This is a genomic window from Mycetocola sp. Y171 (assembly GCF_056713165.1).
Genome location: NZ_JBWYGX010000001.1, coordinates 1,187,934 through 1,298,691 on the forward strand (window position 1 = coordinate 1,187,934; position 110,758 = coordinate 1,298,691).

At 65.8% G+C, this 110,758-nt stretch carries 116 protein-coding genes, 3 tRNA genes and 1 other RNA gene (1 of these 120 running past the window's edge); 61 read left to right on the forward strand and 59 right to left on the reverse strand.

Annotated elements, in window-relative coordinates:
• From AC1M2K_RS05650 to AC1M2K_RS05720, 15 genes are all read left to right on the forward strand, one after another.
• Nucleotides 1-497: the 3' portion of an alpha/beta fold hydrolase gene (locus AC1M2K_RS05650; protein WP_480240177.1), read on the forward strand. The gene continues 463 nt to the left of window position 1, outside the view; only the last 497 of its 960 coding nucleotides appear in the window; its start codon lies beyond the left edge, outside the window; the stop codon is at nucleotides 495-497.
• Nucleotides 498-901: 404 nt separating this feature from the next.
• A complete protein-coding gene (locus tag AC1M2K_RS05655; RefSeq protein WP_480240178.1) occupies nucleotides 902-1,867 on the forward strand; it encodes an alpha/beta fold hydrolase in 966 nt (321 codons plus the stop codon).
• A 237-nt stretch (nucleotides 1,868-2,104) separates the two neighbouring features.
• Nucleotides 2,105-2,350, forward strand: coding sequence for a flagellar FlbD family protein (locus AC1M2K_RS05660; RefSeq protein ID WP_480240179.1), 246 nt, complete (start codon nucleotides 2,105-2,107; stop codon nucleotides 2,348-2,350).
• Complete coding sequence (locus tag AC1M2K_RS05665; protein WP_480240180.1) at nucleotides 2,350-3,114, forward strand: motility protein A; 765 nt, start codon at nucleotides 2,350-2,352, stop codon at nucleotides 3,112-3,114. The genes AC1M2K_RS05660 and AC1M2K_RS05665 overlap by 1 nt, the downstream gene beginning before the upstream one ends.
• Nucleotides 3,111-3,908, forward strand: coding sequence for an OmpA/MotB family protein (locus AC1M2K_RS05670; protein ID WP_480240181.1), 798 nt, complete (start codon nucleotides 3,111-3,113; stop codon nucleotides 3,906-3,908). The genes AC1M2K_RS05665 and AC1M2K_RS05670 overlap by 4 nt, the downstream gene beginning before the upstream one ends.
• Nucleotides 3,909-3,940: 32 nt before the next feature.
• A complete protein-coding gene (locus tag AC1M2K_RS05675) occupies nucleotides 3,941-4,840 on the forward strand; it encodes a flagellar motor switch protein FliM (RefSeq protein ID WP_480240182.1) in 900 nt (299 codons plus the stop codon).
• Nucleotides 4,837-5,541 (forward strand): flagellar motor switch protein FliN, encoded by a 705-nt coding sequence (gene fliN / locus AC1M2K_RS05680; RefSeq protein ID WP_480240183.1) that lies wholly within the window; start codon nucleotides 4,837-4,839, stop codon nucleotides 5,539-5,541. Before AC1M2K_RS05675 ends, fliN begins: the two co-directional genes overlap by 4 nt.
• Nucleotides 5,542-5,988, forward strand: a complete 447-nt coding sequence (locus AC1M2K_RS05685) for a FliO/MopB family protein (protein WP_480240184.1) — start codon at nucleotides 5,542-5,544, stop codon at nucleotides 5,986-5,988.
• Nucleotides 5,988-6,830 (forward strand): flagellar type III secretion system pore protein FliP, encoded by an 843-nt coding sequence (gene fliP, locus AC1M2K_RS05690; protein ID WP_480240185.1) that lies wholly within the window; start codon nucleotides 5,988-5,990, stop codon nucleotides 6,828-6,830. Before AC1M2K_RS05685 ends, fliP begins: the two co-directional genes overlap by 1 nt.
• The gene (gene fliQ, locus AC1M2K_RS05695; protein ID WP_480240186.1) at nucleotides 6,830-7,105 is read left to right on the forward strand and encodes a flagellar biosynthesis protein FliQ; all 276 of its coding nucleotides are present in this window, start codon (nucleotides 6,830-6,832) and stop codon (nucleotides 7,103-7,105) included. Before fliP ends, fliQ begins: the two co-directional genes overlap by 1 nt.
• 1 nt (nucleotide 7,106) lies before the next feature.
• On the forward strand, nucleotides 7,107-7,865 hold the full coding sequence (gene fliR / locus AC1M2K_RS05700) for a flagellar biosynthetic protein FliR (protein ID WP_480240187.1): 759 nt from the start codon (nucleotides 7,107-7,109) through the stop codon (nucleotides 7,863-7,865).
• On the forward strand, nucleotides 7,865-8,971 hold the full coding sequence (locus tag AC1M2K_RS05705; protein ID WP_480240188.1) for an EscU/YscU/HrcU family type III secretion system export apparatus switch protein: 1,107 nt from the start codon (nucleotides 7,865-7,867) through the stop codon (nucleotides 8,969-8,971). The genes fliR and AC1M2K_RS05705 overlap by 1 nt, the downstream gene beginning before the upstream one ends.
• Complete coding sequence (locus tag AC1M2K_RS05710; RefSeq protein ID WP_480240189.1) at nucleotides 8,961-11,012, forward strand: flagellar biosynthesis protein FlhA; 2,052 nt, start codon at nucleotides 8,961-8,963, stop codon at nucleotides 11,010-11,012. The genes AC1M2K_RS05705 and AC1M2K_RS05710 overlap by 11 nt, the downstream gene beginning before the upstream one ends.
• Complete coding sequence (locus AC1M2K_RS05715; protein ID WP_480240190.1) at nucleotides 10,987-11,745, forward strand: hypothetical protein; 759 nt, start codon at nucleotides 10,987-10,989, stop codon at nucleotides 11,743-11,745. Before AC1M2K_RS05710 ends, AC1M2K_RS05715 begins: the two co-directional genes overlap by 26 nt.
• Nucleotides 11,739-11,987, forward strand: a complete 249-nt coding sequence (locus AC1M2K_RS05720; protein WP_480240191.1) for a carbon storage regulator — start codon at nucleotides 11,739-11,741, stop codon at nucleotides 11,985-11,987. Before AC1M2K_RS05715 ends, AC1M2K_RS05720 begins: the two co-directional genes overlap by 7 nt.
• A 10-nt stretch (nucleotides 11,988-11,997) precedes the next feature.
• On the opposite strand, the gene AC1M2K_RS05725 is transcribed toward AC1M2K_RS05720, so the two are convergent.
• From AC1M2K_RS05725 to AC1M2K_RS05760, 8 genes are all read right to left on the reverse strand, one after another.
• Nucleotides 11,998-12,384 carry a flagellar assembly protein FliW gene (locus AC1M2K_RS05725; RefSeq protein WP_480240192.1) on the reverse strand — a complete coding sequence of 129 codons (387 nt, stop codon included), beginning with the start codon at nucleotides 12,382-12,384 and terminating at the stop codon, nucleotides 11,998-12,000.
• Entirely contained in the window at nucleotides 12,381-13,265 is an 885-nt protein-coding gene (gene flgL, locus AC1M2K_RS05730; RefSeq protein ID WP_480240193.1) for a flagellar hook-associated protein FlgL, read from the reverse strand. The genes AC1M2K_RS05725 and flgL overlap by 4 nt, the downstream gene beginning before the upstream one ends.
• Before the next feature lie 3 nt (nucleotides 13,266-13,268).
• Nucleotides 13,269-14,693, reverse strand: coding sequence for a flagellar hook-associated protein FlgK (gene flgK, locus AC1M2K_RS05735; RefSeq protein WP_480240194.1), 1,425 nt, complete (start codon nucleotides 14,691-14,693; stop codon nucleotides 13,269-13,271).
• Nucleotides 14,694-14,700: 7 nt separating this feature from the next.
• Nucleotides 14,701-15,261, reverse strand: a complete 561-nt coding sequence (locus tag AC1M2K_RS05740; protein WP_480240195.1) for a flagellar protein FlgN — start codon at nucleotides 15,259-15,261, stop codon at nucleotides 14,701-14,703.
• Nucleotides 15,262-15,395: 134 nt separating this feature from the next.
• Nucleotides 15,396-15,983, reverse strand: coding sequence for a sortase domain-containing protein (locus AC1M2K_RS05745; RefSeq protein WP_480240196.1), 588 nt, complete (start codon nucleotides 15,981-15,983; stop codon nucleotides 15,396-15,398).
• A gap of 189 nt (nucleotides 15,984-16,172) precedes the next feature.
• A complete protein-coding gene (locus AC1M2K_RS05750; protein ID WP_480240197.1) occupies nucleotides 16,173-17,756 on the reverse strand; it encodes a glycoside hydrolase family 16 protein in 1,584 nt (527 codons plus the stop codon).
• A 237-nt stretch (nucleotides 17,757-17,993) separates the two neighbouring features.
• A complete protein-coding gene (locus AC1M2K_RS05755; protein WP_480240198.1) occupies nucleotides 17,994-18,896 on the reverse strand; it encodes an alpha-1,2-fucosyltransferase in 903 nt (300 codons plus the stop codon).
• Between the two features lie 125 nt (nucleotides 18,897-19,021).
• A complete protein-coding gene (locus tag AC1M2K_RS05760) occupies nucleotides 19,022-20,137 on the reverse strand; it encodes a M23 family metallopeptidase (protein WP_480240199.1) in 1,116 nt (371 codons plus the stop codon).
• 214 nt (nucleotides 20,138-20,351) lie between these two features.
• On the opposite strand from AC1M2K_RS05760, the gene AC1M2K_RS05765 reads away from it, so the two are divergent.
• From AC1M2K_RS05765 to AC1M2K_RS05775, 3 genes are all read left to right on the forward strand, one after another.
• Complete coding sequence (locus AC1M2K_RS05765) at nucleotides 20,352-20,873, forward strand: N-acetyltransferase family protein (protein ID WP_480240200.1); 522 nt, start codon at nucleotides 20,352-20,354, stop codon at nucleotides 20,871-20,873.
• Between the two features lie 161 nt (nucleotides 20,874-21,034).
• Nucleotides 21,035-22,186, forward strand: coding sequence for an AI-2E family transporter (locus tag AC1M2K_RS05770; protein ID WP_480240201.1), 1,152 nt, complete (start codon nucleotides 21,035-21,037; stop codon nucleotides 22,184-22,186).
• Between the two features lie 76 nt (nucleotides 22,187-22,262).
• Nucleotides 22,263-23,627, forward strand: coding sequence for an FAD-binding oxidoreductase (locus AC1M2K_RS05775; protein WP_480240202.1), 1,365 nt, complete (start codon nucleotides 22,263-22,265; stop codon nucleotides 23,625-23,627).
• A 13-nt stretch (nucleotides 23,628-23,640) separates the two neighbouring features.
• Here the strand turns inward: AC1M2K_RS05775 and AC1M2K_RS05780 are convergent, their stop codons facing one another.
• From AC1M2K_RS05780 to AC1M2K_RS05795, 4 genes are all read right to left on the reverse strand, one after another.
• The gene (locus AC1M2K_RS05780) at nucleotides 23,641-25,029 is read right to left on the reverse strand and encodes a YibE/F family protein (protein WP_480240203.1); all 1,389 of its coding nucleotides are present in this window, start codon (nucleotides 25,027-25,029) and stop codon (nucleotides 23,641-23,643) included.
• A gap of 17 nt (nucleotides 25,030-25,046) precedes the next feature.
• Complete coding sequence (locus tag AC1M2K_RS05785) at nucleotides 25,047-26,270, reverse strand: MFS transporter (protein ID WP_480238414.1); 1,224 nt, start codon at nucleotides 26,268-26,270, stop codon at nucleotides 25,047-25,049.
• 81 nt (nucleotides 26,271-26,351) lie between these two features.
• Nucleotides 26,352-26,627: a PNPOx family protein gene (locus tag AC1M2K_RS05790; RefSeq protein WP_480240204.1), complete on the reverse strand. Its 276-nt coding sequence runs from the start codon at nucleotides 26,625-26,627 to the stop codon at nucleotides 26,352-26,354.
• A gap of 38 nt (nucleotides 26,628-26,665) precedes the next feature.
• Nucleotides 26,666-27,325 carry a TOPRIM nucleotidyl transferase/hydrolase domain-containing protein gene (locus AC1M2K_RS05795; protein ID WP_480240205.1) on the reverse strand — a complete coding sequence of 220 codons (660 nt, stop codon included), beginning with the start codon at nucleotides 27,323-27,325 and terminating at the stop codon, nucleotides 26,666-26,668.
• Between the two features lie 515 nt (nucleotides 27,326-27,840).
• Between AC1M2K_RS05795 and AC1M2K_RS05800 the strand changes: the two genes are divergently transcribed.
• The 3 genes from AC1M2K_RS05800 to AC1M2K_RS05810 all read left to right on the forward strand — a co-directional run bounded on the left by AC1M2K_RS05800 (nucleotide 27,841) and on the right by AC1M2K_RS05810 (nucleotide 32,107).
• Nucleotides 27,841-28,452: a PadR family transcriptional regulator gene (locus AC1M2K_RS05800; RefSeq protein ID WP_480240206.1), complete on the forward strand. Its 612-nt coding sequence runs from the start codon at nucleotides 27,841-27,843 to the stop codon at nucleotides 28,450-28,452.
• Nucleotides 28,449-29,171 carry an ABC transporter ATP-binding protein gene (locus tag AC1M2K_RS05805; RefSeq protein WP_480240207.1) on the forward strand — a complete coding sequence of 241 codons (723 nt, stop codon included), beginning with the start codon at nucleotides 28,449-28,451 and terminating at the stop codon, nucleotides 29,169-29,171. The genes AC1M2K_RS05800 and AC1M2K_RS05805 overlap by 4 nt, the downstream gene beginning before the upstream one ends.
• Before the next feature lie 158 nt (nucleotides 29,172-29,329).
• Entirely contained in the window at nucleotides 29,330-32,107 is a 2,778-nt protein-coding gene (locus AC1M2K_RS05810; RefSeq protein ID WP_480240208.1) for a hypothetical protein, read from the forward strand.
• Nucleotides 32,108-32,309: 202 nt separating this feature from the next.
• Here the strand turns inward: AC1M2K_RS05810 and AC1M2K_RS05815 are convergent, their stop codons facing one another.
• Genes AC1M2K_RS05815 through AC1M2K_RS05825 form a run of 3 tightly spaced genes read right to left on the reverse strand, consistent with a single transcriptional unit; the run spans nucleotide 32,310 to nucleotide 33,746 of the window.
• Nucleotides 32,310-32,843 carry a hypothetical protein gene (locus AC1M2K_RS05815; RefSeq protein WP_480240209.1) on the reverse strand — a complete coding sequence of 178 codons (534 nt, stop codon included), beginning with the start codon at nucleotides 32,841-32,843 and terminating at the stop codon, nucleotides 32,310-32,312.
• Between the two features lie 3 nt (nucleotides 32,844-32,846).
• A complete protein-coding gene (locus tag AC1M2K_RS05820) occupies nucleotides 32,847-33,308 on the reverse strand; it encodes a hypothetical protein (RefSeq protein WP_480238417.1) in 462 nt (153 codons plus the stop codon).
• A gap of 9 nt (nucleotides 33,309-33,317) precedes the next feature.
• Nucleotides 33,318-33,746, reverse strand: coding sequence for an Lrp/AsnC family transcriptional regulator (locus tag AC1M2K_RS05825; protein ID WP_480240210.1), 429 nt, complete (start codon nucleotides 33,744-33,746; stop codon nucleotides 33,318-33,320).
• Nucleotides 33,747-33,814: 68 nt separating this feature from the next.
• Between AC1M2K_RS05825 and AC1M2K_RS05830 the strand changes: the two genes are divergently transcribed.
• Entirely contained in the window at nucleotides 33,815-34,438 is a 624-nt protein-coding gene (locus AC1M2K_RS05830) for a LysE family transporter (RefSeq protein ID WP_480240211.1), read from the forward strand.
• Nucleotides 34,439-34,461: 23 nt separating this feature from the next.
• Here the strand turns inward: AC1M2K_RS05830 and AC1M2K_RS05835 are convergent, their stop codons facing one another.
• Nucleotides 34,462-35,190 (reverse strand): DUF72 domain-containing protein, encoded by a 729-nt coding sequence (locus AC1M2K_RS05835; protein ID WP_480240212.1) that lies wholly within the window; start codon nucleotides 35,188-35,190, stop codon nucleotides 34,462-34,464.
• A 102-nt stretch (nucleotides 35,191-35,292) separates the two neighbouring features.
• On the opposite strand from AC1M2K_RS05835, the gene AC1M2K_RS05840 reads away from it, so the two are divergent.
• From AC1M2K_RS05840 to AC1M2K_RS05850, 3 genes are all read left to right on the forward strand, one after another.
• Nucleotides 35,293-36,438, forward strand: a complete 1,146-nt coding sequence (locus tag AC1M2K_RS05840; protein ID WP_480240213.1) for a zinc-dependent alcohol dehydrogenase — start codon at nucleotides 35,293-35,295, stop codon at nucleotides 36,436-36,438.
• A 12-nt stretch (nucleotides 36,439-36,450) separates the two neighbouring features.
• On the forward strand, nucleotides 36,451-37,020 hold the full coding sequence (locus tag AC1M2K_RS05845; protein ID WP_480240214.1) for a hypothetical protein: 570 nt from the start codon (nucleotides 36,451-36,453) through the stop codon (nucleotides 37,018-37,020).
• A gap of 61 nt (nucleotides 37,021-37,081) precedes the next feature.
• Nucleotides 37,082-37,900, forward strand: a complete 819-nt coding sequence (locus AC1M2K_RS05850) for an endonuclease/exonuclease/phosphatase family protein (protein WP_480240215.1) — start codon at nucleotides 37,082-37,084, stop codon at nucleotides 37,898-37,900.
• 7 nt (nucleotides 37,901-37,907) lie between these two features.
• Here AC1M2K_RS05850 and AC1M2K_RS05855 read toward each other — a convergent pair whose 3' ends face one another.
• Nucleotides 37,908-38,375 carry an Lrp/AsnC family transcriptional regulator gene (locus tag AC1M2K_RS05855; RefSeq protein WP_480240216.1) on the reverse strand — a complete coding sequence of 156 codons (468 nt, stop codon included), beginning with the start codon at nucleotides 38,373-38,375 and terminating at the stop codon, nucleotides 37,908-37,910.
• 148 nt (nucleotides 38,376-38,523) lie between these two features.
• Here AC1M2K_RS05855 and AC1M2K_RS05860 point away from each other — a divergent pair, with 148 nt between their 5' ends.
• Together AC1M2K_RS05860 and AC1M2K_RS05865 are read left to right on the forward strand one after the other, a co-directional pair.
• Nucleotides 38,524-40,866, forward strand: a complete 2,343-nt coding sequence (locus AC1M2K_RS05860) for a transketolase-like TK C-terminal-containing protein (RefSeq protein WP_480240217.1) — start codon at nucleotides 38,524-38,526, stop codon at nucleotides 40,864-40,866.
• A 44-nt stretch (nucleotides 40,867-40,910) separates the two neighbouring features.
• Nucleotides 40,911-41,522, forward strand: coding sequence for a DUF2238 domain-containing protein (locus AC1M2K_RS05865; protein WP_480238424.1), 612 nt, complete (start codon nucleotides 40,911-40,913; stop codon nucleotides 41,520-41,522).
• Between the two features lie 58 nt (nucleotides 41,523-41,580).
• Here the strand turns inward: AC1M2K_RS05865 and crcB are convergent, their stop codons facing one another.
• Genes crcB through AC1M2K_RS05880 form a run of 3 tightly spaced genes read right to left on the reverse strand, consistent with a single transcriptional unit; the run spans nucleotide 41,581 to nucleotide 42,880 of the window.
• Nucleotides 41,581-41,955 (reverse strand): fluoride efflux transporter CrcB, encoded by a 375-nt coding sequence (gene crcB / locus AC1M2K_RS05870; protein ID WP_480240218.1) that lies wholly within the window; start codon nucleotides 41,953-41,955, stop codon nucleotides 41,581-41,583.
• Nucleotides 41,952-42,377 (reverse strand): fluoride efflux transporter FluC, encoded by a 426-nt coding sequence (locus AC1M2K_RS05875; RefSeq protein ID WP_480238426.1) that lies wholly within the window; start codon nucleotides 42,375-42,377, stop codon nucleotides 41,952-41,954. Before AC1M2K_RS05875 ends, crcB begins: the two co-directional genes overlap by 4 nt.
• Entirely contained in the window at nucleotides 42,374-42,880 is a 507-nt protein-coding gene (locus AC1M2K_RS05880) for a universal stress protein (protein ID WP_480240219.1), read from the reverse strand. Before AC1M2K_RS05880 ends, AC1M2K_RS05875 begins: the two co-directional genes overlap by 4 nt.
• A 107-nt stretch (nucleotides 42,881-42,987) precedes the next feature.
• Here AC1M2K_RS05880 and AC1M2K_RS05885 point away from each other — a divergent pair, with 107 nt between their 5' ends.
• Nucleotides 42,988-43,374, forward strand: coding sequence for a thioredoxin family protein (locus AC1M2K_RS05885; protein ID WP_480238428.1), 387 nt, complete (start codon nucleotides 42,988-42,990; stop codon nucleotides 43,372-43,374).
• Nucleotides 43,375-43,394: 20 nt separating this feature from the next.
• Here the strand turns inward: AC1M2K_RS05885 and AC1M2K_RS05890 are convergent, their stop codons facing one another.
• Entirely contained in the window at nucleotides 43,395-43,763 is a 369-nt protein-coding gene (locus AC1M2K_RS05890; RefSeq protein ID WP_480240220.1) for a TFIIB-type zinc ribbon-containing protein, read from the reverse strand.
• Between the two features lie 147 nt (nucleotides 43,764-43,910).
• On the opposite strand from AC1M2K_RS05890, the gene AC1M2K_RS05895 reads away from it, so the two are divergent.
• Nucleotides 43,911-44,519: a hypothetical protein gene (locus AC1M2K_RS05895; protein WP_480238430.1), complete on the forward strand. Its 609-nt coding sequence runs from the start codon at nucleotides 43,911-43,913 to the stop codon at nucleotides 44,517-44,519.
• Nucleotides 44,520-44,699: 180 nt separating this feature from the next.
• On the opposite strand, the gene AC1M2K_RS05900 is transcribed toward AC1M2K_RS05895, so the two are convergent.
• Nucleotides 44,700-46,262 (reverse strand): HNH endonuclease signature motif containing protein, encoded by a 1,563-nt coding sequence (locus tag AC1M2K_RS05900; protein WP_480240221.1) that lies wholly within the window; start codon nucleotides 46,260-46,262, stop codon nucleotides 44,700-44,702.
• A gap of 447 nt (nucleotides 46,263-46,709) precedes the next feature.
• Between AC1M2K_RS05900 and AC1M2K_RS05905 the strand changes: the two genes are divergently transcribed.
• The 3 genes from AC1M2K_RS05905 to AC1M2K_RS05915 all read left to right on the forward strand — a co-directional run bounded on the left by AC1M2K_RS05905 (nucleotide 46,710) and on the right by AC1M2K_RS05915 (nucleotide 48,858).
• Entirely contained in the window at nucleotides 46,710-47,288 is a 579-nt protein-coding gene (locus AC1M2K_RS05905; protein ID WP_480238945.1) for an HdeD family acid-resistance protein, read from the forward strand.
• Nucleotides 47,289-47,323: 35 nt separating this feature from the next.
• Nucleotides 47,324-48,052 (forward strand): SDR family NAD(P)-dependent oxidoreductase, encoded by a 729-nt coding sequence (locus AC1M2K_RS05910; protein ID WP_480240222.1) that lies wholly within the window; start codon nucleotides 47,324-47,326, stop codon nucleotides 48,050-48,052.
• A 92-nt stretch (nucleotides 48,053-48,144) separates the two neighbouring features.
• Entirely contained in the window at nucleotides 48,145-48,858 is a 714-nt protein-coding gene (locus AC1M2K_RS05915; RefSeq protein ID WP_480240223.1) for an META domain-containing protein, read from the forward strand.
• Between the two features lie 13 nt (nucleotides 48,859-48,871).
• Here AC1M2K_RS05915 and pcaDC read toward each other — a convergent pair whose 3' ends face one another.
• The 5 genes from pcaDC to AC1M2K_RS05940 all read right to left on the reverse strand — a co-directional run bounded on the left by pcaDC (nucleotide 48,872) and on the right by AC1M2K_RS05940 (nucleotide 53,378).
• Nucleotides 48,872-50,053 carry a bifunctional 3-oxoadipate enol-lactonase/4-carboxymuconolactone decarboxylase PcaDC gene (gene pcaDC / locus AC1M2K_RS05920; RefSeq protein ID WP_480240224.1) on the reverse strand — a complete coding sequence of 394 codons (1,182 nt, stop codon included), beginning with the start codon at nucleotides 50,051-50,053 and terminating at the stop codon, nucleotides 48,872-48,874.
• Nucleotides 50,050-51,249, reverse strand: coding sequence for a lyase family protein (locus AC1M2K_RS05925; RefSeq protein ID WP_480240225.1), 1,200 nt, complete (start codon nucleotides 51,247-51,249; stop codon nucleotides 50,050-50,052). Before AC1M2K_RS05925 ends, pcaDC begins: the two co-directional genes overlap by 4 nt.
• Nucleotides 51,242-51,817, reverse strand: a complete 576-nt coding sequence (pcaG, locus tag AC1M2K_RS05930) for a protocatechuate 3,4-dioxygenase subunit alpha (RefSeq protein ID WP_480240226.1) — start codon at nucleotides 51,815-51,817, stop codon at nucleotides 51,242-51,244. Before pcaG ends, AC1M2K_RS05925 begins: the two co-directional genes overlap by 8 nt.
• A complete protein-coding gene (gene pcaH / locus AC1M2K_RS05935) occupies nucleotides 51,810-52,595 on the reverse strand; it encodes a protocatechuate 3,4-dioxygenase subunit beta (RefSeq protein WP_480240227.1) in 786 nt (261 codons plus the stop codon). Before pcaH ends, pcaG begins: the two co-directional genes overlap by 8 nt.
• Before the next feature lie 117 nt (nucleotides 52,596-52,712).
• Nucleotides 52,713-53,378 carry an ATP-binding cassette domain-containing protein gene (locus tag AC1M2K_RS05940; protein ID WP_480240228.1) on the reverse strand — a complete coding sequence of 222 codons (666 nt, stop codon included), beginning with the start codon at nucleotides 53,376-53,378 and terminating at the stop codon, nucleotides 52,713-52,715.
• Nucleotides 53,379-53,431: 53 nt separating this feature from the next.
• Here AC1M2K_RS05940 and aztB point away from each other — a divergent pair, with 53 nt between their 5' ends.
• From aztB to AC1M2K_RS05970, 6 genes are all read left to right on the forward strand, one after another.
• Nucleotides 53,432-54,310 (forward strand): zinc ABC transporter permease AztB, encoded by an 879-nt coding sequence (gene aztB, locus AC1M2K_RS05945; protein ID WP_480240229.1) that lies wholly within the window; start codon nucleotides 53,432-53,434, stop codon nucleotides 54,308-54,310.
• Nucleotides 54,297-55,526, forward strand: a complete 1,230-nt coding sequence (locus AC1M2K_RS05950; RefSeq protein ID WP_480240230.1) for an ABC transporter — start codon at nucleotides 54,297-54,299, stop codon at nucleotides 55,524-55,526. The genes aztB and AC1M2K_RS05950 overlap by 14 nt, the downstream gene beginning before the upstream one ends.
• Before the next feature lie 5 nt (nucleotides 55,527-55,531).
• On the forward strand, nucleotides 55,532-56,458 hold the full coding sequence (gene aztC / locus AC1M2K_RS05955) for a zinc ABC transporter substrate-binding protein AztC (RefSeq protein ID WP_480240231.1): 927 nt from the start codon (nucleotides 55,532-55,534) through the stop codon (nucleotides 56,456-56,458).
• On the forward strand, nucleotides 56,455-57,687 hold the full coding sequence (aztD, locus tag AC1M2K_RS05960; RefSeq protein WP_480240232.1) for a zinc metallochaperone AztD: 1,233 nt from the start codon (nucleotides 56,455-56,457) through the stop codon (nucleotides 57,685-57,687). The genes aztC and aztD overlap by 4 nt, the downstream gene beginning before the upstream one ends.
• A gap of 68 nt (nucleotides 57,688-57,755) precedes the next feature.
• On the forward strand, nucleotides 57,756-58,685 hold the full coding sequence (locus AC1M2K_RS05965) for an aldo/keto reductase (RefSeq protein WP_480240233.1): 930 nt from the start codon (nucleotides 57,756-57,758) through the stop codon (nucleotides 58,683-58,685).
• Between the two features lie 22 nt (nucleotides 58,686-58,707).
• Nucleotides 58,708-59,973 (forward strand): alpha-L-fucosidase, encoded by a 1,266-nt coding sequence (locus AC1M2K_RS05970; protein WP_480240234.1) that lies wholly within the window; start codon nucleotides 58,708-58,710, stop codon nucleotides 59,971-59,973.
• On the opposite strand, the gene AC1M2K_RS05975 is transcribed toward AC1M2K_RS05970, so the two are convergent.
• Nucleotides 59,937-60,902 (reverse strand): EamA family transporter, encoded by a 966-nt coding sequence (locus AC1M2K_RS05975; RefSeq protein WP_480240235.1) that lies wholly within the window; start codon nucleotides 60,900-60,902, stop codon nucleotides 59,937-59,939. The genes AC1M2K_RS05970 and AC1M2K_RS05975 overlap by 37 nt on opposite strands.
• A gap of 68 nt (nucleotides 60,903-60,970) precedes the next feature.
• Here AC1M2K_RS05975 and AC1M2K_RS05980 point away from each other — a divergent pair, with 68 nt between their 5' ends.
• The 5 genes from AC1M2K_RS05980 (at nucleotide 60,971) to AC1M2K_RS06000 (ending at nucleotide 65,779) form a co-directional block, all read left to right on the forward strand.
• On the forward strand, nucleotides 60,971-61,825 hold the full coding sequence (locus AC1M2K_RS05980; protein WP_480240236.1) for a LysR family transcriptional regulator: 855 nt from the start codon (nucleotides 60,971-60,973) through the stop codon (nucleotides 61,823-61,825).
• Nucleotides 61,826-61,897: 72 nt separating this feature from the next.
• Entirely contained in the window at nucleotides 61,898-62,347 is a 450-nt protein-coding gene (locus AC1M2K_RS05985; RefSeq protein ID WP_480238916.1) for a helix-turn-helix transcriptional regulator, read from the forward strand.
• Between the two features lie 5 nt (nucleotides 62,348-62,352).
• Entirely contained in the window at nucleotides 62,353-62,763 is a 411-nt protein-coding gene (locus tag AC1M2K_RS05990) for a VOC family protein (protein WP_480238915.1), read from the forward strand.
• Nucleotides 62,764-62,835: 72 nt separating this feature from the next.
• On the forward strand, nucleotides 62,836-65,226 hold the full coding sequence (locus AC1M2K_RS05995) for an ATP-binding cassette domain-containing protein (protein WP_480240237.1): 2,391 nt from the start codon (nucleotides 62,836-62,838) through the stop codon (nucleotides 65,224-65,226).
• A gap of 91 nt (nucleotides 65,227-65,317) precedes the next feature.
• Nucleotides 65,318-65,779, forward strand: coding sequence for an iron chaperone (locus tag AC1M2K_RS06000; protein WP_480240238.1), 462 nt, complete (start codon nucleotides 65,318-65,320; stop codon nucleotides 65,777-65,779).
• On the opposite strand, the gene AC1M2K_RS06005 is transcribed toward AC1M2K_RS06000, so the two are convergent.
• On the reverse strand, nucleotides 65,776-66,231 hold the full coding sequence (locus AC1M2K_RS06005) for a DUF2000 domain-containing protein (RefSeq protein WP_480240239.1): 456 nt from the start codon (nucleotides 66,229-66,231) through the stop codon (nucleotides 65,776-65,778). The genes AC1M2K_RS06000 and AC1M2K_RS06005 overlap by 4 nt on opposite strands.
• A 94-nt stretch (nucleotides 66,232-66,325) precedes the next feature.
• On the opposite strand from AC1M2K_RS06005, the gene AC1M2K_RS06010 reads away from it, so the two are divergent.
• Together AC1M2K_RS06010 and AC1M2K_RS06015 are read left to right on the forward strand one after the other, a co-directional pair.
• Entirely contained in the window at nucleotides 66,326-66,787 is a 462-nt protein-coding gene (locus tag AC1M2K_RS06010; RefSeq protein ID WP_480240240.1) for an Lrp/AsnC family transcriptional regulator, read from the forward strand.
• 151 nt (nucleotides 66,788-66,938) lie between these two features.
• On the forward strand, nucleotides 66,939-67,910 hold the full coding sequence (locus AC1M2K_RS06015) for an NADP-dependent oxidoreductase (protein WP_480240241.1): 972 nt from the start codon (nucleotides 66,939-66,941) through the stop codon (nucleotides 67,908-67,910).
• An 88-nt stretch (nucleotides 67,911-67,998) separates the two neighbouring features.
• Here the strand turns inward: AC1M2K_RS06015 and AC1M2K_RS06020 are convergent.
• Nucleotides 67,999-68,082: transfer RNA gene (locus AC1M2K_RS06020), tRNA-Leu, on the reverse strand.
• A gap of 195 nt (nucleotides 68,083-68,277) precedes the next feature.
• Between AC1M2K_RS06020 and AC1M2K_RS06025 the strand changes: the two genes are divergently transcribed.
• The 7 genes from AC1M2K_RS06025 (at nucleotide 68,278) to pknB (ending at nucleotide 77,171) form a co-directional block, all read left to right on the forward strand.
• Complete coding sequence (locus AC1M2K_RS06025; protein WP_480240242.1) at nucleotides 68,278-69,024, forward strand: FhaA domain-containing protein; 747 nt, start codon at nucleotides 68,278-68,280, stop codon at nucleotides 69,022-69,024.
• Nucleotides 69,021-69,554, forward strand: coding sequence for an FHA domain-containing protein FhaB/FipA (locus tag AC1M2K_RS06030; protein WP_480240243.1), 534 nt, complete (start codon nucleotides 69,021-69,023; stop codon nucleotides 69,552-69,554). The genes AC1M2K_RS06025 and AC1M2K_RS06030 overlap by 4 nt, the downstream gene beginning before the upstream one ends.
• Nucleotides 69,555-69,557: 3 nt before the next feature.
• A complete protein-coding gene (locus tag AC1M2K_RS06035; protein ID WP_480238907.1) occupies nucleotides 69,558-70,811 on the forward strand; it encodes a Stp1/IreP family PP2C-type Ser/Thr phosphatase in 1,254 nt (417 codons plus the stop codon).
• A 101-nt stretch (nucleotides 70,812-70,912) separates the two neighbouring features.
• Nucleotides 70,913-72,259: an FtsW/RodA/SpoVE family cell cycle protein gene (locus AC1M2K_RS06040; RefSeq protein ID WP_480238960.1), complete on the forward strand. Its 1,347-nt coding sequence runs from the start codon at nucleotides 70,913-70,915 to the stop codon at nucleotides 72,257-72,259.
• Nucleotides 72,256-73,710 carry a peptidoglycan D,D-transpeptidase FtsI family protein gene (locus tag AC1M2K_RS06045; protein ID WP_480240244.1) on the forward strand — a complete coding sequence of 485 codons (1,455 nt, stop codon included), beginning with the start codon at nucleotides 72,256-72,258 and terminating at the stop codon, nucleotides 73,708-73,710. Before AC1M2K_RS06040 ends, AC1M2K_RS06045 begins: the two co-directional genes overlap by 4 nt.
• Nucleotides 73,707-75,413 (forward strand): protein kinase domain-containing protein, encoded by a 1,707-nt coding sequence (locus AC1M2K_RS06050; RefSeq protein ID WP_480240245.1) that lies wholly within the window; start codon nucleotides 73,707-73,709, stop codon nucleotides 75,411-75,413. The genes AC1M2K_RS06045 and AC1M2K_RS06050 overlap by 4 nt, the downstream gene beginning before the upstream one ends.
• Nucleotides 75,414-75,476: 63 nt before the next feature.
• Nucleotides 75,477-77,171, forward strand: coding sequence for a Stk1 family PASTA domain-containing Ser/Thr kinase (pknB, locus tag AC1M2K_RS06055; RefSeq protein ID WP_480238904.1), 1,695 nt, complete (start codon nucleotides 75,477-75,479; stop codon nucleotides 77,169-77,171).
• A gap of 61 nt (nucleotides 77,172-77,232) precedes the next feature.
• On the opposite strand, the gene AC1M2K_RS06060 is transcribed toward pknB, so the two are convergent.
• The 10 genes from AC1M2K_RS06060 to AC1M2K_RS06105 form a co-directional block, all read right to left on the reverse strand.
• The gene (locus tag AC1M2K_RS06060; protein ID WP_480240246.1) at nucleotides 77,233-77,895 is read right to left on the reverse strand and encodes a DUF3618 domain-containing protein; all 663 of its coding nucleotides are present in this window, start codon (nucleotides 77,893-77,895) and stop codon (nucleotides 77,233-77,235) included.
• A complete protein-coding gene (locus tag AC1M2K_RS06065) occupies nucleotides 77,892-78,305 on the reverse strand; it encodes a phage holin family protein (protein WP_480238902.1) in 414 nt (137 codons plus the stop codon). The genes AC1M2K_RS06060 and AC1M2K_RS06065 overlap by 4 nt, the downstream gene beginning before the upstream one ends.
• Nucleotides 78,302-78,937 carry a hypothetical protein gene (locus AC1M2K_RS06070; protein WP_480240247.1) on the reverse strand — a complete coding sequence of 212 codons (636 nt, stop codon included), beginning with the start codon at nucleotides 78,935-78,937 and terminating at the stop codon, nucleotides 78,302-78,304. Before AC1M2K_RS06070 ends, AC1M2K_RS06065 begins: the two co-directional genes overlap by 4 nt.
• 240 nt (nucleotides 78,938-79,177) lie before the next feature.
• The gene (locus AC1M2K_RS06075; protein WP_480238900.1) at nucleotides 79,178-79,813 is read right to left on the reverse strand and encodes an anthranilate synthase component II; all 636 of its coding nucleotides are present in this window, start codon (nucleotides 79,811-79,813) and stop codon (nucleotides 79,178-79,180) included.
• A 9-nt stretch (nucleotides 79,814-79,822) separates the two neighbouring features.
• Nucleotides 79,823-79,981, reverse strand: a complete 159-nt coding sequence (locus tag AC1M2K_RS06080) for a hypothetical protein (RefSeq protein WP_480238899.1) — start codon at nucleotides 79,979-79,981, stop codon at nucleotides 79,823-79,825.
• Nucleotides 79,982-79,983: 2 nt separating this feature from the next.
• The gene (locus tag AC1M2K_RS06085) at nucleotides 79,984-80,412 is read right to left on the reverse strand and encodes a class E sortase (RefSeq protein WP_480238898.1); all 429 of its coding nucleotides are present in this window, start codon (nucleotides 80,410-80,412) and stop codon (nucleotides 79,984-79,986) included.
• Nucleotides 80,412-80,476: hammerhead ribozyme type II (locus AC1M2K_RS06090), an RNA gene on the reverse strand. Before AC1M2K_RS06090 ends, AC1M2K_RS06085 begins: the two co-directional genes overlap by 1 nt.
• Before the next feature lie 506 nt (nucleotides 80,477-80,982).
• A complete protein-coding gene (locus AC1M2K_RS06095; protein WP_480238897.1) occupies nucleotides 80,983-81,228 on the reverse strand; it encodes a cell division protein CrgA in 246 nt (81 codons plus the stop codon).
• A gap of 24 nt (nucleotides 81,229-81,252) precedes the next feature.
• On the reverse strand, nucleotides 81,253-81,954 hold the full coding sequence (locus AC1M2K_RS06100; protein WP_480240248.1) for a rhomboid family intramembrane serine protease: 702 nt from the start codon (nucleotides 81,952-81,954) through the stop codon (nucleotides 81,253-81,255).
• Between the two features lie 192 nt (nucleotides 81,955-82,146).
• Nucleotides 82,147-82,689, reverse strand: a complete 543-nt coding sequence (locus AC1M2K_RS06105) for a peptidylprolyl isomerase (protein WP_480238895.1) — start codon at nucleotides 82,687-82,689, stop codon at nucleotides 82,147-82,149.
• 106 nt (nucleotides 82,690-82,795) lie between these two features.
• Between AC1M2K_RS06105 and AC1M2K_RS06110 the strand changes: the two genes are divergently transcribed.
• On the forward strand, nucleotides 82,796-83,317 hold the full coding sequence (locus AC1M2K_RS06110) for a DNA helicase (RefSeq protein WP_480238894.1): 522 nt from the start codon (nucleotides 82,796-82,798) through the stop codon (nucleotides 83,315-83,317).
• Nucleotides 83,318-83,373: 56 nt separating this feature from the next.
• Here AC1M2K_RS06110 and AC1M2K_RS06115 read toward each other — a convergent pair whose 3' ends face one another.
• The 12 genes from AC1M2K_RS06115 to dnaA form a co-directional block, all read right to left on the reverse strand.
• Nucleotides 83,374-83,787, reverse strand: a complete 414-nt coding sequence (locus AC1M2K_RS06115; protein WP_480240249.1) for an NUDIX hydrolase — start codon at nucleotides 83,785-83,787, stop codon at nucleotides 83,374-83,376.
• 46 nt (nucleotides 83,788-83,833) lie between these two features.
• Entirely contained in the window at nucleotides 83,834-84,238 is a 405-nt protein-coding gene (locus AC1M2K_RS06120) for a VOC family protein (protein ID WP_480240250.1), read from the reverse strand.
• A 67-nt stretch (nucleotides 84,239-84,305) separates the two neighbouring features.
• A tRNA-Ala gene (locus tag AC1M2K_RS06125) sits at nucleotides 84,306-84,378 on the reverse strand.
• Nucleotides 84,379-84,413: 35 nt separating this feature from the next.
• Nucleotides 84,414-84,487, reverse strand: a tRNA-Ile gene (locus AC1M2K_RS06130).
• A 78-nt stretch (nucleotides 84,488-84,565) separates the two neighbouring features.
• Nucleotides 84,566-84,970, reverse strand: coding sequence for a DUF3566 domain-containing protein (locus AC1M2K_RS06135; protein ID WP_480238890.1), 405 nt, complete (start codon nucleotides 84,968-84,970; stop codon nucleotides 84,566-84,568).
• A complete protein-coding gene (gene gyrA / locus AC1M2K_RS06140; protein WP_480240810.1) occupies nucleotides 84,967-87,537 on the reverse strand; it encodes a DNA gyrase subunit A in 2,571 nt (856 codons plus the stop codon). Before gyrA ends, AC1M2K_RS06135 begins: the two co-directional genes overlap by 4 nt.
• 28 nt (nucleotides 87,538-87,565) lie before the next feature.
• Entirely contained in the window at nucleotides 87,566-89,575 is a 2,010-nt protein-coding gene (gene gyrB, locus AC1M2K_RS06145; protein ID WP_480240251.1) for a DNA topoisomerase (ATP-hydrolyzing) subunit B, read from the reverse strand.
• Between the two features lie 122 nt (nucleotides 89,576-89,697).
• Nucleotides 89,698-90,204 (reverse strand): DciA family protein, encoded by a 507-nt coding sequence (locus tag AC1M2K_RS06150; protein ID WP_480240252.1) that lies wholly within the window; start codon nucleotides 90,202-90,204, stop codon nucleotides 89,698-89,700.
• Nucleotides 90,197-91,375 (reverse strand): DNA replication/repair protein RecF, encoded by a 1,179-nt coding sequence (gene recF, locus AC1M2K_RS06155; protein WP_480240253.1) that lies wholly within the window; start codon nucleotides 91,373-91,375, stop codon nucleotides 90,197-90,199. The genes AC1M2K_RS06150 and recF overlap by 8 nt, the downstream gene beginning before the upstream one ends.
• 34 nt (nucleotides 91,376-91,409) lie before the next feature.
• Complete coding sequence (gene gnd / locus AC1M2K_RS06160) at nucleotides 91,410-92,300, reverse strand: phosphogluconate dehydrogenase (NAD(+)-dependent, decarboxylating) (protein WP_480240254.1); 891 nt, start codon at nucleotides 92,298-92,300, stop codon at nucleotides 91,410-91,412.
• A gap of 44 nt (nucleotides 92,301-92,344) precedes the next feature.
• Nucleotides 92,345-93,493: a DNA polymerase III subunit beta gene (gene dnaN / locus AC1M2K_RS06165; protein ID WP_480238885.1), complete on the reverse strand. Its 1,149-nt coding sequence runs from the start codon at nucleotides 93,491-93,493 to the stop codon at nucleotides 92,345-92,347.
• Nucleotides 93,494-93,895: 402 nt separating this feature from the next.
• Entirely contained in the window at nucleotides 93,896-95,329 is a 1,434-nt protein-coding gene (gene dnaA, locus AC1M2K_RS06170) for a chromosomal replication initiator protein DnaA (protein WP_480238884.1), read from the reverse strand.
• 334 nt (nucleotides 95,330-95,663) lie between these two features.
• Here dnaA and rpmH point away from each other — a divergent pair, with 334 nt between their 5' ends.
• The 8 genes from rpmH to AC1M2K_RS06210 all read left to right on the forward strand — a co-directional run bounded on the left by rpmH (nucleotide 95,664) and on the right by AC1M2K_RS06210 (nucleotide 102,544).
• Nucleotides 95,664-95,801, forward strand: a complete 138-nt coding sequence (rpmH, locus tag AC1M2K_RS06175) for a 50S ribosomal protein L34 (protein ID WP_010204566.1) — start codon at nucleotides 95,664-95,666, stop codon at nucleotides 95,799-95,801.
• A gap of 80 nt (nucleotides 95,802-95,881) precedes the next feature.
• Complete coding sequence (rnpA, locus tag AC1M2K_RS06180) at nucleotides 95,882-96,172, forward strand: ribonuclease P protein component (RefSeq protein ID WP_480240811.1); 291 nt, start codon at nucleotides 95,882-95,884, stop codon at nucleotides 96,170-96,172.
• Nucleotides 96,173-96,210: 38 nt separating this feature from the next.
• Complete coding sequence (gene yidD / locus AC1M2K_RS06185) at nucleotides 96,211-96,510, forward strand: membrane protein insertion efficiency factor YidD (RefSeq protein ID WP_480240812.1); 300 nt, start codon at nucleotides 96,211-96,213, stop codon at nucleotides 96,508-96,510.
• 7 nt (nucleotides 96,511-96,517) lie between these two features.
• A complete protein-coding gene (gene yidC / locus AC1M2K_RS06190; protein ID WP_480238882.1) occupies nucleotides 96,518-97,603 on the forward strand; it encodes a membrane protein insertase YidC in 1,086 nt (361 codons plus the stop codon).
• Between the two features lie 4 nt (nucleotides 97,604-97,607).
• The gene (locus AC1M2K_RS06195; protein ID WP_480240255.1) at nucleotides 97,608-98,126 is read left to right on the forward strand and encodes a Jag family protein; all 519 of its coding nucleotides are present in this window, start codon (nucleotides 97,608-97,610) and stop codon (nucleotides 98,124-98,126) included.
• 357 nt (nucleotides 98,127-98,483) lie between these two features.
• Complete coding sequence (gene rsmG, locus AC1M2K_RS06200) at nucleotides 98,484-99,122, forward strand: 16S rRNA (guanine(527)-N(7))-methyltransferase RsmG (RefSeq protein ID WP_480238880.1); 639 nt, start codon at nucleotides 98,484-98,486, stop codon at nucleotides 99,120-99,122.
• 1,497 nt (nucleotides 99,123-100,619) lie between these two features.
• A complete protein-coding gene (locus AC1M2K_RS06205) occupies nucleotides 100,620-101,591 on the forward strand; it encodes a ParA family protein (RefSeq protein ID WP_480240256.1) in 972 nt (323 codons plus the stop codon).
• Nucleotides 101,591-102,544: a ParB/RepB/Spo0J family partition protein gene (locus AC1M2K_RS06210; protein ID WP_480240257.1), complete on the forward strand. Its 954-nt coding sequence runs from the start codon at nucleotides 101,591-101,593 to the stop codon at nucleotides 102,542-102,544. Before AC1M2K_RS06205 ends, AC1M2K_RS06210 begins: the two co-directional genes overlap by 1 nt.
• Nucleotides 102,545-102,573: 29 nt before the next feature.
• On the opposite strand, the gene AC1M2K_RS06215 is transcribed toward AC1M2K_RS06210, so the two are convergent.
• The 7 genes from AC1M2K_RS06215 to AC1M2K_RS06245 all read right to left on the reverse strand — a co-directional run bounded on the left by AC1M2K_RS06215 (nucleotide 102,574) and on the right by AC1M2K_RS06245 (nucleotide 110,744).
• Nucleotides 102,574-103,527, reverse strand: a complete 954-nt coding sequence (locus AC1M2K_RS06215; protein ID WP_480240258.1) for a D-alanine--D-alanine ligase family protein — start codon at nucleotides 103,525-103,527, stop codon at nucleotides 102,574-102,576.
• A gap of 36 nt (nucleotides 103,528-103,563) precedes the next feature.
• A complete protein-coding gene (locus AC1M2K_RS06220) occupies nucleotides 103,564-104,886 on the reverse strand; it encodes an aminotransferase-like domain-containing protein (RefSeq protein ID WP_480238876.1) in 1,323 nt (440 codons plus the stop codon).
• Between the two features lie 140 nt (nucleotides 104,887-105,026).
• Nucleotides 105,027-105,350: a thioredoxin gene (gene trxA, locus AC1M2K_RS06225; protein ID WP_480240259.1), complete on the reverse strand. Its 324-nt coding sequence runs from the start codon at nucleotides 105,348-105,350 to the stop codon at nucleotides 105,027-105,029.
• A gap of 31 nt (nucleotides 105,351-105,381) precedes the next feature.
• Entirely contained in the window at nucleotides 105,382-106,356 is a 975-nt protein-coding gene (gene trxB / locus AC1M2K_RS06230) for a thioredoxin-disulfide reductase (RefSeq protein ID WP_480240260.1), read from the reverse strand.
• 111 nt (nucleotides 106,357-106,467) lie between these two features.
• Nucleotides 106,468-108,096, reverse strand: coding sequence for a murein biosynthesis integral membrane protein MurJ (gene murJ / locus AC1M2K_RS06235; protein ID WP_480240261.1), 1,629 nt, complete (start codon nucleotides 108,094-108,096; stop codon nucleotides 106,468-106,470).
• Nucleotides 108,093-110,345, reverse strand: coding sequence for a DUF6049 family protein (locus AC1M2K_RS06240; RefSeq protein ID WP_480240262.1), 2,253 nt, complete (start codon nucleotides 110,343-110,345; stop codon nucleotides 108,093-108,095). The genes murJ and AC1M2K_RS06240 overlap by 4 nt, the downstream gene beginning before the upstream one ends.
• 126 nt (nucleotides 110,346-110,471) lie before the next feature.
• Nucleotides 110,472-110,744: a GIY-YIG nuclease family protein gene (locus AC1M2K_RS06245; RefSeq protein WP_480240263.1), complete on the reverse strand. Its 273-nt coding sequence runs from the start codon at nucleotides 110,742-110,744 to the stop codon at nucleotides 110,472-110,474.
• Nucleotides 110,745-110,758 lie beyond the last annotated feature (14 nt).

Consider the following 110,758-nt stretch of genomic DNA (forward strand, 5'->3'; position numbering starts at 1 on the left):
GAACGACCCCCGCCCCGCCGTTCTTCGTGCCTGCCCCTGTCAACAACAAGCTCTGGCACCTCTCGTTCAACCGGGTCGAGGACCTTGCGGAAAAGCTGATCGAGGGACGCGAAGACGTCTTCTATGGCTACGAGTTCGAGGTCCAGGGCGGAAACCTGCCCAGCGAGGTCACCGACTACTACATCGCCATGCTCTCCAACCCCGACTCCCTCCGCGGCGGCCTCGGGTTCTACCGGGCCTTCGACGCCACACTGGCGCAGAACGGCGAGCGCGCCACTCGCAAGCTCTCCACTCCGCTTCTGGGAATCGGCGGCGAGCGGAGCTACGGCGACCACGTCGGCGAAGCCCTCCAGGCCGTCGCCGAGAACGTGGAGACCGTGGTCATCACCGGTGCCGGACACTGGGTCGCCGAGGAGGCACCCGACCAGGTGCTCGCAGCCGTGACCGCGTTCCTCGCCCCGATCCGTGACGGTCGGGCGATGAGCAACGCGAGCTAGCTCGTAGCCCTCACCACCGGATCCCTTCCATCGGCGCCGGGTCGAGTCCAATCGACCCGGCGCCGAGGTGTCTGTACACACTGCCCGGAGGGTTGCGGCCGGATCACGTCAGGCGCACCCTCCGAGAAAACCGAGGATTCTTCGCTTTCATCCTGCATACCGCGGCTGAACGGGTTCGGATAAGGAATCAGAGTTCACCCGCCCTATCGTCGGGCATTTTCGCGCAGACCATCAATTGTCGATCGGCGGCTCACGGCCCCGGCATTCCACAAGAGTGCGTGGAAACCGTGTCACCCGACGTCGGGGCTGACCTGCTCTGCATCGGTGAACCAGCCGTCCATTCCTCCGAGCCTCGGTCACCGTATCCGGTCATTCCGACCTGTGTCTTATGAAAGGGGACTCCTGTGTCCACCACTCCCGAAGAATCCGCCGAACCGAGCGCCGACGCGTCATCGGTACCCCATGGGGACGGGGTTTCACGCCGCGGCCTTGTGGTCGGCGGCGCGGCCGCGGCCGGCATCGCGCTCGCTGCCACATCCGGTTCATCCGCAGCGTTCGCAACGAACCGGGGCCATCACGGGTCCGTCGCAGACGCGCCACGGCTCCCGGCAGGATTCGCGAAGACGTTCAAGGACAAGTTCGTCACAGCCAACGGCATCCGCCAGCATGTGGTCATCGGCGGGAGCGGTCCGCCACTGCTCCTCGTGCACGGATGGCCGGAGAACTGGTACGCCTGGCGGTTCATGATGCCTGCACTCGCGAAGAAGTACACAGTGGTCGCCGTCGACCAGCGTGGCATCGGCCTCACCGACAAGCCGGCGAGCGGCTACGACGCCGGCACACTCGCCAACGATCTGGCGGCTCTGATGACCAGGCTGGGCTACGCACGGTTCTCCGTCGTCGGCCACGACACGGGGTACGTGATCAGCTACGCGCTCGCAGCCGACCACCGCGACCGGGTCGACCGGCTCGTCGTCGCAGAGATCCCCGGCCCTCCCGGGGTCGGCGAGAACCCGTACGGCCCGCCATACTTCGTGCCGGAGCATGACAACAACAGGCTCTGGCACATCGCATTCAACCGGGTGAACGACGAATTGATCGTCAACATGGTCAAGAGCAACGCGAACGAGTACTACCGGTACGAGTTCGCCGTCCAGGGCGGAGGCCAGACCCTCCCGGACTACGCGATCAGGTACTACATCGGCCTGTACACCCGGACAGGGACATCCTGCGTGCGAGCTTCGGGCTGTACCGCGCCTGGTCGGAGACGCTGGAGCAGAACATCGTGCGCTCCGGCGTTCCGCTCACCATCCCGGTCCTCGGCATCGGGGGCGAGAACAGCTGGGGTCTCGCGGCCGGTGGCGGCATAGCCCCTGCCGCGCCAGGCGTGGAGTCCGTCTCCATCCCCGGCGTCGGTCACTGGGTCGCCGAACAGGCCCCTGACAAGATGGTCGAACTCATCACCACCTTCCTCGCCTGAACAATGCCTCAGGGCAGATCAGACTCGCGGGACGTCTGCGTCACGAGGTGACCACTAACTGGGCGGCCACGTCGGCCGACAGTACCCTGTGGAGGCCCATCCGGGCCCGACAAGCAGGGACAAGCCGATGATCGTAGTGACACGCCTGAACGAGACGCAGTTCGCGATCAACCCTGACCTCATCGAGCGTGTCCACGAGAACCCGGACACGACTCTCGTCACCGTCGATGGTGCCAGGTACATCGTCACGGAGTCGATGGCGGACGTGATCGAGAAGATCGCCCACTTCCGCGCCCGCGTGCTCGTTCTGGCGAGCGACCCTCCACGCGGCGACCAGGCAAGACCCGTCCGCATCCACCCGAGGGACAACTAATGGATCCAGCAACCCTGATCGGGCTCGTCGTCGCGTTCGGGGCACTCTACGCGATGCTTACACTCGAGGGTGTCCATCTGGAGGCGATCCTGCTGCCGGCGCCGATGATCCTCGTCTTCGGTGCGACCATCGCCGTCGGGATCGCGGGCGGCACCCTCAAGGATTTCCTTCAGGCCATCAAGGCGCTCCCTCGTGCGTTCAAGGGCAAGACCACTCCCCCCCAGAACGTGATCGAGCAGGTCGTCGGATTCGCAGAACGAGCGCGCAAGGACGGACTGCTCGCCCTGGACCAGGAAGCCGAGAACGTCGACGATGACTTCCTTCGGCGAGCGCTGCGGAACATCGCAGACGGCACAGACGGGGAAGATCTCCGGATCCTCCTCGAGGACGAGATCCACGCCAGGGCGAAGGCGGACCGCTCCGCGGCGAAATTCTTCACCAGCCTCGGCGGATACGCGCCGACCATCGGCATCATCGGCACTGTCGTCTCGCTCGTGCACGTTCTCGAGAACCTGTCCAGTCCGGACAAGCTGGGGCCGATGATCGCGGCGGCGTTCGTCGCAACACTCTGGGGATTGCTCTCGGCCAACTTCATCTGGCTGCCGATCGGCACCAGGCTGGCCCGACTGTGCGACCTCGAGGTCGAGCGGATGACGCTGCTCATGGAAGGGGTGCTCGCCGTTCAGGCCGGCAGCCAGCCCCGGCTGCTCGGAGAGCGGCTGCGAGCGATGACCCCTGCGCACGCCCTGCCGGAAGCGGCATGAGGCCGAGGGGTCGCCGCCGCAGTTTCGAGGCAGAGGAAGCCCCGCACGCCGACGAACGCTGGATGGCCTCCTACATGGACATGGTGACCGTGCTCATGTGCATGTTCATCGTGCTGTTCGCGATGTCGACGGTCGACCAGGAGAAATTCGAAAAACTCAGGAACTCGCTTGCTGCCGGGTTCGGAGTCACCGAGACGGAATTCGCCGACACGGCCACAGGCGTCGTCGTGCCGCCGGACAAAGTGGACGAAGAGGGTGAAGGATTCACCGATCTCGACCTCGCCCGGATCGAACTCGACAAGCTCGTTGCCCTGAGAGAACGGATACGGGCGAACCTCACGGCCCAGGGGCTCGCCAGCACCGTCGAGTTCGACATCGGCGAGCGCGGGCTGACCATCCGCCTGGTGAGCACCGAGACCTTCTTCGAATCCAACAGCGACAGGCTGAGTCCCACCGTCATCAGGGTGCTGGATGCCGTTGCGCCGCCGCTCGCAGAAACCGACTATCGGATCTCAATCGAAGGTCACGCTGACTACCGGGCGCCTGACGCCGCATTCCCCACGAACTGGGAGCTCTCGTCCGGCCGGTCGGTCCAGGTCCTCCGTCACCTCGTCGAGGTGTGCAACCTTCAGGCCGCGAGGGTCTCTTCGGTGGGCTTCGGGTCGGCCCAGCCGCTCGCGGCAGGGAACTCCCCTGACGAACTCGCTCTCAACCGCCGGGTCGATGTCGTCGCGCTGTCCGAGCAGCCCGAGGACGTCAGGAAGCTGATCCCCGGGCTGGTCGGCGAACGCTAACCCCGGCCGCAAACCAGCCGATAGTGCAGGGTGTGACGGTCCAGAAACAAGCATCAATCAGCGTGCCCGTGAAGCCGGTCAGTGTCTACGACTTCCGCCGCCCCACGACGCTTGCCCGCGAGCACTCCCGGGTTCTCGAATTCGCGTGCGAGACTTTCGCACGGCAATGGGGAACCCAGCTGACCGCTCGGGTCAGGGCCTGGTCGCAGGTCACATTCGACCGCGTGCTCATGCAGACCTACGACGACTACGCGGCATCCCTGCCGGCGACGACGGCTATGGTCCTCTGCACGCTCGACGGGCCGAGTGCGAAGGCTGTGATCCAGTTCCCGACGACGGCAGGGCTTGGCTGGATCGACAGGATGCTCGGTGGAACGCGAGGCGCGACCGCACCCGATCGGCGGTTCACGGCGGTCGAGCAGGCCCTGATCCGTCAGCTGATGGACGATGCCCTCGATGACCTCAGGTACTCGTTCGGCTCGCTGCTCGACACCCGGATCGCGGTCGATTCCATCCACTACAACTCCCAGTTCGCCCAGGCAGCGGCGACGGCGGAACTCATGATCGTCGCCGCTTTCACGATCCAGGTCGGCGAGCACATCGAACCAGCGACAGTGGCCATCCCCGCCGAGGCGATCCTTGGCCAGCTCGGCGACACCACCCCCGTCGACAGCCCATCCGAGTTCGACTCGCTGATCCGGAACCAGCTCAGCCAGGTGCCGGTCGACGTCTCGGTCCAGTTGGCAGCCGCGGATGTCCGCCCCGGCGTCATCCTCGGTCTCGCCGTCGGCGACATCCTTCCCCTTCCCCACCCCGAACACCGCCCGCTCGACGTCACCGTCGGCGGTCACCCGCTCGCACGGGCAGCCATGGGAGCTCACGGCTCCCGGCTCGCCTGTGTAGTCGTCGAAACCCAGGAGATCAGCCGATGACCGTCACCCAGACCCACCTCCGCGCCGCAGCAGATGCGGCGGCGGGCCTGCTCCCGACCGTGTCGGCGCTCCGGGCAATTCAGGGCTACGACCGGGATTCGATCGGCGGCCATGCCGCTTCGGCCACCGTTGCCACGCTCGTCGGCTCCCCTTCGGCCGACCTGGCCCTCATCCTGATCGACACGGGTGCCATCGCGGTGGCCGCAGGGGAGGACTCCCCGCTGGTGTCGGCGCTGGACATCGTTCGGCCCGCCCTCGAAGCGGCATCCGTCGCCCTCGGCGCAGGCGTGCTCGGAAACTCACGCACCGAAGACGCATCTGCGTTGTTCGCCGACGAGGACACGGTCGTGTTCGCCCTCGCCGGCGACACCGGGACGGCCGGCTGGTTCGGAGTGCGGGTGCGCGAGCACGGAACGATCGGAGGCCCGGCGACGTCCGGCGCCACCGTGATGGGCAAGCTCAGCAGGATCAACAACGTCGAGATGGCGCTCACCGTCGAGATCGGGCGCACCCGCATGTCGGTCCGCGACGTGCTCGCGCTCGAGCCGGGTGGGGTCATCGAACTCGACAGGTCGGCAGGCGCCCCTGCTGACGTCCTCCTCAACGGCAGGCTCATCGCCCACGGCGAGGTCGTCGTCGTCGACCAGGACTACGCCGTACGCATCACTCAGATCCTGGACGTCCCCGACGGACTCAACTAGATGGACACCGTCTTCGTCGCCCTGCGCGTGATCCTCTCCCTCGCAGCGGTCCTCGCCATGCTCTGGTACGCGCAGCGCCGGATCGGTCGCGGGAAGAAGTCCGGGAAAGCGGCAGACCTCGTGACCGTCGTCGGACGACAGGGGATCGGAATGAAGGCATCCGTCGTCGTCGTCGATGTCGACGGCACGCGCTTCCTTCTCGGGGTAACCGAGCACGCCGTCAACGTGCTGCACAGCAGCGGCGCCCCCGCATCGTCGTCGACAGCGGATGCCGAAACGCCGGCACAGGACTTCGCGACCGCTCTCGCCGGGGTCACCAGTATCGATGAGGCGGCCGAACACCGGCTCAGGCCGCGCCGGAACCAGCAGACAGCACAGGCGGGCGGTTCGATCCTCTCGCCGGCGACCTGGAAGCAGACCGCTGCTGCCCTCAGGCAGATCCGCTGATGACCACGCGCCCGACGCCGACCGTGCCTCGGCACGTTCTGCGCCGCGCCCTGCCCGCCGCCGTGACTCTCGTCCTCGTCGCCCTCGTCATTTTTCTGACACCGACCATCGCGCACGCCGTGCCGGTCGATCCGACGCCGCCGACCGATCCGCTGAACCCCGCAGACCCCGGAGGCGGTGTCTCAGTCGACATCAACGGGATCAACGGCACCCCGTCCGCGGCGGTCCTGACACTCCTCAGCATCACGCTGCTCTCCGTCGCCCCTGCTTTACTGCTCATGATGACGTCATTCACCAAGATCTTCGTCGTCCTGGCCATGACGAGGAACGCTCTCTCCCTGCCGTCGATCCCTCCGAACCAGGTTCTCGCCGGCCTCGCCCTCTTCCTGTCGCTGTTCATCATGGCGCCGGTGATCGCCGACATGAACACCATCGGAGTGCAGCCGTATCTCAACGGCACACTGACCTTCACCGATGCCCTGAACGTCGGCTCAGAGCCGCTCCGCGAGTTCATGCTCGCCAACACCCGCGAGGAGGACCTCGCCCTGATGACCCGGGCGGCTGACCAGCCGAACCCGGAGTCCCCAGACGCCGTTCCGCTGCTGACCCTCATCCCCGCGTTCATGATCTCCGAACTGCGCGCCGCGTTCATCATCGGTTTCGTCATCTTCGTCCCGTTCCTCGTCATCGACCTCGTCGTCGCGGCCGCGCTCATGTCGATGGGCATGATGATGCTGCCGCCGGTGATGATCTCGCTGCCGTTCAAAATCCTGCTCTTCGTCCTCGTCGACGGCTGGGGGCTGATCATCACCTCGCTGATCGCCAGCTACGGGGGTAGCTGATGGACTCGAACGCCGTCCTCGACATCGCCATGCAGGGGCTCATCATCGCGGCAAAGCTGTCAGCACCCGTGCTGGTGACCGCGCTCGTTGTCGGATTCGCGATCTCGCTCGTGCAGTCGATCACCCAGATCCAGGAGGTCACGCTCTCCTTCGTTCCCAAGGCGATCGCCGTGGCCATCGCCCTGCTGATCGCCGGGCACTGGATGATCTCCGAGATCGTCTCATTCACCCACCGGATGTTCGAGATGATCCCGTCGCTCCTGAACGGCGGATGAGATGTCGCTCTCCCTCGACTTCGCCTGGATCGAAGCAGTGATGCTCGCCAGCGTGCGGATGGTGGCCTTCCTCGTGATCGCTCCTCCGTTCTCCTACGGCGCCATCCCGGTTCGGATCAAGGGGATGCTCGGCGTCGCCCTCGCCTTTGCCGTCTCCCCCCGCATCGGCCCGGGCCACGAGTCCCTCGAGACCGCCGCGTTTCTCGGAGCTCTGGTTGCCGAGATCCTCATCGGCGCCATTCTCGGCTTTCTCGTGATGCTGGTCTTCGCGGCAGTACAGTCAGCGGGCAACCTCATCGACATGTTCGGCGGATTCCAGATGGCCCAGGGATTCGATCCGCAGTCGATGATCAACGGCGCACAGTTCTCCCGGCTCTTCCACATGAGCGCGCTCGCTCTGTTGTTCGCGTCTGGCGGGTATCAGCTGATCATCGGTGGACTCGTCCGCACCTTCAGCGCCCTCCCGCTCGGCGGTGCGATCGACTTCTCGGCTCCGGCTGAGGCGATGACGGTCGGCACCACGCAGATGTTCCTGGCCTCCGTGCAGATCGCGGGCCCTCTGATCGTCGTGCTGTTTTTGGCGGACGCCGGCCTCGGCCTCCTCACCCGTGTCGCCCCCGCACTGAACGCCTTCGCCCTCGGCTTCCCGCTGAAGATCTTCCTGACGCTCACCCTGGTAACCGTGACGTTCGTCGCGCTCCCCCAGGTCGTCGCCTCACTGACCGGGGACGCGCTCGACCTGATGGAGGTGGTGCGCTGATGGCCGACTCAGCTGAACGCACGGAACAGGCAACGGATAAGCGGATGAAGGAGGTCCGTTCGAAGGGGCAGCTCTCCAAATCGCAGGACCTGACCGCCTGGCTCGGCATCGGGGCTGCTGCCCTGATGATGCCGGCGACCATCTCGCTCGTGGCAGACGCCGGAACACTGCAACTGTTCCAGATCGGAGCGATCGCCTCTGACCCGAATCCGGAGGAGGCGCTCGGCGTGCTCGGTCTCGGGCTGTCGTCGCTCACCTCCAGCCTCGGTCCGATCCTCGCCGTCGTCGGTGCCGTCGTCCTGCTCGGGTCCGTCGTCCAGGGCGTGCACCTGAAGAAGCCGTCGGGCAAGTACGAGCAGTTCAACCTCGTCACTGGGATGACACGGGTCTTCGGGACGCAGGCGATCTGGCAGGGCGCGAAGGCGCTGCTGAAGACGATCGTGGTCGGCCTCGTCCTGTACGTCGTGATCCAGGGCCTGATGCCGCTGCTGATGGGGGCGGGCGGGCTCTCGGTGTCCTCGGTTCTCGAGGCCGCGGCTGCGGGCACGGGATCGCTCCTGCAGTCAGCGGTCCTGGCCGGCCTCGTGCTGGCAGCGGCCGACGTCTTCGTCGTTCTGCGCCGCAACCAGAAGAAGACCCGGATGACCAAGAAGGAAGTCCGGGACGAGAACAAGAGCTCGGAGGGCGACCCGCTGATCAAATCGCAGCGCCGCTCGCGGCAACTCGCCATGAGCCGCAACCGGATGATCGCAGCGGTCGCCGACGCTGACGTGGTCCTCGTCAATCCGACGCACGTCGCCGTCGCTCTCTCCTACGAGCCGGGGAAGTCCGCCCCCCGAGTGGTCGCGAAGGGCTCAGGCACCCTGGCCGCCCGCATCCGCCTCGAGGCCGAGACCAGGGATGTGCCCATGGTGCGCGACATCCCCCTCACCCGGGCGATCCATGCGGCCTGCGACCTCGGCCATGAGATCCCTGTCGAGCTCTACACCGCTGTCGCGCGCGTGCTCATGTTCGTGATGGCTCTGCGTCGTCGCGGCGCAGCGAGGGGCATGCACACGATGACGACACCAGTACCCAGTCCAGGAGGCGCTTCACGTGAACGGTAACCTGTCCAAAATCGCCGTGCCCCTCGGGGTCGTCGGCATCCTGCTGCTGCTCATCGTCCCGGTCCCCGCCGGCCTGCTCGACGTGCTCATCATCGTGAACATCCTGTTCGCGCTCGTGATCCTGCTCACGACGATGTTCGTGAGGAAGCCACTGGACTTTTCGGTGTTCCCGTCGCTTCTCCTCGTGGCGACGCTGTTCCGCCTCGGCCTGAACGTGGCATCCACAAGGCTCGTCCTCGGTGACGGATACGCAGGCCAGGTCATCGAGGCTTTCGGCCACGTGGCCGTCGGCGGTTCGATCGTGATCGGGGCGGTCGTGTTCCTCATCCTCGTCGTGATCCAGTTCGTCGTCGTCACCAAGGGCGCTGAACGCGTCGCAGAGGTCGGCGCCCGCTTCACGCTCGACGCGATGCCCGGCAAGCAGATGGCGATCGATGCCGACCTCAACGCCGGGCTCATCACCGACGTGCAGGCCAGGGAACGGCGCGCGGAGGTGTCGGCGGAAGCGGACTTCTACGGCGCCATGGACGGCGCGTCCAAGTTCGTCAAGGGCGACGCGATCGCCGGGATCATCATCATCATCATCAACATCGTCGGTGGCATTGCCATCGGGATGCTCCAGAACGGCATGGAGATCGGGGAGGCGGTCAGCACCTACACGCTCCTCACCATCGGCGACGGCCTGGTCACGCAGATCCCCGCGCTGCTCATGGCGGTGTCGACCGGCATGATCGTGACCCGCTCGAACGCCGAATCAGACATGGGATCGACGGCATCCGCACAGCTGTCCCAGTCTCGGAATGCGCTGATGATCGCCGGAGGGGCGGCGATCGCCATGGCGCTGATTCCCGGGATGCCGATCCTCCCGTTTCTCGGCGTCGGCCTGCTCCTCCTGTTCGCGGCCCAGCGAATGAAGGCATCCGAGGCGGCGAAGAGGGCCTTGGCCGACGAGGCTGAGGCTGAGGACAACGCGCCGAGCTCGGAGTCGACCGAGCAGCTGATGGAGCGGATGCGCGTGCACGCCCTCGAGATCCTGCTCTCCCCGGACCTCGTCAGCATGGTGTCAGGATCGTCCGACGATTTGCTCGCCCGGGTGAGGGCCCTCCGCCGGACCATTGCGATGGACCTTGGCGTCGTCGTCCCCCCGGTCCGGACGAGGGACAGCGTCGACCTTCCTGCGTCGACCTACGTCATCCGCATCGCCGGCGTCGAAGCGGGTCGGGGGCTCGCACCGGCCGGCAAGGTTCTCGCCCTGGGGGATGCCCTCGACAACCTGCCAGGGCAGGCTACGGTCGAGCCGGTCTTCGGTCTCGCGGGCAAGTGGGTCCCGCAGGAGATGCGTCACAGCGCCGAGATGACGGGGGCGACGGTGATCGACCGGGTCTCGGTGGTCGTCACACACCTGTCGTCGATCATCACCGGCAACGCCGCACGACTGCTCAGCAGGGAGGATGTGCGTCTCCTCACCGACGGGGTCAGGCAGGTGAACCCGTCGGCGGTCGACGAGCTCACTCCGTCGCCGCTGAGCCTCGCCGAGGTCCAGCGCATCCTGCAGGGTCTCCTGGTCGAGCAGATACCGATCAACGACCTGCCCCGGATCTTCGAGGCGCTGTCGCTGCGCGCCAAGGTGTCGACCGATGCCGAAGGACTCATCGAAGCCGCAAGGGCGTCGCTCGGTCCTGCACTCACCAGCCAGTACCTCGACGGCCGCGTGCTCCGGGTGATCATGATCGACCCCACTCTCGAGCAGTCCATGCTCGAGGCCATGCGTCCGTCCGAGTTCGGTACGCAGATCCTGCTCGACCAGACCCGGATCGAGTCGCTCTTCGCCTCGCTCCGGGCGAGCATCGCGCGTGCCGAGGAGAGCGGCCACTCCGCCGTGCTCGTCTGTGCTCCTGCCCTGCGCCCCGCCATCCGCCGTCTCGTCTCCAGCCAGCCCAACGGCATCCCAGTGTTGTCGTACCAGGAAGCGGGCGCAGCGAACGTCGAGATCGAGACCGTGGGGGTGATCGGAAATGCCGAATCGATTCAGGCGTCCTGAGCCCGGTCGGACGCCGGTCCCGCCGACACCCGTCGTGCTCCCGGCCATCGCCGCGTTGCTCGACTCGGTCGACGGGGAGGAGCGCGCGCTGCACACCGATACCCACGCAGGCACGGGGTCGGACACCTTCGCCAGGGTGCTCGACGACCTTGCCGCCAACCTGGCACCCGATGTGCCCGTCCTGCCTCGCCGCCTGAGGCGCAGCCCGTACTCTCCGGCTCCGCTCGGCTCCCCCGGCGACCTCGTTCTCGTGATCGGCGCCGCAACCGACGCCCTCGCCGTGGTGCGTTCCATGGCGCTGGCCGCCGGCGCTGCGGACGTCGCGGTGGCCGGGTCAGCCAGCGAGGACGACACGACCAGGGTCGACGACCGCCGCAGTGCCGTCCGCGCGCGGGCGATCGGGGTCCAGAACGGTCGCCCTGTGTTCGTGGCCTTCTGCCTCGATCGCGGCGCGACCGTCGAGCCGGGCTGGGAGGACGTCGTACGCGGGATCTCGCCCGACCAGGTCTGGGCCGCGGTGGACGCGGGCCGGAAGCCGGACGACACGGCGCGCTGGGTCAACGCGATCGACGCGTTCGTGGCTGTCGATGCGATCGCCGTCGAAGGCAGCGCAAGCACGTCCACTCCGGACACTGTCGCAGAGCTCAACCTGCCGATCGGGTGGGTCGACGGATCGGCGCCAGCCCCGGCTCGGTCGACCCGGGCAGCGTGGGATAGGTTGAGCGAGTGCTAGTTCTCACACGCAAACCAGGCGAGCGGATCCTGATCGGCGACGACATCGTCGTGACATTCCTCGAGGCGCGTGGTGACAGCATCCGAATCGGAATCGACGCGCCCTCCGGCGTGAGAATCCAGCGCGATGAGATCGTTCAGGCCGTCACCGAGGCGAATCGTTCCGCCGCCGAGGCCGACGCTGCGGCCGAGGATCGCATCAAGGCCCTGCTCGGCTACCCGCCGTCGACCCCGGAGGGATGAGCGGGCGACGCTACCGCGCCGCTGTCGCCAGTTCGGCCCTCATCGGCCAGTCCTGACCCTCGAGGATCAGCTGGGCGCATCCGCCCGTCGTGAGGTTCACAACGATGGGCGCCATCAGGTTGACCGTCGTCGGCCCATCGCTGCCCGGGTTCACGACCACGAGAACGGATGCGTCACCCGCGCCCTCGAGCCCGAGCAACGAGCATTGCTCGTCCGTGATCGTCGGCTGGTACCCGGGCAGGTGGATGCCTGCGTCGAGCACGAACAGGCGCGGGCCGTGCTCAGCGTTCGCGGTGAGCGTGTACAGGCCGGGGGCGCCATTCGTCTCCACGAGGGAGAACTCCACGAGCGGTTCGAGTCCGGGAGGTGAGACGAGGAAGCTGAGGGCGGCGCTCATCGCAGGAAATCCATCAGGGTGGGCTGGAGGACCCTCGCGGTGACAGCGAGGGCGGTCTGGTACGACACCTGCTGCACCTGGAGATCGAGGATGACCTTGGCCAGGTCGACGTCCTCCACCTCGGATCGTTGCGCCTCGAGCGACACGGACTTTTCCACGTTGACCTCCTTGGCCCGCAGGATCTCTGCGTGGCGGGCTCCGACGGTGGCGTGCTGCCCGAGGATGGCGTCCTTGTGCGCGTCGATCGAATTGAGGTGGACACCGATGTTGGTGCCGCTGCGCAGGTCGCTGACGATGGTCCCGACCAGGGCGAAGACCGAGTCAGCACCTTCACCGAAGACCGCTGCACCGTCCGCGTCGACGCGGACGGTGGTGTCGGCGCCGATGCGCCGTTGGACCGTGGACCCGGGTGCACCGGTGAATGTGAATCCGGCGGTGAAGGCTTCGCCCGTATCCGAGTTGCCTGCGAAGACCGAGCGCCCGAGATACTCGGTGTTGGCCTCGGCCAGCAGCTCGGACTGCAGGCTCTCGAGTTCCACAGCGATGGCTTCCTTCGCGGTCGGCGAGAGCGCACCGTCGTTCGCGCCCTTCACCGTGAGGTCCCGGATCTTGTTCATTAGCACCGACACGTTTGACAGGGCCGAATCGACGGTGAGCAGCCAGGCGTTGCCGTCGCTGATGTTGCGTCCGTACTGCTCGGACGCCTGAAGCTCCGCCCTGAGCGACAGCGCTGTCGCTGTCGCGGTCGGGTCGTCCGAAGGACGGCCGATGAGCTTCTGGCTGGACGCCTGCTCCTGCAGCTTCGCCATCTGGCTCATGTTCGACTGCAGGTTGTGCAGCGCCGATCGCATCATCGTCTGGTTGGTCACTCGCTGGATCACGGACTACCTCCCTACGATTCCGGTGCGGTTGATCAGTGTGTCCAGCATCTCGTCGACCGCGGTCATCACGCGAGCTGCTCCCTGGTAAGCGGACTGGTACATGACCAGGCTGACGTTCTCTTCGTCCAGGTCGACCGACGCACTGGCCATTTGCGCACCGGATGCCGACGCCGCCGCCAGTTCCGCGAGCGCTGCCTGCTGCAGTTCCGTCCGTGCCTCGACGCCGGTGCGGGTGACGAAGCCGGCCCAGATCCGGTCAGGGGACGTGGCGGATGTTCCGATCTGCGAGATCGCGTCGGCAATGGAGCCGTCGAGTCCTCCAGCCCCTGGTGCGCCTGCGGCGATGTCGCCGACCTCCGTCGGCACGACGGACAGCCCGCGGGCCGCAGGTCCGGTCCCGCTGACCGTGAAGAAGTCGAGTCCGGTCTCACCTGATGTCGTGACGCCGGTGCGGTGGACGGCGTTGACCTGGCTGGCGATCGCCGTTGCGAGATCGTTGTACGCCTCGGCCGACTCGGCGAGGGAGCCGCCCGTTCTCAGGGCATCGGCAGGGGCGAGCATCGACACGGCGCCAGCGATCTCGCCGCCGGTCAACGCGACCGCGCTGCCAGGACGATGCGCCCATTCCAGGCGCACCGGCGCATCTGCAGCACCGCCCATGCGGAACGCCCCGGTCATGGTCACCGGCCTGACCGTGTCACCGGAGACGATGGCGTTGCCGGCGATCAGGACATCGATGGTGCCGTCAGGACGTTCGGCGACGGTCGCGCCGGTGAGGGCGGAGATCGTCGTCGCAAGCGAGTTGCGCTGGTCGAGGAGCTCGTTGACTGAACCGCCGGTCGCGAGGGCCGACCGGATGGTGACGTTGAGATTCGCGACCTGTGTCGCCGCTGAGTTGAGCTCGTCGGCCATTCCGCCGAGTTCGCCGCGCAACTGGGACCACTGTGCGTCCATCTCGTCGTAGCCCCTGGCGATCTGGGAGACGAGGACACCGGCCTGCTCGAGCACGATGCCGGCGGCCGCTGGGACGCCTGCACTGTTCGACAGGCCCTGCCAGGACGCCCAGAAGGTCTGCAGCTGCGCTGAGAGCCCGTTCTTTCCCGGCTCGCGCAGGGAGTCCTCGATGCCGCCCATGACGTTGGCCCTGACGGCAGAGAACCCGGCGATACCCGCCGAGGAGCGGACGCGGGCGTCGAGGTAGACATTTCCGAGGCGCGCAATCGAATCGACGGTGACGCCTCCCCCGACCTGCTGCGTCGAGGCGAGCGGGCCCACCTGGCCGAGCGCCCCGATGGCACTCGTCGTGACACGCTGCCTGGTGTAGCCGACCGTGTTCGCATTGGCCACGTTCTGGCCGACGACGTCGAGGCCCTGCCGCGCCGCGAGAAGGCCGGTGTAAGCGGTGTTCAGCCCGCTGAAGGTGCTCATCCGTCGGTCACAGGTCCTTGTCGAAGATGCGGGCAGAAGAGCTCGGTCCGCCGGCGGAGCCTGCGGCGTTATAGACGCCGGCGTCGGCTGATGCCTGCGCGAGTGTCTCCTGCGTCGACCTGGCAGCGGCCCTGAGCATACGCTCATTTGTGTCCCTGAGCACGGCGATCTCACCGGTGAGCTGGGTCAGCGCGCCGAGGTGGCTGTCGAAGATTTCAGCCCAGGGCCCGGGCGGGGCGTGATCGATGAGGCGGCGCAGCGTGGCATCCTCGCTCGCGTCCCATTCCCTGGCGACAGCGGCGACCTCGACGCTTCGAGCCAGGCCGACATCGCGAAGGCTTCCGACGACGTGTTCGATCTCACCGGTGGCGATGTGGAGCCACTTGGTCTTGCCCGTCGTCAGCAGGAGCTGCTCGACCTCGAGCTTGTAAACGACAAGTTCAAGGAGTTCTCGTTCACGCCAGATCAGCGCTGAGAGTTCGTTCGCGCCCATTTCTTCCAACTTCCAGGGTCCGTCGGTGATTGCACTTCCTGTGCGCGGCAGGAGTGCGGTGTTTGGATCACTCATGCGTAAAGGACTCCTCGTCTTGGATCTTTCCCAACTATCGGCGAGGGTGAGCACCATGTTAGGCGGAGCGGCGGGTCACGTGCGCGAAGGTGTCGCCAATCGACAAGGGGCGGCCGGCCCGGTCAGCCGGCCGGTCAGCCGGCCGGTGTGAACGATTCGAAGACGCCGTAGGCGATCACCCGTTCAGCGGTCGACCCCATGGGGCTGCAGGCCACGAAGGTGATGATGCGATCGCGTACCGCTGAGCCGCTCTGGTGCGGCACCGGATAGGTGACCTCGATGGCAGACGGGTCGACGTACTCCGACGAGCGGAAACGGTACTCGAATCGCCCCTCGGCGGTGTCCACATAGATCGGGTCGCCGATGACGAGAGTGTGGATGTTGTAGAGCGGCTTGCCATAGGTGACCCGGTGCCCGGCCAGCGCGAAGTTGCCGAGGCCGCCTGCAGCAGCGCTGCGGGGAAAGTGACCGACCATGTGGTTGAGGACGTCCCGCTCCCCGATTCCCTCGCCGATCTGCACGGCGAACTCCGCCCCGAAGCGCGGTATCCGCAGGGTGCCGAGAATAGTGGGGGTCGCTGTGCGGACCGTGGTCTCACCCGACGCGACCGGCGACACCGGCACGGCCCCTGCCGCCAGCGGACCGCTCACCCCGAGCGCAACGGCGAGCAGAAGGGCGGATGCTGCACGCATCAGGGCAGAGAAGAAGCGATTCGTGGTCATGTCGCTCCCGTCCGCCGCATCTGCCGCTCGCCTCAACGCTAGGCGACAGGACGGTGCACCGCCACCGCCAACACCGTGGAGACCGCCGGCATCCGCTCACGGGCAGTGACGCGGGAACGACGAAGGGCCCCGACACGGATGCCGGGGCCCTTCGCTGTGATGATCAGGCCGAAGCCTGGTCAGGGCTGATTAGCCCTGGTACTTCCAGATCTTGACGTAGTCGACCTGGTAGTCCAGCGGCTGCGTCCAGCTCTTGTTCTTCGGGTCGGGGAGACCCCAGTACTCAGCCGAAGGGCCGACGTGCAGGTTGAGGCGCACGTGCAGCGGCGAGCCGAAGTACTCCTTGTTCCAGAGCATCGGGTGCGTCTTCGGCGTTGCCGTAGCGATCTTCACGTCATCGACGTACATCGCCGCGTAGGTCGGGGTCAGCTCGAACGCGTAGGTGTGGAAACCATCCCACGGCTTGGAGGTCGCGCCCTGCTGCGAGTGAGTCCAGAAGAACTTCTCTCCGCCACCCATGGTCTTGCTGTGGATGGTGGTGGTCGCGGTGTCGATCTTCTGGCCGCCGGGGGCAGCCTTCTCGTTGTAGCCCCAGGCCTCCATGATGTCGATCTCGCCGGAGTTGGAGTTGCGCAACCAGAAGGCAGCGAGCGAGCCGTAGGTCTTCGGGCCGGTCGGCGTCTTGGCGCGGATCTCCCAGCGGCCGTACTGCTGGGCGTACGACATGTCGCCGCTCTTCAGCACACGCTGGTCGATGTAGCCCGTCTTGTGCGTGAGCACCGGGGCACCTGCTGCGCCTGCCGGGCGCTGGATCGGGGTGTCGAGCCAGTCAGCCTTGAGGTGGGCGATGCCGTTGTTGTCGACGGTCACCTGGTCCTTGGTCGGAACAGCGACGTCTGCGAGGAGGCCGAGGTTGCTGCGGTCACGGACGTTCCACTTGGACGGGTCGATGGCCGGCTGGCCAGACGCGTTCTTGTAGGTGAAGTTGTCCTGCCAGGCCGGGGTGCCCCACGCAGCGCCGGCGCCGGTGTCAGGCGCCGTCGGGGTGGTGGGAGGCGTCGGAGCGACCGGGGTGGTCGGCTTCGGAGGGGTGGTCGGCGCGGTGGTCGGAGGAGTGACCGGCGGCTTGGCCGGCGTCGTCGGCGGGGTCACCGCTGCAGACTTCTCCAGGGTGACCTGGGCGTCGAAGCTGATGTTATGGGTGGCGCGCCAGTTGGACTGGACCTGTGCCGAGATCAGGTTCGCGCCCGTCTTGAGCGCGGATGCCGGAACGGTCACCGTGATCTTGCTGGCCTTCGCCTTCGCGGTCTGCGGGGCTGCGGTCGCGTAGCTGGTGTCCTTGACCTCGCCGGCCTTGAGGTTCTTGCGAACCGCTTCGGTGCCGTTGACGTAGACGATGACGCCGTCATCGGCCCACGTGGTGAGGGTGATGCCCTTGGCAGGAACAGCATCAAGCGAGAACGACTTCTGGAAATACGACGCCAGCGGCTTCTTCGTGAAGCTGTTCGGGAGCGTCGTTCCGAGGGTGCCGGTGTTGAGACCGAAACCGAAGGGGGCCTTGCCCGTCGCCCAGGAGGCGGCCTTCGTCTTCCAGGTCGAGGTGGGGGCAGCAGTACCGCGGTAGTAGTTCCAGCCGGTGCTGCTGAACGAGACGACTGTCTCGGTGGATGCCACTGCGGCGGTGGCCGGGGCGGCGGATGTTGCGTTGGGGATGAGGAAGCCGGCGGTCAGAGCCGCGGCGACCATGGTCGATGTGAGTATCTTTTTTCGCACGAGTTATGTATGCCTATTCGTCGGGATGAGCCGAAAGGGCCCTTGGGTTTGTCCCCCATAGTGGGGGGCAAAGACCGAGCTAACGTAACTGGCATTAGCTGGCAATTACCTGTGTGAAACGGGGATTTTTCGTCGTTTGATAGCGGAGTGTGCGAACGGATTGCCCGGTCAACCTGCACTTTAATGAGAAAAGTTCACGGATGCAACAAAGTTCGACACGCCGACCGGGACTCTCAACTAGAACCTGAGCCATTCGGGGGGGACGAGCTCGGTGGCATCGCTGTGTTCATCGGCGAACCAGACGGCCGGCGCGATCACCGGATTCTCGGCCGTCGCTGGCGGCCCGAGCCAGCCGGCCCACCAGCTGAAGGTGCTGTTGGCGATGACTTTGGATGAGCACGCCGACATCAACGCGATCTCCCCTCCGTCCTGCAGCGTGGCATCCGTCGGGCAGACACGGTCACCCTCCCGCACGAGGTTCGCCGTCATCCACTCAGGGTCGTCGCCGAACCACACCCGGTTTCGATGCCCGAGAGCGTCGAGGTGGGCAAGGGCGCGATCGTAGTAGTCCCTGCCGAGGACGCCGTGCCTGGCGGTGTTGTGCGGCACGGCCAGGTAGTCGCCGCGGCGAACGTGGACGGCAACGCTGTGGGGGTCGCTGGAGAGCTCCAGGGCAAGACGCCGCCCGGAGGGGGTCAGCATGGAGTCGAGCAGGCCGCTGACGGCCTCGCGCACGCCATCGGCCGACGCGGTGAAGTAGTGGGGCGACTGGAAGTAACCCATCAGGTACGAGCGGCCGCCGAGCCGTTCGAGCACGGAGCGGTCGTGCCCCGACTTCTTCTGTTTGACCAGGCGGAGGCCTGACCCGTCATTGATCCACCCCCGTTTCTGTGCGAACGCGAGAATGAGCCCGGAGAACCGGGAGAACCGCTGGTCGGACCTGATCAGCGGCGCGATCACGAGGGGACGATCACCCCGGCAGCGCACGCTGTCGATCAGAACGGTCCGTCCGGAGTCCTCGAGCGCACGGGTGAAGGCCCACTCGAACAATTGATTGCCGAGCCCGCCCTGCAGGGTGAGCAGGATCTCTTTGTCTTTCACACGCCAGCGCACGTCCCACCATTCCTGTGGCCATGCCACGTCGCGCCGCCGGCGACGGGACCACCAGCGGGAGAGTGGAGCCAACGATAGGGTGAGCAACCCTCACGGGGACAGTCCCCCGAACATGTGACGCCTCAAGGCGGGGTACGTGGTCGTGCGGGAGGCTAGAGCGTGACGCCCCTGGATGCCATGTACGGCACGGGGTTCGTGAAGTTCCCGGCGATGCGGATCTTGAGGTCGAGGTGGCATCCGCTCACCACTCCGGTCGCACCGATGCCGGCGACGACGGTGCCTGCTTCGATCAGCTGCCCGACGGACACTGTGAAGGAGCCGGTCTGGACGTGCCCGTAGATCGACTCGATTCCACCACCGTGATCGACGATGACGCGCTGTCCGTACGCTCCGGCAGAACCGGTGAAGGTGACCCGTCCGGCGGAGACAGCTTTGATCGGCGTTCCGCAGCTGGCGCCGAAGTCGACCCCGTCGTGGAATGAGTTCGAGCACCCGGCCCCGTTGCAGACGAGACCTCGAGGACCGTACGGGGAGGAAATCCCTGCGGCGACCGGACGGATCCAGGTGTCGCTCTTTCCGGCGAGGAAGGCGGTCAGTTCGGGGTCGTTGGCGTTGTAGACGTGGTCGCCGTACCCGTTCGACTGGCTTGACCGGCTCGCGGCGAGCTTGGCAGCCTCTGCTGCGGCCTTTGCCGCCTTCGCGGCCTGCAGTTCCTCGGCCGACGTCGCCGAGTAGGAGTCCCGGGCGAGCTCCGGCCTGGTCCAGTCGGGGACCGTGAGCGACTGGGCCCCGGTGTCATGGGTCTGCGCGAGAACCGTGCTCTCCTCGGAGGTGAACGCGTAGGCAGGCAGGGCGACCGTGCCGAAGATACCGGGGACGGCGACGGCCACGATCAGGAGGGAACGGATCGACTTCCACCGCGACGGCTTCGCCACAGGGCGGGCGGATGCCTTCGGCTGCGAGCCGGCTACACGGGCTGCGACGGGCACAGTCGCGGTCGATGGGGAGGAAGTGGGGGCGACGGGCACGGCTGCAGCCACCGCTGGTGCGACAGTAACCGGCGCGGCGACCGTCACCGCCGACGCATCAACAGTGCTGGACGCATCAACAGTGCTGGACGCGTCGGCAGTGCTTGAGGAGCCGGGGACAGGCGCCGATGATCGTGCGGCTGCTTCCCGCAGGCTCCTGCGGGTGGGGAGGGCCGAATCGGGGTCGATTGCGGAGTCGCTTGCCGCCCGTTCGGGCTCTCGGCTGGTCTCGTCAATCATCACAAAAATTCTCCGCGCGCCAGAATTCAGGCCCCGGCACGACCGTTTTTCACGGCGCGTGTCGCGGTCAGGCTGACGCTGATGTTCAGTGGTGGACGGGAACATAATAGCCCTCGCCCGATTTCGGGTACCTCTGAGGATAGCCGAAGCCACCTGAGAGGACACTCCCAGTTTGGGTGGTCGCCGCCGTCGCAAGCGGGTACGGTCGTCCTCCATGACCGTCGTTCTGCGCAATCCGACCCTCGAGGATGCCGCCGATATCGGCCGTATCCACCAGCAATGCTGGGTCGAAACCTACGATTCACTGGTCGATCCGGAGTTCTGGGAGCACTCCACCGAGGCCCGCCGGATCGGCATGTGGGAGCGGATGCTGCGCCGCGAGGATGACGGAAGACGTCTCGTGGTCGCAGAGGTCGACGACGAGATCATCGGCTTCGCGCTGGTCGGCCCGTACGTTGCTCGCGAGCATCCAGGCCACGCTCCGGCGGAGGAGCTCGAAGTGCGGATGCTCTACGTTCTCCGCGCCCATCACGGCAGCGGCATCGGCCAGCAGCTCCTCGATGCCGTCCTCGCCCCGGATGAGTCGGCACAACTATGGGTGGCAGAGCGGAACCCGCGGGCGCAGGCGTTCTACCGTCGCAACGGCTTCGAGCCGGATGGCAGCCGGGACCCCACTCGGCACCATGGCGGCGACCTCACGGCCATCCGGATGCTCCGCAATATGCAGGAGGTCTGACCGGAATATGCAGGAGGTCTGACCGGCCCTCCGCCGAATGACGAAAGAAGTGTAGCCACCCCTTGTGGCATTCGGCGAGCCGACCGGCGGCATCCGCTCAGTGCGGCACGATGGAGTCGAGGACATCGGCCGCCGCCGGGCTCGAACGAGGTGTGGGGACCATGCGTAAGAAGAACAAGAACATCACGGCCGACGTCGACCAGGCCGACCTGAAGCCGGACTTCGCGCTGCAGCGCGGCGCCGGTGCTGCGGGTTTCAGCATCGCCGCGTACCGCATCGGGCTCGTCGGGGGCCTCGGTGTTCTCACCGCGCTGCTGATCGCAGGCATCCTGGGGCAGCTCAGCACCGTGCTCGTCTACATCGGCCTCGCCATCTTCCTGTCGCTGGGACTCGATCCCCTCGTCACCTGGCTGGAGAAGCGCATCCCGCGCGGTCTCGCGATCCTGCTCGTCGTCATTGCCGTCCTCGGGACGTTCGCCGGGTTGCTCTTCGCCGTCATCCCCGTCCTCGTCGAGCAGGCCGCGAACCTCGTCGAGGACTTCCCGCGCCTGCAGAAGGAGGTCCAGACCAGCGACTTCATCAAGCAACTGGAGAGCGCGTTCGGCGGATCGCTGAGCATTGCGGATGCCCTGACCGGCGCCATCGACTTCATCAGCGACCCGAAGAACCTCGTCGCGATCGGCGGCGGGCTCGCCGCAGTCGGAGCGGGAGTCGCAAGCGGTGTGACCGGTGCCACGATCGTCCTCATCCTCACCCTGTACTTCCTCGCCTCCCTCCGTTCCATGAAGGGCGTGGCCTTCCGGTTCGTTCCGGCCTACCGCCGCGTCGGCTTCGCGAAGATCACCGAGGAGATCACGAGCGCCGTCGGCCGCTACGTCGTCGGTCAGCTCAGCCTCGCCCTGTGCAACGGCATCCTCAGCCTCATCTTCCTGTCGATCATCGGGGCTCCGCTGCCGTTCCTCCTCGCGATGATCGCGTTCCTCGGATCGCTCGTCCCGCTGGTCGGAACACTCACCGCCTCGATCATCAACACCTTGATCTGCCTCTTCGTCTCCCCCACGACGGCACTGTTCGCCGGCATCTACTACCTGATCTACATGCAGATCGAGGCATACGTGCTGAGCCCACGCATCATGAGCCGCGCGGTGGCCGTTCCGGGCGCGATCGTGGTCATCGCCGCGGTCGCCGGTGGGGCGATCGGTGGAATCCTCGGCGCACTTGTCGCCATCCCCGTTGCGGCATCGGCGATCATCATCATCCAGAAGGTCGTCTTCCCGATCCAGGACGCGAAGGTCTCGCCGAGCGGCGCCTGACCTGCGCAGGGGGTCTTGACCCTCCTTGACGTCAGGAGAAGACTGTCGCGGACACACGAGATATTTCGGAGTGATCGTGACATCCTCACATCTTCTCGACCGGCGGGCGCTCGGCGACCTTTCTGACGCGCTGACCGGCACAGTTCTCCTCCCAGGAGACGACGGCTACGACGACGCACGTACCGTCTACAGCGGTGTCGGCGAGCCGGCCGTCGTCGTGCGGCCCTCCGACGCTTCGGACGTCTCTGCCGCCATCAGGTTCGCCCGCGCGCACGGGCTCGTCCTCTCGGTGCGGTCAGGTGGCCACAGCGGCAGCGGGTTCAGCACGAACACCGGCGGGCTCGTCGTCGATCTGCGCGGCCTTGACGAGATCGAGCTTCTCGACGAGGCCGCAGGGCTGGTCCGGATCGGGTCCGGCGCGCTCTGGGGTACCGTCGCGACCACCCTCGGCGACCTGGGACTGGCGCTCACGTCAGGCGACACGGTCAGCGTGGGCGTCGGCGGGCTGACCCTCGGCGGCGGGATCGGCTGGATGGTGCGCTCCCACGGACTGACCGTCGACAACCTCGTCGAGGCCACCGTCGTGACCGCAGACGGTGCCATCGTCACGGCAAGCGCCGACGAGCATCCAGATCTCTTCTGGGCTCTCCGTGGCGGCGGCGGCAACTTCGGGATCGCGACGAGCTTCGTCTTCCGGGCGCATCGACTCACCGGCGTCTACGCGGGAGTCATCCGGTACCGCCCTGACCACCTCGACACCGTGCTCTCCGGATGGCGCAGCGTGATGCGCGACGCCCCCGAGGAACTCAACATCACCTTCGCCTCGATGCCGGACTTCCCGGGCATGCCGGGTGGCATCCAGCTGTTCGTGTGCTTCGCCGGCGACGACGAGGCGGGAGCAAGCGCCGCGATCGGTCCGCTCCTCGCACTGCCGGGGCTGATCTCAGCCGATATCCAGCCGAAGCGGTATGCGGACGTCCTCGAGGAGGCTCATCCGCCCGAGGGGATGACCATCCTGATCCACAATGCCTTCGCGCGCGAACTCGACGATGAGCTCATCGCCGGGCTGACGGGGTTTTACGGGCGGCTCGAGGGTTCCGTTCTCATGATCCGCAGTCTCTCGGGGGCGTTCAACCGGGTCCAGGAGGATGCGACATCCTTCCCCTGGCGGGACAGCGAGGCGCTCGTCATCTCAGCGGCGTTCCTGCCTGCCGACGCTCCGGCCGCAGCCCAGCAGCGCGTGCACGACGAGTGGGGCAGGCTCGCTCCCCACCTGCAGGGTTCGTACGGTGGCTTCTCGAATGCCGCAGCCGGGGAGGCCACTGGGCTGATCTATCCGCCGCAGGTGCTCGAGCGCCTGTCAGCGATCAAACACAGGTACGACCCAGACAACCTCTTCAACCAGAACCACAACATCCGCCCGGTGCCCGCCTCCCGGTGAGCCGGCTCCGGACTCAGTTGTCTTCGTCATCCCAGCCCGCTGGACCCCATGACGTGCGATCGGATGCCTGTTCCCGGCGCAGTTCCCGCCTCGTGATCGGAACATCCGCCACCGGGAAGTCCTCCGACGCGAGAGCACGGGAACCCGTGGGCTCGTCGGTCACGTCGACGGGCTCCTGGCTCTCCGCTGGGGCTCCTTCGCCCTTCGTGCCGACCGCCTTCACGACGAGTACGGCGATCGCGGTGGTGACCGGGATGGCGAGGACGAGGCCGATCGAGCCGACGAGGGTGCGCACGATCTCCACCGCCAGTTCGCCGCTGGTGATCGTCTCGACCAACGGGCGATCCTGCAGGGACAGCAGGATGATGAGCGGGAGCGCCGCCCCGGCGTATGCGAACACGATCGTGTACACCGTGGAGGCGATGTGGTCCCGTCCGACCCGCATGGCGCCGGCGAACAGCCGCTTCGCACTCGAACCGGGCGCGAGCTCGTGCATCTCCCACACCGCGGACGATTGGGTGATGGTCACGTCGTTGAGTACGCCGAGCCCGGAGATGATCAGCCCGCACAAGAGGATCCCTGACAGCGAGATCGACCCGGAGGCGTACGACAGCGAGTAGTCCAGCTCGTCGTTCAGTCCGGTGAGATGGGCGGAGCCTGTCGCCCACGCGGCGATGAGTGCTGTCGTGATCAGGCCGAAGATCGTCCCCAGCAGGGCGGTCGACGTCCTCGCCGAGAAACCGTGGGCGAAATACAGCACCCCCACCATGATCACCGTCGATCCGACGAGTCCCAGGAGCAGCGGCGGTTTGCCCTCGATCAGCCCGGGAATGATGAACTGGGCGATCACGACGTACGCGCCGGCCAGGCCGAGGAGGGCCCGGAAACCGCGCCAGCGTGCGACGAGGACCACGACGAGCGCGTAGATGGCGGCGAGCAGTGCCATCGGCGCGGTGCGGACGAAGTCGACGAAGGAGTACTGGGCGACAGCGCCTTCGCCCGCGGCGCCCAGGTCGAGGAAGCGGATGCGGTCGCCGACGTTCACGTCGGCTTCCCGGATGACCTCAGGTGGAACCTCGACCTCGACGATCGCTCCTCCGTGATCCGGGTTGAGGTGGGCGACGAGGCATTTCTGCCCCTCGGACTCCTCGCTGGACGGATAGAGGCAGGTCGCCACGCTGGTGCCCTCGACGGTTCCGACCTGGAAGCTCGCTCCCTCCGTTGCCGAGTACGGGTTGCCGACCTCGACGTCGCTCGCGGTTCCGCTGGGCCAGAGGAGGAACATGGCGACGATGGCCGCGAGCGTGAGGGGGATCAGTATCGCGGCGAGGAGCCGGTTCGCGCGGCGACGCGTGGCGACCGCCTGTGGGGACATGTCGAGATGCGAGTGGCTGTGACCCATGGGAGTTCCTTCCGGTGTCAGTGCTGGAGTCGTCTGGCACGTGCGGACCGTAACGCGTCCGTGCCGATCATGAGGGCGAGACCGATCCCGAGGAACGCGATCTGGGCTGCGGGCAGGGAGTGGATTCCCGTGCGGTCGAGGAGGATGCCACCGAGCAGCGCACCACCGCCGATGCCGACATTGAACGCGGTCGTCTGCAGGGCCGCGGCGACGTCCCTCGTCCTGAACGAGGCGGTGTGCAGCATCCGTGTCTGCAGCATCGCTGGCACACCGCCGAACGCGACGCCCCAGAGGACGAAGGCGATGACCACGACGACCGAGTTCGCCGACCACACGGCGAGAACGGCGATCGCCAGCATCATGCCGGCGATGGCCAGGGCGAAGCCGCGCTTCGGGAACCGGTCGGACGCGTACCCGGCCAGAACGAGGCCGATGACTCCCGCTCCGCCGAACAGGAAGAGGAGGAAGGCCACCGAGGTGTCTGGGAACCCGGCGACGTCGACGAGCCACGGCGCGATGTACGTGTAGAAGGTGTTCTGGCCGGTGATGAGGATCACGATGACGATGCAGAGGAGGACGACGCCGCGGATGCTGCGGTCCTTGTAGAGCGGAATCGCGATCTCACCGGTCTTCAGCACGACGTGGTGGTTCACCGGTGGAAGGAATTTCACGACCGCGAAGGCGAGCAGGACGACGATCACGGCGATGATCGCGAACGCCGCCCGCCACCCCAGCGCGTGGCCGAGCGCCGTGCCGACCGGGACGCCGAGGACGAAGGCGGCCGATGCCCCTCCTGAGGTGATGGCAACGGCCTTCCCCAGCTGGTGCTTCGGGACGAGGTGGGCGGAGTACGCGGCGACCACCGCCCAGAACAGGCCGTGCGCCAGGCCACCCAGGACGCGGGCACCGACGAGGATCTCGTAGGTGGGGGCGATCGCGGCGAGGATGTTCGCGAGCGCGATCACGCCGAGGACGACGACCACGAGGCCTTTGCGCGAGTACTTGCGGGTCAGCGCCGCCAGCGGAGTGGTCGCGATGACGACGGTGCCGGCGAAGACCGTCACGAGGAGGCCTGCTGTCGACAGGCTCACGCCAAGTTCTTCGGCCATGTCCGGCAGGAGGCCGGTGGGCAGGAACTCGCTCGTCACCGAGACGAAGATCGCTCCGGCGAGGGTGAGCAGGCCGATCCACGGGAAGGCAGGAGCCGTGGTCTTCTCGGTCGTGGTCGTGGACACAGGCATCGCCGTTCAGGGTCTGGTGGGGGAAAGGTGCGGAGCCGACTCCGGCGTGCGGCGCGCTGTCGGTTCAGCCTATTCGACGCCTCAGGCGAACGTGAGCCTCAGCATCACCCGGTCCTGGCGTCCGGACCGGCTCAGGCGCTCGATGAAGAGGAACACGCGGTACTCGAGGCCGTACTTTCGCGAGAAGACTCTGGTGAGGGTACCGCGGCTCGCGTCGTCGTCGAGAATGGTCGCCGTCGCCGCCGTGGGCTGCGCGTCGTCGCCGACCCGACCCATCCTGTTGCAGGGGCGGAGCTCGATCCGGTCGTCGTGGCGAAGGCGGCGGACCTTGCCACTCTTCTTCGGCGTCGTCGCCAAGGGTCCGTCTGAGTCGCTGGCGATCCACACCGGCGAGGTCAGGGCGTGGCGATGAAGTCGAGCAGGTGCTCGAGTGGTCGAGGCGCCCGCTCGTTGCCGAGCGCCTCCACCAGGGCACGCGCATACCGGCTCTTCCTGCCGCCGATCGAGCCGAGGAAGCGTCGCTGCTGGGCGTCGACGGCACGGCCGCGCTGCGCTGGCTGGTTCTGGAAGATTCGGAACGCCCTGAGGTCGCCCTGGGCATCCATCGTGTTCTCGACGTTCGTCGTTCCCAGGGTCCGGATGAGCTCGTCCTCGAGGTCCGCGCTGCAGACGTAGAACCCGAGAGCCTCCATGTCGTCCCTGGTGAGGTTCGCGCCGAGACCTGCATGCTCGAGGCCGCGGCGGAAGAACCCTTCCTCGCCGATGTCGCAGAGCCCGGCGAGGTCGAGGCCGAGTCCTGGCGGACCGAGGAGGGAGACGTAGTTACGGATGTTCATGGCGCCGCCGAGCGGGATGACGGCGACGTGTTCGTCCTCGAGGTCGATGCCGCGGATCTCGGCGAGTGCCTCGAGTGCGACCCGGTCGCTGTCGCCTTCGACGAGAACGGCCGTTGCGACGGAGCCGGCGAGCGCCGTGACCTCGGTAGGCGCGGGCACCCCCGCTTCGCCGGTCGCCCAGGTGGCGACAGCGTGGCGGAACCGCACCATCTCGTCCATGGCCTCATTGTGTCGCGTCAGCGGTGTTCCGTCAGCACGGCACAAGGAAAGGGACCCGACACAAGGACCCAATGGCGCGCGAGTCTTGACTCGTGCCGATCTCCTTGTCTCGTGCCGATCGGCGCCAGGATGCCGACGCGCTGAGCAGGAGATCACACGGTTTACAGGAGCAATGCCGCGAAAGCACCCTCAGCATCGTGCAATCTCCTCCTCACCGTGCGACCCGCCTTGCGCGGCTGCGTTTCGGGCGGAAATACCGTTGGTCAATCGACGTATGGGCGTCCGACCCCCGGATTTTCCTCCCGAAACCCAGCGTTCGGACTCCATGCCGTCCCCAACTGCGCAAAATCTTGCGAAAAACCCCACTCACGACCCGCTCACGCGAGAATCGGCGAGAATCTCCGAAGTTCGGGACAGCTACCGCCCGCCGCCCGCCCTTCTTGTAATTAGTTTCTCCGAATGCATATACTTTGCGAGACAGTACGCGGTACGCAATAACTGTCAGAGGGGTAACGATGAGCGTTCGACAAAGCCTGCTGGCGATTCTCGACCAGGGGCCCTGCTACGGCTACCAGCTTCGGGCCGAGTTTGACCGGCGCACCGGCTCGACCTGGCCGTTGAACGTCGGCCAGACCTACTCCACTCTCGAGCGCCTCGAACGCGACGGACTCGTGATCAAGGGTGAGGCGGATGGCGAGGGACACCAGTACTACGTCATCACGGCGGAGGGGAAGGCCGAGGTCCGCAGCTGGCTCGGCACACCGGTCGAGCGCGGACAGGTGTCCCGCGACGAACTCGCCGTGAAACTCGCGATCGCGGCGACGCTTCCTGGTGTCGACGTCACATCCGTCGTCCAGGTCCAGCGCCGCGCCTCGCTCGCCTCCCTGCAGGCGCTGACCAGGAGCAAGTACGCCGGGGGCGACGCCGACGGCCCGGAGGAGCTCGCCTGGCAGCTGGTCATCGACTCCCTGATCTTCCAGGCCGAGGCCGAGGTGCGCTGGCTTGATCACGTCGAGTCGAAGCTGCGCCGTCACGCCGATCACACCATGACCCTGCAGGATGTCTCGGAGCTGCCCCGCCGAGGACGCCCCAGCCGCACCGAATCGACGAGCGGAGCCACCCAGTGACCGAGCTGCTTCGACTCAACGGGATCTCCCAGCAATACGGCAAGGGCGCGACCGCCGTCACGGCGCTGTCGGGAATCGACCTGGTGGTCTCGGAGGGTGAACTCGTGGCCGTCATGGGAGCGTCCGGGTCCGGGAAGTCCACCCTGCTCGCCGTTGCGGGCGGACTCAGCACCCCTACTACCGGTGAGGTGATCGTCGAGGGAACCTGGCTCAGCGAGGCGAAGCCAGCCGACCTCGCCAGGCTCCGTCGGCGAACGCTGGGCTACGTCTTCCAGGATTTCAACCTCATCCCGACCCTGACCGCGCGCGAAAACGTCACCCTTCCACTCGAGCTCGACGGCTGGAAGACCCGCAAGGCCAACGCGGCCGCCGACGAGGCGCTCGCGAGTGTCGGGCTGAGCGACCGCGCCTCGCACTACCCGGACGACCTCTCGGGCGGCCAGCAACAGCGCGTCGCCATCGCCCGCGCCGTGGTCGGCCCGCGAAAGCTCATCCTGGCCGACGAACCGACCGGCGCCCTCGACAGTGAGACCAGTGACGTGGTTCTGCGGATGCTGCGCCGCCGGGTGGATGCCGGCGCCGGCGGCATCCTCGTGACCCACGAAGCGCGCCACGCGGCCTGGGCGGACCGCATCATCTTCCTCCGTGACGGCCGGATCGTCGACCAGTCGACTGCGGTGTCCGTCGATTCGCTGCTGACCGCCTCCGCCGATCGATGAGTCGGCGCGGGGGGAACGGCGCACACACCGAACAGCAGGAGTCGCGCATCCGGAAACGGGCGCCGCGTTATCGGCGGGGTGAGTCCGTCGTCGAACAGAATCGGCTGAAGCGCAGCCTTTCGGACTGGAGGATCGCCCTGCGAATCGCCCGTCGTTCGGTGGGTCGCACGCTCGGCACGAGTGCGGTCGTCGTGACGATGGTGGCCCTGCCCGTCGCGGGTTTCTCTGCCGCAGCGCTCGTCGGCGAGAGCACCTTCCCCACCCCGGCCGAACGCATCTCCGCCGAACTCGGGCGGAACGAAGCGAAGCTTCTCGCCGTTTACGCGCCAGATCCGACCCTCGTGCAGAACCCGTACGACCCGTGGAATGTCACCTACGGCACCGATGACACCGGGCGCCCGGCCAACGAGGATCCGGATGCCGTTCCGGTCGACCCCCGGGACCTCTTCCCCGCCGACACCGAGATGCTCGAGCTGTCGGAGTCCTCGGTGAGGACCGAAACCGCGGGCGGCAAGGGACAGCTCGCCGCTGTTGTCGGCCCCGTGTGGGACGACGCATTCACCGGCCGGTTCAAGATCGTCGAGGGCGCTGCGCCCGACGAGGCGAACGAGATCCTGGTCACGGCATCGGCGCTCGAGCGCCTGGGTGCGCGCGTCGGATCCGAGGTTGTCGTGCTCGAACCCAAGAGGGCAACGGTGGTCGTCTCGGGCGTCATCGATGACGCCATGTTTCCCGACGACTTCGAGAGCCTCTACTTTTCGGCCAGCGCATGGCCCGGATCGGACGCCGACACCTTCAGCACGACCTGGTACCTCCCGGACACGGTTGTCGATCGCTCCGAACTCAGCCGGCTCAATGCCCAGGGCGTCACGGCGCTCTCCCGGGCCGTGCTCGACGATGCGACGACGATCGACTTCGCCACCCAGGGATCGTTCTGGCTGCAGTACGGCGTCCTCCTGTTCCTGGCCGCAGCGTTCGCCGTGTTCGAGATCATCCTGCTGGCCGGGGCCGCATTCGCGGTCGGCGCTCGCAAGCAACAGCGCTCTCTCGCGACCGTGGCGAGCGTCGGCGGTGGTCATCGCATCCTGTACCGGATCGTGACGGCCCAGGGCCTGGTGCTCGGACTGATCGGTGGGCTCATCGGCGTGGCCATCGGCATCCCCGCTGGCGCCATTTTCATGGCCGCTGCCGACAATGGCAGCGCCACTCAGTTCTGGGGATTCCACCTCAATCCACTGGCCATGCTCGTCATCGTTGTGCTCGCCGCGGTGGTCGGGCTTCTCTCGGCGATCGCGCCGGCGCGCGCCGCGACGAAGTTCGACGTGCTGGCCGCACTCCGCGGGAGCCGAAAGCCCGCTCCGCCCAACCGCAAGTCGCCGACGATCGGCGTCGTTCTGATGATCGCCGGTGCGTCGCTGACCCTGGCCGGAGCGGTGGCGCTCCGCATCCTCACCGGTGGCCCCGCGTGGGAGCCGGGCGTGTTCTTCTGGTGCGCTCTCGCTGCGCTCGTGGCGGGACCCATTCTCGCGCAGGTCGGCATCATCATGTGCGGCGCGCTCGTTCTGCGGGCGATCGCCCGCGTCGTGCCCCGCCGGGCGGGTCTGGGGGCTCGACTCGGAGCACGCGACAGCGCGGCGCATCCGTCCCGTGCCGTGCCCGCGTTCGCGGCCATCATGGTGACGGCATTCATCGGAGTCATCGCCATCAACGTGGCGGTGTCCGGGCAGCGGTCGAATGAGTTGCACTACTCGCACATGGTCGCCCCGGGTGCCGTTCAGATCTGGATCCCGCAGGACGAAGAGGGTAAACCGACGGCCGACACCCCGGACCTGACCGCCGCGCTCTCGACCGCGGTCGATGTCGACACGTCCGCCGTCATCTCCACCGCACGAATGGTGTGGGGCCCTGACGGAGGGGTGACCGCCGAGGCCACCCCATGGCCGTCCATCCCCGTCGAGAACATCTGCCCGTCGAACCCTGAATCGGCGGACTACGACCCCGAGGTCTTCGATGACCCCGCCTCTTCGCCCGGCTATCTCCCCGCAATGCAGGCTCTCGAATCCGACTGGCGTTGCGCCGCAGACAACTACTACCTCTTCAGTATTGGCAACAGTCCGATCATCGTGGCGGATGTGGACGAGCTCGCGTTGCTTCTCGGCAAGAAGCCGAGCGCGGCCGCGACGGAGGCGCTCACGTCGGGCGGCGCGGTGGCGCTCTGGCCGGATTACGTGGCCGACGACGAACTGACCATCTCCTGGTGGTCGAAGGAGTCCATGAACTTGCACGACGGCGCCCAGATCGCCGTCGCGAGCTCGAGGACCCTGGCATCCGAGTCCCTGCCTGCCGTCGTCGACGAACCCGTCGTCCGGCTCCAGTTCGGAGTGGTCATCTCGCCGGAGACGGCGGAGAGACTCGAGATCGACACGGCGCCGGCATTCATCCTCGCCTCGCTCACGACGCCGCCAGGGCAGGAGCAACTCGATGCGGCGACGGCATCGCTCGAGTCGTTGGGTGCGTGGCCTTATTACGAAAAGGGGCCACAGGACGATTCGATCGTCTGGATTCTCGGTGCACTCGGGCTCTGCGGCATCCTGTTCCTCGGTGCAAGCGCCGTCGCGATCGGGCTGGCACGGGCAGACGGCAGGCAGGATGACGCCACCCTCACGGCGGTCGGCGCCACCCGGCTGCTCCGACGCAACTTCGCGTTCTGGCAGGCGATCATCATCGTGGGAGTCGGTGCAGTGGCCGGCACGCTCGCCGGGCTGCTCACGACCTACGCGATCTCGCTGATGGACACCAGCGGCATGTGGGCGTTCCTCCCGCCGTGGCCGGCCCTCGGCCTTCTCGTGGTGGGGATGCCACTGGTGATCGCGGCGGGAAGCTGGCTCGTGGCCTCCCGTCCGACGACACTCGCGCACCGGATGTCGGTCGGCTAGCGCAGCGGCTCGCCTTCGTTTCGGGAGGAAAGACCGTTGGTCAATCGACGTATGGGCGTCGGACCCCCGGTTTTCCCTCCCGAAACCCAGCGTTCGGCCTCCGTACCGTCCCCAACGGCGGAAAATCTTGCGTAGAAACCCACCTCAACGGCCCGCTCACGCCCGAATCGGCGCGAATCTCCGAACTTCGGGACAGCCACCGCTACGCCCCCGCGGGTGGCTCCGCGAGCAGCTCGACCCGGTCGGCGAGGTAGCAGTCGAGGTCGATGGCATCCGCATCTCCTGCAGAGGCGTTCCAGCGCACGCGGGCCCGATCGCCGGAGAGAAAGAGACGACCGGCCGCAGAGCGCAGGTGGTCAGAGTCGAGCACGACCTCGACCGCATCGAAGTTGACGGTCTCCCCGTGCGGGAAACGTCCGCGGGTCGCCGCGGCCCGGTACTCCCGCCGCTGCTCCGCAGACGCCGACTGGTACGCGGGACGCCCCGGCTCCAGGGCACGCGTCGCCAGGCCGGTCTCGTAGAGCGTGCCGTCGGGCGCAAGCAGGAACACTCCGAGCCGCCAGACCCTGCCCGCGGACCGCAGCACCGGCTTCCTGGGCACCCCGAGCACTCGCCGCTCTGGCACGTACTCGGCGAGCGCCTCATCCCGCGCACCGGCCTCCGTCAGCCGTTCGACAGCATCGTCGAGAAGGGTGCGGATCTCGGCCACGACTCGGTCGCCGTCAGCGGGAGGCATCCGTCATCGTCCCGATGCAAGCAGTCTCACGACCCGCTCAGGGTCGTCGAGGAGCGGACGGGATGCCGGGTCGCTTACCAGGCGGACCAGCAGAGCGGACGCCGCCCGCACGCTTGTCGTCCAGTATCCGCCCACGTGGTGGCGGGTGATCGGCATCACGACGGGATCCGCACCACGGATCGAGACGCGAAGCGTGCCGTCTTCGATGTCGCTGCCGATGTCCCAGGACACGAGGAGCGTGCCGAGAATACCCAACCCGATCGTCGTCGCGAGTCCCGGCAGCCGGAAGCGTGTCTCGGGAACCGACAGAGACACGTCGTCGATCCGAGACCAATCGAGCGAAACCGCTTGTTCCTGGTACTCGCGGAGTACGAGTGCGGATGCTGTCAGTTCGGCGTGATGACCGCCAGCGTCGCCGAGAACGAGGGAGTCACCCCGGGCTTCGAGGGGTCCGAATCGGCTCATGCCGCCAGCCTAGCTGGGCGCTCGCAACGCCAGGCGCGTCTGGGTCTGGGCGGCTCCCGCATCCGTCTTCAGGTGCCGGAGCAGTGCGTCGAGGCGACCGGTGTCATCGACGACGACGTGGAGGAGGTAGTCGTACGGACCGGTCACGTGCACGGCGTCACGCACCTGGGGCAGGTTCTCGACGGAGGCGAGGAAGGCATCCGAGTCGCCGTCCGCGCGGAGGCGAACATCGATGAACGCTTCCAGTCCGGCAGCGCCGACCGGCACGTCCCCGGCGAGGACTGCCCGATAGCCGAGGATCACCCCCGCCTTCTCGAGCTTCCGCACCCGGGCCGCAGCCGCATTCGTGCTCAGGCCCACGAGACCGCCGAGGGTGCTGAAAGATATCCTGCCGTTTCTCCGGAGATGACCGAGAATTTCACTGTCGACGGTGTCCATACCGCGAATATATCTGGTCAGCGGCAGGATGCACAGCTCGATCTGCGGGTCAGCGCGACACTGGACGCATGTCCCTCTTTCTCGTCGGTGCGCTGGCCGGCCTCGGCGTCGCGATGCCGATGGGCGCGATCGGCGTGCTTCTGGTCAAGGAAGGCGTGGGTGCCGGCTTTCGGGTCGCAGCAGCGGGCGCCGTCGCGGTCGCCCTCGTCGATACGGCCTACTGTGTGCTCGCCGTGACGGTCGGCGCCGTCGCCGCCCCGTGGATCGAGTCGCTCGGCGCAGCCCCGACGATCATCGCCGGGCTCGTTCTCGTCGCGCTCGGCGCTGCCGGCCTGCGGAAATCTGGAATCGCGGCACCGAGCGCGTCGGATACACCCGTCGCCCCGTCGGTCGGAGGGGTTTTCACTCGTTTCGCGGGGCTCACAGCCATCAACCCGGCGACACTCCTGTACTTCGCCGCGCTCACCGCGGCCCTGAACGCTTCGCTTCGACCGGATGGGAGTCTCGCGGCGTTCGTCGTCGGGGTCGCTGTCGCCTCCGGGCTGTGGCAGCTCGGCCTCGTCGGCGTCGGCGCGGTCCTCGGGGGCCGCCTGACCGGCACAGGGCAGCGCGCCCTGAGCGTCGGCGGCTCCGCCGTCGTTCTCGCCATGGGCCTCTCGACGCTCGTCGTTGTCGTTCTCGCCGGAGCCTGACGCATGGGAAGGCCGGCTGAGCGTCAGGCCACCATTGTCCTCAGCGTCTCGGCATTCCGCACGGCATTGCCGCCGCCGTCGTTGTTGAAGTAGACGTAGACATCCGTCCCGCTGTTCCTCCACTCGGTGATGCGATCGGCCCACCACCTCAGATCGTCGTCCGAGTACGAGCCGCCGTAGAGGTGGTCGTGGTCAGGGCCGTGCATCCTGACGTAGGCGAACCCCGCTGTCGCCCGGAGGATGCAGGGAAGATTGGCGCCACTCATCACGCAATAGGCGGCGCCATGCGCCTCGAGCAGGCGGAACACGTCCTCGGTGTTCCAGCTCTCATGCCTGAACTCGACGGCGACAGGGATCCACTCAGGCATCCGCTCCAGGAAGTAGCCGAGCCGTGCGTCATCCCTGGCCATTCCGGGCGGAAGCTGCACCAGCAGAACGGCGCGCTTGTCGCCGAGTTCGTGCCAGCACCGGGCGATCCTGTCGATCCATACCTCGGGCGCGTAGAGCTTCTTCGCGTGGGTGAGGCCGCGCGGCGCCTTCACCGTCAGGCGGAACCCGTGCGGCAGACGCTTCCGCCAGCTCGCGAAGGATGATTCCCGCGGCCAGCGGTAGAAACTCGCGTTCAGTTCGACGGTGTCGAAGCGCTGGACGTAGTAGGCGAGCCGGTCCCGCGGCGCGAGACCCTCTGGGTACAGCACGCCGTTCCAATGGTCATAACTCCACCCTGACGTTCCGATCCAGACGCGACTCATCCGCCCACCGTATAAGTGGCGCCGTGACGGGCCACAACCCCCTTGTCTGATCACGCCGACGGAGCGACGCTAGCCGTTCCGACGCAACCGACAGGGGGATCCATGCGGGCAATGGTGTACCGAGGGCCGTACAAGGTCCGGATCGACGAGAAGGACGTTCCTCGCATCGAACATCCCAACGATGCGATCGTCCGGGTGACGCTTGCCGCGATCTGCGGGTCCGATCTTCACCTGTACCACGGCCTCTTGCCTGACACCCGCGTCGGCCACACGTTCGGGCATGAATTCATCGGCGTCGTCGAGTCGGTGGGGTCGTCGGTTCAGAACCTCAAGCCCGGCGACAGGGTCATGGTCCCGTTCAATGTCTACTGCGGCTCCTGCTACTTCTGCGCCAGGGGGCTGTACTCCAACTGTCACAACGTCAACCCGAACGCGACGGCGGTCGGGGGCATCTACGGCTACTCACACACGGCGGGCGGATACGACGGCGGCCAGGCCGAGTACGTTCGCGTTCCGTTCGCAGACGTCGGCCCTGCGCTGATTCCTGACTGGATGGACGACGAAGACGCGCTGCTCTGCACGGACGCTCTCGCGACCGGGTACTTCGGCGCCCAGCTCGGCGATATCTCGGAAGGCGACACGGTGGCAGTCTTCGGCGCTGGGCCGGTCGGATTGTTCGCGGCCAAATCGGCATGGCTGATGGGAGCGGGCAGGGTCATCGTCATCGACCACCTCGAGTACCGGCTCGAGAAGGCGCGCTCGTTCGCCCAGGCGGAAACGCTCAACTTCACCCAGTACGACGACATCGTCGTCACGATGAAGAAGACGACGGATTTTCTCGGTGCGGATGTCGCCATCGACGCCGTCGGTGCTGAGGCGGACGGCCACCTCACCCAGCACATCACCTCGGCGAAGCTCAAGCTGCAGGCCGGATCTCCTGTCGCTCTCAACTGGGCGATCGACTCCGTGCGGAAAGGCGGCACGATCTCGGTGATGGGCGCATACGGCCCCCTGTTCAGTGCGGTGAAGTTCGGTGATGCCGTGAACAAGGGCCTCACGCTCCGGATGAATCAGTGCCCGGTCAAACGGCAGTGGCCGCGACTGTTCGAGCACATTCGAAACGGCTACATCAAGCCAAGTGACATCGTGACCCACCGCATCCCCCTCGAGCACATCGCTGAGGGCTACCACATCTTCTCCGCCAAACTCGATGACTGCATCAAGCCGCTCATCGTCCCCCACGCCTAGATCGGAAGAGCGATGCCGTACACCTCAGATGCACCCCAGCGCCGGGAGTCGAACGATGAGCTGCGCGCTCGAATCCCCGGCTGGGGTGCGGACCTCGACCCCATCGACCGGCCCGCCGTGCCGAGGGAGCGTTTCGATCCCTCCGCCAGTGGCGCGCACTGGGACTTCCCGGATCGTCAGCCCGAGAAGGTACCGCGTGAGCGCTCCATCGAGCACAAGTTCCTCACCCCCGTCTTCGGAACATCCGTGCCGACGAAGGGTCTCTCCGGCGTCATGCGCAGGTATGCCTACCGAAAGTACAGTGAGGGACAAGCCGCGCACTGGCTCATACTCCTGGGGTCGGACCGCGTCGACGCCGTGGAGAGCCACATTCGTTCCTTCGCGAGCCTGCGGCCAGATAATCCGATCACCGAGACCGGCATCCTGAGCGAACTCACCAGGCACGGCTACTCGTCACGAGTAGGCAAGAACCGGGCAGACCTCAAGCACCAGTGGATGGATCCGATCCTCGTCGCGGGCCCGTGGATCGCAGCGGCGGCAGCGGTGGTCCTCACGGTGAGAGCGGTGGCCCGGCGTCGATGACGACGGCGCGGTGAACAGAGTGCGCGCGGGTGTGGGCACGCTCACGCCCTACGCTGGGCAGATGACGGATGCCGCCATGATCGGCCCGGTCGCCGCACCGGAGCTGCATGTGATGACCTACAACATCCGGCGTCGGATGGCTCGCGTCCCGCGCCGCAGCCCCGACCAGTGGGCCCGCAGGCGACCGCTTCTGAAGAAGCTCCTCCAGCTCGAGCGGCCGGCCATCCTCGGCATCCAGGAGGGACTCCCCGAGCAGGTCGACTTCGTCTCGCAGGCCCTCGGGGCCGCCTACCGGCGCATCGGCCGCGGGAGGAACGCCGACGGCGAGGGCGAGGAGTGCTCGGTCTTCTACGACAGCACCAGGGTGATTCTGCGTGACTGGAGGCAGCTCTCCCTGTCAGACAGCCCCCGCATCGCCGGGTCGCGATCGTGGGGAAACATGCTCCCGCGCATCGTGGTCGTCGCCGACTTCACCGACACAGCCACCGGGATCCAGTTCTCCGTCTTCAACACCCACTTCGACCACCTCTCCCGCACCTCTCGGGCACGCTCTGCCGCGATGCTCAGCGACCTCGTCGAAGGCCTCAGCACCCCGGCGATCGTCATGGGCGACATGAACTCCGGCGTGCGATCGGTGCCGTATCGCGCCCTGACCGAACCAGGCTTCCTCCTGGATGCCTGGTCGGTCGCTCGCAAGCGACTGACGCCAGCGTGGGCCACGTACTCCGGCTATCGGGCACCCAAGGAGGGCGGGAGGCGCATCGACTGGCTCCTCGTCACCGAGTCGGTGACCGTGGAGTCGATCGCCATCAACGCGGTGCGCTTCGACGGCGCAGCGGCATCCGATCACGAACCGGTGCAGGCGCGCATCCGGTTCTGACGCGCGCCTATTGCTTGTTCAGCTGCCCGATCCGGTAGCCCACGAGTTCCTGCATGGCGAAGCCGGTCGCGGTGCGTTTGACGCCGTCGATCCCGAGGATGCGTCCGGCGATCCGGTAGAGATCGTCGGCATCACGGGCGACGACGTGGATGAGGAGGTCGGTGACGCCGGTGAGCCCGTGCACTTCGAGTACTTCCGGGATCGCGCCGAGGGCCTCTCCGACGGCGGCCAGCTTGCGCTGGGTGACCTTCGTCACCACGTAGGCGCGGAGCGGATAGCCGAGGAACGCCGGGTCGATCCTCCGGTCGAACGAGCGGAGCGTGCCCTCCTGCGCGTACCGCGCGAGCCTGGCGCGCACGGTGTTCCTGGCGAGGCCGGTCGTTTCGGCGATCGCGACGTTCGTGGCATCCGGATCCGCGATCAGGGCGTTCAGGAGAAGGGTGTCGATCGCGTCTGCGGTTCGCTTCGTGCTCATTGTGCTCACCTCGGCTGGGGATATGGGAAAGAGGGATGGACGTTCTGCGCATTTCGAGTGACCTATCTTGCGCGACAGGATGTCTCATGGTCGACTCTAGGGCAGAAATGCGCACCGCAGCGCTTTTCCGAACAGCCGGGACATCATCATGGACACACTTCTCGAAGACCGCAGGACGCTGGACGCATCGCCGTACGGAGACGTCGAGCTCGACACGCTTGCCACTGTCGAGAAGCGCGTGCTCTGGCTGGCCACCTCGATGATCCACCATGCCAACCGGGTGCGCGTGACGCCCTCCGGGATTAAGGTGGGCGGACACCAGGCGTCGAGCGCCTCCATCGTGTCGATCATGACCTCGCTCTGGTTCGGCCAACTCCGCGCGGAAGACCGGGTCTCGGTCAAACCGCACGCGTCTCCGGTACTGCACAGCATCAACTACCTGCTCGGCAAGCTCGATGAGAAGTACCTGACGACGCTCCGTGAGTTCGGCGGCCTGCAGAGCTACCCGAGCCGCGCCAAAGACCCGGACGAGGTCGACTACTCGACCGGGTCCGTCGGCATCGGCGCGACCGCTCCGATCTGGGGCGCCATCTCGCGCCGGTACACCGAGACGGTCAGCGGGGTTCCCAGTCGTGGCAGGCAGTACTCGCTCGTCGGCGACGCCGAACTCGACGAGGGTGCGATCTGGGAGGCCGTGCTCGACTCCAGCGTCGCCGACCTCGGCGAGATCGTGTGGATCGTCGACCTCAACAGGCAATCCCTCGACCGGGTCGTGCCGAACATCGCCGCAGGAAAGATCGAAGCGTTGTTCGCGGCCGCGGGCTGGCAGGTCCTCACGGTGCGCTTCGGGCGTCTGCTCGAGAACCTCTTCGCACTGGACGGCGGAGACGCTCTCCGTCGCCGCATCGTCGACATGTCCAATCCCGAGTACCAGCGCCTCCTGCGCTGCACGGCACGTGAGCTTCGGACCCGGCTCCCCGGTGCCGGCGAGGAGAGTGCCGCGATCGCAAGCGTGATCGCCACCGTCGACGACACCACCCTCGTCTCCGCCATCAGGAACCTGGGCGGACACGACCTCGGCGCCCTCCGCGAGGCGTATGCACAGATCGACGACAGCAAACCGACGGTGATCATCGCCTACACGGTGAAGGGCCACGGACTTCCGACGGAGGGTCACCCGCAGAATCACTCCTCTCTCCTCACCATGGAGCAATACCGCGAGCTCGCGGCGGGAATGGACGAGAATCCGGATGCTCCCTGGTCACGTTTCGACGCAGACAGCGCCGCCGGCCGGCTGTGCACGTCGACGGCCGATGCCCTGAGGCGCGAGGACGAGTTCGCTGTCGCACCGCCGGCCGTTCCCACCGAGTTCGGCAGGACGCCATCGGGGACGGCGACCACCCAGGCGGCCCTCGGCCGTGCGCTGCTCGACCTCACCAGGGCGGCGCCTGACGCGGCTCGCCGCGTGGTGACGGTGAGCCCTGACGTGAGTTCGAGCACGAATCTGGCCGGCTGGCTCAACAAGGTGGGGGTGTGGTCGACGGAGGAACGTCAGGACTGGTTCAGCGACGACGCCGAGACGATCATGCACTGGCGCGAGAAGCCCACCGGGCAGCACATCGAACTGGGTATCGCCGAGGTCAACCTCGTCTGCCTGCTCGGTGAACTCGGTGCGACGTGGAGCAGATGGGGGCAGCCACTGTTCCCGATCGGGGTTCTGTACGATCCATTCGTCGAGCGTGCCCTGGAGCCGTGGTCGTACGGGATCTACGCGGGCGGGCAGTCCATCCTTGTCGGCACTCCGTCAGGGGTCACCCTCGCCCCTGAGGGCGGAGCGCACCAGTCGATCAAGACGCCGTCGATCGGCCTGGAGCAGCCGGGGTGCACGAGCTACGAACCGGCATTCGCGATCGACGTCGAGTGGACGCTCCTCGCCGCCATGGCCCAGCTGGGTCGCGAGGGCGGCACCTCGGCCTACCTCCGTCTGTCGACGAAGCCGGTCGACCAGCAGTTGGCGCAGGTGCCCAGCGACCCCGCCGCGCGTGAACGCCGCCGCCGACAGGTCGTCGCCGGCGGGTACACCCTCCGTTCGGTCGAGAAGCCGGTCGCGACGATCGTCACGATGGGGGCCATGGTGACGGATGCCCTGGCGGCAGCCGATCGGCTCGAGGCGCAGGGTTCCCCCGTCGATGTCATCTGTGTGACCAGCCCCGGTCTCCTCTTCGAGGCGGTCCAGGGCCGCAACGGACAGGACTCAGCACCAAGCTGGATCCTGGACCAGATCCTGCCACGAGACCGGGCCGTTCCTCTCGTCACCGTGCTCGATGGGCATCCGCACACCCTCGCGTTCCTCGCCGGCGTCAACCAGGTGAAGAGCCGAAACCTCGGGGTGAGCAGGTTCGGGCAGGCGGGCGATGTCGAGGATGTCTACCGCTATCACGGGATCGACGTCGACAGCATCGTGCGGGCCACACTCGACGTCATCGCCTGAGCGCAACCCCTGTCGGACGAGCCCCCAGTGGATATTCTGGGGGGATGATCCAGACCTTTCTGCGGGTCCCCCGCGGGGCCGCAGAGGTGATCGCCGACGGCCTTCGACTGGTCGGTGCCGTCTGCATCGTGGTCGCGCTGATCGGCTGGCCGTGGGTCGACGTCGCCGTGTTCGCCCTCGCGCTCGTCGGGCTGGTCGTGCCGCGCTTCCTCGGAATCCGGCCCGGGCTCGACATCGCCTTTTGCGTCATTGTGCTCATCGCCGCATGGAGTGCGTTGCTCGAGTTGTACGATGCGATCGAGTACCTCGATTTCGTCGTGCACTTCTTCCTGAACGGCCTCACCGCCGCCGTTTGCTACATCCTTGCGGTGCGCCTCGACATCGTGCCTGATCCGACGAAGACCCCCGTCCCGCTCGGGGCGATCGTTGCCCTGACCACGGCGTTCGGACTCGCCGCAGGTGTGTTGTGGGAACTGGCGGAGTGGGTGGGACACACCTACATCGACGAATCCATCTTCGTCGGCTACGACGACACGATCGCGGACTTCGCCGCCGGCGGCCTTGGCGCACTCTGCGCTGGACTGTTCGGCCGTTCCCTCCTCGACGAGAGTCGGTATGTTCCAGCGCAGCAGACGCTGCGGAACGAACACGCCTGACGCCGCGACAGTCGTCGCTCAAGGCGCTGGCCTCGGGGCTGGGCTCGGGGCTGTGGGCTCAGAGCCCGCCGAGCAGGAACCCGGCCGAGCTGGCCAGGACGGCAGCGACGAGCATCCCGACACTACTGGCGAGCGCGACACCGTAGCGGCGCTGCTGCACGAGCCGCACCGACTCGACACTGGCCGTGCTGAAGGTCGTGTAGCCGCCGAGGAATCCACTGCCGAGGATGAGCTGGAGCTCAGGCGGAAGCACCGCTGAGAGTGCCAGGGCGGTGACCAGTCCGAGGAGGAACGAGCCGGTGATGTTGATGGTGAACGTTCCCAGCGGATACGCCGACGTCGCCCGCGATCGGATCAGCCCGTCGAGGACGAACCTGGCTCCGGCGCCGAGCCCACCGGCGAGCGCCAGCGCGATGAACAGCAGCGGCGTCATGCGCCGGCCGCCGTGCTGTCTCGGTGGCGCCACGCGGCGATGGCGATGCCCGCCCAGGCGGCGACAAGGCCGAGGAGAAGAGAGCCCACGGCGTAGAGGATGCCGGTGCCCACGTCACCTGCCCTGAACAGAAGGTCCGTGTCGGTCGCGAGTGCGCTGTACGTGGTGAAGCCGCCGAGGAATCCGGTCCCCGCGAAGAGGCGGAGGCGCTGCCTGCGCCCGGTGTCTTCGCCGTTCCGGACCAGGCCTTCGAGGAGGAGGCCGAGCGCGAAGGAGCCGAGAACGTTGATCGCGAAGATGGCAACGGGGAGGGAGCCGATCGGCGGAACCGCAAGGGTGACGGCTTCCCGAGCGGCCGTTCCGAGGGCGCCGCCGATGATCACGAGCGCGATGAACGACGGTCGCAGGTGCACCGAGCTCACTCGGTGCGCTCCCAGGGCAGCGGTGACGCGGGCGACGTCGACGCGTGCGGCACGACGACGACCGGCCGGTGCTGCCGGTGGGCGAGATGCGCGGCCACCGAGCCGTTGAAGAACTCCTGGATCGAGCCGCGGAATCCGGGGGACCGTGTGCCGACGACGATCATCACGGCATCCACCCGGTCGGCGAGGGCGATCAGCTCGTGGCTCGGGTCACCGACGAGTGGGCGCACGCTCCAGCGCACTCCGGTCGGCTCGAGGATCGCGGCGATCTTGTTCCGCAGTGCCTCGTCGAATCTCTCCACACGCAGGTCCTGGATCTCCGGGTCGACCGGCATTGACGTGAACCGGCCGTCGGAGAACCGTTCGACGAGGTAGCGACTCGGGTCGACCGAAGCGCAGACCAGCATGGCGTCGAACTTCAAGGCGAACTCGGCCGCCTGCTGAAGGACATACGCCGGCTGGCGCTGTACGACTCCCACGATGATCACGTTCGGATCAGGCATGAACTCCCCATCTCTGCGGGTCCACCTCCGCCGCATCGCAATTCTGCGATGACAGCAGTGTTTCAGAAATGAGGAATCCGTGGAAGCCGGTCGGTGTTACAGATGCCATGGCCACCATCGATCTGACAACGACCTCGTTCAATTCCGCTGTCGAAGACAGCGACATCCTGTTCGTCGACTTCTGGGCAGCCTGGTGCGGCCCATGTCGTGCGTTTGCTCCGACGTTCCAGTCGGCATCCGAAGCGCACCCGGACATCGTGTTCGGCAAGGTCGACACCGAAGCCGAGCAGCAGTTGTCTGCGGCGGCCGGGATCACGTCGATTCCGACCCTGATGGTGTTCCGCGACCAGATCCTCGTCTTCTCCCAGCCGGGCGCGCTGAACCCGCCCCAGCTCGACCAGGTCATCACTGCGGTCAAGGGTCTCGACATGGACGAGGTTCGCAAGTCGATCGCTGAGGCCGAAGCGGCCGAACAGGCCGCTCCGTCGAACTAGCGGCAGCCTGATGAGACGGCTCAGTCGAACAGGTCGCTGAGCCAGCTTTCCTTCTTTTTCTTGCGCGGGTATCCGTCGTACCCGCGTTCACGGTCTCCGTAGCCGCGCTCGCGCTCGTCGTAGCCGCCATTGCGGTACGCGTCGTTGGCGGGCACACCGTACTGGGGGGCGCGAGTTCCCCAGTCAGCAGCTGCTGGGGCTGGGGTTGCAGGAGCTGCGGGGGCGGGCGGGGCTGCAGGAGCGGCCGGAAGCTCGGACTCGACGCGGGCGATGATCTTGTCGAGTTCGCCGCGGTCCAGCCAGACGCCACGGCATTCGGGGCAGTAGTCGATTTCCACGCCGCTGCGCTCACTCATCACGAGCGTTGCCGAGTCGATGGGGCACTTCACGATGGTCCTCCAGAGATTGAATCCAGCTATTCGATCCTATGAGCAGACATCCTGCGGTTCCTGAGAGAACCATCCTCAGTTCGTTTGGTTTTGCAGTCCTGATGTGTATGCTCGACCGGGTTGCTCGACCGGGCTGATTGGAGCCGCATGACGACGGGACATCCTGAACGTGCCACCTCGACAGGCGGCACGGGCTACGCCGGAACGGCGACACGCGTCCTTGTGCTCGGCGACGAAGACGCCACGTTCGCGGCGATCGTCGATGGGCTTACACAGCATGGAGTAGACACAGTGCGTGCCACTGATGTGTCGGCCTGCGTGGACTCGCTGCGCAAGAACCAGGCCACCGGCGTCGTCCTGTCGATCGATGCGGCGGCGCTGTCTGAGCGGACCGCCCGCAAGGAGTTGGCGTCGAAGCTGTCCGGGACCCTTCACCGGTTGCTCCCCCTCCTCGCGCAGCCCGCACAAGTACTTGTTCTTGCACGCGGAATGGATGCTTCGCACAAGGCGCGGATGGACAAGGAGATCCTGTCGGTGATCACCAGGGTCAGCCGGCAGGCGACGAACGAGTACGGCATGAACCTGAGTATCAATGCGGTGGACATCACCGGAACTGTGGACACATCCCTTGTGGCACGGAGGGCGACTGAGCTGTTCGATGCCCGGGAAGAAGTGTCGACCGGGGAAGTGCTCGACTACTCGGAGATCACTGGTCAGACGATCGGGTGTGCCCTGGCTTTACGGTTTGTCTACTGAGGAGTCTCGGGCTGGGGCCTGAAGCTGCGGAGGATGTGTTGGGCTGGGGTGCGGTCGGGGTGTCGGGGCTGGGGTGTCGGGCTGGATGAGAATTTTCTCCTCAGCTCAAACAATGAGGCACCCCGAAAACACTCATCCAGCCCTCTTGTCGACCGCGAGCTCCGGATGTGCAGCTGTGCGTCAGAACGGTGGCTGATCGTCTGGGTTCGGCGGGGGCAGCGCGTTCCGCGGCTGCACGTCGGGTCGACTGACTAGCCGCGCCTTCGGCGGCTGCGGGGTTGGCAGCGCGGTCCGCGGCTGCGTGGGTGCGTGTGGCGGCGGGTCTAGGACGGTGATCAGAACCTCGGGCTGGGTGATGTAGCTGTGGCCTCCGGGGGAGGTCCACTCCTGGACGCCTCTGCCGAGCTGCCTGGTGTGCCAGGTGGTCTGGTGTTTCAGCCGGTGGTGTTTCGGGCAGAGGTGGGACAGGTTCTCGCACTCGGTCGGGCCACCGAACGCGTACGCGGTGGTGTGGTCGATGTCGCAGTGCCGTGCCGCCCGGTTGCAACCGGGGAACCGACAGGTTCCATCCCGGTAGGCGAGGAACCGTTTCATAGATTTCGATGGCCGGTACGTCGTCGAATCCAGGGCGAGTGGTGCTCCGGACTTCGGGTCGGTGAGCATCCGGAACCAGGTGTTCGACTGGCCCGCGAGCAAGCGTGCGGTGTCCGGGTCGATCGGCCCATAACCCTCCAGGGTGGCTGGTTCGTTGGTGAGGCCGAGAAGTGTCAGCGCGGGGACGGTGACCGTGACGGTGGGACGGATCCGACGGAACGCACTGGCGGGGTCGGCACCGAACGCGGAACCCGCGGCCGCGTTCGGAGTCGGAGTCGGAGTCGAGGTAGAAATAGAGGTCGAGGTCGAAGTCGAAGCGCCAGCACCGCCAGAATTGGGCTGTGTTGTGGTGAATCGGTTCGGCAGGTCTTCGGACAAGGCCGCGGAGAGCGCATCGGTGCAGACGTCGGCGGTGAGCTGGGCCAGCGTTCGCGGTTCGGCCGGGTTCTTCAACACCACGGCCCGGTCACGGACCGCAGTGTAGATCGATGTTGGTTGTGGTGCGGTCGTATACAGGTTCAGCCACGCCATCCCGTCCGGGGCGGGCTGGAACTCCAACCGGCGATCAGTCGCCGATTTCGTCACCCGGGCGGTGATCGACTCCGGATCCAGACGTTCCCGCACCTGCCGGGCTTTCACCGTGAACTTCGACACGGTCAGGGTGCGGGCGAACGGCAACGCCTGCTCCTCCAGCACCAGGGTGGCCTCCGCAGGGAGGGTGCTGGCCTGGTCGATCAGCACCTGGGCGTGCCGGTAGGAGATCTCCCCAGCCCGCAACGCGTCCATCGTGCCAGGCAACCGGTGGATCAACGCTTCACTGTCGGTGACCATCCGGATCACCGTGGTCTCCGGCATCCGTAACGCACACGCCAACTCCGCCACCAACGACCGGCGCGCCATCTCCCGCCGCTGCGTCGCGGACAGTGTTGTGTCGACGGTGAGGACCCCGCGTTCGGTCGCTTCGGAGAGCAGGCGGGCGTCGTCAATCAGCTCCACCTGCCACGCCTTGAGTTTCGCCTGGTTCCGTTCCATGGCAGCGACCTGGTCGACGATCGAACTGCACAACTCCGCCCGCAACCCACTGACCGGCGACTCGACGAAACCATCATCGTCGTACGCCTCAGCCGTTGGGTCGTGGAGCTCTTCCATGCGTCAATTCTCCCGGCCACCACCGACATTGGCGCGACAGTTCCCGGGGTGAAAGGGCTGGTTGTGGGTAGTTTCCGAAAACCGGTCGGCTGTGGAGGAGGCGACCTCGATGCGCTCGCTCCTCGCTACTCGATCACCGGGTAACGGAGCGGGTCGGGCGTGCGGACTCGAGTTGCGCGAAAGGGGATTTCGACAGGCTCAATCACCGGGCAGGCTCAATCACCGGGGTGCGATCACCTGAACTAGGCGGGTTATGCCGAGAGGGCTGGTAGCGGGCCACGATCTCCGCGATCATGATCACCAGAGGCAGATCCCGGGAGAGTTCCGCGCCTGAGGGGCTCAGTTCAGCGTCACCGCCGCGCTCTCCGCCACGCTCGATTCCATAGTGGAGGCAGAGCGGGAGATGGACACCCCCAGGAGATGCCCGCCAGACGAACAGGAGGCACCATGTCTTTCTCATTCACTGTCGAACCGAGCCAGTTCAGTAAGTCGCAACTGAACGGCATCCGCTGGGCCCTGGGAATCGCCGGGCTCGCCGCCGTCGCCATCGGCATCGCCATCTTCGTGTGGGCGAACGCAACGCTTCTCATCGTCGCGTGGCTGTTCGGTCTCTACTTCCTCATCGCCGGAATCGCCCGGGTGGTGCGCAGCTTCACGATCCCCGGACTGACGGCCGGGAATCGCATCCTGAGCGTCATCCTCGGACTGCTCGTCGTCATCGCGGGCGTCTACCTCCTCATCAATCCGAGCTTCGGCGTCGAGATCCTCGCCTACATCATCGGTATCGCGTGGATCATCGAAGGAGTCGCGACCCTGGCGGATTCATCGAGCAGGTCATCGCGCGGGCTGGGCATCCTCTACGCGCTGATCAGCATCGCCGGAGGCATCCTGATCTTCTTCGTCCCGACCGCAGCCGTGGTCTTCCTGCTGAAGATCGCAGCCATCGTGCTGATCATCGCCGGGATCGTCCAGATCTTCCAGGCGATCACGCTCGGTCGCAAGGCCCGGGCAGCCGCAGCCGCCTGACGCGACGGCGCACCCCGCGAGAGTAGGCTCGCGGGGTGACTGGATCGAATGTTGCCGTGGTGACCGGCGGAGGCCGCGGCATCGGTCGTTCGATCAGCCTGCGTCTTGCGCAGGCCGGACACGACATCGTCCTCAGCTATCAGACGAACACCGCGTCGGCCGAGTCGACAGCGGACGAGATCCGTTCGCTCGGCCGGCGCGCACTCTGCGTCCAGGCTGACACGACCGTCGAAGCATCCGTCAGAGAACTCTTCGCCGCGGCCGAGGCCTTCGGCACCGTGTCGAGCGTCGTCAACAATGCAGGCGCAGCGACGGCCGTCGGCGCTCTGGTCGACAACGACCTCGACGCCATCCGGCGCGACATCGACGTGAACCTCTTCGGCGTGGTCGTCTGCTGCAAGTTCGCGGCAGAGACCCTCATCCGTTCAGGCGGCGGCGCGATCGTGAACATCTCCTCCGTCGCCGCGACCCTCGGCGGGCCGGGCAGCTACGTGCACTACGCGGCGGCGAAGGCCGGAGTCGACGCCCTCACGGTGGGACTGTCCAAGGAACTGGCGCCGGGCATCCGGGTGAACGCCGTCTCCCCAGGAACGGTGTGGACCGGCTTCCACCGCGACCCCGACCGTCCGGCAAAGGTCGCGCCGACCGTCCCCCTCGGTCGCGCAGGAGATGCCGACGAGATCGCCGGCGCCGTCGCGTGGCTGCTCTCGGATGAGGCGAGCTATGTGACCGGCGCGAACCTCAAGGTTTCCGGCGGTCTGTAGGGCCCGGTTCGCCCATCCGCTGCCGCACCCGGTCCCTTTCCTTCCGCTTCGAGCCGTTTCATGATGGATATGGGACGCGCGAGGGAGGTGCCATGTCGAGTCAGCGGTGCCTCAGGATGGCCGGGATCGTTGCTCTCCTGTCCGTCATGATCTCCGGGTGCGCACTGGGCGGAACGTCGTCCGCGACGCCGGAGTCGCTGGTGGGCACCTGGTCGCTGGAGGAGACGTTCGATTCGCCGGAGCAGCCGTTCATCTCCTTCGTCAGGGACCGGTCCTGGAGCGGGTCAGACGGCTGCAACCGAGTGGCAGGCGAGTGGGCTCTGGAGGACGACGGGACGATAACCGTGTCGTCGGGGCCGCAGACGCGACTGGCTTGCGATGGTGCCGATTTGCCCGTCGCCGTGACGGAGGCGGAACGTGTGGAGGTCCGCGGAGACATTCTCGTCATCCACGGTTCGCGCGACGCCGCGGTCACGGAGCTCGTTCGCTCGAGAGACCCGTTCGTCGGCCCCCAGACTCGGCCGATCGGCTACTGGGTGGAGGACGACTCGGCGGGCGCGCCCTTCCTCTTCCTCAGCTCTCGGGGCAGCTTCTCGGGGAACGACGGTTGCAACACCCTGACCGGACCGTGGGAGGCCACCGACGACGGCGGCATCCGTTTTCCCGCGACCGTCTCGACCGAGATGTTCTGCGAGGGCGTGGACGCCTGGCTGGGAGAAGCTATGCTCGGCCGGGTCATCGGCGGTGTGATGTCCCTGTACTCCGAGGACGGCGAGGTGATCGGGCAGTTACGGGCCCGACGCTGAACGCGCGCTGCCGCTACGGTCGCGCCTGGTCGACCTGCGCGAACACGTCGCGCATGATCGCGAGCGCCGCATTCGCGGCCGGGAGCCCGGCGTAGAGTGCCGTGTGCAGGATCACTTCGGCGATCTCGTCCCGAGCGAGGCCGTTGCGCAGCGCCGCACGCACATGCATCCGGATCTCGGCCTCGTGCCCACCGGTGACGAGTGAGGCCAGGGTCGCGATGCTCCGTTCCCGCCGGGAGAGTTCCGGTCGCGCCCAGACCTCCCCCCAGGCGTAGCGGGTGATGAAATCCTGGAACGCGGCGGTCTCCGGGGTGACCGCCGCTGTCGCCGCATCCACGTGGGCATCGCCGAGAACGGCACGCCGAACCGCCATGCCTGCGTCGTGACGCGTCGGTGAATCAGAAGAGCCGCGAATCGCCTCGACGAGAAGCGCAGCAGCTTCCGCGGGCTTCTCGAGCGGGGCGAGGTGCGCTGTACCGCGGATCTCCGCGAACCGCGCAACGGGCAGGGCGTCGGCCATGGCCTTCATCGACGTGGTCGTCGTGACCGCGTCGTGTTCGCCGCTGACGAGAAGCGCGGGAACCTGGATTCCCGCGAGGGACGACGTCCGGTCGAACTGCCCGAGCGCATCCGTGCACAGGGCATACGATTCGTCATCGACGTCGAGCAGGGTGCTGAGTCCCTTCGCCGCCGGACCGGTCGGGTCGGCTTCGAGGTGCCCGGGCGCGTACCACCGTGCGGCGCTGCCACCGACGAGTGATGCCGTTCCCGAGCTGCGCACCTGGCTTCCGCGTTCGGCCCAGCCCCGCTCGTCGCCGATGCGCGCCCCGCTGCAGAAGGCCGCGAAACTCAGCAGTCGTTCCGGATGCTCCGAGGCGAGGTCGATCGCCACCGTTCCGCCGAGCGAGATGCCGGCAACGTGAAACCGCCCGCCGCCGACCTCGTCGACGAGTCTCAGTGTCGCCTGAGCGAGGTCGCCGATGCTGAATGGTTCGCGGGCTGCTGGGCTGGCGCCGTGTCCGGGCAGGTCGACGCGCAGGATGCGCACCTCTGGAAGCTGACCGGAGAGCTCGGTCACGACACCGTCCCAGACGGCCGTCGTCGTGCCCAGGGACGGCAGGAGCACGAGCAGCTCGCTCGATCTCGAGTCCGCCGCGGCGGGAGTGATCGAGCCGAGCAGGCGGGGAACGGTCATCGCGACTCCTTCTGTACTGCTGCCAGGAACCGGCGGTGTGCGGACCCGGCGATGCGTTCGGAGGCGGCGAATGTCTCCGCAGGATCCCGTTCGAGGTCCGGGCTGAGCAGGCGGTTGAGTTCGACCGCCGATCGATCGACCCCGAGGGCTGAGAGCATCGATGCCGCGGCATCCGCGCTCTCGACGGCGAGGCGGAGGAGACCACGGAACGCGGACCACTCGGCGTGCCACTCCCCGGCCGGTCGGGCGTCCTGGGAAACCGCGGCGGTGTGGACCGTGCCGATCAGGCCGGCCGCACGAAGCCCGTTCGCGCTGAGGAGCACGGCGTCGACCGGGTTGCGTTTGTGCGGCATCGCCGACGAGCCCCCCGTCGTGCCGAGAGACACCTCCGCGATCTCGGTCCGCGCGAGGAAGGCGACGTCCTTGCCGATGCGACCGAGAGCGGTGACGACGAGGGCTGAGGACGATGCGATGCGCAGGATCGGACTGCGTTCGCTGTGCCACGAACGCCCCGGGTCGTCGAGGTCGAGGGCATCGGCGAGCGCCGCCCGCAGCGTATCGGTGGTATTCGCCGAACCCGCTGTTCGGTCGAAGTCTTCCCCCGTGCCGACGGCTCCGCCGAGCTGGACGGGATACGCGGCGGTGTCGATCGCGTCGATCGCCGCCGTCACCCCATCGAGCCAGCCGGCCACAGCGACACCCACGGTGCTCTGCGCTGCATGCTGGCCGAGCGTTCGCGCGATCGACAGCGTCTCCTTCTCGGCGATTGCGAGCTCGGCAAGGCTGTGCCCTGCTGCGACGAGGCGTTCGCGGGCGTCGCCCAGGGCGCGACGTGCGACGAGCACGAGCGCGGTGTCGAGGATGTCCTGGCTGGTCGCTCCCGCGTGGACGCGTCCTCCTGAGCCCGGGACGACGGCCTCTGCCTGCACGCGGAGTTGAGCGACGAGCGGGATGACGGGCACACCGCCCGCCCGTGCTCCCGCGATCAGGTGGCCGCGGTCGAGGTCCTCTGGCCGCAGAGCATCGGCCACGTCATCGAGATCCTCGCCCAGCACCTGGCCCCACGCACGCACGAGGCCGCGCTCGACGTCGACGAGCGCCCCGAGCACGGCGTCATCCGAGGTGACCGCAGCAGACCCAGCGAGCGTCTCGAGCAGCCCCCAGTCGGTCGCGTCGGCACTCGAGCGCTCAGCCATGGATCTCCGCATCGAAATCGAGGAAGACGGTTTCGCTGTCTCCCTGCAGTCGTATATCGAAACGGTAGCTCTTCTCGGCGTCCGGCGCAGCGAGAAGAGTGTCGCGACGGACCGGATCCACCGTGGCGAGAAACGGGTCACGGCCGTTGCGCTCGGCTTCGTCTCCGAAGTAGGCGCGGGTGAACAGGTGATGCGTCAGACCGCGCGCAAAGATCGTGACGAGAACATACGGCGCGGCTTCCGGCCGTGTCGGGCCTGGCTTGATCGTGGAGAAGTCGTAGTGGCCGGCCCGATCGACAGCGGCACGACCGAAGCCCGTGACCGTGTGGCCGTCGCGGTCGAGACTGCCCCGCTCCGTGATCACGCGACCGGAGGCATCCGCGTGCCAGATCTCGACGATGGCGTCGGGGATCGGATCGCCTGCGCCGTCGTAGACCGTGCCGTGGAGGCGGATCGCGTCCGGATGCCACCCGGGGGCGACGTCCGGGCCACCGACGTATGGCAGCGCGTAGCCGAAGAACGGGCCGACGGTCTGCGACGGCGTCTGGCCGAGAGGGGTGTCAGGCATGGTCGGCATCCTCCGGTTCCATCCACGTGGACTTCGGACCGGTGAGCACGACGTCCCACCGGTAGCCGAGAGCCCACTCGGGCTCGCTGACGTCGTGGTCGTACGCTGCGACGAGGCGGTCCCTGGCAGCGGGGTCGACGATCGACTGGTAGATCGGATCGAGGCCGAACAGCGGGTCACCAGGGAAGTACATCTGGGTGATGAGCCGCTGGGTGAAGGCCGAGCCGAAGAAGGAGAAGTGGATGTGCGCTGGGCGCCACGCGTTTCGATGGTTCTTCCACGGGTAGGCGCCCGGCTTGATGGTCGTGAGCCGATACTCCCCGTCGTTCCCGGTGATCAGGCGTCCGACCCCGGTGAAGTTGGGATCGAGGGGGGCGGGATGCTGGTCGCGCTTGTGCACGTACCGGCCGGAGGCGTTCGCCTGCCAGATCTCGACCAGCTGGTTGCGGACGGGGCGGCCGTCGCCGTCGAGCACCCTGCCGGTCACGATGATGCGCTCTCCGAGTGGTTCGCCGGTGTGCTGGATCGTGAGGTCGCTCTCCTCGGCGGCGACATCGGTGTGGCCGAACGCCGGGGAGACCAGTTCGATCTCCTCCGGGTCGGCACGCACGAGTTCATGGGTGGGATGCCGCAGGGTCGTGCTGCGGTAGGGCGCGAAGTCCCGCGGCGGGTGTGTTGCGAGGGGCCGGCCGGAAGCTTCCGCAGTGGCGCGGTGCTCGGCGTGGAGGGCAGCGATCTCGTCTGAGATCACCTGCTGGGTCACGTGAGTCGAGTTCATCGGGCATTCTCTCAGATCGGGAGGCCGGAGTATTGCTCGGCCGGATCCGCCTCTACATCGATGGGAAGGTGATCCCAGCATGCGATATCGGGGCGCGCGGAACATCCGCTGTTCCACTCAGTGGAAGGCGACGAGGTTCCCGATCTCGATTCGCCCGCCGTGGAGGTGCACTCGCTGCGTGGCATCCGGCGAACGACGATCGTGGGTGACGAGGACCACGGCGACGCCGCGCGCCCGCTCCGCGGCGATGCACTCGAACAGCAATCTCACTCCGTCGACGTCGAGGCCCGATTCCGGCTCGTCGAGAAGGAGGAGATCTGCGCGCTGCGCGAGACCCTGCGCGAGAAACGCTCGCTGGCGCTGCCCGCCGGACAGCTCAGCAAGGGATCGCCGTTCGAGTCCGGCCAGACCGACGGCAGCGATGGATGTCGCGGTGACGGATCGATCCTCGTGTCTGTTCCTGACCCGGTCCCGAAGCGGTCGACGGAACCAGCGCCCCATCCCGACGACATCCGCCACGGTGAGCGGCAGCGCGTCGCTCGCTTCGCTGCGCTGCGGCACGTAGGCACGCCGGACGTCCCGGCCGAGGCGCAGCTCGCCCTCCTCGAGTGACAGAAGCCCGGCGAGCGCTGCGAGGAGAGTCGACTTCCCGCTCCCGTTACTCCCTGTCACCACCGTGAGCGACCCGGCCGCGAGTTCTAGACCGACCTCTCGGAGGATCGTCCGACCGCCCTGGGCGACCCGTCCGCGGGTGATGGATGCGAGGTTTCGTGAGGAAGACACAGCGCCACAATAGCAATTGATAATCGTTATCATTTAACGCTAGGGTTCGAGCCATGTCCTGGCTCACCGATCCCTTCAGCACCGAATTTATGCAGCGGGCGCTGCTCGGCGGCTCCCTCGTTGCGGTGATCTGCGCCGTCGTCGGGGTCTGGGTGGTTCTTCGCGGAATGGCATTCCTTGGGGAGGCCATGGCCCACGGCATGCTCCCAGGCGTCGCCGTCGCCACCCTGATCGGAGCGCCGATCCTGGCCGGCGCGGCACTCAGCGCCCTCGCGATGAGCGCGGGAGTCGGCCTCCTCCGGCGCCGCGGCCGCCTGTCGCATGACACGAGCATCGGACTCCTGTTCGTCGGGATGCTCGCCCTCGGAGTGATCGTCATCTCGCACTCCGGCAGTTTCGCGACCGATGCCACGGCTGTGCTGTTCGGAGACGTGCTCGCAATTTCGTGGGCAGATGTCGCCACGCTCGCCGCTGCTCTCGTCACCACCCTCGTCGTTGCAACGGTTTTCCATCGCGCGTTTGTCGCCCTCGCATTCGACGAGCGTGTCGCTCGCGTGCTGGGCCTACGTCCCGCCCTCGCCCAGGTGATGCTGATCGGGCTCGTCACGGTCGCCGTCGTCGCGTCGTACCAGGCCGTCGGATCCCTCCTCGTCGTCGGCCTGCTGCTCGCTCCTGCCGTCGCGGCCGGCCGATGGACCCGCCGGATCGTGCCCATGATGCTGCTCGGCGCGGTCCTCGGGCCGGTCGCCGTCACTGCCGGCCTCCTTCTTTCCTGGCACACCGGCACCGCGGCGGGAGCATCGATCGCCGCGGCTGCGATCGGCTCCGCGATCCTCTCCGCCGGCGTGCGATCCGCGGTCATTGCGCTGCGCGACGCCCCCATCTCAACTCCATCCGCCCCTGCCCCGAAAGCGACCAGTGTCTCCTCGTAACGTCCTCGTCTCATCGATGCTTCTGGTGAGCGTCGCTGTCCTCACCGCCTGCGCAGTTCCCGGTGTCGCACCGACGCCGAGCCCATCGAGTTCGATCGGCGACGGCCACGGTTTCGTCGCGGGCGCCGAGGAGGTTGCCGAACCTCCGCTCCACCTCCTCACTCTCGGCGCAGACGGTTCGGTCGCCCAGATGGACCTCGTCGATGAGAGCTGGACGTCGATCGGCGGCGTCGACGGGATCTCGGACATCGTCACCGATGGCCGGTTCGTCTTCGCGACCGATGCAGACAGCGGCACGGTGACGATCATCGACAGCGGCATGTGGACGCGTGATCACGAAGACCACTTCCACTACTACCGGGGTAAACCGCGGATCGTCGGCGCCATCGAGGGAACGGGACCGGCGACGATCAGCCCCGGGGCTTCGGCGACGGGCGTCTTCTTCGCGGAATCGGGCAAGAGTGTTCTTCTCGACAACGCCGCGCTCAGCGAAGGCGACGTCGTCGAGCGGTTCCGGATCGACGGAACGCCCGGTCCCGGGTCACTGGTGCAGTTCGGTTCGCATGCCCTCCTGGTGACGGGGTCCGGTACCTCGTCGAAGGTCCTCGCCCTGGACGCCGCGGGTGACGCACTCGAAGATGCGTCCGCCGCGTGCGCGGATGCCGGCACGCCGGTCACCACACCGGTCGGTGTCGCCTACCCCTGCACCGACGGCGCCCTGCTCGCCATCGCAGCGGACGACGGCATCCAATTCGAACGGATCCCGTACCCGGATGCCGCCGCGCCGCCGGCGCATTCCTTTGCCGCCCGCGAAGGCCGCCCGACCGTTGCGGGGCTCGCCGGCGACCGCGGCATCTGGCTGCTCGACACCCGTGAGCGCACGATGACGTTCCTGCCGACCGACGTCTCCCTGCTCCAGGTCACCGCCGTCGATGACGAGGTCGGGCATGTCGTCGCCCTCACCGTCGACGGTCGCATCACCGTCCTCTCAGCCGACGGCACCACTCTGGCGACCACGAACCCCCTCCTGCCGGTCACCATCGGGGACGCGGCACTGCTCAGTGGTGTCGCGCTCGTCGTCGACCAGCAGCGCGCCTGGGTCAACGCCCCTGGCGAGCGACTGCTCCACGAGATCGACTTCGCCGACTCGGCACGCATCGCGAGGAGCTTCCCCACCGAAAGCGTGCCGCGGTTCGTCGCAGGGACCGGACGGTGATGAGGATGCGAACCCGCCTCCTGGCCCTCGTTTGTGCCCCCGCGATGGTCCTCACCGTGACGGGCTGCGTCGAGACATCGCCCGACCGACCGCTGATCGTCGTGACCACCAACATCCTCGGCGATGTCGTGTCGCAGGTCGCTGGCGACGAGGCAGAGGTTCTGACGCTCATGAAGCCGGACGCCGATCCTCATTCGTTCGAGATCTCGGCGCGGGAAGCATCGAGGCTTCACGACGCCGACCTGATCGTGTCGAACGGGCTCGGACTCGAAGAGGGGCTTCAGCAGCACCTCGACAGTGCAGCGGCAGACGACGTACCCGAGTTCGTTGCCGGCGAGAGAATCGACGTCCTCGACTACGCCGATGGGGACGCCACCGGCGCGCCTGACCCGCACTTCTGGACCGATCCGGCACGGATGATCGATGTCGTCACCGGCCTCGAAGCCGCCCTGTCGGGAATCGACGATGTCGATGCGGCCGTGATCGCCGGAAACGCCGCGAGCTACCTCGATGAGCTCGGCCACCTCGAGGTCGAGATGACGGATGCCTTCGCCGGCATTCCCGAGCAGCGCCGGGCCCTCGTCACCAACCACCACGTCTTCGGCTACCTCGCCGAACGATTCGGGTTCCGGGTGATCGGCGCCATCATCCCCGGCGGCACGACCCTCGCGGCGCCAAGCGCTTCAGATCTCCGGGACCTCGTCGGCGCGGTCGAGAAAGCCGGCGTTCCCACGATCTTCGCGGAGTCTTCGCAACCCGATCGCCTCGCTCAAGTGCTCGCGGACGAGGCGGGCATCGACGTCTCGGTCGTCGAGCTCTACACCGAATCACTCACGGCGCCTGGCGTCGGCGCCGACAGCTACCTGACCATGATGCGCGTCAATACCGACCGGGCTCTCCTGACCGAGACCCACAACCGAAAGAAGCCATGATTCAACGACACTCCCGCCTGTCCAGGGCCGCCGTGGCCGTGCTCGGCACGGCGCTGCTCGCCACGGCCTGCGCCTCGCCGACCTCAGGCAGCGCAATGAAAGCCGATTCCGTCGACGGAACGAAGGTCGACGCGCAGACCCCCCGCGTCACCGTGACCTATGACGGCGGCATCCTCGTGCTCGACGGGGCAACCCTCGAGCAAACGGCCGACGTGCCCATCGACGGTTTCACCCGGGTCAACTCTGCCGGCGACGGTCGCCACGTGCTCGTCACTGTCCCCGCCGGATTCCAGGTGCTCGACGCAGGCACGTGGACCTCCGACGGGACCAGTTACGTCGCCGATCCCGAACTGACCGACCTGGTCTTCGAAGCGGATGCTGCCGGGCACGTCGTGAAGCACGGAGGCAAGACGGTGCTCTACGCCGACGGCACCGGTGACACGACCATCTTCGAGACCGACGACCTGCTCACCTCAGACGGCGAGCTGCCCGAGACCGAGGTCGTTCCTGCTCCGGAAGCGCACCACGGAGTCTCGATCGAACTGGAGGACGGCACGCTGCTGACAACGGTGGGCAACCCGGAAACCCGATCAGGAATCCGGGTCCTCGACGCCGACCGGAACGAGGTCGCCGTCAGCGACGAATGCCCGTCCGTTCACGGTGAAGGCACGGCAGCGAATGAAGTCGCGGTCTTCGGCTGCAGCGACGGCGTGCTCGCCTACGACGACGGGACGATCACGAAGATTCCTGCCCCCGACGAATACGGCCGGATGGGCAACGCCTACGTCAGCGACTCGAGCACCATCGCGGTCGGAGACTACAACTCCAACCCGGATGCCGAAGGGTACCTACTCACCGAACTCGCACTCATCGACACCGAGTCGAAGTCGATGGAGGTCGTGGACCTTCCCGATGGAATCAGCTACACCTGGCGGGATGTCGCACGCGGACCCGGCGATGACATCTACCTGCTCGGCAGCGACGGCAACCTCCACGTGCTCGACGAGAACACCGGAGAGATCACCGGTTCCTTCCCCGTCATCGACCCGTGGGAGAGCCCCGTCGAATGGCAGGACCCGCACCCCGCCATCGTCGTGAACGGGAGCATCGCGTATGTCACCGAACCGGCATCGAACTCGATCCATGCGGTCGACCTCGAGACCGGAGAGGTCGTGGCCTCTGCCGAACTGGCCGGGACCCCGAATGAGATCGCGGTGGCGGTCGGCTGACCGACGCGTGGTGGCCGGCACGCTGAGCCGGCCACCACACGGCGGATGCGCCCTGCAATACTTCTCGGATGAAGACTTCTTTGATTCCTCAGACAGATCTCGAAACCTCCAACGTCATCCTCGGCCTGATGCGCATCTCCGAACTCTCCGATGCCGAAATCCGGGATCTCATCTCGGCTGCCAGGGATGCCGGGATCAACTACTTCGACCACGCCGACATCTACGGCGGCGCACGGCACGAATGCGAGCGTCGGTTCGGCGACGCCGTGACCTTCTCCCCTGCGGAGCGGGAGTCGGTGGTCGTGCAGTCCAAGGTCGGCATCCGGGACGGCTACTTCGACTTCTCGCGTGAGCACATCCTCACGACCGTCGACGAGTCCCTCGCCGCACTCAAGCTCGACTACCTCGACGCCCTCCTGCTTCACCGCCCTGACACGCTCGTCGAACCGGAAGAAGTCGCCGCCGCCTTCGACGAACTCCACGCCGCTGGCAAGGTGCGTCACTTCGGGGTTTCAAACCACACTCCTGGCCAGACCGAGCTCCTCAAGAAGTTCGTCAACCAGCCCCTCGCGATCAACCAGGTTCAGCTGAGCATCACGCACGCACCGATCGTCGCCCAGGGCACAGCCGCGAACATGGTCGGCCTCGACCAGTCGATCAGCCGCGACCTCGGGATCCTCGATTACAGCCGACTCAACGACATCACCCTCCAGGCCTGGTCCCCCTTCCAGAAGGGCTTCTTCGACGGGGTGTTCCTCGGTGACCGCGAGAAATTCGCCGAACTGAACGACGTGATCGACGAGCTCGCCTCCGCATACGACGTGCCGACCTCCGCGATCGCGGTCGCCTGGATCACCCGTCATCCCGCGAACATCCAGGTCGTCCTCGGCACCACGACGATCGCCAGGGTGCAGGAGTCCGCCCTGGGCTCAGACCTCCCGCTCACCCGCGAGGAGTGGTACCGCCTGTACACCGCAGCCGGCCACATCCTGCCGTAGGCCAGAGCGGAACGCCGACGACATGACGCTCACCCCCTCGCCCACAGACGCGCAACTCGCCTGGCAGAGGATGGGCATGGGGATGTTCGTCCATTTCGGGCTCAACACCTTCGCCGATCGCGAGTGGAGCGACGGCACCCTGCCCGCCGGCTCCTTCGATCCCAGCGACCTCGACGCGAGGCAGTGGGCGCGCACGGCGGTGGATCTCGGGGCCGAATACGTCGTTCTCACCGCCAAACATCACGACGGTTTCTGTCTCTGGCCCACCGCGACCACGTCGTATTCGGTCGCGTCCTCACCCTGGAGATCAGGGAAGGGAGACGTCGTGGCCGAACTGGCCGACGCCTGCAGGGACGAAGGCCTCAGGCTCGGGCTCTACCTCTCGCCCTGGGATCGCAACGCCCCGAGTTACAGCGACCCGGCGGCGTACGACGACGTCTATATCGCCCAGCTGACGGAGTTGTGCACACGGTACGGCCCGCTCGTCGAGGTCTGGTTCGACGGGGCAGGCTCCGGAGGGCACCGCTACGACTGGGCCAGGTACATGGAGGTCGTCCGCTCGCACCAGCCCGACGCGATGATCTTCAACATGGGCGAGCCGACCATCCGGTGGGTCGGCAACGAGGACGGCCTGGCCGGCGACCCGGTGCGGTACGTCATCGACTCCACTCCTGACAGCCAGTACGTGGAGAGCGCGACGTCCCTCGTGACGGAGGCCTACCTTCCACCGGAGTGCGATGTCTCCCTCCGGCGCAAGTGGTTCTGGAGCCCTGACGACGAACCCAAGTCGGTCGAGCACCTGCTCGCGATCTACTACCGGTCGATCGGGCTGGGGGCGAACCTGCTCCTCAACGTTCCGCCGGATCGTTCTGGGCGGATCTCCGGAACGGATGCCGCTCGGCTGGCCGAGTTCCGCTCGGAGCTGGATCGCCGGCTGGGACGACCGGTACCGACGCGGCTGTCACAGGACGGCGACAGGGTCACGGTGCACTGGGACGGGCCACTCACGATCGAGCATGTCGAGCTCGAGGAAGACCTCAGCGACGGCCAGCGCGTGTCGGGCCATTCCGTCAGCATCGACGGTTCCGTGGTCGCCGGCGGCGGGAGCATCGGCATCCGGCGGATCCACCCGATCCCCTCCGTCGTCGCGAACAGGCTGGCAATCGACCTGACGGGCGAGGGCGGACGACTGCGCTCGGTCACTGTACGCACCGGCGGAGACAGTTCCATGGAACCCCAGATCCCGGCGGGTTACGAAGCGCCCACCGACACACCTGACGACGCCTGACCAGCCGCCCGACCGCGCCGCATCCCCGTCACCGCCGCGTTCACCGCAACGATGATCGCGATGCCGAGCAATTCGTGGGCAACGGGGACCTGGTGCAGCACGACGAGCCCGGCGAGCGCCGCGATCACCGGATTGATGCTCATGAACACGCCGAAGACCGATGTCGGCACCCGACGCAGCGCGAGCAGGTCGAGTGCGTACGGGACGGCGGAGCAGAACACTCCGGCAGCGACGGCGGCAAGGACCGACCTCACGTCGAACCGCCCCTGCACGGCGAACACGACGATCACCGGCGCCGACATCACTGCGGCGACCAGTGTCGCCGCAGCTGCACCGTGCAACCCGGTGGTGCGTCGCCCGATCACCCGGTTGAGCAGGATGTACGACGCCCAGCAGCAGGCGGCGATGAGGCCGAAGCCGACGCCGATCAGGTCGCTCGACGGCCCGGGCAGCACGAGGATCCAGACGCCCGCGAACGCGATGACCGCACAGACGAGGTCGCGCAGCCTCCTGGACGATGCGAGCGCGACCCCGAGCGGCCCCAGGAATTCGAGGGTCACGGCGAGGCCGAGCCCGATGCGATCCACCGCCGAGTAGAGCGTCAGGTTCATGGTCACGAAGACGAGGCCGAGAAGCAGGATCGGCCACCACTGCGCTCGCGTGAATCGGTGCAGGGGCGGGCGCACCACCGGCATGAGCACGGCTGCTCCGACGATCTGGCGGACGGCGACCACTCCGACCGGCCCGATCGCGTCGAAAGCGGTGGCGCCGACCGCCGCGCCGAACTGGTTGCTCGTCGCGCCGGACAGCATCATGAGGATGCCCGAGAGACTTACTCGAGTCGGAGCCGCTGCCGCGTTCGGCGTCGCCGGATGACCGGTCGTGGGAGGCGCGGTGTCCGTGCGAGTTGTCGTCGGTTGGTCGTTCACGATGCCAGTCTCACGAAATGTGACGACACCGCAGAATGCGTGACGGGGCACTGCCATACGCTGGACGCATGGCTCTGGATCTGTCGCACCTGCGGTTACTCGTGGCCTGCGTCTCGCAGGGCACGATCACGGATGCCGCCATCGAGGTGGGTTTGTCGCAGGCGGCGGCGTCCCGCGCGATCGTTGCACTCGAATCAGAGCTCGGGACCCGTCTGCTCCGGAGGGGACCCAGAGGCGTCATTCCGACTCCGGCAGGCAACAGGGTCGTGGCGCACGCCAGGCGGGTGCTTGCAGAGGTCGATGCATTGCGCACCATGGCCAGTTCGGAGAGCGGGACATTGCGGGTCGGCTACGCGTGGGCCGCCTTCGGGGCCCACACCGACGGCATCCGCAAACGATGGTCGACGGAGCATCCTGACACCCGCCTCGAACTCGTCCACGTCAACTCGCGCACCGCAGGTCTCGCCGAAGGGGTCGTCGACGTCGCGGTGCTCCGCGTGCCCGTCGACGCCCGGTTCGAAACCGTGGAAGTCGGCCGGGAACGCCGGTTTGCCGCGATTCCTGCAGACGACCCGCTCGCACGTCGCCGGTCGCTGTCACTGGCCGACCTGGAGGGCCGTGTCGTCGCGACGGACCCGGAGTCGAGCACGACGACGGCGGCGCTCTGGCCCGAGGCAAGTGTCACGATGACACGCATCTCAGACATGGAGGAATGGCTCGACGAGATCGCAACGGGCGGAGCTGTCGGCACCACCGCAGAGGCAACGGTCGCGCGGCATCCTCGTCGTGGCGTCGCCTACCGGGTGCTTCGCGGAGCACCTCCGATTCCGGTGACGCTTGCCTGGTGGCGCGACGACACGGCGCGCGACGGACGCGCGCTGGTGGAGATCGCGCGAGAACACTACGCCGACGGGCGTCCATGACCTGATGAGTCTGCATCCGCCCGGATCGCGGGGGCGTTGACCAACCCGGTTCGAGATGGAACGATCGTGCAGGTGACCAGCACCACCGACACGACACAGCGCCTGAGCGATCTCGCCCGGCTGCGTCGGGTGCGCGACCGGATGGACCGGGAGTACGCGCAGCCCCTCGACGTCCAGGCGCTCGCGCGGGGCGTCAACATGTCCGCCGGTCACCTCAGCCGTCAGTTCCGTGAGGCATACGGCGAATCCCCGTACGCCTACCTGATGACGCGACGGATCGAGCGCGCGATGGCGTTGCTGCGTCGCGGCGATCTCAGCGTCACCGACGTCTGCTTCGCGGTGGGCTGCGCGTCCCTGGGCACCTTCAGCACGCGCTTCACCGAGCTGGTCGGTGTGCCCCCGAGCGTCTATCGGCGCGAGAGCGTGCACACGACCGCCGGGATGCCGGCCTGCATAGCAAAACAGGTGACGAGACCGGTCAGGAATCGAGAAGCGCGCGTGCCCGTGCCCCAACTAGGTTGACTGCCATGAACATCACCATTTTCGCGAGTTTCCTTCCGCACACGGATCCGGATGCCTCTCTGTCGTTCTACCGCGACGTCCTGGGTTTCGAGGTCCGCAACGATGTCGGCTACGAGGGGATGCGCTGGATCACCGTCGGCCCCGTCGGCCAGCCGGACACGGCCATCGTCCTCGAACCGCCGGCCGCCGACCCCGGCGTGACCGATGACGAACGTCGCACCATCGTCGAGATGATGGCCAAGGGCACGTACGGTGGCATCGCCCTGGCCACCCCCGACCTCGACGGTACCTTCGAACGACTGCAGGCCAGCGGTGCCGAGATCGTCCAGGAACCGATCGACCAGCCGTACGGCATCCGGGACTGCGCCGTCCGTGACCCGGCTGGGAACCAGATCCGCATCCAGGAGCTGCGCTGAAGCTGGTTAGATCGAACCAGGCGACACCGACGGAGACCGCGAACGCGGCTCCGCCCGACAGATGGAGACACGATGAGCATGGCCACGAGGACGGACACGCAGTCGTCTGAACCACAGGTCGCAGACAGCCACGATCTGATCCGCGTGCAGGGCGCTCGCGTGAACAATCTGAAAGACATCAGCCTGACTATCCCGAAACGTCGACTGACGGTGTTCACCGGGGTCTCCGGCTCCGGCAAGAGCTCCCTGGTGTTCGGCACCATCGCGGCGGAATCGCAGCGGATGATCAACGAGACCTACAGCGCGTTCCTGCAGGGCTTCATGCCGTCACTGGCGCGGCCGGACGTCGACGTGCTCGAAGGGCTGACGACAGCGATCATCGTCGATCAGGAACGGATGGGCGCCAACTCACGGTCGACGGTCGGCACCGCTACCGACGTCAACGCGATGCTCCGCATCGTCTTCAGCCGCCTCGGCCAGCCGCACGTCGGTTCCCCCCAGGCCTTCTCATTCAACGTCGCATCGATCAGCGGCGCTGGGGCGGTCACCTTTGAGCGCGGCGGCAAGACGACGAAGGAACGACGGGATTTCGAGATCACCGGAGGCATGTGCCCGCGCTGTGAGGGCATGGGCACGGTCAACGACATCGACCTGAGCCAGCTCTACGACGATTCCAAGTCACTCAACCAGGGGGCGATGACGATCCCCGGCTACACCGCAGACGGCTGGGGCGTGAAGATCTACGCGGGTTCCGGCTTCGTCGATCCGGACAAAGCGATCCGTGACTACACCAAGAAGGAGCTCGACGACTTCCTGTACCACGAGCCCACGAAAGTGAAGATCGGCGACATCAACATGACCTATGAGGGACTGGTTCCCCGGGTCCAGAAGTCGATGCTCTCCAAGGACCGTGAGGCCATGCAGCCGCACATCCGGGCATTCGTCGACCGCGCGGTGACCTTCACGACCTGTCCCGAATGCGGCGGCACCCGACTCAATGAAGGTGCACGATCGTCGAAGGTTGCCGGCATCAACATCGCAGAGGCCTGCGCGATGCAGATCAGCGACCTTGCCTCCTGGGTCCGCGACGTCGACGAACCATCGGTTGCGCCGCTGCTCGTGGCCCTGCGTGACACCCTCGACTCCTTCGTGGAGATCGGGCTGGGCTATCTCTCACTCGACCGGCCGGCCGGAACGCTGTCAGGCGGTGAAGCCCAGCGCACGAAGATGATTCGTCACCTCGGCTCCTCGCTCACCGACGTCACGTATGTCTTCGACGAGCCGACCATCGGTCTGCACCCGCACGACATTGAACGGATGAACAAGCTGCTTCTGCAGTTGCGCGACAAGGGCAACACCGTGCTCGTCGTCGAACACAAACCAGAGATGATCGCGATCGCCGACCATGTCGTCGACCTCGGCCCAGGTGCCGGAACCGGAGGCGGCAACATCACATTCGAGGGGTCGCTCGACGACCTCCAGTCCAGCGATACCCTCACCGGTCGGCACCTCCACGACCGGGTCGCTCTCAAGGACACGGTGCGGAAGCCGACCGGCGCCCTCGAGATCCGCGGAGCCACCGAGCACAACCTGCAGAACGTCGACGTCGACATCCCCCTCGGTGTGCTCGTCGTCGTCACCGGAGTGGCCGGCTCCGGCAAGAGCTCCCTCGTGCACGGATCCATCCCCCGTGGTGCCGATGTGGTGTCGATCGACCAGGGGGCGATCCGCGGTTCACGGCGAAGCAACCCCGCGACGTACACCGGGATGCTCGAACCGATCCGCAAGGCGTTCGCGAAAGCCAATGGCGTGAAGCCTGCGCTGTTCAGCTCCAATTCCGAAGGCGCCTGTCCGGTGTGCAACGGCGCAGGAGTCATCTACACCGAACTCGGTGTGATGGCCACCGTCGAGTCGCCGTGCGAAGTGTGCGAGGGTAAGCGGTTCCAGGCCGAGGTGCTCGAGTACAAGCTCGGTGGCCGCGACATCAGCGAAGTGCTCGCGATGTCCGTGACCGAGGCGGAAGAGTTCTTCGGATCGGGCGAGGCCCGCACTCCGGCCGCTCACGCCGTGCTCGACCGGCTCGTCGACGTCGGACTCGGCTATCTCAGCCTCGGCCAGCCGCTCACCACCCTGTCCGGCGGCGAGCGCCAGCGGCTCAAGCTCGCCACGCAGATGGGCGAGAAGGGCGGGATCTACGTGCTCGATGAGCCGACCACCGGCCTGCACCTGGCCGACGTCGAGAACCTGCTCGGCCTGCTCGACCGGCTCGTCGACTCAGGCAAGTCGGTCATCGTGGTCGAGCACCACCAGGCGGTCATGGCGCATGCGGACTGGATCATCGACCTCGGTCCAGGAGCCGGTCACGACGGCGGCCTTGTCGTGTTCGAGGGTTCGCCAGTGGATCTCGTCTCCGACCGGTCCACCCTCACCGGCAAGCATTTGGCGGCATACGTCGGCGCCTGATCGGCGTCGCCGATCGATCAGTTCTGAAGAAGCACCGTCGGCATCCGACGAATAGAGTCTGTCCCATCAGGTCCCCCGAAAGGAACAAGAAATGGCCGAGGCGAAGAAGACAGCGAAGTCGTACGACGGATTCACCGACGAAGAACGCGCCGCGATGAAGGAACGCGCGCAGGAGCTCAAGGCCGAGGCGCGCCGCGGTGACCGCGATGCGAAGGCGCGCGAGAAGGGCGAAAAGGACCTTCTCGACAAGATCGCCGAGATGTCCGGGAACGACCAGGACATCGCTGAGAAGCTTCACGCCCTCGTCTCAACTGTCGCACCCGAGCTGATGCCGAAGACCTGGTACGGGCAGCCCGCCTACGCGAGGGATGGCCAGATCGTCGTCTTCTTCCAGGCGGCCCAGAAGTTCGACTCACGGTATCCGACCCTGGGGTTCAACGACCCGGCCAAACTCGACGACGGCACCATGTGGCCGACCTCCTTCGCCCTGACCGCGTGGACCGCCGAGAACGAGAAGGCGATCGCCGCCCTCGTGAAGAAGGCAGCCGGCTAGAGGAGCGGAAGCCGCTTGACCAGACGGTCGACGGCGTTCCGCGGACCGACGATGCTGATGCCGACGAGGGAGGCATCCGCAGTCTCCCTCAGTTCTGACACGTACTCGTCATAGACCCGGTTGGTCTGCGCGGACAGCGGCATATCGGCCACGAAGACGGCGTCATGACCGGCGGCCTTCGCGCGGATCGCAGAGATCTGCTCGGCTGTCGCCGACAAGACACTGCAGCCCGCCCAGGGAAGCCCCTCATGGGCTGCCCCTGTCGCGTCCACCGCGCTCGGCCCGATCAAACCGACGATCGCTTGGCCGGTGGATGCCGAGACGCAGGCGACCGCGTTGACCATCTGTCCGAGCGGGGCATCGTCGCGAACGACAACGACCCATTTGAGACGCGCAGACCGTGTCGGTTCCCCGGTGAGGATTTCGTCAGGGGCAAAGGCGGGTATGGTCACTCTTATCCTTACGTCCGGTAATACGAGGCATCAGGCTAGCAAGACAGCCATCAGAGCGCCGCTGGACCGGATTATCTACGGAGGAAGAGGGGAAATGGCGATACTGGACGACATTGATACGGCGATCATCCGGGAATTGCAGTCAGATGCCCGGCGCACGAACAGGGACATCGCCGCGGCGGTCGGCATCTCTGCCACGACCGCACTCGACCGCACGAGGTCCCTGCGACAGCGGGGGATCATCCTCGGCGCGACGCTGCAACTCGACCTCGGTTCGATCGGGCGGCCGGTCCAGGCGATGATCGCCGTGCGCATCCGACCGCCGTCCCGGCGCAATATCGAGGGTTTTCGCAACTGGGTTTCGGCCCTCCCTGACGTCGTCTCCGTGTTCGTGACGAGCGGCAATGAGGACTTCCTGATTCACGTCGCGGTGCCGAGCAACGACCACCTCTACGCCTTCGTCATCGACAAACTGACCGAACGCAACGAGATCGTCGATGTCCGCACCTCTGTCGTCTACGAACACATCAGAAGCCCGGACGTCCTCCCGGCGTAGACCCGCGCACGGCGACGCGTCCTGGTGGCATCCGGCCGGAGAACAGGAACCTTTGGGCATTGCGTCGAGGGCTGCACGGCGGGACGCTTGGGGGACAACGCGCAGGGATCCATCCGTTTCGGCTTCCGCGACCAGGTAGTGGAGGAACACCATGGGTGCTGAACCCAACGGCACGGGCACGACATCGACGATGATGGCGCTTCGCGCGCACCGGCGTGGTGGGCCGGAGGAACTCGTCTACGAGGAGGCGCCGAGGCCGGTCCCAGGCACTGGTGAGATCTCGGTCGCCGTGCGGGCGGCCGCGATCACCTTCGCCGAGCTGACCTGGCCGGAGACGTGGGAGACCGGCGGCGTCGACCGGACGCCCATCATCCCGTCGCACGAGTTCTCCGGAGTGATCGCCGGGATCGGCCCGGATGTCGTCGACCTGGCCGTGGGCGACGCGGTTTTCGGGATCGCCCCGTTCGACGGCGACGGAGCGGCTGCCGAATACGTTGTCGTCCCCGTCGCATCCGTCGCCCGAAAGGATGCTTCGGTCTCCGATGTCGACGCGGCCGCTGCCGTTCTGCCGGCTCTGACGGCGTGGGAGGCGCTCAACGAGCACACCCTATTGACGGCCGATCAGCACATTCTGATCAGGGGCGGAACCGGTGGGGTCGGGGCGTTCCTCACCCAGTTCGCGCACCGGATCGGCGCCGAGGTCACCGTGACGGTGAGCTCGGCGTTGGCAGACGCCCACGCGAGAAGCCTCGGCGCCGACCACGTCGTCGTGGTGGCGCGTCACTCGGAGCCGCTCGACCTGCACGGGTTCGACGTCGCGATCGACGCGGTCGGGGGTGACGTGCCTGAGTGGATGTACGCCGCGGTTCACCAGGGTGGACAACTCATCGTCCTCCAGGAACCCCCGAGCGACGACTTGGCCGAGAAGTACGGCATCCGTGCTCTCTTCTTCGTCGTCGGCACGCGTCAGGACAGGCTGGAGGAACTGGCCGCGTTGCTCGCCGCTGGGGACGTCGACGTGGCGATCGCCCAGACGTTCCCGCTTTCAGCCGGTCGGGAGGCCTACGAAAGCGGGGAACTGCCGAAACCGAGGCCGGGGAAGACCGTCATTCTCGTTCCGTAGTTCCGTCGCGTTCGCCCTGAAATCTGCCGCATCCGGGCACGAAAAAAGCCCCCGATTCCTCGGAGGCCTTCTCTGTGTTTCAACCCTGTGCGCGAGGGGGGACTTGAACCCCCACGCCCTTTCGAGCACTGGCACCTGAAGCCAGCGCGTCTGCCAATTCCGCCACTCGCGCAGTGTTGCGACACGTGCGTGTCAACTCAGCGAGATTAGCATGACGCCGGTCGAATCGCCATTCGGCCGGAGGGGTGCGGATGCTGTCCTGTATATAGGGGAGCGCGGGTTTTGGCAGGTCCGCAGGCGGCTTGAGTCGCACTCACAGCCCCGCCTACTAACATGTGCATAGCCATTTGACACGATCGGGAGACCTGTGGGCATTCTGGACAACTTCGAGAAGGGTCTCGAACGTGCCGTTAGCGGTGCGTTCGCCAAGACCTTCCGTTCGGGGCTGCAGCCGGTCGAGATCACCTCGGCACTCAAACGGGAACTCGACACCAAAGCAGCCGTGATGAGCCGCGACCGCATCCTCGCGCCCAACCAGTTCGTCGTGCGCATGTCGCCTGCGGACAACGAGCGCATGGCAAGCATCGGTCCCGCACTCATCGACGAACTCACGAGTCTCGTGCAGAAGCACGCGACGCACCAGGGCTACCAGTTCGCCGGCGGAATCAGCATCCGCCTGAAAGCAGACGGCAGCCTCTCCGACGGGATGCTCCAGATCGATTCGGTCAACGTGAAGGGCCAGGTCTCGTGGACGCCGGTCCTCGACATCGGCGGCCAGCGCCACCCGATCACGAAGAGCCGCACGGTCATCGGCCGCGGCAGCGATGCAGACATCACGATCGACGATTCAGGCACCAGCCGCAAACACGTCGAAATCCTTTGGGACGGCGAGCGCGCCCAGGCCCGTGACCTCGGGTCGACGAACGGTTCGACCCTCAACGGAAACCCGTTCACCCAGACCGCGCTGACCCCCGATTCCGTCGTTCAGATCGGTCGCACCCGTATTGTGTTCCGAGTGCTGGCACAATCTTCCGCTCCGAGTCCCCGTGACGATTACGACGACTCCACCCGCGCTTATGGCGCGGAGGGCGGATTCTGGGGGCCCAAATCGTGAGTGAACTCACCCTGCTGGTGCTCCGCATCGGCTTCCTTCTTCTCCTCTGGCTGTTCGTGTTCGCTATCGTCTACGCCCTCCGCGCCGACATCTTCGGCCAGGGCTCGCGCAAGGCACAGGCGGCTCAGGCGGCCACGGCTCCCCGGGCAGCGCCGGCCCCACCACTGCCTCCGAAAGCGGCTCCGGCACCCCCGGTCCTGCCAACGGGAGGTCGCAGGAACGAGAAGGCGAGCATCCACAACGTCAACCGCCTCGTCATCACCGCAGGGCCCAAGGAGGGCCTCGAGGTGATGCTCGGACGCGACCCGCTGACCATCGGCCGCGCACCCGACTCGGGTCTCGTCATCCGCGACGACTACACCTCGACCCATCACGCGAAACTCCTGCTCTGGAACGAGGACTGGATGATCCAGGACCTCGACTCCACCAACGGCACGTTCCTCGGCGGCAAACGCATCAGCTCACCGACGCAGATCACGCTCGGCACTCCGATCAAGGTCGGCGCGACCAGTTTTGAACTGCGGCGGTAGACGATGACGAAAGCAGGCGACTCTGCGGCCATCTCCCATGTCGGGAAAGTCCGCTCGAACAACCAGGACTCCGGATACGCCGGAACCCACTTGTTCGTGGTCGCCGATGGCATGGGCGGTCACGCCGGAGGCGACGTGGCCAGTGCGATCGCCATCAAGCGGATCATGCAGGCGGATGCCGATTTCACCAGCGCACAGGACGCCGAAGCCGCACTGCAGACCGCGATCAGTGCGGCGAACTCCGAACTCGCTGAAGCCGTGTTCGAGCACCCTGAGCTCGGCGGCATGGGCACGACGGTCGACGCCATCGCTGCGGTCGGCGACGAGGTCGCCATCGCGCACATCGGTGACTCCCGCATCTACCTCCTCCGCGACGGCGAACTGAGCCAGATCACCACCGACCACACCTTCGTGCAGCGGCTCGTCGACTCCGGCAGGATCACCGAGGAAGAGGCGATGGTCCACCCGCGCCGCTCCGTGCTCATGCGCGTGCTCGGTGACGTCGACTCGAACCCCGAGATCGACACCATGGTGATGCGAACCCACCCGGGTGACCGCTGGCTGCTCTGCTCGGACGGCCTCTCCGGCGTCGTCGAGAACGAAGCCATCCAGGTCACCCTCGCCCAGAACCTCCCCGCCCGCCAGGTCGGCGAGCAGCTCATCCGCAAGGCGCTCGACGGTGGAGCACCGGACAACGTCACCGTCGTCATCTTCGACGTCGGTGCCGAACGCTCGGCGAGCGCCGAGACCCCCGTCATCGTCGGGTCGGCGTCCCGACCGCTCGCGTACCAGAACGAAGTGCCACGACGCACCGGGCTGCTACCGTCGCTGCGGCTGCACTCCGGCCGGGCAACCTCGTCTGGCCCCAGCCACTTCGAGCCGGCGTCGGACGACTACCTGGACGAACTCATCGAAGAGGATGCCCGCCGCGCGAAGCGACGACGCCTCACCTGGCTCGTCGGCTCGATCGCGATCGCCCTCGCCATCGCTCTTGCATTGCTCCTCGGCTACGCCTGGACGCAGACTCGCTACTTCGTCGGCGCGGACGAAGACACCGTGGTCATCTTCCAGGGCATCCAGCAGGACATCGGTCCGTTCAGCATGTCAACCGAACACAACGACACCGGCATTCCCATCTCGATGCTGTCGACCTACGACCGGCAGCAGGTGGAGCAGACCATCAGTGCCTCGTCGCTCGAGGAAGCGCAGGAGATCGTCTCGCGCCTCCGCACCACCACGTCGAAGGACGACGAGTGATGTCAGATAGAACCCAGTCCACAGGAGCCGTCGGCGGCCGCATCGTCGACCTGCCCGCCTCCACGCCTGAATTCAAGGCGGACACCGCGGTCATCCGTACGATGCGCAAGCTGCACCTGCCGCAGAAGTTGCGCAACCGCGAACTCGCCCTCCTGCTCTTCGCCTGCGTCATCAACTCCGTTGCGATCCTGCTCGTGCAGCTCGGCGCGACCGGGGCGATCGACCTCGACCTCATCTACCTCGGCGCCGGCCTATCTGCCCTCGTGCTCGGGCTGCATGTCTGCCTCCGCTATGTCGCACCACAGGCAGACCCGCTCCTCCTGCCCATCGCCACCGTGCTCAACGGTCTCGGCGTCGCCATGATCTACCGCATCGACCTCGCGGTCGGTGTGACCGGCTGGGCAGCGGCATCCACCCGCCAGATCCTGTGGAGCGCCATCGCGATCATCGCGTCGATCGTTGTGATCCTCGTGGTCAGGAACCACCGCGTGCTGTTCAGGTACACGTACCTGTTCGGCTTTTTCGCGTTCATCCTGCTCCTGCTTCCGCTCGTCCCCGGCATCGGCCGTGAAGTCAGCGGCGCACGCGTCTGGGTCGGCATCGGCGACCTCGTCAGCTTCCAGCCCGGTGAGATCGCGAAGATCGCTCTGGCGATCTTCTTCGCCGGGTACCTCGTCCGCACGAGGGACAGCCTGTCCATGGTGGGCAAGAAGGTCCTCTGGATGCAGTTCCCCCGCCTCCGCGACCTCGGCCCGATCCTCGTCGTCTGGGCCCTGTCGATGGCGATCATCGTGTTCCAGCACGACATGGGAACAGCGCTCCTCTTCTTCGGCCTGTTCACGGTGATGCTCTACGTCTCGACCGGCCGGTTGAGCTGGATCGTCATCGGCGTCGGTCTCTTCGCCGTCGGTGCCTTCTTCGCCAGCCAGACCCTCACCTACGTGCACGGCCGGTTCCAGAACTGGCTCGACGCGTTCAGCACGCAGGTCTACGACGCCCAGGGAGGCAGCTACCAGCTCGTCCAGGGCATCTTTGGCCTGGCGCAGGGTGGCCTCATCGGCACCGGCCTCGGTCAGGGCAGGCCGCACCTCACCCCGCTGTCGCAGAGCGACTACATCATGGCGAGCCTCGGTGAAGAGCTAGGACTCGCCGGCCTGTTCGCCATCCTCGGCCTCTACCTGCTGTTCGTCTCGCGCGGGCTCCGCATCGGCTTCAGGGGCCAGGACGACTTCGGCAAGCTCCTCGCCGTCGGACTGGCATTCACCATCGCCCTGCAGGTGTTCATCATGGTCGGCGGCGTCACCCGGGTCATCCCGCTCACCGGCCTCACGACACCGTTCCTCGCTGCGGGTGGTTCGTCCCTCGTCGCCAACTGGATCATCGTCGCCCTCCTGCTGCGCGTGAGCGACAGCATTCGCACCGGCCCCGGAACGGAGGTCACCTCATGAACCGCGAATTGAAACGCGTCAGCGTCGTCGTTCTCGTCATGTTCTTCGCCCTGTTCGGCTCGACGACAGTCATCCAGGCTTTCCAGGCGGATGCCCTCCGGCTGGATGCGCGGAACACGCGCGCCCTTTACGACAGCTACGACACCGAGCGCGGTCCGATCCTCGCCGGCAGCACGGTGATCGCGCAGTCCGTGCCGACGGGCGACCAGTACGTCTTCCAGCGCGAGTACCCGCATGGCGAGTTGTACGCACCGGTCACCGGGTTCTTCAACCCGACCCAGGGCTCGGCAGGCATCGAGCAGTACATGAACGACTACCTGTCGGGCACCTCGAACTCGCAGTTCCTCGACGGCATCAACCGGATCGTCGCCGGCCAGGCCCCGAAGGGTGCAGCGGTCGAGGTCACGATCGACCCGATCGTGCAGCAGGCAGCGTTCGACGCGCTCGGAGACCGGCAGGGCGCCGTCGTGGCGATCGAGCCGTCGACCGGCCGCATCCTCGCCATGGTCACGTCACCCACCTACGACCCCAACGTGCTTGCGTCGCACGACTCGCAGAGCGTCATCTCCGCATACGCGGCGCTTGAAGACGACCCCCTCGATCCGCTGGTCAACCGGGCGACAGGCGGCGACATGAACCCGCCAGGCTCGACGTTCAAGATCGTTGTGGCCGCAGCGGCCATCGCGAGCGGCAACTACACGCCCGAGTCGACCTTCCCGAACCCGGCCAGCCTTCAGCTGCCCGACAGCGACGCCGTCGTCTACAACTGGACCCGCACCACCTGCGGGCCGGGTGAGACGGTCACTCTCAAGGAGGCGATCCGCCAGAGCTGCAACATCCCCCTGGCGGAACTCGGCATGGAGCTCGGCGACGAAGCACTGCGGGAGCAGGCCGAGAAGTTCGGCTTCAACACCGAGATGGCCCTGCCGACCCCGACGGGCGTGAGCGTCTACCCGGAGGACCTCGACGACGCCCAGACGGCCTTGTCGGCGTTCGGCCAGTACGACGTCAGGGCCACGCCGCTGCAGATGGCACTCGTCTCGGCTGGAATCGCGAACAAAGGAACGGTGATGGCACCGACTCTCGTCGACAGCGTGATCGGCCGAAACCTCGAGGTCCTCAAGAGTTTCGAGCCCCAGGTGATGAGCGAAGCGCTCACCGAGGAACAGTGCGTTCCGATCACCGACATGATGGTCAACGGCGTCTCAGCCGGACAATCGAACGGTGCAAGAATAGAGGGGGTCGACGTGGCGGGAAAGACCGGCACTGCACAGAACGGTGACGACGAACCATATTCACTCTGGTTCACCGGCTTCGCCCCAGCAAGCAATCCCGAGGTCGCGGTCGCGGTTGTCGTCGAGAACGACGGAAATCTGGGTCACCACAGCTCAGGAAACATCGTTGCCGCGCCAATTGCCAAGAAAGTCATAGAGGCGGTGCTGAACAAATGAGACCCACAGCAGGGGTCACCTTCGGGGGACGCTACGAACTGGAGTCCAGGATCGCCATCGGCGGCATGGGCGAAGTCTGGAACGCGACCGACCTGGTCATCGGTCGAACCGTCGCCATCAAGATCCTCAAGGATGAGTACCTCGGCGACCCGAACTTCCTCGAGCGGTTCCGCTCCGAGGCGCGCCACGCCGCCCTGGTGAACCACGAGGGCATCGCCAACGTCTTCGACTACGGCGAAGAAGACGGCAGCGCGTTCCTCGTGATGGAGCTCGTACCTGGGGAAGCACTGTCGACCATGCTCGAGCGCGAGCACGTGCTGTCCACCGACAAGGTGCTCGACATCACCGCCCAGACCGCTCTCGCGCTCCAGGCCGCACACGCCGCCGGCCTCGTCCACCGTGACATCAAGCCGGGCAACCTGCTGATCACCCCGGATGGCCGCGTCAAGATCACCGACTTCGGTATCGCCCGCATCGCCGACCAGGTGCCGCTCACGGCAACCGGCCAGGTCATGGGAACCGTCCAGTACCTCTCACCGGAGCAGGCGTCCGGCCACGCGGCCTCGCCGACCACCGACATCTACTCGCTCGGCATCGTCGCTTACGAGTGCCTGGCAGGCAAGCGGCCGTTCACCGGCGAGTCGCAGGTCGCGATCGCCATGGCCCAGATCAACGAGACTCCGCCGCCCCTGCCTGTCACGGTCTCCGAACCGGTACGCAACCTCGTGCTCTCGATGATCGCGAAGAACCCGTCCGACCGGCCGGCATCCGCGGCACACGTCAGTCGTGCCGCCCAGGCCCTGCGTCGGGGAGACACGGCAGCTGCTGCAGCGGCCGTTCCGGCCATCGCCGAGGGAAGCAGTCTCACCGACGCGACCATGGTCATGGGAGCGGGAGCGGACGATGCGACCCAGCTGATCGGCGCAACCGAGGTCACCACGACCACGACGGCCGAGGTCCCGGTCACCGAGCCGAAGAAGCGCAGCCCGTGGACCTGGCCGCTGATCGCCCTGATCACGATCCTCGCGATCGTCCTCGCCGGCACCGTCATCGCCCTGATCAATCAGGGAGACGGCGGCAACCCGCCTGCGACAACCACCTCGAAGACACCGAGTGCCACACCGACGCCCACTCCGACCCCGACACCGACTCCGACGAGCGAGCTCATCGCTGTCAGCGCCTCCGACTTCGTCGGCGACACCTACGACGAGGCCGCCGCGAAGCTCAGAGACCTCGGGCTCGCGTCCGAACGCGCGGAGGGCAATGCCGCCACCAGTGAAGACCAGGTCGGCATCGTCTACGCGATCAACCCGGAGGGCAACCTTCAAAAGGGCCAGGTCGTCACCGTCACCGTGTACGGTCCGATGGCCTCCATCCCCACCCCGACGGCCGCTCCGACCATCTCGGGCGACGGATGCGACGGCGCCGGCGGATGCGTGAACGTCGCGGCCGGCTCAACGGTCACCGTGAACTGGCCGGCATTCACTCAGTGCCCGGCCGGTCAGCAGATGCTCGGTTACCGCATCACCGCCACCGGCGGAACCCCGACCGCAGCGGGTGGAGCAGTGTCCACCAACAGCGGCCAGGTCGTCGTCGGCGACACCCCCGGCCCGCTCAGCATCACCTACAGCGTGTTCTGCGGATCGGGCGAATCAGCCCAGTCTCCTGCGGGAACAGCGACCATCCAGCCCGCCGGAGAGTGAGCATACGTCAGCGACTAAGCTATCCCTGACCTGACTATGGGTGTGATCTGAAGGAGTTCATGCGTGGCTGACGAACAACGCCTGCTCGCGGGGCGCTACCTCGTCGGCGACCTGATCGGTCGCGGTGGCATGGCCAACGTTTTCCGCGGCACTGATACCAAGCTCGGTCGCACCGTGGCCATCAAGATCCTCAAGGCCGACCTCGCCAACGACCCGGCTTTCCGCACCCGTTTCCGTCAGGAAGCCCAGGCGGCGTCGCGGATGGCTCATCCCACGATCGTGCGTGTCTTCGATGCAGGCGAGGAGACGATCAAGGAGGACGGGCGCGTTTCACGTGAACCCTTCATCGTCATGGAGTACGTCTACGGCCGCACGCTGAAGTCGGTCATCGCCGAGGGGCCGATGGAATCCGGCCGCGCCGTGGCGATCACCGAAGGCATCCTCACCGCCCTCGAATACTCACACCGCGCCGGAGTCGTCCACCGCGACATCAAGCCGGGCAACGTGATGATCACGCCGGACGAGCAGGTCAAGGTGATGGACTTCGGGATCGCGAGGGCCGTCTCCGATTCGTCGTCGACCGTCGCTCAGACCACGGCCATCCTCGGCACCGCCTCCTATTTCTCGCCGGAGCAGGCGAAGGGCGAAACCGTCGACGCCCGCACCGACCTCTACTCGACCGGGGTCGTCCTGTTCGAGATGCTGACCGGTCGGGCACCGTTCCGCGGCGACACCGCCGTCGCCGTCGCGTACCAGCATGTGAGCGAGACCGCCGTGCGGCCGTCGTCAGTGAACCCGAAGGTGTCACCGGCCCTCGATCACGTCGTCATGCGCGCGCTGGCCAAGGACCGTTTCGGGCGCTACCAGACAGCCGCGGACTTCCGCGACGACGTCGCCGTAGCCGCATCGGGCAAGATTCCCGTCCACCACGACACCGACGACGCGAGCACAGCGCTGTTCGGTCCCTCGCCACGCGCGTCGGCGAGCACCGAGCAGGCGCTCCGTCAGCTGACCAGCGACGACTCGGTCACGAGGACCCAGCGCCGGCCACCCGTTGTCTGGATCTGGGCAGGAATCGCGTCGATCGCTGTCGTATTGATCGCGGTGATGATCTGGGTGATGTCCCTCAGTCAGGCACCCGTGCTGCAGACCGAGTCGCGGCTGATCCCCGACCTCGTCGGGGTGAGTGAGGAGAGCGCGGTGAACACTCTCACCGACCTCGACCTCGTCGCCAGTGTGGTCACCGAAGAGAACACGACCGTGGACGAGGGACTCGTCATCCGCACGGATCCGAACGAAGGCAGCAAGGTCAGGCCCAAGGATGTCATCCGGGTCTACGTCTCGCTCGGAGCGGCCAAGGTCACGGTGCCGGATGTCGCTAACAAGACCTCGGAGCAGGCGCAAGCGGACCTGACCGCCGCTGGGCTGGCGATCGGGTCGATCTCGAAACAGAACTCACCCAGTCTCGCGGCTGGCTCCGTGATCAGTACTGACCCGGCAGCGGCAAGTGAAGTGCCTGAGGGCACCACCGTGAACCTCATCGTCTCGAGCGGAATGGTCACGATCAAGGACGTCCGTGGACAGTCGATCGATGTCGCGACCGAACTGATGGAGGACGCGGCGGTCGGGCTGACCGTGCAGCCGATCCCCGACACGAGCTGTCCGGCTCAGCCGGGCAACCCCGTGACGAACCAGTCGCTCGCACCAGGCGACGTACCCCAGCGGTCCACCATCGACCTCACCTACTGCACGGGCTGATGCGCCAGAGAGGAAACGGCGGCCGCGACGTCAGTCGCGGCCGCCGTTTTCTCTCTGCCCGCTACCGGAGTGGTTCTTCCGTCCGGGTGGCGTCGAACACCGGCTCATCAGAACTGAGCGGAGATGCGCCACTGTCAGGGGCGACGTAGCCCGCGGTGGAGTACGACTGGCCGGAGGACCCGGATGCCTCATCCGAGTCGCCCTTGATGTCCTGGACCTGGCTGGTCGCATCGTCCTTCACGTTGGAGGCGGCGGTCGTCGCGGCATCCTTCACGGACTCCGCGGCATCCTTGACCGGCTCCTTGAGGTCTTCAGCCACGCCCTTCGCCGTCTCCTTGAGGTCGTCGACGAGCGGAGCGGCCTTTTCCTTGGCGGTCTGAGCGAGCTCCCTCTCCTTCGAGGATGCCGGAATCAACGAGGCGGCTAGCAGGCCAGCGCCGAAAGCGATGAGGCCGACGGCGATGGGGTTGCCTTTCGCCTTGTCGATCGCGGTGTGCGGGACGTCACCGATGCGGGACGCTGCATCGCCCACGTGGGAGGACGCACCGTCAGCCGCGCCCATCACGCTGTCCTTCACCTTGCGTGCGACACCCTTGACCTTCTCGGTCTGGCGCTGGGCGATGCTCGACGGGCTCACCTTGTCGGCGAGCGCGTCGACGTCGTAGCTGAGGTTGCTCCTCGTCTCTTCGATGTCCTGTCGGATTGCTTCCGGGTCGTTCGTCATCTCTGGTCCTCACTTGTCTTGAATGCGTCTGGTACCTTCTTCAGGGTCTCGGCCGTCTTCGGCGCACCCTGGATCTCTTCGATTTCCTTCTTGCCGCGCATTGCGAGCACCGCTGCGACGATGCCCCAGATGGCCGCAACGATGATCGCGGACCACACCAGACCGGTGAGGAATCCCAGTCCCCACCAGAGCGCCACGGAGAGGAAAACGAGGGCCATCAGGCCGGCTACTCCTGCACCACCGAACATTCCAGCGCCCTTGCCGGCCTTCTTCGCGGATTCGGACAGTTCGGCCTTCGCGAGCTCCACTTCCTGCCGGAACAGTGTGGAGATGTCCTTCGAGACCTCACCGAGCAGCTGGCCGAGCGATTCGGTCCTTCCGTTCGGATCCGGAACGTATGGCTCACTCATCGAACGTCACCGCTCGGGTACTCCGGGGTACCCGATGGGTATTCAGACGTCTCGGTGTGCCCGGCGGGCGCGGTGTACCCGGAGGCGTACCCTGCAGTCGTACCTGCTGCGGTGTAGTCCGCGGCAGGGATGTTCGTCGCAGTCGGTCGCCCGGCCGACGTGTCGTCTGACTCGTCGTTCCCGCTCGCGAGCGACTTCGCGAGTCGTCCGACGACGATGCCGGCGCCTGCAGCGATCGCGATGAAGACGCCGGGGCGGCGGCGGGCGAATCGCTTGACGTCGTCAAGCAGAGCTGAGGGATCCCTGCCTTCCAGCCAGCCCGCGACATCGCCGGCCCGTGAGGCGGCCTGCGAGACGAGATTCGAGGCCATGCCCTGCGAGCTGGACGAATCGGCCATCGAGCGCAGCTCATCGCTGACAGAACGGATGCCGCCTGCGGCACGCTCCTGCTGAGTGGCAACCTGACTGCTCACCTGCGAACGGACTTCGCCGGCGAGGTTGCGCACCTGGTGCTTCACTTCCTGCTTCACGTTGCCGGCCTCATCGGCGGCTGCACTGGCTACGTGGGATCCGGCATCCCGCACACGATCCGTGGTGGATGCTTCGGTTGTATCTGATGACGTCTGTGTCATGATTTTTCCTCCTCGGAGGAGACCCGTCCGCGTCGCCAGGGGTGGCGACGGCTTCGGGATCTCGAGTCGTGAGAGAAATCCTCACCCGGGGCTTCGCGAACTCCAAGAATCGACAAAAGGCTTGACTCCCCTCAAACAGGGGAGTATCACGCGCCCGGATGGAGGTCTCGGGCGGAGGTTTTGCGGGCGCGACGAGCGCAGCCCGGCTCGGTGGGACGAGTGGGGCCGGGCCAGACGCTCTTAGGAGACGACGAGCGGGGTGAGTCCCTTGGCGGTCTCAGCGGCCTGCGGGAGGCCTGCGGCAGCGAGCCAGTTGCCGAGCATGAGGTAGCCGCCCTCTGTGAGCACGCTCTCGGGGTGGAACTGCACACCGTAGATCGGCGCCTCGCTGTGGCGGAGGCCCATGATGACGCCGCCCTGGGTCCTGCTGGTGACGACGAGGTCGCTCGGGACCGTCCCGTCCACGACGGCGAGCGAGTGGTACCTGGTGGCTGTGAAGGGGTGCGGGACCCCGGCGTAGAACGCGCTGTCGTCGTGCTCTATGAGCGAGGTCTTGCCGTGCATCAGCTCGTCGGCGTTCGTCACGGTCGCACCGAATGCCTCAGCGATTGCCTGGTGCCCGAGGCACACGCCCAGGAGCGGTGTGCCCGATGCCAGCGCTGCATTCACCATCGGGATGGAGACGCCGGCGTCAGACGGCTTTCCGGGGCCGGGGGAGACCAGGATCGCGTCGTATTCCGCGAGCTTCGCCGCGGCATCCGCTTCGCTGATCGTGTCGTTGCGAAGAACCTCGGTTTCAGCGCCGAGCTGCAGCAGATACCCGTTCAGGGTGTAGACGAAGCTGTCGTAGTTGTCGATTACCAATACGCGAGTCACAGGAGCCTCTTACTCTTCAACGGTCACTTCCTGGGGGTCGATGAACGACTGCACCCAGGGGAACACCCAGGTCGCCAGCAGATACAAAACTACCGCGAGCAGCGCGATGAGTATCAGGATGCGCACCCAGACCGGTCCAGGCAGGACGCGCCACAACGCACCGTACATGTCTAGCCTTCCACTGGTGCGGCCAGCGAAGCCGGCCCATCGGGTTCGGCGGTTCGCGGCGTCCACGATTCGAAGACGCCATAGGCGATGATACGTTCCGCGGTTGAGAATGCCGGATTACAGCTGGTGAGGGTGATGAACGAGTCCGTCGCTTCGACACCGTCGAGCTGCGGGACAGGGTTGAGGACCCCGACCCCCGACGGCTTCACGTACTCGAGGGTCCTGAACCGGTAGGTGTACCAGCCCTCGGGGACCTCGACCACGATCGCGTCGCCGACCTGCAGGGTTCCGACCAGGTTGAGTGGTTTGCCGTGAGTGTTCCGGTGTCCGGCAACGGCGAAGTTACCCGGCTGGCCGGGCATCGCCGTGTCCGGGTAGTGTCCGATCCCGAGCGGGTTGAGCGTGCGTGACGTCGAGACGCCGCCGGCCATTTTGGCTGCGTAGTCAGCGCCGAACCGCGGCACCCGGAGGACGCCGAAGACCTCGGCGTCGCCTGGTTCCGCGAGGACCAACGGGTCGACGGCGTCGACGGGGTCTGCAGGCGCTTCGGATGCCGTGGGCAACGGAATACTCGTGGCCCACGATTTACTCAGCGCATCTGCTTCGGTGTCTTGAGCCGCACGGAGGACCGCGTCGTTGAGCCAGAGCTGCCAGACGAGGAACAGGAGCACGAGGACCCCGCCGGTGACGAGCAGTTCACCGATCACTCCGACAACGCTCACTCGGGGTCGCGGCTTCTGCGAGCGGTTCCGCCCACGACGCGACGCCCTGGTGGGCGGCACGGACTCGGGGCTGTCTGGCATTCGGCAAGTCTATCTGCGGCACCTTGGAGGCTTTCCCAGAGTTGTGCACAGAGTTATCCACAAGCTGGGGATAATTACACCGGTGTAATTGTCCACAGTGTTAATAACCCTGTTAACAACTCTGGCCGGGGGTTTTCCCGTGGAGCCGCGGCGGCTGCGCCCGGTATCCCGGGCGCGGCGCGGCGCTGGTTGGGGAAACTAACGCCAGCGGGTCGTCATCAGGAAGCCGATGAAGGCGATTCCGAATCCGACGACGATGTTCCAGGACTCGAGCGCGGCGATCGGCAGAGCTCCCTGACTGACGTAGAACACGATGATCCAGGCCAGCCCGAGGAGCATGAAGCCGAACATCACCGGCTTGAACCAGACCGGGTTGGGTGCCTGCTCACCGGAGCGTTGGGTGCTCGAGGTGGCCTGTGTGCTCTTCGTTTTGTCGCGTGCCATAGCGCCGATTCTAGTCGCTCAGCCCTAAAGCGCGCGCATCACCGCGAAGTAGGGGATCAGGCTGGCGATCACGAGCACGACGCACAGCCCGGAGATGAGGAGAGTCTGACGTCGCTTGTGCTTGAGGTGCCTGGTCTCGTAGTAGATCAGACCGACAAGGGCGCCGCCGATGAGCCCGCCGAGGTGCGCCTGCCACGCGACGTTGATGCCGGGGATGAAGCCGATCACGAGGTTGATCCCGACGAGCACAAGCAGGCCGTTCATGTTGCCGCCGCGCTTGCGCTGGATCACGAGGAATGCACCCATCAGGCCGAAGATCGCACCGGACGCACCGACGACCGGAGTGGTTCCGTCCGTGAGGAACAGCACACCGAGCGAGCCCGCAAAACCGGAGATCAGATACAGGGCAAGGAAACGTGCGCGCCCGAGCATGGGTTCGAGCGCTTGCCCGAAGATCCACAGCGTGTACATGTTCAGCAGGACATGGAAAATGAAACTCTGGGAGTGGACGAAGACAGTCGTCAGCATCCGCCACGGCTCGAACGCCAGCGGCGTCGAGTAGACACCCGCGTACAACAGGTATTCCGTGACGTTGAGTCCCGGGATGAGTTGCAGCAGGAAAACGAATGCCGTGACGGCGATGAGAACGTACGTGACGATCGGCCGGTCGCCGCTGCGGCTGAAGAAACCCGTCCGTCGTGGCGCTGTCTGACGCTGCTGCTTCATGCATTCCGGGCAGATCACGCCAACCGCGCCAGGCGTCTGGCATTCGCCGCAGATCGTGCGCCCACACCGCTGGCAGAGCACGAAGCTCTGCCGGTCGGGGTGGCGGTAACAGAAGTTGTCCCGGCGCACGGGAGGAACGGACGACTGGCTCATTCGCCGATACCGAAGACCGGGCCGAAGCCAGTGCGGGGTTTAGACGTCGGCAACCGTGACGCTCTCGATGACGATGTCGTCGAGGGGGCGGTCGCGTGCGTCACGGGGAACCTCTGCCAGTTTGTCGACGACCTTGCGGCTGGCTTCGTCCTCGACGGCACCGAAGATGGTGTGCTTGCCCTGCAGCCAGCTGGTGTCGCCGACCGTGATGAAGAACTGGGAGCCGTTCGTTCCACGGCCCGCGATCTTGCCTGCGTTTGCCATCGCGAGCATGTACGGCTCGTTGAAGTTGAGTTCCGGGTGGATCTCGTCGTCGAACTTGTAGCCCGGGCCGCCGGTTCCGTTGCCGAGGGGGTCGCCGCCCTGGATCATGAAGCCGGGGATGATGCGGTGGAAGATGACACCGTTGTAAAGGGGGGTGTCCTTCTTGGTCTCACCGGTGCGCTCGTCGGTCCATTCGGTGCTGCCGGTGGCCAGGCCGACGAAGTTGCCGACCGTCTTGGGGGCGTGGTCACCGAAGAGGTTGACCTTGATGTCGCCGTAGTTGGTGTGAAGGGTTGCGACAGCGGTGTGCTTTGACATGTTTTCAATTCTTACACACGCATTGAGTCAAGCCGGGTGGTGTTCAGGGCATTCGGTGGCAAGATGGATGTCTGTCGCGTTAAAACGAGATCAATGGAGGTCAGCGGTGAGTCTGTCACGCAAGCGCAAAAAAGAGCTCAAGCGACTCAAGGGTGAAGCCAACGAGTTGTGGCAAGCCCAGCAGGAGATTCTGGACCACGCCAACCATGTCGCTCGTGAGGCGAGCAGGCAGTTGAGTGCATATGGCCGGGAGCAGATCGTTCCCTCGGTCGTGAACACGTACGAACACAAGGTGCAGCCGGTCGTCGACCGCGGCTATGCCGCATCACGGGACTTCGCCGATGTCGCCAAGCGCGGCATCGACAAGACGGTCCTGCCGGTGCTCGGAGGGGTGGTCGGCAGCGTTCTGTCGATCGGCGACATCGCCAAGGACCACCGCGTCCGCGCTGCGCTGGAACGCTTCCAGCCGGCCAAGCCGGCACCGAAGAAGTCGAACGTCGGCAGTGTCATCGCCGTCGGCGTCGGAGTACTCGCTGCTGCGGGTGTCGCCTACGCGGTCTGGCAGACGTTCCGTGCCGACGACGAGCTGTGGGTTGCTGACGAAGAGCCGGCCCTGCCGAACCTCTGATCCTCGTTACTTCGAAGGATGGCCGGTCCCACCTGGGATCGGCCATCTTTCGTTTGTCACAGCATCGCCAACGCTATGTCCACGAGCGCCACGCGCTTCAGCGACGGTACCGCGGTGAGCGGATGCCACGCGGCTAGGTCGGTCGACCCGCCGACCTCATAGGTCAGCTCACCACCCGTGACGTGCGCACGGTAGACGATGCGGAGACCGTGCAGGGGTCTGGTTGCATTCGGTGAAATGCGATTCTCGGGCTGCGCGACGAACGAGTCGATCCCGAGCAGACCGTCGAGTTCGGCGGTGTAGCCGGTCTCCTCGAAGATCTCGCGTACCGCGGCATCCGCCGGGTGTTCGCCCGGATCGATGCCACCGCCAGGCAGGGTCCAGCCGCTGTGTCCTGCCTCCCGCCAGTGGGCGAGAAGGATCCGGTCGCCATCGATGATGACGCCGTACGCAGCAACGCGAATGTCCATCCGCCCACAGTACCCATCGAGAGGTTCCCGGCGAAGGCCGGCGACTCTATTCGCTGAGCCAGGGCGTCGACACGAGCCCGATCAGGAGACCCTCAGGGCTGAGGAGTCTCGCGGTCACCTGCCCCCATGGTTCCGTGCGGGTTCCGTGGATGAGGGTCAGCCCTTTCGCGCGCAGTTCCTGCTCGGCGACGGCCACGTCCCTGACCTCGAACTCGATGGTCGCCTGAGGCACGGGGATGTCGTCCGGCCAGTCCGGGGTGCCGAAGCAGGTCTCAGCGGCCTCTGCGAGCGGCCAGAGGCCCAGATGCTTCGTCCCATTGAGCTGGTGGGTGTAGTTGTAGTCGCCCATCTTCTCTTCGAAGCGGATGCCGAGGCTGCCGCCGTAGAACGAGAGGGAGGCGTCGGGGTCGGCGACGATCGGTGAGAACCCGGCGACGAAGAGAATGTCCATCGTTCCAGTGTGGCGCAGGCGACACACGATTCCGTGAAAGTCAGACGCTCGGGGAGGGAGAAAACTGTGGAGCCTAGGGGAATCGAACCCCTGACCTCCTGCTTGCAAAGCAGGCGCTCTACCAATTGAGCTAAGGCCCCGATTAGGGAGAAATTGTATCTAAACGTCTCCCGAGTGGGGATACCAGGACTTGAACCTGGGACCTCTTCGTTATCAGCGAAGCGCTCTAACCGCCTGAGCTATATCCCCGTTTGGGCAGATTAGAGACTACCTGAGATCTGCCGTTTTCTATAATCGAGAGGGCTCGTCGAGCCCTCTCGATCACGCTTAGTTGTTTGTGAAGCCGACCAGGAGTCCGCCGGTGATCTTCACGCTCAGGTTGTACAGCGCGGCGCACAGGGCACCGAGCGCGGTTACGACGATGAGGTTGAGGATCGCGACGACGACGGCGAAGCCCATCACCCGTCCGAGGTTGAAGATCGCCAGGAGGTCGTTGCCGACTCCGGCGACATCCTTGTACAGGCCGTTGACCTGGTCGAAGATGTTCGTCTGGTCGAGCACGGTGTACACGAGGAAGAACACGACGATGGTAACGACCGCGAGGGCGACAGCGACGAGGAACGACAGCTTCACTGCCGACCAGAAGTCGATGTAGACCAGTTTGAGACGGACCTGCTTTGTCGAGGTGCGTTTCGTCGACTTCTTGGCGAGCTTCTCGGCAACGCTACTCATACTTGTTCTTCCTTCTCAGCCTCGGCGGCGGGCGCTGCAGCTTCTTCTACGACTATGACATCTGCTGATTCTGCGTCCGCGGCCACAAGATTGCGATCACTGTTCCTGGCCAGGGCAATAATCCGGTCATCGTCTGCGAATCGTGCGAAAACGACGCCCATGGTGTCCCTGCCCTTGGCGGGAACTTCGGCCACCGCAGACCTTACCACCTTGCCGCTGGCAAGAACCACAAGCACCTCGTCGTCCTCGCTCACGATGAGTGCGCCGGCCAGGTCGCCTCGGTCCTCGTTGTACTTGGCGACCTTGATACCGAGTCCGCCGCGGTTCTGGAGCCGGTATTGCTCGACCGCAGTGCGCTTCGCGTAGCCGCCCTCGGTGGCGATGAACACGAAGGCTTCCGCATCGGGATCCGCCGGCAGGACCGAGGCGGACAGGAGTTCGTCGCCGTCACGGAAGTTCATCCCGATCACACCGGATGTCGAGCGTCCCATCGGCCGCAGCGTCTCGTCGTTCGCGGTGAAACGGATGGACATGCCGAGTCGTGAGACGAGGAAGATGTCGCTGTCGTCTTCGACGAGAAGTGCACCGACGAGCTCGTCACCCTCACGCAGGTTGATGGCGATGATGCCACCGGTGCGGTTGGTGTCGTATTCGCTCAGTGCGGTCTTCTTGGCGAGACCGTTGCGGGTCGCCAGCACGAGGTAGGTGGCCGCCTCGTAGTCGCGGATATCGAGGATCTCAGCGATCTCCTCATCCGGCTGCATGGCGAGCAGGTTGGCGACGTGCTGGCCCTTGGCGTCACGGCCGGCCTCCTGCACCTCGTACGCCTTGGCCCGGTAGACCCGGCCCTTGTTCGTGAAGAACAGCAGCCAGTGATGCGTGGTCGTCACGAAGAAGTGATCGACGACGTCGTCAGCGCGGAGCTGTGCTCCCTTGACGCCCTTGCCACCGCGGTGCTGCTGGCGGTAGTTGTCGCTCCGGGTGCGCTTGATGTAGCCGCCGCGCGTGACCGAGATGACCATCTCTTCTTCGGGGATGAGGTCTTCGACGCTCATGTCTCCGTCGTAGCCGAACATGATCTCGGTGCGACGGTCGTCTCCGAACCGGTCGACGATCTCGGTGAGTTCCTCGCTCACGATCGTGCGCTGGCGCTCGGGGCTCGCGAGGATCGCCTTGTACTCGGTGATCTCGCGCTCGATCTCGTCGTGCTCGTCGATGATCTTCTGGCGTTCGAGAGCGGCGAGACGGCGCAGCTGCATCTCGAGGATGGCCCGCGCCTGCAGCTCGTCGATGTCGAGGAGGTCGATCAGGCCGTCGCGGGCATCCTCGACGGTCTTGGACCGGCGGATCAGGGCGATGACCTCGTCAAGGGCGTCGAGGGCCTTGAGGTACCCGCGCAGGATGTGAGCACGTTCCTCCGCCTTCATCAGGCGATGCTTCGTGCGACGGATGATGACATCGATCTGGTGGGCGACCCACGCGGTGATGAATCCGTCGAGCGCGAGCGTGCGCGGGATGCCGTCGACGATCGCAAGCATGTTCGCGCCGAAGTTCTCCTGCAGCTGCGTGTGCTTGTAGAGGTTGTTGAGCACGACCTTCGCGACGGCATCACGCTTGAGCACGATGACGAGGCGCTGGCCGGTGCGGCCGGAGGTCTCGTCGCGGATGTCCGCGATACCCGAGATCTTGCCGTCCTTGACCATGTCGGCGATCTTCACCGCGAGGTTGTCCGGGTTGACCTGGTACGGCAGCTCGGTGACGACGAGGCAGGTGCGTCCCTGGATCTCCTCGACACTGACGACGGCGCGCATCGTGATCGAGCCGCGACCGGTGCGGTAGGCGTCGTGGATGCCCTTCACTCCGAGGATCTGGGCTCCGGTCGGGAAGTCGGGACCCTTGACCCGCTGCATCAGGGCTTCGAGAAGCTCCTCACGCGAGGCATCCGGGTTGGCCAGGTGCCAGAGGGCAGCGCTCGAGACCTCGCGCAGGTTGTGCGGTGGGATGTTCGTGGCCATACCCACGGCGATGCCGACCGAGCCGTTGACCAGGAGGTTCGGGAACCGGGCGGGAAGAACGGCGGGCTCCTGGGTGCGTCCGTCGTAGTTGTCCTGGAAGTTGACGGTGTCCTCGTCGATGTCGCGGACCATTTCCATGGCGAGCGGCGACATCTTCGTTTCCGTGTACCGCGGTGCTGCCGCCCCGTCGTTTCCGGGGGAACCGAAGTTGCCTTGGCCGAGCGCCAGCGGGTAGCGGAGGCTCCACGGCTGGACGAGTCGGACCAGTGCGTCGTAGATCGCCGAGTCGCCGTGCGGGTGGAACTGACCCATCACGTCACCGACGACACGGGCGCACTTGGAGAAGGCCTTGTCCGGCCGGTAGCCACCGTCATACATGGCGTAGATCACGCGGCGGTGAACGGGCTTCATGCCGTCGCGCACCTCGGGGAGGGCGCGACCGACGATGACGCTCATCGCGTAGTCGAGGTACGACCTCTGCATCTCCAACTGGAGATCGACCTGGCTGATCCTGCCGTGGACGCCATGGTCCTCGGGTGGATCTACAACGATGTCTTCGGCGCCTTCGGGAGTGGTGTCGTTAGATGTCAAGGAACCGTACGTCCTTCGCGTTCTTTTGGATGAAGTTTCGGCGTGACTCGACGTCCTCGCCCATCAGGGTGGCAAAGATCTCGTCGGCGGCTGCAGCGTCGTCGAGGTTGACCTGCATCAGCGTGCGGGTCTCGGGGGCCATTGTGGTCTCCCACAGCTCCTTGTAGTCCATCTCGCCGAGACCCTTGTAACGCTGGATGCCGTTGTCCTTCGGGATGCGACGGCCGGCCGCGATTCCCGCGGCGAGCTGGGCGTCACGTTCGGCATCGCTGTAGACGTATTCGTGCTCGGCGTTGGTCCACTTGAGCTTGAACAGCGGCGGCTGCGCCAGATAGACGTAGCCGAAGTCGATCAGCGGACGCATGTAGCGGAACAGGAGGGTGAGCAGCAGCGTGGTGATGTGCTGGCCGTCGACGTCGGCATCGGCCATCAGGACGATCTTGTGGTACCTGGCCTTCTCCGGGTTGAAGTCCTCGCCGATGCCTGCACCGAAAGCGGTGATCATCGCCTGGACCTCGGCGTTGCCGAGGGCGCGGTCGAGTCGCGCCTTCTCCACATTGAGGATCTTGCCTCTGAGGGGCAGGATCGCCTGGGTCTCCGGGTTTCGGCCCTGCACGGCCGAGCCGCCGGCCGAGTCACCCTCGACAATGAAGATCTCGGAAAGCGATGGGTCCTTGGACTGGCAGTCCTTGAGCTTGCCCGGCATACCGCCACCCTCGAGGAGTCCCTTACGGCGGGCGGTCTCGCGGGCCTTGCGGGCGGCGAGACGCGCGGTCGCAGCCTGGAACGCCTTGCGGATGATCTCCTTGGCCTGGGCCGGGTTGCGACCGAACCAGTCACCGAGCTGATCGCCGACGACCTTCTGGACGAATGCCTTCGCTTCGGTGTTGCCGAGCTTGGTCTTCGTCTGGCCCTCGAACTGCGGCTCGGTGAGCTTCACCGAGATGACGGCGGTGAGGCCTTCACGCACGTCATCACCTGAGAGGTTGTCGTCCTTCTCCTTGAGCAGGCCCTTTTCACGCGCGTACTTGTTGACGAGCGTGGTGAGTGCGGCGCGGAAACCTTCTTCGTGGGTTCCGCCCTCGTGGGTGTTGATCGTGTTCGCGTAGGTGTGGACGCTCTCGGTGTACGCGGTCGTCCACTGCATGGCGACTTCGAGGGCGATCTTGCGGTTGTCGTCCTCGGTCTCGAACGAGATGATCTCGTCGTTGACGAGGTCGGCCTTGCGGGCGTGGTTGAGGTACTCGACGTAGTCCACGAGACCGCGCTCGTAGAGGAACACGTTCGACTGCTGCACGAGTTCCGGCTCGGTACCGTCGACCGTGACCTTCCCCTCGATGAGGTGGTCGGCGCGTTCGTCGTGCAGTGCGATGCGGAGTCCCTTGTTGAGGAACGCCATCTGCTGGAACCGGGTACGAAGCGTGTCGTAGTCGAACTCGGTGGTCTCGAAGATTTCCGCGCTCGGCCAGAACGTGATCGTGGTTCCGGTCTCCTCGGAATCCTCATCCTGCGAGAGGGGAGCGTCGGCGACACCGTCGTGGAAGGTGGCGCGCCAGACCGAACCCTGGCGGCGGACCTCGACGTCGAGGCGGTTCGACAGGGCGTTGACCACCGAACTGCCGACACCGTGGAGGCCACCGGAAACGGCATATCCGCCTCCGCCGAACTTTCCTCCGGCGTGGAGAATGGTCAGAACGACCTCGACGGTCGATTTTCCTTCGACGGGGTGGATGTCGACGGGGATCCCTCGACCGTTGTCCACGACACGGACGGCACCGTCCGGAAGGATCGTGACCTCGATGTTGTCGCAGTAGCCGGCCAGGGCCTCATCGACCGCGTTGTCGACGATCTCGTAGACCAGGTGATGCAAACCGCGCGGACCGGTGGAACCGATGTACATTCCGGGGCGTTTACGTACGGCTTCGAGACCTTCGAGAACCTGAATCTGGCTTGCGCCGTAGTCGCTGTTATCCGCGGACCTGTTCGGTTCTGATGACATATGAAATTAGGCTCCAAACCGTGTTCGTGCTCGACATGTAATTCTATCAAGAACGCGAGGGCTTCGGGGCTGATATGCCCCTCTGAGGCACTTTTACCGCAGGGTCGACCACAAATGTCTGGTTAACCGTAGGTATCGCGTACGCCACGCCCTTGAACCGATCTGGGGCCGCGTTTGAAGGATGGGACGTTGGGTCCCAGAAAACGGATGCTCTCGATCCCCGCTTCGGGATACCTCACGGCGATGTGCGTCATGATGTCGACGCGCATCAGCCGGAGCTGCGTCGCCCAGGCCGTCGATTCGCACTGGACGGTGAGAACACCGTTCTCGATTCCGACCGGCGAGGAGTGGTTAGCGGTCTCCTCGCCGGCCAACTCCGTCCAGTTCGCCACGAGCTCGGACTGTGCCAACGGCGAGTCCCAGCCGAGCTGGCTGGTCAGTGCGCCGAGGACGTCGCTGATGCCTTTCGGGTCGCGGCCGAGTCCGAACGGGACGCTCTCGCCCGGCTCCGTCTTGCGATTCCGTTTAGAACGCGCGTAGTGCTTCTGCCCGCCGAAGAGCTCCTTGAAACGCACGTAGACACGCGCCGATTCTGAGGATGAGTCCGGGCCGCGGTTCGCCTCAGCCATGAATGGCCTCACCGGCTGCTTCGAGAATCTGCCCGGCGGAGATGTGCACGGTATGGGCGGTCAGAGCCTCCGGGACGTCTTCGAGGACGGCAGCGGTGATGAGTACCTGCTCGAAACCAGCGACGGCAGCCGCGAGCCTGGCCCGGCGGTTGAGGTCGAGCTCCGCGAAGACATCGTCGAGGATCAGCACGGGGTCGCCCGTGTTCGAGTCCCGCCGGAGCAGCTCGGCCGAGGCGAGTTTGAGCGCAAGGGCGAACGACCAGGTCTCGCCGTGGCTGGCGTAGCCCTTCACCGGGAGCGCGTTCAGTTCGAAGAGGATGTCGTCCCGATGAGGGCCGACCAGTGTGAGTCCGCGCTCGAGTTCACTGCGGCGCTGCAGGGCGAGCGCGGCCCGGAACCGTTCGGCAGTCGCACCGGATGGCGCTGCGGACGGTTCGTCGGCCGTATCCGGCGATTCGAGCTCGGCGTCGACCCCGTCGATCGAGAGCAGCGGGGTGAGTGAAGGACCGTGGTCATCGCCGACGACAGAGGCATAGGCATCCCGGATCGGTTGCCTGAGGGATTCGATCAGCGCGACGCGCTCGTCGATGATCTCGGAACCCAGCGCGACGAGTTTGTCGTCCCAGATCTCCAGCGTTGTCAGCTGGTTCGGTTTGAGGCCTGATGCGCGTGCCGATTTCAGGAGCGAGTTGCGCTGTTTCAGGGTGCGTTCGTAGTCGCTCATCACGCCCGCGAGCCGGGGGGTGTGGAGAATGAGCAGCTGGTCGAGGAACCGCCGGCGTGCTGACGGGTCGCCACGGACGATGCCGAGATCTTCAGGGGCGAAGAGCACGCTGGAGAAGTAACGGGGCAGCTCGCGCGGTTTGATCTGGCCGCGGTTGACCTGGGCCCGGTTGGCCCCGGTGCGGTTGATCTGCACCTCGGTGAGAAGGTCGCGGCCGTTGTGCTGCAGTCTGGCCCGGATGATCGCGGCATCCTGTCCGGAGCGGATGAGCGCCGAGTCTGTGGACACGCGGTGGGAGCCGAGGGTGGAGAGGTAGCCGAGGGCTTCGACCAGGTTGGTCTTGCCTTGGCCATTGCGCCCGACGAAGAGATTCGCGCCCGGCGCCATCGCCACGTCAGCGACCGCGTAATTGCGGTAATTGCTGAGGTTGAGGTGGGTGACGATCACTCCAGAAGCCTACCGAGCGCGCCTGACAGGCAGGTCAGTCGTCGGACTTCTTCACCGAGTGACCACCGAACTGGTTCCGGAGCGCCGCGACCGCCTTCATCGCAGGCGAGTCATCCTGGCGAGAGACGAAACGGGCGAAAATGGATGCCGAGATGGTCGGGACGGGGACGGCGTTCGCCACTGCTTCCTCGATCGTCCAGCGTCCTTCACCCGAATCCTCGACGTAACCTTCGATCTCGGACAGATCATCGTCTTCGTCCAGTGCACGGACGAGGAGTTCGAGCAGCCAGGACCGCACGACGGTGCCGCGCTGCCAGGCCTTGAACGTTCCGGGGACGTCACGGATGATGTCTTCGCGCTTCTCGAGGAGCTCGAAGCCCTCGGCATACGCCTGCATGAGCGCGTATTCGATGCCGTTATGCACCATCTTTGCGTAATGACCAGCACCGACTTCACCGACGTGGACGAAGCCTTCTTCGCGCGGGCCTTCCGGTCGGAGTGCGTCGAAGACCGGCATGACACGCTCGACCTGGGCGGCCGATCCGCCGACCATGAGGCCGTATCCGTTCTCGAGACCCCAGACACCGCCGGAAACACCGGCATCGATGTAGTCGATGCCCTTCGCCGAGAGCAACTCAGCGTGCTTGAAGTCCTCGGTGAATCGGCTGTTGCCGCCATCGATGACAAGGTCGCCTGCGTCGAGTCGTTCGTTGAGGTCGGCAACGACACCGTCGGTGATCGCGCCGGCAGGCACCATCACCCAGATGGTGCGTGGCGAAGGGAGAGCCGCGACCAGGTCGTCGAGGGTGGCGACATCCGAGACATCCGGGTTGCGGTCGAAACCGGTGACTTCGATACCTGCGTTACGGAGGCGGGTTCGCATGTTGCCGCCCATTTTGCCGAGTCCGATGAGGCCAATGTGCATGCGAGGTGTCCTTCGAGGTGTGAATTGCGGGCGGAAGCCCAGGTCTAGCGCAGGAGAAGGTTCGGCTGCAGCAGGTATTTGAAGCTGTCGGCGCCTGGCTGGTCCTTGGACGACTGGCTGGTGATCAGCATCGGCCCTGGCTTGTTGGTGTTCTCCGACTTGGTGAACGAGAACCGCACATACTCGCTGCGCACGGCGGTAAGGCCATCGATGAGGAACTGCGGCTTGAGGCTGAGCACGATGTCGTCGCCGGTCAGCAGCGCGTCGATCGCTTCGGATGCCTGTGCCTGCTCGGATCCGACGGCCTCCATGGTCAGTCCGTCGATCGTGAACGTGAATCGGAGCGCAGCCTCTCGTTCGAGAACGAGGGAGACACGGCGGACGGCTTCGATGAGTTCGGCCGTGTTGATGACCGCATAGTTCTCGCTGGAGTCGGGGAACAGGCGGCGCACAGGCGGGAAAGAACCCTTGATCAGCAGCGAGGTGACGGTCTTCTTGTCAGCGGTGAACGCGATGAGCTCGCGGTCGTCCTTGCTGGTGAAGGCGACCGAAATCGTCGACGAGTGACCGAAGGTCTTGCCGACTTCCTGGAGCGTGCGCGCAGGAACAAGAGCGACGAGGCTGTCCGGTGTGGTGTTGTCGCCGTTGTCCCAGTCGATCTCTCGGACAGCGACACGGTATCGGTCGGTGGCGACGAGGCTGATGCGGTTGTCGGTGACTTCCAGCTGAACGCCGGTGATGACCGGCGTGACGTCATCTCGTGACGCGGCGACGGCCACCTGGGCTACGGCGGCTGCGAAGTCCTCGCCGGGCACGAGCCCGGTCTGGCCGGAGATCTGGGGGATCGTCGGATATTCCTCGACGGGCATCGAGAGCAACGTGAAGTTGGCGGAGCCGCAAGAGACGACGATCCGGTTGTCGTTCGTCGTGAACTGCACCGGAGCGTTCGGAAGTCGGCTGGCGATGTCGGCGAGGAGTCGGCCGGAGACGAGGATCGTGCCGGCTTCATCGACCTGGGCGCTGATCTGGGTCTGAGCTGAGACTTCGTAGTCGAAGCTCGAGAGCGTCAGACCGTCGTCCGTGGCCTGGATGAGCACACCGCTGAGGATCGGAAGGGTCGTTCTCTGCGGCAACAGCTTCACCGCGAATGAGACTGCTTCGCTGAAGACATCGCGATTGACGCTAAACCGCACAGTGGATCCCCTGTCGTTTCAAGGTACGAGTGGTTCCCCATGTTAGTCGGGTCGAGGAAGCACTGTCATTCACCTGTTCGAGGAGATCGAGCCGCGGCGAGAAGGTTGTCGACTGGAGAGAGAGTTAAAGAATCGTTAATGGTCTTAACCGCTGTGGAAACTGTGGATAACTCTGTCGATCCAAGCAAACACATGGGAACTACAACTGTGTGAGTTGTTGGCGGGCTGTGCAGTCGGTGCCAACGGCATCCCATGCGTTTACTGGCATCCGAGTGGCTTGTTCACAATCGGATCGTCCAATTTCACAGACGCGCCCGAGTTGTCCGAACAGTTTCCACAGGGTTATCCACATTGTGTACGACGCCTCAGTTTTCCACTGGTTAACCCCGTGTGTTCACCGCTTTAACGAGTGAAACGGTGTCCCTGCTTGATGCGGCTGGTCAGTTCGGTGACCTGGTTGTAGATGGAGCGACGCTCCTGCATGAGGTCGGAAATCTTCTTGTTGGCATACATCACGGTCGTGTGATCCCGGTTTCCGAAGAGCTGACCGATCTTGGGAAGGGACAGGTTCGTCAGCTCGCGGCACAGATACATCGCGATCTGCCTGGCTGTGGCGATGGCCTGGGAACGGCTCGAACCATAGAGGTCGTCGACGCTGAGTTTGAAGTATGCCGCCGTGATGTTGATGATGTCGACCGGAGAGATGACGTTGTCGTCGTCGAGGGTGATGAGGTCCTTGAGCACGGTCTGCACGAGGTTCATGTCGACGGGGGTGCGGTTGAGGCTGGCGAACGCCGTGACCCTGATGAGAGTCCCCTCGAGTTCGCGGATGTTGCTGGACACTTTTGACGCGATGAATTCGAGAACCTCGTCGGGGATCTGCAGCTTCTCGCTCTGCGCCTTCTTACGGAGGATCGCGATCCTCGTTTCGAGGTCGGGAACCTGGACGTCGGTGATCAGACCCCACTCGAAGCGCGAGCGCATCCGGTCTTCGAAGCCGGTCAGGGCCTTCGGCGGCAGGTCGCTGGTGATCGCCACCTGCTTGTTGTGGTCGTGCAGGGTGTTGAAGGTGTGGAAGAACGCTTCCTGCGTCTCCGCTTTGCCCTGCAGGAACTGGATGTCGTCGATCAGGAGGATGTCGATGTCGCGGTAACGGGACTGGAAGACCGACCCGCGGTTGTTGGCGATCGAGTTGATGAAGTCGTTGGTGAATTCCTCGCTGCTGACGTAGCGGACGCGGATGCCCGGGTACAGACTCATGGCGTAGTGGCCGATGGCGTGGAGAAGGTGGGTTTTACCGAGTCCGGAGTCGCCGTAGATGAAGAGCGGGTTGTATGCCTTCGCTGGCGCCTCAGCCACGGCGACAGCCGCTGCGTGGGAAAAGCGGTTTGACTGGCCGATGACGAAATTGTCGAAGGAGTACTTCGAGTTGAGCCGGGTGTCGTTCTGTCGTGCCGGGAGGACGGTATCGGTCATCGACATGTGGGAGGGCGCGTTGTTGACGTAACTCGGCTGTTCCTGATTCGCGGGAGCCTGGGGAAGGGGCTCGTACTCCTCGTCGATGATCTCCGGATTAACGACCACGGCGAAGGTCGAGGCGCCGTGCGATTCCTGCAGGGTGCCGATCGCCTTGAGCAAGGGGGCACGCATTCGCATGTTCAGCTGGCCGGCCGTGAACTCGTTGGGAACCTCGAGGTAAAAGGTGCCGGCCATGATCCCCTTGGGGACGACCAGGTTGAGGAACCCATGGAGCGGAGGTGTGATGCGCTCGTCGGTTGCGAGCTCATCGAGCACGGTCTGCCACGTCTGCGTGATTGACTCTTGCTCGTTTGCCATATTTCCCCACATTGAAAGTTATTCACAGAGTTATCCACGGATGCTCTCACACCGGCGGATCCATTGGGAACCGGGAAGGCGAGGCTGGGGATAACTGATCCCTCACGCTAGCCAATCGGACGCATGACCCCAAATTTACCGCAGAAATCCGCCCGCGTGTCAGTGCTGGCTTCCCTGTGAAACCTGTGGATAATCATTCGTTTGGCCTGATTCAGTTTGACCATCGGGCGTCGAGGCCGTAGGTTTAATCAGTTGACTTCTGCCTACGGGCACCAATCTTTCCCCTGCTATGCACACCGCCGCAGTGGAGATTCCAAACGTGGAGTAAGTGATTATGAGCAAGAGAACCTTCCAGCCGAACAACCGTCGTCGCGCCAAGGTGCACGGTTTCCGTCTGCGCATGCGCACCCGCGCCGGCCGTGCCATCCTCGGCGCCCGCCGTCGCAAGGGCCGCACCGAACTCTCCGCGTAGCATCCCGACTCCGGCAACCCGTCGTCATCGTGCTCGCTAAAGCGCAACGCATCACGAGCGCAGATGACTACAAGCGGGTCGTGCGCCGTGGACGACGGATGGTTGGCGTGAACAGCGTGACCTATCAACTGATGAACCCGAATGGCGGATCTCCGCGGTTCGGGTTCATTGTTGCAAAAACGGTCGGCAACGCCGTCGTACGCAACCGGGTTCGTCGCCGTCTTAAAGCAATCGCATATGCGATCGCACCATCGCTGCCCGATGGCGCGGAGACGGTATTTCGCGCACTTCCTGCAGCGGCAGGTGCCACCTTTCCCGACCTGTCGGGCGAGATCGAACGCTCAGCCACCAGCCTGGCGGCGCGCTCGTGACCGGCGTCACCGCAGACCAGGGAATCGGGACCGACGCGATGCAGAGCATCCTGCTGCTTCCGCGCAACGCGGCGGTTGCCGCTCTGATCGCGTACCGCACAGCGATCTCACCGCTTTATGGTGAAGTCTGCCGGTACTATCCCTCTTGTTCGGCCTATGCGATGCACGCCATCGCACAGCACGGTGCAGTGATCGGATCGGGACTCGCCCTCAGGCGGATCGCGCGCTGCCACCCGTGGGCTGCCGGCGGCGTCGATGATGCGCCACTCAAAAAGAACTTCCGATACACCGTGACCCCGCGAGGGTTCGTTGTAACAGCCAGCCACCGAAAGGGCTAAATCCCACATGGATCTCTTGTCGATCATCCTTTGGCCGTTGAAGTGGGTCGTTGAGCTAATCCTCGTCGGCTGGCACTCGCTGTTCAGCGCGCTGGGACTCCCTCCGGAGGAGGGACTCACCTGGGTTCTGTCGATCGTCGGCCTGGTGCTCGTGGTTCGCGCACTGCTGATCCCGCTCTTCGTCAAGCAGATCAAGAATCAGCGCCGGATGATGGAAGTCGCTCCGCAGCTGAAGAAGATCCAGGACAAGTACAAGGGCAAGAAGGACCAGTTCAGTCGCGAGGCCATGAGCCGCGAGACGATGGAGCTGTACAAGAAGACCGGGACGAACCCGCTGGGCTCCTGTCTTCCCCTCCTCGTTCAGATGCCGATCTTCTTCGCCCTGTTCTCGGTGCTCAACGACTCGCAGACCGGTAAGTCCGGTGTCGGCCCGCTCAACGAGGAGCTCTCCGAGCAGTTCGGTTCGTCGTCGCTGTTCGGTTTCGCTCCCCTGCACATGAGCTTCCAGTCGGCGATGAACGCTGCAGGTGGACCCGAGGTCGGCGTCATGATCGTTGCGGCCATCATGGTCGTCCTCATGACCGCGTCACAGTTCATCACTCAGCTGCAGATCGTCTCCAAGAACATCTCGGACGAGACCAAGGCCAGCCCGATGTTCAAGCAGCAGCGAATCCTGCTCTACATCCTGCCGTTCGTCTTCCTCTTTTCCGGTTTCGCGTTCCCGCTCGGTGTCATGTTCTACTGGCTGGTCTCGAACATCTGGACCATGGTCCAGCAGTTCATCATCATCAGGAACATGCCGATGCCCGGTACGGAAGCAGCGAAGGAACGCGAAGAGCGACTGGCCCGCAAGGGCAAGCTGAAGCCAGCCGAAGGCGCGGGCGACACCCTGGTCATCGAAGAGAAGAAGCCGGCCCAGCGCCAGCAGCCGGTCGGAAAGAACCGCGCCAAGAAGGCTGCGCCTAAGGGCCCCGCCGCCACCGGACCGAAGACACCGCCTGCCCAGACGAAGAACCCTGCAGCCGCTCCCAAAGCGCCTGCAGCGAAGCCCAACCCCGAGGCCGGACAGGCTCCGAAGAACAATGGAAAGTAGCGCGATGAGCGACCTGATCGATAACCAGGCAGACGTTGAGATCGTGCGGAACGACTCCCCCACCGTCACCCAGCTCGAAGAAGAAGGCGACGTCGCCGCGGACTACATCGAGGAATTCCTCGACATCTGCGACCTAGACGGCGACATCGACATCGACGTGCGTAACGGCCGCGCCTATGTCGCCGTCACGGCGAGCGAGGGAAGCAACATCCGCGTTCTCTCCAAGCCCGACGTCGTCAGCGCGCTCCAGGAGTTGACCCGCCTCGCCGTGCAGAGCAAGACCGGTGCGTTCTCCCGCCTGATCCTGGACATCGGTGGATCTCGGGATGCTCGCCAGGCCGAGTTGACCGTGCTCGTGGACAGTGCGATCGCTCAGCTCGAGGCCGGCGCTTCGTCCGCCGCTCTGCCCGCGATGTCGAGCTACGAGCGCAAGCTCGTTCACGATGTCGTATCTGAGCGGGGTTTTGTCTCCACATCACACGGCGAGGGCCGCGATCGTCACACGGTGATCACGCGCGCCTAGCGCGCCGGTTGTTTCACGTGAAACGGGGTGGCCGGTGTCGCCGGCCCGCGGCCGTCGCTGGTCGAGCCCGCTCGCTGATCGAGCTTCATCGCTGATCGCGCTTGTCGAGATACTTCTCGCCCGATGATCGAGCCTGTCGAGATCTTTGCTCTTTCACTGGTCGACCGCGTCGAGACTCTTCTCGCCTGGTGATCGGGCCTGTCAAGATCGCACCCGCGCACCGGTGGTGATTCCGACAACCTCGATGACCGGGCCTCAGCCCGATGGTCGAGCGTGTCGCGATCCTCATCCTTGTGGTCACAACCGGCACTTCCTCCTCACCCCGGCTACCGCCCGACCGAATAGAGTTGACCCGACATGACTGACGCAACACTCGAGCCCGAGCCCGCCGCTGCATCCCTCCTCCTGGGTGATCGCCTCCCCCTGACGCGGCGCTTCACCGAGAACCTTGCCCGTCGCGGTGAGGAACTGGGGCTCATCGGACCCCTGGAACTACCGCGTCTCTGGACCCGGCACATTCTCAACAGCGCTCTGGTGGCACCGTTGCTCCGCCCCGGCACGGTGGGCGACGTGGGGTCCGGCGCCGGTCTCCCTGGACTCGTCCTGGGTATCGCCCGCCCAGATGTGCAGTTTGTGCTGATCGAGCCGATGGAGCGCCGGGTCGCTTGGCTGAATGATCAAGTCAACGAGCTTGAATTGAGCAATGTGACCGTTATGCGGGAGCGTGCGGAGGACGTGAAGCTCGGAGAGCGGCTGGACCAGGTGACCGCGCGCGCCGTCAGCGCCTTCAGGAAGCTCTTGCCCCTGACGGCTCCCCTACTCCGTGATGGCGGCGAGCTGGTCCTCATGAAGGGCGCGAACGCCCAGGCTGAGATCGACTCGGCTGCCAAAGAGATGCGCAAGTACAAGGTGACGGATGCCCGTGTTCAGGTCCTTGGTGAAGGAATTACCGAGGACGTCACGCGGGTGATTCTCGGTACCGTCCGAGCCCACTAGACGATTCCACAGGCAGACGCGTGGCCACTGCCGGCCACTGGCTCGTTTGTTTCACGTGAAACAGTAGCTGCGTCGGTGCTCAGGTGTCCTTCACAGTCTGATACCTGGCGTGGTCTATCCCCCGATGCCCACGATTCGTCATCGAGGTGTGCGGGCGCATCGAGACTGAGTGCATGGCATACATGGACATCATCGAGTGTTCCGACGGAACCTACTCCGTGGGCAGTACCTTGCGCGTGTTTGAGCGGGTGGCAGGACACAATGCTGGGCCAGGTTCGGTCGTTACGCGACGCCGGCTACCCGTGAGGCTGGTGCACTCGGAGAAATGCCCCAACACGCCGAGGCCCTCGGGCGCGAGAAGCAGTCCCAGCGGTGGGTCGCCGCAAACACCGAGCGCTCATCGACGGCAGGCCGCACTGCCGGGCATTGTGCAACGTGAGAAGGCGAGACGAGCTCAGGTCGATCGTGATGATCCATAGTGGAAGGCCCTCCCCTACAGCTGGGCTCAGGCCCGCCGCGCCCGGTGCTGGTAGGCGGCACCGGGCGCGGCGACTCGCGTTCCTTCGCTCAGCGGTCCTGTCGGGACGAGACCCGGGGTCGAGGTATGCGGTCTCGACTAGCTCGATCGCCGTGACGGGAGCACCTGTCGACGGTGTTTCACGTGAAACCTTTGGAGTGCGCCCGTTCGTCGAGCTCGTGGATATGCCCGCGCATGGCGGTTAAGCCCGTCGAATGGCTTTTGCGTCACCGAAGTGTTTCTCGCCGTGTCGCACGCCCACCGTTGACGGAGTGTCACGTGAAACGGTGGCTGCGCTGGCAGCCGTTGGGTCAGTCAGGATGCCTTATCGGTCAATAGGTCTCCCCAGAGTCGACAGGGTCGATCCACGGGAGGGGAACCAGCCGCTCGAGGTCGGTTTCACGTGAAACAATGCACCCTCCACGTCGTGTCGGCGGGCACATCGGTCATTGAGCCCGTCGAGACGCTTTCGAGAGAGCATCTGGCCCCTGGATCTCGGCGAGCTCGATCGAGTGGGGAGTCACGGCGGTGTTTCACGTGAAACGCTGTGCCTGGGTTCGATCTCCCGGCCAGCCGAGGAGGGATCGCGACAAGCTGGATCCACGGGGGTCGACCGGCTCTCAACGAGTGGTTTCACGTGAAACGCCGAGCTGCCCAGGATCTCGAGGGGCTCGATCACTGAGGTGACTCGAGCACCGGGCTGTACGAAAAAGGGGCGGGTGGCTGCCCGACCGTTGGATGTTTCACGTGAAACGAGGTCGCAAGCTGTATTGAGTCGAGATCTCGACAGGCTCGATCAGCGGGTCACCCGATCAGCGCGTCATCCGATCAACGGGTCACCCGATCAGCGGGGCGGGCGGATCAACGGGGTGCCGAGTGGGCGGACGCCCACGGAAGGCGCACACACGGCCTCGGTTGGCGGGCCGGGCGCGTGGGGTCAGGTACGGTTGGAAGGAACGAGAGAACGGAGACCGTTTCACGTGAAACATCCCCAATCTGAAGGAGAGTCGGTGAGCACAACGTCCACGATCGACGAAACATCTCCTCTCATGCGGGAGATCCTCGATCTGACTCACCGCCGCAAGAATCTCGCTGAAGCGAAAGTCCCTCTACCCGAAAACACGCGGATTTTCACGGTTTCCAATCAAAAGGGCGGCGTGGGCAAGACCACGACGACGGTAAACATCGCCGCGGCGCTGGCCAAATCCGGGGCTCGCGTGCTCGTGATCGACCTCGATCCCCAGGGAAACGCATCTACGGCCCTCGGCGTCGACCATCACGCCGAAGTTCCGAGCATCTACGACGTGATCATCGATGACTTTCCGCTCGCGGATGTCGTCCAGAAGAGCCCGGAATTCGACACGCTGTTCTGTGCCCCGTCAACAATTCACCTCGCCGGGGCCGAGATCGAGCTCGTCTCGCAGGTGGCCAGGGAGCACCGTCTCCGCACCGCCCTCGAGACGTTCGTCGCCGAGGCGGAGATCCCGTTCCATTACGTGCTGATCGACTGCCCGCCGTCGCTCGGGCTTCTCACAATCAACGCATTTGTTGCTGCACGCGAGGTTTTGATCCCGATTCAGGCCGAATACTATGCCCTGGAGGGCCTCAGCCAGCTGCTCAACAGCATCCAGCTCATCCAGAAGCACCTGAATCCGCCGCTGAAGCTCTCGACGATCCTCCTCACCATGTATGACAGCCGTACGAATCTCGCGCATCAGGTCGCTGACGACGTTCGGGAGCACTTCCCCAACGAGGTGCTCGTCACTGTGATCCCGCGATCGGTGAGGATCTCCGAGGCCCCGAGCTTCGGCCAGACGGTCATCAGCCACGACCCCAGCGGGGTCGGCGCCATCTCGTACCTCGAGGCGGCAGCTGAGATCGCGACCAGGCACGCCGCAGCGGCGGCAACACAGAACGACACTGCACTATCCACTGAAGGAGCAACACACTAATGGCTGCGAAACGCACCGGTCTCGGCCGCGGAATTGGGTCACTCATCCCCACGACGACCCAGGAGATGACAGACAACGGCCGGCCCGTCGACGTCTTCTTCCCTGAGAGCAGCTCCAGTCGGACGGCTGAGGCGCAGCTCGTCGACGTCCCAGGCGCCCGTCTCGTGAACCTCGACCCACACGACATCCTCCCCAACGCCGTGCAGCCGCGCACCCACTTCGACGTGGACCACCTCGCGGAACTGGTCCACAGCATCCGCGAAGTCGGTGTCCTTCAGCCGATCGTGGTGCGCAAGCACGCGACCGAAACCGGCAAATACGAGCTCATCATGGGTGAGCGTCGGCTGCGCGCGACCAAGGAGGTCGGGCTCGACAGCATCCCGGCCGTCATCAAGGACACCGCGAACGAGGACATGCTCAGGGATGCTCTCCTGGAGAACCTCCATCGCTCCAATCTCAACCCGCTCGAGGAGGCGTCCGCCTACCAGCAGCTCCTCGCCGACTTCGGGATCACCCAGGATCAGCTGGCGCAGAGAATTGGCCGGTCACGGCCACAAATTACCAACACCATCCGGCTCCTGAAGCTGCCTGAATCCGTGCAGAAGCGCGTCGCGGCCGGTGTGCTGAGCGCGGGACACGCGCGCGCCGTTCTGTCGGTCGGCCACCACGAGGGGATGCTCCGCCTCGCTGACAAGATCGTCAACGAAGACCTCTCAGTGAGAGCTGCCGAGGCCGCTGCTGCCCAGGGCCTCGCTCCGAAGAAGCCCAAGCCCGCAGCCGGATCGCGACACGGGCACCTCGACGAGATCGGCGAACGACTCGGCGACCGGCTCAACACCAGGGTGAAGGTCTCACTTGGAGCGAAGAAAGGCCAGGTCACGATCGATTTCGCGACCATCGCCGACTTGAACAGGATCCTCGACGAGATCGGTGAACCGGTCTACGGCGGATAGCCATCCACCTCGCCGCAGCGGGCTGGGGGTCACTCCCCGGCTGCTGCGATCGCGAGAGCGCTGTATGCGGATGCCAGGGTGAGCCCGGCCGCCTCGATGGCCTGGGGCACGAGTGACGTCTCCGTGAGCCCGGGAAGCATGTTCGCCTCGAGGAACCAGACGACGCCCTCCTCATCGACGATGACGTCGATGCGGGAGATCTGCCGCAGCCCGAGCAGGGTGTGCACCTGCACGGCCACCTCGGCCGCGTGAGCGGCGACCTCTTCGGACACCCGCGCCGGGGCGTAGAAGGTGGTCTCCCCCGCGTTGTAACGCGCTTCGAAGCTGTAGACGCCCGACAGCGGCTGGATCTCGACGGCAGGAAGCGCCACAGGGCCGTGTCCGGAGTCGATCACGGTGATCGCCAACTCTGTGCCCTCGATCTTCTTCTCGATCAGCGCGACATCCGAGTAGGTGTATGCGTCGACCATGGCGCGCGGCAGATCCGCGGCATCCGTCACGATCGTCACTCCCTGCGCCGAACCGCCCTGCGCGGGCTTCACGACGGCGGCAGCGCCGATACCGTGCAGGACTTCCGCCAGGACGCCATTGGCACCGAGCTCACGGAAGGTCTCGGTGGGCAGCGCAAGCCAGGCGGGCGTGGCGATGCCGGCACGGGAAACCAGCACCTTTGCGGTCGGCTTGAACCAGGCCAGTCCGGCTGCTTCGGGGTGAGATCCGACATAACGGATACCCCTGGCGCGCAGCAGCGCCTGGAGCGCCCCGTCTTCACCGCTGGCCCCGTGGAGAGCCGGCCAGACGACATCCGGGTTCTTCTCGGTCAGTGCGGCGAGCAGGGTCGCGTCGGGGTCGCGGAGCGTGACCGTGTGTCCGGCTGTCTGCAGTTCCTCGGCGACGCGTCGTCCCGATCGCAGGGACACATCACGTTCGTGCGAGATCCCGCCGGCGAGCACCACGATGTCGAGCTTTTTGAAAGTGGTCATGATCAGGCCTTTTCTGTGGTCTGTTTAGGGCGGGTGTCAGGACATGTTGGGTGGAGGAGCGGTGTACGAGACACGCGACCGCGCACTCGTCAGCGTGCCGGTGCCCGCGAACGTGTCCAGCAGGTCGAGCTCGCCGTTGATGACGGTGGCCAGCCGGCGGATGCCGACCCTGATGCTCTCCGGTGTCGGATAACAGAACGAGAGCCGGATGTTCCTGCGCCCGTCACCGTCGGCATAGAAGGCCGTCCCCGGGGTGTACGCGACCAGTTCCTTGACCGCGCGCGGGAGCATCGCCTTCGAATCGAGTCGTTCGGGAAGGGTCAGCCAGACGTAGAAACCGCCGGTGGGATCGGTCCACGTGAGGTCGGGAAGGTACTCGCCGAGTGCAGCGAGCATCGTCTCCTTGCGCTCCTTGTAGACCCCGCGGAAGGTGTTGATCTGGCCCTTCCAGTCGGCCTGGTCCAGGTACTGGGAGATGACGAGCTGGCTGAACGACGACGGGCAGAGGATTGCGGCCTCGTTGGCGAGGATCAGCTTCTCACGGATGGCGTGGGGCGCGAGGGCCCAGCCGACACGGAAGCCGGGAGCGAGCGTCTTCGAGAAGGTGCCGAGGTACACGACGCCGTCGTGCTCGAGCGATCGCAGCGCTGCCGGAGGCTTCTGGTCGAAGTACAGCAGGCCGTACGGGTTGTCCTCGAGCACGAGGATGTCGTTCTCACGCGCGATCTCGAGGATCTCGCTGCGACGGGCCTCAGACAGCGTCACACCGGCCGGGTTGTGGAAGGTCGGGATCGTGTACAGGAACTTGATCCGCTTGCCGTCGGCCTTGAGTCGGGCGATGTGCTCGCGCAACGCCTCGGGGATGAGCCCGTCGTTGTCCATCGGTACGTGGTTCACTTCGGCCTGGTAGCTCTTGAAGATCACCATCGCGGTGACGTAACTGGGTCCCTCGGCAAGGACGACGTCGCCCGGGTCGATGAACAGTTTGCTGAACAGTTCGAGCGCGTGCTGGCTGCCCGTGGTGATCACGACATCGGACGCACTGCCCTGGATGCCCTCGAGCGCCATCACCTCGAGGGTCTGTTCGCGCAGCTTCTCGACACCCTGCCCAGAGCCGTACTGCAGTGCGACGGGGCCCTGCTCGCGCATGACGCGACTCATGGCATCCGTGACCAGGTCTTCAGGCAGAGCGGACACGTACGGCATCCCACCGGCCAGCGAAACGACCTCAGGGCGGCTGGCGACGGCGAACAGGGCACGGACCTCGCTGGCGGCCAACCCGGCCGTGCGGGCGGCGTAAGAGCCGTACCACGGGTCGAGGTTGTTTCCGGATGCTTGGCGGATGCCTGGTTCTGACACTGTTCTTCCGTTCCTGGTCCTAATCGATGTTATCTGTGTTGGGGTGGGGCGAATTGCGGGGTGCGGCTCCTGCCGGGCGGTTAAACGAGAACGACCCGCCCGGCGTGTGCCGGACGGGTCGAGGGTCGAGGGTCGTCGGGCTACGCCAGGAAGACGGCCAGGTCGGCCTCGAGGGCTGCTTTCGGCTTTGCGCCGATGATGGTCTGAGCGACCTCGCCACCCTTGAACACCTTGAGTGCGGGGATGGACGTGATCTGGTACTGCATCGCCAGGCCCGGGTTCTCGTCGACGTTCACCTTGACGATGTCGAGCTTGTCGATGTTCTCAGACGCGATCTGGTCGAGGATCGGTGAGACCATGCGGCAGGGGCCACACCACTCTGCCCAGAAGTCGACGAGCACCGGGCGGGCGCTCTGCAGAACCTCTGCGTCGAAAGTGCTCTCAGATACTGCACGTGCTGACATGGGGTTTTCTCCTTTGTGGATGGTTCGAAGTCTAGACGGATGCCGCGAGGGCGGCTTCAGCTTTTGGGCTGGCGGATTCTGCCTGCTCCCGGTCGGCGAGGAAGTGCTCGGCGTCGAGGGCGGCGACGGTTCCGGATGCCGCAGCGGTCACGGCCTGGCGGTACGTGGGGTCGATGACGTCCCCTGCCGCGAAAACACCGGGCAGGTTGGTCTTCGACGAGCGGCCGTCGACGGCGATGGTGCCGTCTGTGGTGAGCTCGAGCTGACCGTGGAACAGGTGGGTGCGCGGGTCGTTGCCGATCGCCACAAACAGTCCACCGAGTTCGAGGTGGCTCTCTGTACCGTCGACCGTGGACTTGAGCGTGACGCCATCGACGGCGTTCTCACCGGAGATGCCGACGACCTCGGAGTTCCAGATGAACTCGATCTTGTCGTTGGAGAAGGCACGCTCCTGCATGATCTTGGAAGCGCGCAGGGTGTCCTTGCGGTGAATGACGTACACCTTGGATGCAAAGCGAGTGAGGAAGGTGGCTTCCTCCATGGCGGAGTCGCCGCCGCCGACCACAGCGATGGTCTTCTGCTTGAAGAAGAAGCCGTCGCAGGTCGCGCACCAGGAGATACCGCGGCCCGAGAGGCGCTCTTCGTCGGCCAGTCCGAGCTGGCGGTAGGCACTGCCGGTGGCCACGATGACGGATGCCGCCTCGAAGTCGCCCGAGTACCCGGTCTTGACGGTCTTCACGTCTCCGGAGAGGGAGACCTCGGTGACGTCGTCGAGAATGACCTCGGTTCCGAAGCGCTCAGCCTGCTCCTGGAACTTGCTCATGAGCTCCGGGCCCTGGATTCCCTCGGGGAAGCCGGGGTAGTTCTCCACCTCGGTGGTGTTCATCAGCTCGCCGCCGGCCTCGACACTCGACGCCAGAAGCAGCGGGTTCAGGTTGGCCCGGGCCGCGTAGATGGCGGCGGTGTAACCGGCAGGGCCGGACCCGATGATGATGACGTTGCGCACGTAGAGCTCCTTGGAAGATGTCAGTCGCTGAGTGGAACACATCTTAGTTCGCCGATATTCCGGGAGCCTGAACGACGCCCGGTGCGTGTGGGTTCGCCAGGTGCAGAGCCTCTATCGGCGGCGCAGACGGCGGGTCACAGGGGCGAGTGCCTCGCGCAGCTCTGCGGAACGCATCAGCGTGAGCGCCCCCACATAGACCGCTGACATGACGACGGCGACGAGGGCCATCGTCACGAGGGCTCCGAGGACCGAAGCGATGGCCCATCCCCCTGAGTACCCGCCGAGCAGCCACACGAGGCCGGCACCGACGAGAGCGGCGGGTACGGCGGCCACCGAGTAGACCACGAGGCTGCGAACGATCCTGGCGATGTCGAGCCCCGCGATCCGCTTCCGGAGAAGGATGCCAGCGGTCACCATCTGGACCGTGATCGAGATCGACATCGAGATGGCCAGCCCGACGCCGATCAGTGAAAGTGGTAGCAGGGAGCAGGCCAGAGCGAGCGCGATGTAGACGACGACCTGCACGAGTGTGAAGAAGAACGGCGTGCGCGTGTCTCCGAGGGCGTAGAACGTGCGCTGGAAGACGAACAGCACCGCAAAAGGGACCAGACCGGCGAGGTAGGCGATGAGCACGAAACCCATCGCCGCTGTGTCACTGAACGCCGCTGTGAAGAGACTCGCGAACGGGAAGGACAGGACGATCAGTCCTGCGGTGGCCAGGACAATGATCAGGGTGATCTGACGGGTTGCGGCGGAGACATCCGTTTTCAGTTCGTCGGTCCGGTTCTCGTGGACGTGTTCGGCGAGCCGGGTGAAATACGCGGTCGCGACAGACAGGGTGATGACAGAGTGAGGCAGCATGAAGATCAGCCACGCGTTCTGCAGGGCGGCCGTGGACGGACCTTCACCTGAGGCGATGAGCACGACGTTGCTCTGGACCAGCCCGGCCAGGGTGGTCAGGCCGAGCATCGCGAACGACCAGCCGGCCAGCTTGCCTGTTGCGCGCAGGCCGATGCCGCGCCAGCGGAAGTCCGGACGGAAGCTCAGGCCGACCCGGCGCCAGAAGAAGAACAGGATGAGCGCCTGGATGGCGACGCCGAGGGTGGCGGTGCCCGCCAGCACGGCGGTCATGTCAGGCGTCCACTCCGTAACCAGCCTGGTGCCGTTGGGGTCGGCGCCGAACAGCAGGATGAACACCACGAGACCGGCCATGGCCACGACGTTGTTGACGACGGGTGACCAGGTGTACGGCCCGAACAGCTTGTGGGCGTTGAGGATCTCGCCGAGCACCGTGTAGAGGCCGTAGAAGAAGATCTGCGGCAGGCACCAGTATGCGAATGCTACGGCCAGAGCGCGCGTCTCCGGGTCGAGCCTGACCGAGTACAGCTGGACGAGAAGCGGCGCGAAGAGTACCGCGACGGTCGTCGCTGCGAAGAGAACGACGAGGGTGAGGGTGAGGAGCTTGTTGACGTAGGACTTGCCGCCGTCCGCATGGACGATCGATCGGACGATCGACGGAACGAGGATGGCGCTCAGCACTCCTCCGGCGATGATGACGTAGAGCGTGTTCGGCAGCTGGTTCGCCACCGCGAACGCGTCAGCGCTGCTGCTCGCGACCAGGCCGATCGTCCAGGCGAGCAGCATCGCCTTCACGAAGCCGAGGATGCGGGAGACCATCGTTCCGGATGCCAGGAAGAAACTGGCGCGTCCGATGCCGGCGTTGTCGGTCGTCTTCGTCATCGATCCCCAGGGGTGGTCGAGGTGGCGGGAGGAGCATCCGTCGTCTGCGGAGCATCAGAGGGTTGCTCGCTGGACAGCGTGCGGCGGTCGGAGCGGCGTTTGCGGACCGTACGGATGAGGCCGAGCACGAAGAGGACGGCGACGAGGGCGGCGAGGATGGCGGCGCCGATGCCTTCCCAGTCGGCGCGAACCGTGACGGGCACGAGCACGCTCTCGCCGATGACGGCACTCTGCGGCGAGTACAGCTGCAGGCGGACGGTGACCTCACCGTTGCCGAGCCTGGCCTCGACGGGGACCCGCACCGATTCGCGGGCGTTCGCCGGGATGACCTGGGTGACGCTGGAGTCGACGTTGAGCTTGAGGCTCGAGCTCGATGCCTGGAGGACGACGGTGACCGGGAGGTCGTATTCATTCCGAACGGAGAATGGAAGCGACGACTGGTTGCTCACCATGAGGATCGGACTGGTGGCGGCGATCGCGACCGAGTCGAGCGTCGCAGTCGTCTCGGTGTCATGGGTGGTGGCCGCCTCGGTCCAGCCCTCGGGGTCAGAGCGCCACGACACGGCCAGAAGGGCGAGGATCTCGGCGCGCTCCCTGCCGGTGAGGAGGGCCGGCTCATCGAGCATGGTCGAGAACGCGGTGAGACTGCTCTCGCGGGTGTGCAGCCGTTTGACGAGGGCGACCCTTTCCGCCGACTGCGGCTGGTCGGCCACGGTCGCGGCGATCGCCTTCTGGGCGACGGCGGTGCTGAGCACGGTACCGGCGACGGTCGGCATCGACATGAGCGAGGTGATGGCGTCGCTCAGGCGCGCGCCCGTCGGTGGCCACTCCCGGTCGAGGGTGAGCAGGAGAGTGCGTCCGGGCGCGTCCTCCTCGGAGGCGATGACCATGAGCTGAGCGGAGAGGTCGGCCAGCGCATCGAGCTGCTCGTCCGTACTGATCGCAGTGGCCGCGCGTCGCAGGGATTCGGATGCCACAGCATCCGAGAGCAGGACCGAGGTGTCGCTGGCCGTTGCAGAGGCTCCTGGGGTGTAACCGGTCTTGGTGGTTACGTTGCTGGAGGAGAGAATCGTGGTCGTCGCACCGGATGCCGTGAACACCGGAAGATCGGACGCCAGCACGGTGTCGTCGTCAGGCCAGACGATCCCCGTCGTCGTGTACGGCCACTCGGTCAGCTCGGCGAGCGTCGGGAGCGTCGGCTCACCGGGGGTCGGCGTCGGCGTCGGGGCGACGGACGGCTCGCCGGTGGGCGTCGTCGGATCCTCCGGGTCGGCCGGGTCGCCTGGGTCAGGATCCGTCGTGGCATCCGGATCCACGGCGTCGGTGAAGTTCTCCGGGTCGAGGCCGTAGAGCAGCGAGGTCGGGTTCATCAGACCACCGATGCCGGCCTGGGACTGGATAGACGCGTCGGCATCCGCATACTGCAGCGGGAATGTCTCGTTCGTTGCGCGGCTCAGTCGATCGAGCCAGCTGACCGCGGACGCCGGTGCCGCGCTGCCGAGCGCGCGGATCGAAGCAATGACCATGGGGTCGATGCCGAGCGCGACCGGGCGGTCGATGAGCCCGTCGAGCTGACGGGTGAGAAGGCCGGTCGGGGAGGTGTAGACGCTCAGTGCTTCGGCGCTGAGCAGGCCGACACTCGAGGAAGGAGCAGTGATCGGTGCGGCGACGGCGACACCGAGCGACTGCGCGGTGACGTCCGGGGTGTAGACGATGGTCTCGTGGGTGCTGGCCACGGTGTCGCCGCTCGTGAAGCTCGCGTCGATCGGATAGACGCCCGCCTCGGCAGGGAGGCCGAGCAGCGCAGCGTTGACGATGATCGGAGTGGCCGTGTGACGGAGACCGGCGGCCAGGGATGGGACGGCGACGCTCGCAACGGCACGGTCGCTTGCGGTCTTGCCTGAGCCGTCAAGCCAGTCGGCGAGAGCGGACCGCGAGCCGACAGCCTCCGTCCCGGATTCGATGACGAGCCTGCCGGCCGGCAGGTCTGCGTCTGTCAGGTTCTCGATCGTGACGGTCAGGGTCATCGAGCCGGCCGCATTGATCGAACTGGCGGACTGGCTGATCTCGACAACGACCTCGTCATCGGCCGCGGCGGTCTTGACGGCGGTCTGCCCGGATCTCGGTGTGGAAACCGTTCCCGCAGGCCCATCGAAGGCGATGGCGCTCGAGCCGATCCCAAGGGACACCAAGCCGACCGCGGTGGCAACGATCACGCGCAGCGTCTTGTGCAGTCGATTCTTGGTCATAGGCTCTCGCTGGCTCTGGGCCTCGGCCAGCATGAATCCTGATTCTACGGGTGGACTCTGGGCGGATGCCGCCAGCGCGCGCCATGGGGCGCGGAAACGCTGTGGTGCGGGCTAGCGCCAACCCTCTCAGACCTGGTCCGCCGGCCCCTTTCCTCCCGGCCCCTCCGCGATCAGTCGATCCTTCTTCCATCGCACCCAGCCGTGGATCTGGCGTTCGCGATAGTACGCCTCATCGATCCGATCGAAGTACTCGAAGTAGACAAGGGCCAGCGGCCGCCTCCGGGAGGTGTACTTGGCGCCGAGCGCTGACTCGTGCTGGTCCATCCGGTGCGAAAGGTCCCAGGTGCTCCCCGTGCACAGAGTGCCGTCGGCGCGGCGAAGGATGTACATGTAGGGCATGGGTCGAGGATGCC

What these genes read in the sequence shown, in the direction of transcription:
- AC1M2K_RS05905 (WP_480238945.1), top strand. Translation starts at nt 46,710, where the DNA reads ATGTCTTTCTCATTCACTGTCGAACCGAGCCAGTTCAGTAAGTCGCAA.
- pcaG (WP_480240226.1), bottom strand. Translation starts at nt 51,817, where the DNA reads ATGCCTGACACCCCTCTCGGCCAGACGCCGTCGCAGACCGTCGGCCCG.
- AC1M2K_RS05685 (WP_480240184.1), top strand. Translation starts at nt 5,542, where the DNA reads ATGGACACCGTCTTCGTCGCCCTGCGCGTGATCCTCTCCCTCGCAGCG.
- AC1M2K_RS05850 (WP_480240215.1), top strand. Translation starts at nt 37,082, where the DNA reads ATGACGGATGCCGCCATGATCGGCCCGGTCGCCGCACCGGAGCTGCAT.
- AC1M2K_RS05815 (WP_480240209.1), bottom strand. Translation starts at nt 32,843, where the DNA reads ATGCCTCCCGCTGACGGCGACCGAGTCGTGGCCGAGATCCGCACCCTT.
- AC1M2K_RS05895 (WP_480238430.1), top strand. Translation starts at nt 43,911, where the DNA reads ATGACGACGGGACATCCTGAACGTGCCACCTCGACAGGCGGCACGGGC.
- AC1M2K_RS06210 (WP_480240257.1), top strand. Translation starts at nt 101,591, where the DNA reads ATGGCTGCGAAACGCACCGGTCTCGGCCGCGGAATTGGGTCACTCATC.
- AC1M2K_RS06120 (WP_480240250.1), bottom strand. Translation starts at nt 84,238, where the DNA reads ATGGACATTCTCTTCGTCGCCGGGTTCTCACCGATCGTCGCCGACCCC.
- AC1M2K_RS05880 (WP_480240219.1), bottom strand. Translation starts at nt 42,880, where the DNA reads ATGCCTGATCCGAACGTGATCATCGTGGGAGTCGTACAGCGCCAGCCG.
- AC1M2K_RS05995 (WP_480240237.1), top strand. Translation starts at nt 62,836, where the DNA reads ATGAGCATGGCCACGAGGACGGACACGCAGTCGTCTGAACCACAGGTC.
- AC1M2K_RS06070 (WP_480240247.1), bottom strand. Translation starts at nt 78,937, where the DNA reads ATGACACAGACGTCATCAGATACAACCGAAGCATCCACCACGGATCGT.
- AC1M2K_RS06080 (WP_480238899.1), bottom strand. Translation starts at nt 79,981, where the DNA reads ATGTACGGTGCGTTGTGGCGCGTCCTGCCTGGACCGGTCTGGGTGCGC.
- rpmH (WP_010204566.1), top strand. Translation starts at nt 95,664, where the DNA reads ATGAGCAAGAGAACCTTCCAGCCGAACAACCGTCGTCGCGCCAAGGTG.
- AC1M2K_RS06060 (WP_480240246.1), bottom strand. Translation starts at nt 77,895, where the DNA reads ATGACGAACGACCCGGAAGCAATCCGACAGGACATCGAAGAGACGAGG.
- yidC (WP_480238882.1), top strand. Translation starts at nt 96,518, where the DNA reads ATGGATCTCTTGTCGATCATCCTTTGGCCGTTGAAGTGGGTCGTTGAG.
- AC1M2K_RS06035 (WP_480238907.1), top strand. Translation starts at nt 69,558, where the DNA reads ATGACGAAAGCAGGCGACTCTGCGGCCATCTCCCATGTCGGGAAAGTC.
- AC1M2K_RS06240 (WP_480240262.1), bottom strand. Translation starts at nt 110,345, where the DNA reads ATGACCAAGAATCGACTGCACAAGACGCTGCGCGTGATCGTTGCCACC.
- AC1M2K_RS06095 (WP_480238897.1), bottom strand. Translation starts at nt 81,228, where the DNA reads ATGGCACGCGACAAAACGAAGAGCACACAGGCCACCTCGAGCACCCAA.
- AC1M2K_RS05670 (WP_480240181.1), top strand. Translation starts at nt 3,111, where the DNA reads ATGAGGCCGAGGGGTCGCCGCCGCAGTTTCGAGGCAGAGGAAGCCCCG.
- trxA (WP_480240259.1), bottom strand. Translation starts at nt 105,350, where the DNA reads ATGTCAGCACGTGCAGTATCTGAGAGCACTTTCGACGCAGAGGTTCTG.
- AC1M2K_RS05830 (WP_480240211.1), top strand. Translation starts at nt 33,815, where the DNA reads ATGTCCCTCTTTCTCGTCGGTGCGCTGGCCGGCCTCGGCGTCGCGATG.
- AC1M2K_RS05990 (WP_480238915.1), top strand. Translation starts at nt 62,353, where the DNA reads ATGAACATCACCATTTTCGCGAGTTTCCTTCCGCACACGGATCCGGAT.
- AC1M2K_RS05835 (WP_480240212.1), bottom strand. Translation starts at nt 35,190, where the DNA reads ATGAGTCGCGTCTGGATCGGAACGTCAGGGTGGAGTTATGACCATTGG.
- AC1M2K_RS05665 (WP_480240180.1), top strand. Translation starts at nt 2,350, where the DNA reads ATGGATCCAGCAACCCTGATCGGGCTCGTCGTCGCGTTCGGGGCACTC.
- AC1M2K_RS06040 (WP_480238960.1), top strand. Translation starts at nt 70,913, where the DNA reads ATGCGCAAGCTGCACCTGCCGCAGAAGTTGCGCAACCGCGAACTCGCC.
- AC1M2K_RS05915 (WP_480240223.1), top strand. Translation starts at nt 48,145, where the DNA reads ATGTCGAGTCAGCGGTGCCTCAGGATGGCCGGGATCGTTGCTCTCCTG.
- AC1M2K_RS05980 (WP_480240236.1), top strand. Translation starts at nt 60,971, where the DNA reads ATGGCTCTGGATCTGTCGCACCTGCGGTTACTCGTGGCCTGCGTCTCG.
- AC1M2K_RS06100 (WP_480240248.1), bottom strand. Translation starts at nt 81,954, where the DNA reads ATGAAGCAGCAGCGTCAGACAGCGCCACGACGGACGGGTTTCTTCAGC.
- fliR (WP_480240187.1), top strand. Translation starts at nt 7,107, where the DNA reads ATGTCGCTCTCCCTCGACTTCGCCTGGATCGAAGCAGTGATGCTCGCC.
- murJ (WP_480240261.1), bottom strand. Translation starts at nt 108,096, where the DNA reads ATGACGAAGACGACCGACAACGCCGGCATCGGACGCGCCAGTTTCTTC.
- AC1M2K_RS05820 (WP_480238417.1), bottom strand. Translation starts at nt 33,308, where the DNA reads ATGAGCCGATTCGGACCCCTCGAAGCCCGGGGTGACTCCCTCGTTCTC.
- aztD (WP_480240232.1), top strand. Translation starts at nt 56,455, where the DNA reads ATGATTCAACGACACTCCCGCCTGTCCAGGGCCGCCGTGGCCGTGCTC.
- AC1M2K_RS05970 (WP_480240234.1), top strand. Translation starts at nt 58,708, where the DNA reads ATGACGCTCACCCCCTCGCCCACAGACGCGCAACTCGCCTGGCAGAGG.
- pcaH (WP_480240227.1), bottom strand. Translation starts at nt 52,595, where the DNA reads ATGAACTCGACTCACGTGACCCAGCAGGTGATCTCAGACGAGATCGCT.
- AC1M2K_RS06000 (WP_480240238.1), top strand. Translation starts at nt 65,318, where the DNA reads ATGGCCGAGGCGAAGAAGACAGCGAAGTCGTACGACGGATTCACCGAC.
- AC1M2K_RS06135 (WP_480238890.1), bottom strand. Translation starts at nt 84,970, where the DNA reads ATGAGTAGCGTTGCCGAGAAGCTCGCCAAGAAGTCGACGAAACGCACC.
- flgK (WP_480240194.1), bottom strand. Translation starts at nt 14,693, where the DNA reads ATGAGCACCTTCAGCGGGCTGAACACCGCTTACACCGGCCTTCTCGCG.
- aztB (WP_480240229.1), top strand. Translation starts at nt 53,432, where the DNA reads ATGTCCTGGCTCACCGATCCCTTCAGCACCGAATTTATGCAGCGGGCG.
- fliQ (WP_480240186.1), top strand. Translation starts at nt 6,830, where the DNA reads ATGGACTCGAACGCCGTCCTCGACATCGCCATGCAGGGGCTCATCATC.
- aztC (WP_480240231.1), top strand. Translation starts at nt 55,532, where the DNA reads ATGCGAACCCGCCTCCTGGCCCTCGTTTGTGCCCCCGCGATGGTCCTC.
- AC1M2K_RS06105 (WP_480238895.1), bottom strand. Translation starts at nt 82,689, where the DNA reads ATGTCAAAGCACACCGCTGTCGCAACCCTTCACACCAACTACGGCGAC.
- AC1M2K_RS06245 (WP_480240263.1), bottom strand. Translation starts at nt 110,744, where the DNA reads ATGCCCTACATGTACATCCTTCGCCGCGCCGACGGCACTCTGTGCACG.
- AC1M2K_RS06195 (WP_480240255.1), top strand. Translation starts at nt 97,608, where the DNA reads ATGAGCGACCTGATCGATAACCAGGCAGACGTTGAGATCGTGCGGAAC.
- AC1M2K_RS05765 (WP_480240200.1), top strand. Translation starts at nt 20,352, where the DNA reads ATGACCGTCGTTCTGCGCAATCCGACCCTCGAGGATGCCGCCGATATC.
- gyrB (WP_480240251.1), bottom strand. Translation starts at nt 89,575, where the DNA reads ATGTCATCAGAACCGAACAGGTCCGCGGATAACAGCGACTACGGCGCA.
- yidD (WP_480240812.1), top strand. Translation starts at nt 96,211, where the DNA reads ATGCAGAGCATCCTGCTGCTTCCGCGCAACGCGGCGGTTGCCGCTCTG.
- rsmG (WP_480238880.1), top strand. Translation starts at nt 98,484, where the DNA reads ATGACTGACGCAACACTCGAGCCCGAGCCCGCCGCTGCATCCCTCCTC.
- pcaDC (WP_480240224.1), bottom strand. Translation starts at nt 50,053, where the DNA reads ATGACCGTTCCCCGCCTGCTCGGCTCGATCACTCCCGCCGCGGCGGAC.
- AC1M2K_RS05715 (WP_480240190.1), top strand. Translation starts at nt 10,987, where the DNA reads ATGCCGAATCGATTCAGGCGTCCTGAGCCCGGTCGGACGCCGGTCCCG.
- AC1M2K_RS05900 (WP_480240221.1), bottom strand. Translation starts at nt 46,262, where the DNA reads ATGGAAGAGCTCCACGACCCAACGGCTGAGGCGTACGACGATGATGGT.
- gnd (WP_480240254.1), bottom strand. Translation starts at nt 92,300, where the DNA reads ATGCACATTGGCCTCATCGGACTCGGCAAAATGGGCGGCAACATGCGA.
- AC1M2K_RS05845 (WP_480240214.1), top strand. Translation starts at nt 36,451, where the DNA reads ATGCCGTACACCTCAGATGCACCCCAGCGCCGGGAGTCGAACGATGAG.
- AC1M2K_RS05760 (WP_480240199.1), bottom strand. Translation starts at nt 20,137, where the DNA reads ATGATTGACGAGACCAGCCGAGAGCCCGAACGGGCGGCAAGCGACTCC.
- AC1M2K_RS06215 (WP_480240258.1), bottom strand. Translation starts at nt 103,527, where the DNA reads ATGACCACTTTCAAAAAGCTCGACATCGTGGTGCTCGCCGGCGGGATC.
- AC1M2K_RS06065 (WP_480238902.1), bottom strand. Translation starts at nt 78,305, where the DNA reads ATGAGTGAGCCATACGTTCCGGATCCGAACGGAAGGACCGAATCGCTC.
- AC1M2K_RS05780 (WP_480240203.1), bottom strand. Translation starts at nt 25,029, where the DNA reads ATGGGTCACAGCCACTCGCATCTCGACATGTCCCCACAGGCGGTCGCC.
- AC1M2K_RS06150 (WP_480240252.1), bottom strand. Translation starts at nt 90,204, where the DNA reads ATGGCTGAGGCGAACCGCGGCCCGGACTCATCCTCAGAATCGGCGCGT.
- fliP (WP_480240185.1), top strand. Translation starts at nt 5,988, where the DNA reads ATGACCACGCGCCCGACGCCGACCGTGCCTCGGCACGTTCTGCGCCGC.
- AC1M2K_RS05865 (WP_480238424.1), top strand. Translation starts at nt 40,911, where the DNA reads ATGATCCAGACCTTTCTGCGGGTCCCCCGCGGGGCCGCAGAGGTGATC.
- AC1M2K_RS05745 (WP_480240196.1), bottom strand. Translation starts at nt 15,983, where the DNA reads ATGACCACGAATCGCTTCTTCTCTGCCCTGATGCGTGCAGCATCCGCC.
- AC1M2K_RS05800 (WP_480240206.1), top strand. Translation starts at nt 27,841, where the DNA reads ATGAGCGTTCGACAAAGCCTGCTGGCGATTCTCGACCAGGGGCCCTGC.
- dnaA (WP_480238884.1), bottom strand. Translation starts at nt 95,329, where the DNA reads ATGGCAAACGAGCAAGAGTCAATCACGCAGACGTGGCAGACCGTGCTC.
- crcB (WP_480240218.1), bottom strand. Translation starts at nt 41,955, where the DNA reads ATGACGCCGCTGCTGTTCATCGCGCTGGCGCTCGCCGGTGGGCTCGGC.
- AC1M2K_RS05785 (WP_480238414.1), bottom strand. Translation starts at nt 26,270, where the DNA reads ATGCCTGTGTCCACGACCACGACCGAGAAGACCACGGCTCCTGCCTTC.
- fliN (WP_480240183.1), top strand. Translation starts at nt 4,837, where the DNA reads ATGACCGTCACCCAGACCCACCTCCGCGCCGCAGCAGATGCGGCGGCG.
- AC1M2K_RS05725 (WP_480240192.1), bottom strand. Translation starts at nt 12,384, where the DNA reads ATGAGCGCCGCCCTCAGCTTCCTCGTCTCACCTCCCGGACTCGAACCG.
- AC1M2K_RS06015 (WP_480240241.1), top strand. Translation starts at nt 66,939, where the DNA reads ATGGGTGCTGAACCCAACGGCACGGGCACGACATCGACGATGATGGCG.
- AC1M2K_RS06115 (WP_480240249.1), bottom strand. Translation starts at nt 83,787, where the DNA reads ATGGACATTCGCGTTGCTGCGTACGGCGTCATCATCGATGGCGACCGG.
- AC1M2K_RS05840 (WP_480240213.1), top strand. Translation starts at nt 35,293, where the DNA reads ATGCGGGCAATGGTGTACCGAGGGCCGTACAAGGTCCGGATCGACGAG.
- AC1M2K_RS05925 (WP_480240225.1), bottom strand. Translation starts at nt 51,249, where the DNA reads ATGGCTGAGCGCTCGAGTGCCGACGCGACCGACTGGGGGCTGCTCGAG.
- AC1M2K_RS05860 (WP_480240217.1), top strand. Translation starts at nt 38,524, where the DNA reads ATGGACACACTTCTCGAAGACCGCAGGACGCTGGACGCATCGCCGTAC.
- AC1M2K_RS05825 (WP_480240210.1), bottom strand. Translation starts at nt 33,746, where the DNA reads ATGGACACCGTCGACAGTGAAATTCTCGGTCATCTCCGGAGAAACGGC.
- AC1M2K_RS05885 (WP_480238428.1), top strand. Translation starts at nt 42,988, where the DNA reads ATGGCCACCATCGATCTGACAACGACCTCGTTCAATTCCGCTGTCGAA.
- AC1M2K_RS05770 (WP_480240201.1), top strand. Translation starts at nt 21,035, where the DNA reads ATGCGTAAGAAGAACAAGAACATCACGGCCGACGTCGACCAGGCCGAC.
- AC1M2K_RS05660 (WP_480240179.1), top strand. Translation starts at nt 2,105, where the DNA reads ATGATCGTAGTGACACGCCTGAACGAGACGCAGTTCGCGATCAACCCT.
- AC1M2K_RS05965 (WP_480240233.1), top strand. Translation starts at nt 57,756, where the DNA reads ATGAAGACTTCTTTGATTCCTCAGACAGATCTCGAAACCTCCAACGTC.
- AC1M2K_RS06045 (WP_480240244.1), top strand. Translation starts at nt 72,256, where the DNA reads ATGAACCGCGAATTGAAACGCGTCAGCGTCGTCGTTCTCGTCATGTTC.
- AC1M2K_RS05740 (WP_480240195.1), bottom strand. Translation starts at nt 15,261, where the DNA reads ATGAGTGATCCAAACACCGCACTCCTGCCGCGCACAGGAAGTGCAATC.
- AC1M2K_RS05705 (WP_480240188.1), top strand. Translation starts at nt 7,865, where the DNA reads ATGGCCGACTCAGCTGAACGCACGGAACAGGCAACGGATAAGCGGATG.
- AC1M2K_RS06085 (WP_480238898.1), bottom strand. Translation starts at nt 80,412, where the DNA reads ATGGCCGGCGGCGTCTCGACGTCACGCACGCTCAACCCGCTCGGGATC.
- AC1M2K_RS06050 (WP_480240245.1), top strand. Translation starts at nt 73,707, where the DNA reads ATGAGACCCACAGCAGGGGTCACCTTCGGGGGACGCTACGAACTGGAG.
- AC1M2K_RS05795 (WP_480240205.1), bottom strand. Translation starts at nt 27,325, where the DNA reads ATGGACGAGATGGTGCGGTTCCGCCACGCTGTCGCCACCTGGGCGACC.
- AC1M2K_RS05855 (WP_480240216.1), bottom strand. Translation starts at nt 38,375, where the DNA reads ATGAGCACGAAGCGAACCGCAGACGCGATCGACACCCTTCTCCTGAAC.
- AC1M2K_RS06010 (WP_480240240.1), top strand. Translation starts at nt 66,326, where the DNA reads ATGGCGATACTGGACGACATTGATACGGCGATCATCCGGGAATTGCAG.